Here is a 113370-nt window from a genome sequence, read left to right as displayed (position 1 = left end):
GGTGATCGCCATGCTGCACGTGGTCAATCACCTGTCGATTCCGGTGGACTGGTTCAAGTCGTATCCGGTGTATTCCGGGGCCACCGACGCCATGGTGCAATGGTGGTACGGGCACAACGCGGTGGGGTTCTTCCTGACTACCGGCTTCCTCGGAATGATGTATTACTTCGTGCCGAAACAGGTCAATCGGCCGGTGTATTCCTATCGGTTGTCGATCGTGCATTTCTGGGCACTGATCACCCTGTACATCTGGGCAGGTCCCCACCACTTGCACTACACCGCGCTGCCGGATTGGGCGCAGTCGCTGGGCATGGCGATGTCGCTGATCCTGTTGGCGCCGAGTTGGGGAGGCATGATCAACGGCATGATGACCCTGTCGGGCGCCTGGCATAAGTTGCGCAGCGACCCGATCCTGCGCTTTCTGGTGCTGTCCCTGGCCTTCTACGGCATGTCGACGTTTGAAGGGCCGATGATGGCGATCAAGACGGTGAACGCCCTCTCCCACTACACCGACTGGACCATCGGCCACGTTCACGCCGGAGCCCTGGGCTGGGTGGCGATGATCACCTTCGGCGCCGTCTACCACATGGTCCCGAAAGTCTTCGGCCGCCCACAGATGCACAGCATCGGCCTGATCAACGCACACTTCTGGCTGGCGACCATCGGCACCGTGCTGTACATCGCCTCGATGTGGGTCAACGGCATCACCCAGGGTTTGATGTGGCGCGCGATCAACGACGACGGCACGCTGACCTACTCCTTCGTCGAAGCCTTGCAGGCCAGTCATCCGGGGTTTGTGGTGCGCTTCGTCGGCGGGGTGTTCTTCCTTAGCGGCATGTTGCTGATGGCCTACAACACCTGGCGCACGGTGCGGGTGGCGGACGTGAGGATGGCTGAACTTGAAGCGCAGATTGCCTGAGGCAAGGAGCCTGACATGATCGAGATGGGGTTGAATCTATTGGGTGTTCTGGGGCTTTGGCTGGCGGTCGAGTACTGCCTGAAACAGCAGACGGCCGAGAGCCTGGACGATGCCAGCCTGATTCCGTTCGCCGATGATCCCGAGGTGGCGCGGCGGGTGGAATTGGCGACGGGTAAGACTGTGAAAGCGGTGGCGCCGGAAGAGGTGAAGCCGGGTTGGGGCAACCTCGAAATTTGATACACACCCCATCCACTGTGGGAGCGGGCTTGCTCGCGAAGGCGGTGTGTCAGGCAACATTGATGCCGACTGACACTCCCTCTTCGCGAGCAAGCCCGCTCCCACAGTGGTTATGTGCTGGTCACGAAAATTCAGCCGCGCTCGCGGGGAATCAGGCTCTGCAGTTGCTGCGCCAGGAAGTTCGCATCGAAGGCAAAGGTGTCCGGATCTTTCAAGCCATTGGTCTTGCGCCATTGCCAATTGCTGGAGGGCGGCAGGCACACCAGCGAAATGCTGCCATAACGCGCGGCGGTCAAGCCCATCACTGCCAGGGAAATCTGCCCACCCGCGCCCATCACGTCCGGCACGAACTCCACCGGTTTCCCGGCAATCACAATAGACAGTTTCTCGGTCTTGAACGGCGACGTCTCGAGCGGCACGCTCGGCCCGGACGCGACATACGCCTCGCGGCTCACTTCCAACAGATTTGGCGTCAGGACCGGAGCCAGCCACTGCTGGATCTGATCGAACAACTCACCAATGCGCGTCGCCCACACGGCCGATTGCGACTCAAACAGTTGCTTCTTGTGCGCTTCGCTATCTGCATAGTGGCGAAGCATCTCGCCCAGTTGCTGTACATCGTCCATTGCGGTGTTCCTTTTGGTTGAAGCGATGTTGCGAATGTCGATCATGGCAGATGCCGACAGCTCGCGTACGGCAAAGGTGCGAACGGCTACAGAGCCTGGGCAGATGAACGCGACGAATGGTCGTGTTTTACCTGCTTTTCAGGGGAGCACCTGTCAGATCTGACAGTAGCCAACATCCATATCCGGGGTGTTTGATAACACTGCCCAACGCGGGAGTAAAACATTCAATCCGTACAGTCAGGAGCGCACATCATGAACAGTGGGAACGATCGCAACAAATGCCGGGTAACCAATTATGTGACCATCAAAAAAATGATCGTTTACGGATTGACTCCTCCGTTTACCCAGCCTGCGAATCCGATAGGCGGAATGAACAGTGCGAGCGTTGATAACAGTCTTTTCGCAATCGACAAAGTGATCATCCCCGGCTGGAAACAACCGGTTATCCATCCCGAAAACCCTGAAGGCGGCATCGGACTAGCGCTCATCGTAAATGGACTGATGCCCGTCTGGATCGACCCTTGGTTTAATTTTTCGGAAGGTGACAGGGCGGATTTACTGCTGAATGAATCAGAGACGGCGATAGACGGCAAAACCATTCAGCCGGATGAAGATGATGATCCGCAACGATTCATTCTGAACGTACCCGGCGGACTTCTGCGCAATGGCATTAACCGTCTGCGCCTGAGGGTGAAGCGGATCAGCCAGCCAGAAGAAACCTCTCTGCCACGCGTCGTACTCTTCAATACCCCGCGTCCTGGCGGCGAGGTGACAGGCTCGGGAGACAACCCCTATCTGCTGATGACGCTTCCGGCAGATGTCATCGCCAATGGAGTGGATGCCGCTCGCGCCGCGCAAGGGGTAGATGTCACGCTGACCTATAGCTACATGCGCGAACACGACGTCATTACCCTCGATTGTGACGGCCACGAAATCCTGCACACCGTCACGGCTGCCCAGGCCGGAGCCGACACCATCGTTCTGAAGCTGTTCGCCGATGCGTTTCAGAAAGGTGACAACCCCCGATTTGCCATGCGCTTTCGAGTGAGAGACCAGATCGGCAACAACTCAGGCCCACTCGCAATCTGGTCAAAAACCACTTATATCGATGTGCACATCCAAAAACCCGTTCTGGATCTAAAAGCGCCCGAAGTGTTGGAAGCCTTGGAACTCGACGGCACTCGATTGAACTTTGAACGGGATTTTTATGAGACCAAGTTCGCCACGGTCAAGGTCGCCTATACCGGCTCCGCCCCCGGGCAAACTGTCAAAGTCTATTGGCTCGGGCGCAATTCGACTTATGGCAGCGAGATTCGAACCGTTGCCTATGCCGGAGAGGAACTGAGATTTCTGGTGCCCAGGCAGGAAGTGGTTGATTGCATCAGTAGCGGTGCGCAGATCAGTTACACCGTGAGGCTACCAGGTACCACCGAGAATCTACCCTCCGAAAACCTGCGTATCACGGTCACCGCGCAAAAACATCATCTACCGGAACCGACGCTTAATGCGGACAAAACCAATCTCAGGGCTTACTACCCAACGCTGGAAGCTACTTACACTGTGCGTATGGCCCTGTTCGGTATCACCACTCGCTATGGCGATGAAGTCACTATCACACAACCCGACTTCACCAATCTGCCTGTGCCGCCGGCATGGATAATAGAAAATCGGGGTAGATCGGTCATGTTCAATTACACCCTGCATAGAACAGACACTACCGAAAAACTGATTTTTTCATGGTTCCTGAGACTGACCCTATAGCGGGCTAACCTTTGGCGACACCACTGCGTAGCCCGATCACCCAAAACTGTTTGGCGTTTATATAGACGAGGGATTTGTCATGCACAAAATAAGCGGTGTTCTGTTAATCGCGCTAATGGTGGGTTGCACTCAGGTCGATATAAAACCATCGAGTGAAGTAGGGACGATCAATAATGTCCAGCCACTGAATGGCCCTGCCGTCGCCACTCAACTGAACACGCTTTACAACCGAAAACTAGCCACTTTCACCTATGTCGCCGCAGATCAGGGGATGGCTCAATGAACACCCTACTGTGGCGCACGCTCAGCAATGCTCCGCGCATTCTCTTTCATTCGCTAACGGGGGTCGGTTTGATGCTGAGTATCAACTCGCCCCTTTTAGCGCAAACAGCAACAGAACCCCCTGACAGCTACATCCTTACCGCGGAACGCTGTGTGAAATATGTCGAAAGTGCGCAATGGGTGTATCGGGACTATCAGTGGTCGTTTTCCATCACGCCCACACCCTGTGCGCGGCGGACACAACCGGAAGGGACACCCTTCCTTTGGGACGAACTTTCCCGTGACTATTCCAACAGCCGCTATTGGAAAAACACCCATGGCCTGCGTCACCAGTTGATTTGTCATTTGGCGATTGCGAGGGACAAACCGCAGTGGAACCTGGAACCGTGGCGGCCAGATGTGGGGTATGCACAAACGTTGGCTGCCGGCTGCAATCATGTCGTCCCCTTGCCTCAAAAAGCACCATGACACTTCAATGAAAGATGAGCATTACAGTTGATTTATCGCTGGTGTCCGCCATCGAACAAATGGAAACTCCCTTCAGGCCTGGCCTATCGACGCAGGCCATAGCCTGAGGAAATCCAATGCGCACCATCGGCCTTATCGGCGGCATGAGCTGGGAGTCCAGCGCCGAGTATTACCGTCTTATCAACCAGCAGGTACGTGATCGCCTCGGGCCGTTGCGCTCGGCGAAACTGTTGATGTACAGCGTCGACTTCGGCCCGGTCGAACAGGCCCAGCATGCAGGGCGGTGGGACGATGCGGCGGTGATTCTGGTGGATGCGGCCCAGCGTCTGGAAGCAGGTGGCGCCGAGTGCGTGGTGCTGTGTACCAACACCATGCACAAAGTGGCCGGGCAGATTCAGGCAGCGATTGATATTCCGTTCCTGCACATTGCCGATCCGGCGGGTCAAGCGGCATTGGACGCCGGTGCGCTGCGCGTGGGTTTGCTGGGGACTGCGTTCACCATGGAGCAAGACTTTATCAAGGCACGTCTGACGGCCAAGGGCCTGACGGTGTTGGTACCGGAGGCAGAGGAGCGCCAGGCCGTTCACCGGATCATCTATGACGAGTTGTGCGTCGGGGTGATCAGCGACGCGTCACGCCAGGTCTATCAACGGGTGATCGAATCGCTGACCGAACGCGGCGCCCAGGCGATCATCCTCGGCTGTACCGAAATCGGCCTGTTGATCAAACCCGAGCACAGCGCCCTGCCCTTGCTCGACACCACCGAACTGCATGCGCAGGCGGCGGTGGCGTTCGCGTTGGGCGACTGACTCGCGCAGAACCTGTAGGAGCGAGGCTTGCCCGCGAAGAACGATGACGCGTAACACCTGAAAAAAAGCGGAGCATTCTTCGCGGGCAAGCCTCGCTCCTACAGGATTTTCGTCGCTCAATTTTTTTGCTTACCGGCGACGCAGGCGCGCCATGCTCAGGGTATCGACCAGCCGACCGTCACGCACGGCGTAATCGCGGAACAGGCCTTCGGTCTCGAAACCGAATTTCTGGTACAGGCCGATGGCCGCTTCGTTGTCGGCGTACACCGAAAGTTCTACCCGTTGCAGGTTCATCCAGTTGTCGGCGACGTCCAGCGCTGCTGCCAGCAATTTCGAACCGACACCCTTGCCCTGCCACGCCACGGCGACACCCATGCCAAAGCTACCGGCGTGGCTGCGGCGGATCCGCGAAAACTGTTCCAGGCCAATGTTGCCGATGACCGATCCCTGGTGCAGCGCCACCAGTTTCACCGCCCGCTCGTTGTCCGCCATCAGGCGTTGGCGCCAGACCTCGGTGGACTGAAAAGGCATTTGCAGCACCTGCCGGGCCACGGCGGGGTCGTTGTAGAGCGCGGTGATGCCCTCGATGTGGGATTCGCTGAAGCGTTCGAGGTGAATGGCGGGGTCGTGGTCGGGCATGGCGGTGTTCGTCCTTGATCGGTGTGTGACCGGTCACTCTAAACCGCGATCCCCATGAGTGGCGAGATCAAAATGTGGGAGCGGCAGATTCGGGCGCGGGCCTGACGAAAGCAAAGTCAAAAAGATCGCAGCCTTCGGCAGCTCCTACATTGATCGTGTGTACCCGTCATTCAGCGGGTGTACCCAATCTCTGTAGGAGCTGCCGAAGGCTGCGATCTTTTGCTCTTGATGGCAGGCTGTGGCGGTGTTTTGTGTCCCTTGCCGGTTGCCGAGATGCGTGCTGCATGCAGAGCGGCATGGCTAGACCGTTGACGCGACAACCACCTGCTAGAGTAAAAAGCATACCCATCGACTATCCAGCACCGGAGTTGCGCACCGCCACCTGGACGTTCGACTAGAGAAACGACGTTATTCGCCGGACTGAATGTCACCTTCGGAAATGAGGGAATTTTTATGAAAGGTTTGCTTCGCGCCGCAGGACTCAGCCTGATGGCGTTTTTCGCAAGTTGTGGTGTTGGTGCTCAGACAGTGCACAGTCATGCTGCGCCGCCTGCCTTCACCGCCACACCGGCCGATATCCAAGCGGATAGCCAAAGAAATTGATCGTTCCCATGTTCCACGGAGGCATGGGGACGGGCTTGCTCGCGAAGGCGGTGTGTCAGTCGACATCAATGTTGCCTGACACACCGCCTTCGCGAGCAAGCCCGCTCCCACATTAGTTAGTCGTCAACTTTCGAACCACTCCCGCCGCTCGTTGAAGGTGTTGTGGATCAGCTCGACGATCCCCTGCACCTCGCTCTCATTCCGGGACTCGGCATTGACCGCCATCCACACCTGGCGCTGCATCGGTTGCTTGAAGAGCCCGGGCAACGCCACCAGCCCCCGGTCGAATTGGCTCATGTAGTGCGGCAATAAACCGATGCAGGCACTGCAGCGGATCATCTCCAGCATCAGCTCATAGGCATGCAGTTGCACCACCCCCGCCAGGCGCTGCTCCACCAGACTGTTCCACGGCCCAAAAGCGCTGACGTGGCGGTCGTGCTGCCATTGCACCAGCATGAAATCGGCCAGGTCACCCAGGCTGTCCGGCCGCGCCGCGACCCTTGAATACCGTTTGGCGATGTGCGGCAGATAGTCCAGCCGTGCCAGACGCCGGGGTTCGCTGATGGCGAAACTGGGGCCTGGCAACGGCGAATCGGTGCCCGCTAGCCATACCACCACATCGGCGCTGATCGCTCGCAGCGACAGTTCGCTGTCCACGGAAATGATGTCCAGACGCACACTGGCGTTGCGCCGCAGCAGCGAGACCAGATCACGACCGAGGATGTCGTGCAGGATCGACTCGGCGACGGCCAGGCGAATCAAGGGCTGCTCGATCACGGGCAAGTCGCGTTCACGGGCCAGGGCAATCAACTGCGCCTGAAGCTGCAAGCCGTCACGACTGAGGGCAAAGCCATTGCCCGAATGGCTGAACAGCGAACGCCGCAGTTGCGCTTCAAGTTGTGCCAGTTGTTTACGCAATTGGGTCGATTTGATGTTGAGGCTGCGGGCCGCTTGCATGAAACAACCGCAACGGGCGCAGACCCGGAAAGACTGCACCAGCACCGGATCGATTCCGGCCAGTGAGTGCAAGGATTGGTTTTGTTCTACGGGCCAACGGTACTCGGTCACACCCTGACGATCAGTGGGTTCCATGAATGACATCGATGACTCCCTGTCGATCTGTCCTTGAGCGTTTTATCCTGCTGACTGTTTATGAACTTGATGTGACGGCCGGGCAAAAACCGGATCAAATCGCCTGATGTCGGCCAGTCACGGTACGGAACCTGTGGGAGCGGGCTTGCTCGCGAAAGCGGTGTGTCAGGCGACATCAATGTGGACTGTGCCGCCGTCTTCGCGAGCAAGCCCGCTCCCACAGGGTTTGCGCTTGAATTAACCGCTAGGCGTTTGCCGGAAGCTCACCGCCAGGCGGTTCCAGCTGTTGATGGTGCTGACAGCCATGGTCAGCTCGACCAGTTCACCTTCGCTGAACTGCTCCCGGGCCTGAGCGTAAACGTCGTCCGGCACGTGGCTTTGCGAAAGCAGGGTCACCGCTTCGGTCCAGGCCAGGGCAGCTCGCTCCCGAGGATTGAAGAAATTGCTGTCGCGCCAGACCACGATCGCGTAAAGCCGACGATCGCTCTCACCGAAGCGGCGCGCGTCCACCGAGTGCATGTCGGTGCAGAAGGCGCAGCCATTGAGCTGCGAGGCGCGGATTTTGATCAGGTTCAGCAAGGCCGGTTCGATGCTCAGATCGCGGGTCAAGGCCTCCATGGCGATCATGGCTTTCATCGCTTTGGGCGATGCGCTGTAGTAATCCAGACGGGAGTTCATGGGGCGACCTCGTGGATCGGATAGGTGACTCCAAGGTAGAGGCTGATCCGCGGGCGTCACAGGTCCAATTCGTCGAAAAAACCATGGACCGCCCGGCAGCAGGCCAATCGCAGGTTTTTCGCCCACGCAACTTCTGCGCAGCCGTTCATACGGGTAATCTGGCGCGACGCACAGTCGCTTCAACCGCCCCAGGAGCCCCGCCGGTATGGAACTTCATGTTGTCATCAACGGCCGCAAGGACCTGGCAGGCCAGTTGTACCGGCAACTGCGCGACGCCATTGAATCCGGTCGCCTGACAGCCGGGACGCAACTGCCGCCCAGCCGGTTGCTGGCCGAACAACTGGGGATCTCGCGCAAGACCATTTCCGACACGTATGCGCAACTGACCTATGAGAACTTCCTCACCGGGGTGATCGGCAAAGGCACTTACGTCAATGCCCGGGCCGCGAAAATCGTCCACAAGCAAAGCCACTCGGAGCTGGCGAGCTTTGATGTCATCGAACGCTGGCGCAACCTGCCGACGTTCTTGCGCCACCCGACGCTGGAAGGCTCGCTGCGTTACGAGTTCATCGGCGGCGCCACCAGCAAGGGCCAGTTTCCGCAGGACGATTGGCGCCGCTGCACTTCCCATGCCTTGCGCCAGATGGCCGGTTCCAAAGGTTTCTATAGCCTGCCCGAAGGCCTGCCGGCGCTGCGCAATGCCATCGCACGGCACATTGCGTTTTCACGTGGGGTCAATTGTCAGGACGAAGACGTGGTGGTGTGCAACGGCGCGCAACAGGCGCTGGACCTGATTTCCCGGGTCCTGACCCAACCGGGCAGCCTCGTCGCCATGGAAGACCCCGGCTACCCGCCAGCGCGTCTGTTGTTCGCAAGCCATGGCGCAACGGTGATCGGCGTGCCGGTGGATGCGCAAGGCATTCAGGTCGAGCACATTCCCGATGGCACCCGGCTGATTTACGTCACCCCGTCCCACCAGTTCCCTTTGGGCATGCCCATGAGCCAGGCCCGGCGCGAAGCCCTGCTCGCAAGGGCCTATGAGCTGGGGGCGATCATTATCGAAGACGATTACGACAGCGAATTCCGCTACGAAGGCCGGCCCACCGACTCGCTGCAAAGCCTGGATGAGCGTGGCATCGTCGCCTACGTCGGCACTTTTTCGAAGACCTTGCTGCCGGAGCTGCGGCTCGGGTACGCGATATTGCCGCCGGCGATTCTCGAAGCGGTGATCCGCGCCAAGCAGCTCACCGACCTGCATACCTCCACCCTGCCGCAATGGGCGCTCGCCAAATTCATCGCCGAGGGCTGTCTGCTCAAGCACATCAGGCGCTGCCATACGATTTACGCCGGGCGTCGTGAACGGATCCTGGCGCGCATGGCCGGCGACCTTTCGCCGTGGTTTGAAGCGGTGCCAACCACGGCCGGGTTCCACATGGCGGTGCTGTGCAAGGTGCCTGTCGATATGCCATTGGTGATCGAACTGGCAAAAAAAGTCGAAGTGGGGCTCTATGCACTGGACAGCTTTTTTTACCAGCAAGCGCCGCGGGCCGGGCTTTTCCTGGGGTTCGGCGCGATCGAAACCCTGGACATCGACATCGCCCTGGACCGGTTAAGGGACATTTTGCAGCAGCACGGCTGAGGGATTGGTCTGCGGCTTTATCCGGTGATTGGCTATTGGCGGTCTGGGGGTGCAGGCCTATCCTGATTGGGCGTTATCCCTCAATGAGCAGGATTCGTCCGGCCTGATTCAGGAGTGTGAGCAATGTCCAACGAAGTGATTACCACCGTAAAGGTGCAGGCGGCCGCCGGCCGCTCGGACGAACTGGGTAAGCAACTGCAAAAGATTGTCGACACCCTGCGCGAACTTCCGGGCTGTGACTCCTATATGGTCGACCGCTGCCCCGAGGACGACACCCGCTGGACAGTCAGCGCCCGCTGGCAATCGGAAGCGGCCATGCAATCGCATTTCAACTGCCCCGAAGTGCAAGGCTTTATCGGCCTGATCGACAGCCGACTGGCCAATGCCGTCGACTTCAACAGCTTTCCAATCGTTTAAAAGCAAGATCAAAAGATCGCGGCGTTCCGCAGCTCCTACAGAAATAGTGTCCGCCCGATGTTTCAAGGGTGTACGCGATTCCAATGTGAGCTGCCGAAGGCTGCGATCTTTTGATCTTAACGTTCTTGATTGCCCCTCACCTTCCCGAAAATTGGCGCCACCCAACCCGCCAAGCTGTTGGTGTTCATGGTGTTGGCCCCGGATGAGAAAGTGTTGATTCCTTTGGAGAACTGATCGCCGAGGCGATGCTGATGGCCTCTTCGCGGGCAAGCCTCGCTCCTACAGGGATTGCGGGTGCCCACAAAACCGGCGTTCAACACAAAACCTGTAGGAGCGAGGCTTGCCCGCGAAGAGGCCCGACCAGACACAACAAAACCTTCAGACAAAAAAAAGCCCCATCTCTTTCGAGACAGGGCTTTTTCATTCAACGCTTATCAGGCAGCCGGTTCCAGCTCGGTGCTGACAGCGACAGCCGCAGTGGCAGGCACCACCGCTTGACCGCTCAACGCCAGGTCCAGCAGTTCGCGGTTGGCCACCGCGTACATGGCGTAGTCGGTGCCGCTGGCGGCACGGATTTCCACCAGCATGGCGCGCCAGCGTTCGATCATGCCTTCGTGCTCTTCCATCCACAGCGCCAGGCGTGTTTCCACGTCCTGGGTGCCGTCGCCCTGTTGCAGGACAGAGATGGTGATCGCACGTTGCTGCCAGTCGACGTCATCACGGAACGCTTCACGGGCCAGGGCCTGCCAGTTGTTTTCAACCGGCAGAGCACTGATCTGTTGCAGGTACCAGGTGATGTCCAGCGCACTGCCCACGGCGAAGTAGGCCTTGGCCACGTCAGCTGCGTTCTGGCCGGTCACATCCGAAGCTTCGATGATCGGCAGCAAGGTGTACAGGTGAGTGGTGCCTGCAACCATGCGCGCCAGCAACTCAGGCACGCCAGCAGCGACGTAAGCCTGGTAGCGGGTTTGCCAGCCTTCGCGGGTCGGGCCTTCCAGCAGTTCGTCGAGCTTGAGGCCCAACGCCGCCAGGTGCGGACCGAAGTGCGCGACGTCACGGGCAGCGTTCTGCTCGTTGCGACGGCTGCGCAGGAACCAGCGCGTAGCGCGGCGACCCAGGCGCATCAGCTCGTCCATCAGCTCCAGTTGTACGTCGGCCGACACCTGATAATCCAGGGCTTCTATCTGCCGGAACCAGTGCGGGAGGTGGAAGATATCCCGAACTATTACATAGGCCCCCGCAACATTCGCCGGGCTCATGCCGGTCGACTCTTTGAGTCGTTGAACGAAGGTGATGCCCATGTGGTTCACCAGATCGTTGGCGATCTGGGTGCTGACGATTTCACGCTTCAGACGGTGACGGCGCATGGCCGCGGAGAACTTGCTCACCAGCGTCGGTGGGAAAGCGGTTTCCATGTCGCGGGTCAGGTAGTCGTCGTCCGGCACCAAGGAGTTGAGCAGCGCTTCCTTGAGGTCGATCTTGCTGTAGGAGATCAGCACCGACAGCTCGGCACGGGTCAGGCCATGACCTTCCGCGAGGCGTTCGTTGATCGCTTCTTCAGCCGGCAGGAACTCGATGGCGCGATCCAGCTTGCCGCGGCCTTCCAGATCGTTCATCAGACGTTTGTATTCGGCAATCCGCACGAAGGCACGACGTGCCGCCAGGGACAGGGCCTGAGTCTGCTTGTAGTTGTTACCAAGCACCAGGTTGCCGACTTCGTCGGTCATGCTCGCCAGCAACTGGTTACGTTGCTTGTCGGTCATGTCACCGGCGTGCACGACTTCGTTCAGCAGGATCTTGATGTTCACTTCGTGGTCGGAGCAGTCCACACCACCGGCGTTGTCGATGAAGTCGGTGTTGGAACCGCCGCCATTGAGGCCGAATTCGACACGACCCAGCTGAGTCATACCGAGGTTACCGCCCTCGCCCACGACTTTGCAGCGCAGTTCGTTGCCGTTCACGCGCAGTGCATCGTTGGCCTTGTCGCCGACATCGGCGTGGCTTTCGGTGCTGGCTTTCACGTAGGTGCCGATACCGCCGTTCCACAACAGGTCTACCGGTGCCTTGAGCAAGGCATTGAGCAGTTCGGTCGGGGTCAGCTTGTCAGCCTGAATGTCGAAGCGCTCTTTCATCTGCGGGGAAATCGCGATGCTTTTCGCGCTGCGCGAGAAGATCCCGCCGCCTTCGGACATGATGCTGGTGTCGTAGTCCGACCACGCCGAACGCGGCAAGTCGAACAGACGCTGACGCTCGGCGAAGCTGTTGGCAGGCTCCGGGTTCGGGTCAATGAAGATGTGCAAGTGGTTGAACGCAGCGACCAGTTGCAGCTTGTCGGACATCAGCAAGCCGTTACCGAACACGTCACCGGCCATGTCGCCGACGCCCACCACAGTGATGCTGTCTTCCTGAACATTGATGCCGCGCTCACGGAAGTGGCGTTGTACGCCGACCCACGCGCCCTTGGCGGTAATGCCCATTTTCTTGTGGTCGTAACCAGCCGAGCCACCGGACGCAAAGGCGTCGCCGAGCCAGAAGCCGTAGTCGATGGCGATGCCGTTGGCGATGTCGGAGAAGGTCGCAGTGCCCTTGTCTGCCGCCACTACCAGGTACGGGTCATCGTCGTCATGACGCACGACGTTGGCCGGCGGTACCAGCGCGCCGTCTTTCAGGTTGTCGGTGATGTCCATCAGGCCCGAGATGAAGATGCGGTAGCAGGCGATGCCCTCGGCCGCGATCTCGTCACGGCTGCCGCCCAGTGGCAGGCGACGCGAAGGAAGCCGCCCTTCGCACCCACCGGCACGATGACCGAGTTCTTCACTTGCTGGGCTTTTACCAGGCCCAGGACTTCGGTGCGGAAGTCTTCTTCACGGTCGGACCAGCGCAGACCACCGCGAGCAACGTTGCCGAAGCGCAGGTGCACACCTTCGACGCGAGGCGAGTAAACGAAGATTTCGAACTTCGGAACCGGCTTGGGCAGCTCTGGAATCTGGTGCGGGTTGAACTTGAAGCTGAAGTAGGACTTGTTCTGACCGTGGGCATCGGTCTGGTAGAAGTTGGTCCGCAGGGTCGCTTTGATCAGGTCCAGGTAACGACGCAGGATGCGGTCTTCGTTCAGCACCTGAACATCGTCCAGTGCTACCAGAATCGCGTGTTCCAGGCGTTGCTGCTTGTCTTCCAGATCGTCGCTGGCAAGCTTGCGCGCCAGGTAGAAACGGGTCTTGAACAACCGGGTCAACTCGCGAGCGATGTCGGTGTGGTTGTTCAGGGTGCTGGCGATGTAACCCAGGTCGAAGCCCAGACGGATCTGCTTCATGTAACGAGCGTAGGCACGCAGCAGCGCCACATCGCGCCATGGCAGGCCGGCGGTCAGCACCAGGCGGTTGAAGGCATCGTTCTCGGCATCGCCACGCACGATGTGGACGAAAGCGTCCTGCAAGGTGTCGTTGAGTTGCTGGATGTCGAGTTCCAGGCCTTCGGCGGCGGTGAACGCGAAGTCGTGAATCCAGAATTCGCGGCCGCTGTTGTGGCGCAGGCGATACGGGAACTCACCCAGCACGCGCAGGCCGAGGTTTTCCAGGATCGGCAACACGTCGGACAACGCCAGCGGGGTGTCGGCGTGATACAGCTTGCAGTGCAGCATGCGCTGACCGGAGACCTGGGCCAGCGGCTGATAGAAGCTCATGACCAGCGGATTTTTTTCGCTCAGGCTCAGCAGGTGCTGCATGTCGACCACAGCCGAGTGGGCGGCGAAACGCTCGCGGTAACCGGCCGGGAAGCCTTTCGGGAAGTCGGCCAGCACGTTGGTGCCCTGGGCTTCGCCGAAGCTCTCGACCACCAGGCTCGCGTAGTCGTCCTGCCAGCTGCGGCAGGCCTGTACCACTTCTTTTTCCAGCAGAACCGGGTCGATGTCCAGACGGTTCTTCGGATCGACCCGCAGAATCAGTTGCACACGGGCCAGCACAGACTCGGAGAAGAAGGTCCAGAACTCGCAGTCCGAGGCTTTCAGGCGATCCATCAGCACTTGCTGGATCTTCTGCCGCACTTCGGTGGAGTAGATGTCGCGCGGCACGTAGGCCAGGCAGTAGCAGAAACGGCCGTACGGGTCTTTGCGCAGGAACACACGGATCTTGTTGCGTTCCTGGATCTGTACGATCGACATCACGGTGGTGAACAGCTCGTCCACCGGGGTCTGGAACAAGTCATCGCGGGGCAGTACTTCGAGTACCTGGGCCAGTTCCTTGCCCAAGTGAGCCTTGGCCTGGAAACCCGAACGCTGTTCGATGATCTCGACCTTGCGACGGATGTAAGGAATGACCCGCACGCTTTCGCCATACACCGACGAGGTGTACAGGCCCATGAAGCGGCATTCCTTGACGACCTTGCCATCGGCATCGATCTGGCGGATCGATACGTAATCCGGGTAAGCCGGACGGTGGACACGGCTTGGGTGCGCAGCCTTGGCGAACGACAGCGGCGTCGGTTCGCGCAGGTAGTTGACGGCGTAGTCTTCGATGCGCAGGTCGTCGACGGTCAGGCCGGCGCGCAGCAGTTTGGTCAGGCCGAGGAACGAGTTCTGGTCATATTCGATGTGACCGCCGTTCTGATCCTCGCCCACCACGAATTCTTCGTAGCCCAGGAAAGTGAAGTGGTTGCCCACCAGCCATTCCAGGAAGCTCTTGATTTCGGACTTTTCGTCGGCGTCGATGATGAATTGGCTGTTGTCGATGCCTTCGATCAGCTCCTGGACCTTGGCTTTCATCGGTTCGAAATCGGCGACCGCGACGCGGACTTCACCGAGAACCTGCTCCAGCTCTTTGGTCAGGACGTTCAGTTCGGCCGTGTTGGCGCAACGGTCGATTTCCAGGTACATCAGCGATTCTTGCAGAATGCCTTCGCCCTGGGTGCCTTTGGGCAGGATTTCCAGCAGCTCGCCCTTGCTGCCGCGACGCACGCTCAGCACAGTGGTTTGCAGGGTATGAATGCTGTAGCCGCGACGGTTCAGCTCGGTGCGCACCGAGTCCACCAGGAATGGCAGGTCGTGGTGCAGCACTTCGACCGCGGTGTGGGTCGACTGCCAGCCGTGGCGTTCGTAATCGGGGTTGTAGACGCGCACTTGCGGATGCGCGTGATCGAAGCGCTCAAGCAGGCGCCACGCAGAAAGGGTGCAGCCGGCGAGGTCGGACAACCGACGCTGGGTCAGCTCGTCCAGGGAAATGATGCCGAAGAATTGTTCAGCGAACAGCGCCACTTGTGGCAGTGCCTGTTCACTGATGTGCTGCGCCAGTGCCGCTTGCAGTTGGTGCTGGAAGTCGGCTTTGCTGGCTGCGGTGAAGAACGCCATCTGTGGTACTCCGCTTGGGCTTGTTATTGATGGAAGCGTCGCGTGCAAACCCCTTTCGGGGCAATCCGTCACCCTGTTCCTGATTCTCGGGCAGAGGAAACAGGATGACAGGTGGATGAAGCTGGACGAGACACTCAGGTCACATTCACCTTCCAAGAATGGGCATCTGCAAAAACGACTGCCAAGGCAACAGGCAATGCCTTTACGGGTGCTCATCCGTTGCGCAGCTTAACGACTGCGGCAAGGGCCATGCTTGCAGCGCTGCGACATATTCGGTCAACGGTACGCAGCGTGCGGCAGGTGCCTCGAACAACATTAGCAGCCGTGTAGCAAAACGGGCACTTTATGCCCGGTTTTACGGCACCTGCGTGCCAAAAATGACCAGCAACACCCCGAATGTTCACGACACATCTTCTGACACTCAGCCGAGCAGAAATTCCCCAGGGCTGGCAGAATTGCTTTTTGTAACGTTCACCACGCTCGCCGAGCCAGGATTTTCCCCATGCAAATGACAACTGACCTCTTGATCGTCAACCCGTGCGACGAAGAAGAAGACAACTTGGCCATGCTCTGCTGCACCAGCGCCGAGGGCGAAATGTTCCTGATGAGCCGCTTTCCGGACGAGGATGAGCTAGAGATCATCTTCCACGACAAGCCTTCGGCCCTCAACGGAGTGAAAGTCACCCTCAGCCCTGACCGCCTGCTGATCGAAATCGCCGCCGCGGACGCCGATGTGCTCGATGGCGAAGATTCGCTGGAAATCCTGCACAGCACCGATGCGCAGGACCTGGCTGAGGTGGAAGAAACCTTGCAGAACATCCTCAAGGGGGCTGGTACTTACATCAGTGAGCTCTGATGGTGTTTGAGCAGGTGCCTTCGCGGGCAAGCCTCGCTCCTACAGGTTTTGCGTAAGACACAATATCGCGGCGCCTCGGTTCCTGTAGGAGCGAGGCTTGCCCGCGAAGGCGTCCAAAAGAACACCGCAATACCCACCCCCTACAAAATTCCAACAATTTTGCCCATCAATTCCCGCACTTTGCACAAAATGCCGTTAGTCGCCGCCCCCCGCGATGGATTAAAGTAACGCCCCCAGCCCTGGCGTTATTCGAACGTCTTCGGTCACCCTTTCCAGGAACAGTCATCGATGGAACATCGTGAAGCGCTGCTCGCGCTGCGAACCTTTCTTTCAACGCAGATTCTCGGCCAGGAAAAACTCATCGAGCGCTTGCTCATCGCCTTGCTCGCCGACGGCCACATGCTGGTCGAGGGCGCCCCGGGGCTGGCCAAGACCAAAGCCATCAAAGAGCTCGCCGAAGGCATCGAAGCACAGTTCCATCGCATCCAGTTCACCCCCGACCTGCTGCCAGCCGACATCACCGGCACGGAAATCTATCGCCCGGAAACCGGCAGTTTCGTATTCCAGCAAGGCCCGATCTTCCACAATCTGGTGTTGGCGGACGAAATCAACCGTGCCCCGGCCAAGGTTCAGTCGGCCCTGCTTGAAGCCATGGGCGAACGCCAGGTCAGCGTCGGGCGCAGCACCTACGACCTGTCGCCGCTGTTTCTGGTCATGGCCACGCAAAACCCCATCGAGCAGGAAGGCACCTACCCGCTGCCCGAAGCCCAGCTCGACCGTTTCCTGATGCACGTGAAAATCGGCTTCCCTGATGCCACCGTCGAGCGCCGGATTCTGCAACAGGCCCGCGGTGAAGCGCTGCACGGCGAAACCAAACCCGAGCGCCGGGTCAGCCAGCAGGCGATTTTCGCCGCGCGCAAGGAAATCCTCGGGTTGTACATGGCCGACGCCGTGGAGGAATACCTGGTGCAACTGGTCATGGCCACGCGCATCCCCGCCAAGTTCGACCCGGAAATGGCCGAATGGATCGCCTATGGCGCCAGTCCGCGCGGCTCCATCGCCCTGGACCGTTGCGCCCGGGCCCACGCCTGGCTGGCCGGTCGCGATTTCGTCAGCCCGGAAGACATTCAGGCGGTGCTGTTCGATGTGTTGCGCCACCGCATCATTCTTTCCTTTGAAGCCGAAGCCGCTGGCATCGACCAGGACCGGGTGGTCCAGCGGATTCTCGACGTCGTAGCCGTCGCTTGACCCCGATGAACGCCCTCCTGCCGCCCGAGCCGGGCATCCGTGTCAGCCTTTCCGAGCTGATCCAGATGCGTCATCGCGTGCGCGAAGTGCAGTTGTTTTCCACGCCGAGCCAGCGCAGCCCGCTGATCGGCCTGCACCATTCCAAACTGCGCGGGCGCGGGGTGGACTTCGATCAGGTGCGGGTGTATCAGGCCGGCGATGACGTGCGGAGCATCGACTGGCGCGTCACCGCCCGGACCCAGGAGCCTCACACCAAGCTGTTCCATGAAGAGCGCGAGCGACCGATTTTCATCATGGTCGAACAGAGCCGCCGGCTGTTTTTCGGCTCCGGACTGATGTTCAAATCAGTGCTGGCCGCCCAGGCGGCGAGCCTGATTGGCTGGGCCGCGCTGGGCCATAACGACCGGGTCGGCGGGCTGGTGTTCGGCGACGACGAGCACTACGAGATCAAACCGCGACGCAGCAAACAGAGCCTGCTGCAATTGCTCAACCGACTGGTGCGGGTCAATCAGTCGCTGCACACTGAACGCGAGCCGGACCGCGACGCTTTCGGCATTGCCCTGCGCCGCGCCCGGGAAGTGTTGCGTCCCGGGAGCCTGGTGATCGTGATCTGCGATGAACGCGCCTTGTCCGACGGTGCCGAGCAACAGTTGAGCCTGTTGTCACGCCATTGCGACCTGTTGCTGCTGCCCGTGTCCGATCCGCTGGATCACGCCCTGCCCGCTGCCGGGCTTTTACGCTTTGCGGAACGGGGCGCACAGCTGGAACTCGACACGTTGAATTTCGACTTGCGCCAGGCTTATCGCGCACAGGCTGAAGCGCGCATCGCCCGGTGGGAGCTGCTGGCGCAAAAGTTGCGGGTATTGCTGATGCCTTTGAGCACCCAGAGCGAAATGGTCGAGCAACTGCGCGAATACCTGAACCCGCAGCGTCCGGGAAAAAGTCGATGAGCAGCCTCGACCAACTGCAACCGCTGATTTCCCCGCCACCGATCGGCTTCTGGCCACCGGCACCAGGCTGGTGGCTGCTGCTGTTATTGCTGCCATTGATCGGTTTCGGCCTGTGGCAGTTGCGCCGTTTCATTGTGAACAAACGTCCTGTCGTGCGCGCCGAACAACCGCTGGACCCGGTGCGTCTCGCGGCCTTGGCCGAACTCGCCCTGATGCCCAAACCCTACGACGGCGCCCCGGCTGGCGCCTGGCTGCAGCAACTCAATGGCTTGCTCAAACGCCTGTGTCGCAACCATTACCCCTACAGCCAGAGCCACACCCTTAACGGGCGCAAGTGGCTGGCGTTCCTTGACAACCGCTGCCCGGCCGCCGGCCTTACGCGCTGGATGGTGCTGGTGGAAGGCGCCTACAAACCCGAATGCAAACTCGACGACAAGGCCATCGCTGGCCTGACTCAAGCGGTCGACACCTGGATTCGCAAACATGTTTGAGTTCGCCTGGCCGTGGATCTTCGCCCTGCTGCCACTGCCCTGGCTGATGCGGGTGCTGCTGCCGGTGGCCGACAGTGGCGAACCGGCGCTCAAGGTCAGCTTCCTCAACGAACTGGAAGGCCTCGCTCGCCGCCGCGCCCGGGCGAATCTGCCGGCGTGGCGCCAGCAAGCCCCATTCATTCTGCTATGGCTGTTATTGCTGATCGCTGCCGCACGCCCGCAATGGCTCGGCGAGCCCCTGCCGATTGCCGCCAGCGGCCGCGACTTGCTGGTAGCGGTGGACGTGTCCGGCTCCATGGATTTCCCCGACATGCAGTGGCAGGACGAAGACGTCAGCCGACTGACACTCGTGCAACATCTGCTCGGTGATTTTCTTGAAAGCCGCGACGGCGACCGGGTCGGCTTGATCCTGTTCGGCAGTCAGGCCTACCTTCAAGCGCCATTGACTTTCGACCGGCACACCGTGCGCGTGTGGCTCGACGAAGCGCGGATCGGTATCGCCGGCAAGAACACCGCCATCGGCGATGCCATCGGCCTGGCCCTCAAACGCCTGCGGCAACGCCCGGCACAAAGCCGCGTGCTGATTCTGGTCACCGACGGCGCCAACAATGGCGGCGAGATCGACCCGCTGACCGCCGCCCGACTGGCGGCCAACGAAGGGGTGAAAATCTACCCGATCGGTATCGGCGCCGACCCGGAACAAAGCGGCACCCTGGGATTCCTGGGCATTAACCCGAGCCTGGACCTCGACGAACCGGCCTTGAAAGCCATCGCCCAAGTCACCGGCGGCCAGTACTTCCGCGCCCACGACGGCGAGGAATTGCAGGCGATCAAGCGCACCCTCGACAAACTGGAACCGGTGACCCAGCAACCCACGCAGGCCCGCCCGGCCCAAGCGTTGTATCACTGGCCTTTGGCGATGGCGCTGCTGTTGAGCATGCTGCTGGTGATCCGCGAGCGCTGGCCGGACAATCCGTTGCAACGGCTGCTTACCAAGAAGCTGTTTAACAAAGAGCGGTTTCTGCAAACCCAACTGCCCGACTGGCGTCAGCGGCTTAAACGCCTGCGTCTGCGGAGGCGCCGATGATTGCGCTCTGGCCGCACTGGTTCCGCCCCTGGTGGCTGCTGTTGCTGCCGTTGCTGGGCTGGTTGCTCTGGCAACTCTGGCACCGGCAAAAACGCGCCGGGCGCTGGCAAATGATTCTGCCGCCGGCCTTCCATGCCGCGTTGCTCAGCGGTGGCAGCGGTCGCGAAAGCAAACTGCCATGGGTCGCCCTGGGCCTGGCCTGGGTGCTGACCGTGCTGGCCCTGCTGGGGCCGAGCTGGCAGCGCGTCGAACAAACCAGCCAGAAACCCGCCGACCCGCTGGTGGTGTTGCTTGAGCTGACCCCGGAAATGCTCGCCACCGACAGTGCGCCGAACAGGCTGGAACATGCCCGGCGCAAACTGTTCGACCTGCTGCAAAACCGCAGCGACGCGCAGACAGCAATCATCGTCTACGCCGGCAGCGCCCACACCTTGGTACCGCTGTCGGATGACCTGTCGACCAGCCGTAACCTGGTGGATGCACTCAAGCCGTCGCTGATGCCCCAAGCCGGTCATCGTGCCGATCTGGCGGTGGCCAAGGCCCTTGCGCTGCTGGATCAGGGCGCCCTCGGCCAGGGTCGGATCCTGCTGATCGGTTCGTCGCTGACGGAACAGGAGCGCCAAGGGATTCGTCAGGCGCTGGACGACAGGTCCACGCAATTTCTGATGCTCGGTATCGGCACCGCCGAAGGGGCGCCGGTCGCGCAGGATGACGGCAGTTTCCTCAAGGATGACCTGGGCGCCATTCTGGTGCCCCGCCTGGACGGCCCCAGCCTCAAAGCCTTCGCCAACGGCCTGGGCGGACGTTATCGCCAGGCGCGTCTGGACGATGCCGACCTGCGCGGCCTTGGCCTTCTCGATGGCCCACGGGATCTGCGCAACGAAGGCCAGACATTGCACCTCGACACCTGGGCCGATCAGGGCTATTGGCTGCTGCTGCCACTGTTATTGCTGGCCGCCTGTGCCGGGCGCCGCGGCTGGCTGTTCTGCCTGCCGCTGCTGTTCCTGCTGCCGCAACCGAGCTACGCCTTCGATTTCGAAGACTTGTGGCTGCGTCCCGATCAGCAAGGCCTGCATTTGCTCAAACAAAAACGCCCGGCCGAGGCCGCGCAGCATTTCGAAGATCCGCAGTGGCAAGGCGTGGCGCTCTATGAGGCCGGCGACTACAGTGGCGCCGCCCAGCGGTTTACCCAAGGCACCGATGCCCACGCCCACTACAATCGGGGTAACGCCCTGGCCAAAAGCGGTGAGCTGGAAGCGGCACTGGATGCTTACGATCAAGCGCTGGAACGTCAACCGGATCTGCGCCCGGCCCTGACCAACAAGGCACTGGTGGAAAGCCTGCTCAAGCAGAAAACCTCAGCGCCGCCCGTCGAGCCGGACAAAACCGCCGATGGCAAAACCGAAACCATCACCCAGGAACCGCCGCCGGGCAGCGCCACCCAACCCAGCAATGGCGAGCCGAAAACCGACGCTGAGCAAACCACCCCGGACGCCGGGCAGCCGCCCACGACGCCACCGCAACCGGGCGCCAATGAAGTCCCGGGCAGCGAGTTGGGCGATGAGCAAAGCACCACGCCACCGCGACGCCCGGCCAGCGACATGATTGAAGGCGAACAGCGCCAGGCGCTGGAGCAATGGCTGCGCAATATCCCGGATGACCCCGGCGAATTGCTCAGACGCAAATTCTGGTACGAACAGCAACAACATCAGGATCAGGAAAAAACTCGATGACCCGCTTCACCGCCTTCTTGCTCGCATTGTTGCCCGCCCTGTTGCTCTGCACCGTTCAGGCCCAGGCTGCGGAGCTGGTCGCCAGCGTCGATCGCAGCCGCCTGAATTCCGGCGAGACGGTCGAACTGACCCTGGAGACCAGCGACGTGACCCAGTTCGGTAAACCCGACCTGACCCCACTGGAGCCGCTGTTCGAAGTGCGCGGCACCCGCCAGGTCAACCAACTGAACACCCTCAATGGCGACACCCAGGCAACCACCCGCTGGATCATCACCCTGATGCCCCGGCAAAACGGCAGCGTGGTGATTCCATCGCTGCAACTGGGCGACGTTCAGAGCCAGCCGATTACCGTGCAGGTGATCGAGAGCGAAACCCAGGACAGCAGCAACACACTGGCGCCGGTGTTCATCGAGGCCAGCCTCGACCAGAACAGCGTCTATGTGCAGGCTCAGGCGATCCTGACCTTGCGCATCTACCATTCGGTGTCGCTGTACGACGACAGCAGCCTGACCCCGTTGCAGATTCCCGATGCACGCATCGAACAGCTGGGCGACTCGCGCACCTACGAAAAAGTCATCAACGGATTGCGCCATGGCGTGATCGAAATGCGTTACGCGATCTACCCGCAGCACAGCGGTGAATTGACCATTCCGGCGCAGATGTTCAGTGCCACGCCGGTCGATACCCGGCCATCCCAAGACGCAACACCTCAAGGGCCGAAACCGGGCAAGCAGATGCGCGTCAAATCCGCCGAGATCCCGCTGACGGTCAAGGCCAAACCCGACACGTATCCGGCCGATGTTCCCTGGCTGCCGGCCCGCAGCCTGAGCCTCGGCGAAAGCTGGAGCCCGGAACCGGATCATTTGCAGGTCGGCGACTCGCTGACCCGCAGCCTGACCCTGAACGCCGAAGGCCTCGCCAGTTCGCAACTGCCACCGTTGCCTGCCACCGAGATCAACGGCCTGCGGCGCTACCCGGATCAACCGGTGCTGGGCAACCAGAGCAACGAGCGTGGCTTGATCGGCAGTCGTGAGGACCGTGAAGCCCTGGTGCCGACCCGCACCGGCAACATTGACTTGCCCAGCGTTGAAGTGGTCTGGTGGAACACCTTCGAGGATCATCTGGAACACAGCAGCCTGCCGGCCCGCACGCTGCAAGTGGCGAGCAATCCGAGCCTGATCGTCGATACTCCGGCGGGCAGCCCGCAGGTGATGTCCGGAGCCAACAACGAAGCCCTCTGGTGGAAACTCAGCACCGTGATCCTGGCCTGCACCACCCTGCTGGGCTTCGGCCTCTGGTGGCGCGCCCGCTGGCAACCGGCGATCCTGCGGGCGGCGCAGACCGGCCCGAGCCCACGCACCCTGCTCGACGACCTCAAGCGCGCCTGCCAGGCCAACGACTCCCACGCCACCCGCCAGGCCCTCGACGCCTGGGCACGACAACAACCGGAAACCCTGGCCGACATGGCGGCGCGTTTTGTGCCGCTGTCCGATGCACTGGACGGCCTGAACGGCGCGCTGTACAGCGAAACCGGCCAGTACTGGCAGGGCGAAGATCTCTGGCGCGCGATTCGTGCGATCCCGACGGCCGAAGGGGTTCAAGACCTGCTTGGCGATACCGGGTTGCCGCCGTTGTATCCGAAATAGATCAAAAGATCGCAGCCTCCTGCCGAGGCACACCAATCCCCTGTAGGAGCGAGGCTTGCCCGCGAAGAACGATGACTCGATGCATCTGTTAGACCGCGTCATCGTTCTTCGCGGGCAAGCCTCGCTCCTACAGGGACCGTGTTCCTCTCCAAAGCTTCGACATCCCCCGAACCCGTGTTCCTTTGCACATTTGCCAGTAAACTCTCCTCCCTTTAGTCGCTGTCATTTTCTTCGCGACCATTACCTTATTTCCTACGGAGTACGCCTTGCGCCTGTTTCACACCTCCGACTGGCACCTTGGGCAGAACCTGCACGGCCAGGAGCGCGATTTCGAGCATGCCTGCTTTCTCGACTGGCTGCTGCGTCAGCTGAAGCTGGACCAGCCCGATGTGCTGCTGATCGCCGGCGATATCTTTGACACGGTCAATCCGCCGGTCAAGGCCCAGGAACGCCTCTACGATTTCATCGTCAGCGCCCACGAGCAGCAGCCGTTGCTGACCATCGTGATGATCGCCGGCAACCACGATTCCGGCTCGCGCATCGAGCTGCCCGCGCCGTTGATGCGGCGCTTGCGCACTCACGCCCTCGGTCGCGTGCTGTGGCTCGATGACGGCCAACTGGATGCCGAACGTTTGTTGTTGCCGTTGCCTGATGCCAGCGGCGAAATTGCCGCCTGGTGCCTGGCGTTGCCGTTCCTGCGCCCCGCCGAAGTGACCGGTGCGCATTTGGGTGATAACTACTTGCGCGGCATTGGCCAGGTGCATGAATGGCTGATCGAAGCGGCCAACGCCAAGCGCAAGCCGGGCCAGGCGCTGATCGCCATCAGCCATGCGCACATGGCCGGTGGTTCGGTCTCGGAAGATTCCGAGCGCAGCCTGATCATTGGCAACGCCGAAGCCCTGCCCGCCAGTCTGTTCGGGCCGAGCATCAGTTATGTCGCCCTCGGGCATTTGCACAAGCCGCAGAAGGTCAACGGTGAAGAGCGCATCCGCTACTGTGGCTCGCCCATTCCCTTGTCGTTCTCCGAGATCAATTACCAGCATCAGATCCTCGACATTCAGCTCGATGGCGAAACATTGGTCAGCGTCGAACCGCGCCTGATTCCGCGCTCTGTCCACTTGCAACGCCTCGGCGCCGCGCCGTTGGCGGAAATCCTGCTGCAACTGGCCGATCTGCCCAACATCGACCTGCTCGCCGATATCCAGCGTCAACCGTGGCTGGAAGTGCGGGTCCGTCTCGACGAACCGCAACCGGACCTGCGCCATCAAGTGGAAACAGCGCTGCAAGGCAAGGCCGTGCGGCTGGTGCGGATCGCTGCCGAGTACGCCGGCAACGGCAGCCGCGACGGCGTCGATGACGGCGCAACCTTGATCGAACTGGATCAGCTTTCGCCCCAGGAACTGTTCAGCCGCGCGTGGCAGGACAACTACGGCAGCGAGGTCGACGAGCAAACGCTCAAGGACTTCGCCGAGCTGTTGCAAGACGTGCAGATGGAGAGCGAACAACCATGAAAATTCTCGCGATCCGCCTGAAAAACCTCGCCTCCCTGGCTGGGCCGTTTGAAATCGACTTCACTGCGGAGCCCTTGGCCAGTGCCGGCCTGTTCGCGATTACCGGGCCGACCGGTGCGGGCAAAAGCACGCTGCTCGACGCCCTGTGCCTCGCACTGTTTGGCGCTGTGCCGCGCCTGAACAACACCGGCCGCGACGCCAAGGTCCCGGACGCCGATGGTGAAATCGGCACCGGCGACCCGCGCACCCTGCTGCGTCGCGGCACCGGCGAAGGCTATGCCGAAGTGGATTTCGTCGGCATCGACGGTCGCCGCTATCGCGCTCGCTGGGAGGCCAATCGCGCCCGGGAAAAGGCCGGCGGCAAACTGCAAGCCAGTCGCCAGAGCCTGCGTGACATAGATCAGGATCAACTGCTGGCCAGCCAGAAAGGCGAATACAAAGCACAGCTCGAAGCCGCGCTGGGCCTGAACTTCGAACAGTTCACCCGCGCCGTAATGCTGGCCCAGAGCGAGTTCAGCGCCTTCCTCAAGGCTGACGACAACGACCGCAGCGAGCTGCTGGAAAAGCTCACCGACACCGCGCTCTACACCCGTCTCGGTCGCCGCGCCTTTGACAAGACCAAGGAAGCTCGCGAAGCCCACAAGCTGTTGCAGGATCAGGCCACCGGGGTCACGCCGCTGTCGCCAGAAGCCCGGGCCGAACTCGATGAGCGCTTCAACGACGCTCAACAGCAACTCAAGAGCCAGCAGGCGCAGCTCAAACAGTTGGAGTTGCAACACACCTGGCTCAAGGACCTGCGCCAGGTGCAGGACGCGCAACAAAGCGCCACCGAGCAACTGCAATCTGCCCAGCAACACTGGAACAGCCTGGCCGGCGAGCGCTTGAAGCTGACTCGCCTGGAGCAATTGGCCCCGCAACGGCATCAGTTCGCGCGCAAGACCGAACTGACCGCCCAGCTCACGCCGCTGGCGGCGCAGATTCAGCAACACACGCAACAGCAAAGCGAGCTGATCGAGCGACAGGCTCAACTCGAACAGAGCCTGAGCGCTGCGCAAACGGCGCTGACCCAAGCGCAAAGCCAACACACCTCCAGCGCCCCACTGCTGCGCCAAGCCTTCGAAGAGCAAAGCACCCTCGCCCGCCTGGTCAAGGACGCCAGCCTCAGTGCCGACCTCAAGCAGCAGGCGGAACTGGCCTGCACTCAGGGCCAGGGCGCGATTCAGGGTTTGCTCGAGCAACAGAAACAGGTCGCCGAACGGTTGCAGCGGATTGCCGGGGAGCTTGAGCAGAGCACCCATCTGGCGCCGTTAAGCGATGCCTGGAACGCCTACCGCGATCGCCTGCAACAACTGATGCTGATCGGTAATCGCCTGAACAAGGGCCAGGCCGAACTGGCCGCTCTCGAGCAAAGCGCCACTCGTGCCGCCGACGAACTGGCCACCCAGCGCCAGAGCCTTGAGGTGCTGTACAAAGAAGCCGGCGCCGAGCCTGAAGCGGTGGCCGAGCAGATTCAGATCCTCGGCAGTTTGCTGCAGGACAACCGCAAGCAACTGCGGGCCGTTGAAGAGCTGACCCGGCTGTGGGCCAGCCAGCAGGAACTGGGCAAACGCGGCGCCGAGCTTCAGCAGCGGCAACTCGCCGTTCAGCAAGACCGCGATCGTCTGACCCAGGACGGGGTGAAGACCAAGGCCGAGCTGACCGTCGCCGAACAGACCCTGACCGTTACCCGCGAACTGCTGGAACGTCAGCGTCTGGCGCGCAGTGCCAGTGTCGAAGAACTGCGCGCGCAGTTGCAGGACGATCAGCCGTGCCCGGTTTGTGGCAGCCCGGATCATCCTTATCATCAGCCTGAAGCCTTGCTGCAAAGCCTCGGCCGGCATGATGAAAGCGAACAGGCCAACGCTCAGAAAGCCGTCGACCTGCTCAAGGAAAAACTCACCGATCTGCGTGCCGAAGTCGGCGGTTTGATTGCCCAGCAAAAGGAATTGCTGCAACAGCAGGAACAACTCGCGAGTCAGCAACAAGGCCTGACCCCGAGCTTGGAGGCGCACCCACTGTCCGCGCAACTGTTGGCCCAGGACGCAAGTAAACGTGATGCCTGGCTAACGCAACAAAGCAGCCAGTTAAACCAGAGCATCACGCAGGATGAACAACGGCAAACCGCCCTGCTCACCCTGCAACAGGATGCCGCGCGCCTTGCGCAACAACTGCGCAGTGCTGAAACGGCGAGTCAGCAAGCCACACAACACCTGATCAACCAACAACGTGAATTGAGCAGTGATCGCCATCGTCTGGATGAAGAACTGAAGGCGTTCAGCACCCTGCTCCCGGCCGACACGCTGGAGGCCTTGCGCAACGAACCCGCCGCGACCTTCATGCAGCTCGACCGGCAGATCGCCCAGCGCCTGCAACAACTCGACCAGCAGCGCGAAGAACTCGGCGAACAGCAACAGCGCCAGCAGACGCTGGAGAAAGAACAGTACCAACAGCAGACCCGCATCCAGCAACAGGAAGCTGCGCAGCAGCAGTTCACGGCGCTGACCGGGCAGCAACAGGCTTGCCAGGAAAAACTGACGCAACTGCTGGGCGAACATGCCAGCGCCGAACAGTGGCAGCAGCAACTGGATCAGGCCGTCGAGCAGGCGCGCACTGCCGAAGCGACGGCCAATCAGGAACTGCAAACCGTACGCACGCGCTTGGTGCAACTGGCCGCTGAACTCAAAGCGCAGCAGGAACGTTCGCAGGCTCTGGAAACCGAAGATCGCGAGCTGAGCGCCAAGATCGCCGACTGGCGTGCGCAGCATCCAGAGCTCGACGACGGTGGACTGGAAGATCTGTTGAGCGTCGACGACCAACACGTCAGTGAACTACGTCAACGTTTGCAGCAGAGCGAAAAAGCCATCGAGCAAGCCAAGGTGCTTTTGCAGGAACGCGATCAGCGCTTGCTCGATCATCAGGCGCAGCACAACGGCAATCTCGATGCAGAACAACTGGCCACGACGCTGGCCGAGCTGCAAAACCTGTTCGCCGCCAGCGAGCACCGATGCGCCGAATTGCGCGCCGAACAGGCCGAGGATCAACGTCGACAGAATGCCAATCAGGCGCTGGCGCAGCAGATTGCCGACGCCTACGCCGAGTACCAGCGCTGGGCACGTTTGAGTGCGCTGATCGGTTCCGCCACCGGCGACACCTTCCGCAAAATCGCCCAGGCCTACAACCTCGATTTGCTGGTGCATCACGCCAACGTCCAGCTGCGGCAACTGGTGCGGCGCTATCGCTTGAAACGCGGCGGCAGCATGCTCGGGTTATTGGTGATGGACACCGAGATGGGCGACGAACTGCGCTCGGTGCATTCGCTGTCCGGCGGCGAGACGTTCCTGGTGTCACTCGCCCTGGCGCTTGGTTTGGCGTCGATGGCTTCGAGCACGCTGAAAATCGAATCGCTGTTCATCGACGAAGGCTTCGGCAGTCTCGATCCTGAATCCCTGCAACTGGCCATGGACGCTCTCGACGGTTTGCAGGCGCAAGGACGCAAGGTCGCGGTGATTTCCCACGTGCAGGAAATGCATGAACGGATCCCGGTGCAAATCCAGGTTCAGCGTCAAGGCAACGGCCTGAGTACGCTGGAGGTGAAATGAATACGCTGTATTCGTTCCGCCGCTGCCCCTACGCCATGCGCGCCCGCATGGCCCTGCACTATTCGGGGGTTGCGGTGCAGATCGTCGAGGTCAGCCTCAAGGCCAAACCGGCCGAAATGCTCGCACTGTCGGGCAAAGGCACGGTGCCGGTGCTGAGTGTGGATGGGCGGGTGATCGATGAAAGCCTGGACATCATGCGCTGGGCACTGGCGCAGAACGATCCGCAGGACTGGTTGCTCAAGGATGACCCGCAAGCACAGCAACACAGCGCCGCGTTGATCGAAGAGAACGATCAAGTGTTCAAGGTGCACCTGAATCGCTACAAATACGCCGAGCGTTATCCCGAGCAGCCGATGGCTGTTTATCGCGCCGAGGGCGAGGTGTTCTTGGGCAAGCTGGATGAATTGCTGGAGGGGCGTGACTACTTGCTGGCCGATCACCCGAGCCTGGCGGATATCGCCCTGATGCCGTTCGTGCGGCAATTCGCCCACGTGGATCGCGAGTGGTTCGGGCAGACGCCTTATGTGCGGTTGCAGGCGTGGTTGCAGCGCTTCATCGACTCAGACCTGTTCACATCAATAATGAAGAAATAACCAAGCCCTCTGTAGGAGCGAGGCTTGCCCGCGAAGAATCCACTGCGGTGTTCAAGTAAACCGCGTCATCGTTCTTCGCGGGCAAGCCTCGCTCCTACAGGGGTGGGGTGAGCATTCATGCGAACACCGCGCACATCCCCAACACCGAGCAATCCACCTGGAATGGCCCGAAGAATTCGCCATTGGATTTGATCGGCGGATTGCCCACCAACAGCTCCAGAGCCTTGGCGGTTTGAATGTTGTGGGCGATGTTGTGGTTGCATTCGATAGCCCGCGCCACCGACCCCGCCGAGCCCTGCCCGATCCCAAGTAAAGAAGCGCCATTGGTCATGAACGCCAGGAAGGCGATGACCCAGAGCTTGCGTCCTTTCATGCCCCCACCACTCCCGCCACGTCGGCATGATCGAGCAATACGTTTGGCGCGCGGTGTTCGAATTGAATGGCGGGATAAGCGACCTGGATCGGTGCTTGAACGGTTTGTTGCGATTGAGCCGAAAGGCTGACGGCCAACACCATGGCCACGTAAAGACCGATGGCCAGGTAGGCGCCGTATTTGGCAGAAGTAATGATTGCGCTGGCCATGGTGTTCTCCGTGGGCATGTTTCAGTGCCCACAGAATCGATCAAAAAACAGAAGATAACTAGCGACCTTTATGCATAGTAGCTATCAGTTTTATTGATCATGACCCCAGCGTATTTTAGTCCTCGATAAAACTCATCAAGCGCTCGCGGGCCGCATCCAGCTCGTTGGGAACGGGCTGGGCAGCCGATAGAATCGGGGTGGAATAGAGAAACAGGAGAACCACTGCCAGACGCATCGCCATGCTGTCGATCCTTTTAGGGAAGGAGTCAAAAAATCAGCGTCAAATTTAAACTCATGGCCATGTGATATCAAGCAATACATTGATAGCAATATGATGCTGTCGTAAACGCGTTATGCAGGAGCGACATCACTTTGGGGCTTTTCGATGCGTTACAGCTCGATCGGCAAGTGACTTCGCTCCTGCATAAAAGGTGCAGGGTTCAGATTTCAGTGTTGGGATTTGTGATCCAGTGCGGCGTAGAAGTTGGCGCTCTGTTGCAGGTATTTCTGGGTATAGCTTTGGGCGTGGGATTTCTTGTCGCTGATTTCAACGTTGGCGCTGGCAGGCAGTGCAACAGTGGCAGAGATAGCGGAAGCGGCGATGACAGAGAAGACATTGAAGTTCATGGCGATATTCCTCGATTCAGTTGGCTTGCTTGCCCGGTGGGGCCGTGAAGCAAACTTAACTCCCGAGGGTCGGCGCCTTGAAATGCTTTGTAGCATTAGCCGATATCAGCCTCATTAATAGAAGGTTGCAGGCCCCATCAACCGGGGCCTGCGGTCTATTGACGCACCAGGAACTTGAGATCGCTGGGGGCATCCATCGGCAGTTTCTGCACGGTTTTACCCAACAGCCCAGTCTTGGCATCGCGCTCGACGACGACAATCTGGTTGCTCTTCTGGTTGGCAATCAGCACGAACTTGCCACTTGGGTCGAGGCTGAACTCGCGCGGGTGATCACCGTCCACGGAGCGGCGCTGAAGCTCCTTGAGCTGCCCGGTCGCCGAGTCAATGGCGAACACCAGCAACTGATTGGTGGTGCCACGGTTGCTGACGTAAAGGAACTTGCCGTCGGCCGAGGCGTGAAGCGCAGCCGCTGCCTTGCCCGATGTGGGCAGACCCGCCGCCAGATCGACCAACTGCGTTTGCTCAAGCTTGCCGTCGCGGTAATCGAACACTGCGACCTGCGCGCTCATTTCCATGGTCAGCCAGGCGTGCTTGCCATCGGCACTGAACAGCAAGTGTCGCGGCCCGCTGCCAGGTGGTAACTGGACGGACGCAGGTTTGGCGGCGGTCAACGGCCGTTCCGGATTGGCCTTGGGATCGAAGCGATAGACGAAAATCTTGTCCGCTCCCAAGTCGTTGGAAAACACGTACTGGCCATCCGGAGATGAAACCACCGAATGCACGTGCGCCGACTTTTGCCGCTCGGGGTTGACCCGGCTGGACGGATGACTGCTCATCTGCACCACGGGTTTTAGCTTGCCGTCGGTGCCCACCGGTAACACCGCCAAGGTGCCGCCCGGGTCTTCAGCCACCGAGTAGTTGCTGACAAACACGTGACTGGCATCGCCGCTGACGCTCGAGTGCGTCGGCTCGTTGCCCAGGGTTTGCACCTGACTGATCAGGTTCAACTCATTGGTCTTCGGGTCAATTGCATAACTGCTGATACGCCCTACCGGATCCGCCTGGCCCGGGCCGTTTTCGTTGACCGCGAACAGGCGCTGTTGATCCTTGGATACGGCGAGCCAGGACGGGTTGGCGCTCTTCACCACCTGCAGGGGTTTGCCGTCGATCTGCCCGGTGTGGCTGTCGAAACCCAGACGATAAATCCCCTGGCTCTGGCCGGCGGTGTAGGAGCCCACCAGCAATTCGTAACTGTCGACCGGGGCCGCTTGCACGCCCATTGCGCCGACGCTGCCAGCCATCAACAGTGGCCAGAAGTTACGCATCCTCATTCGTTTCGTCCTCATCGTCACCACCGCCGAACGCTTCCATAGGCACCAGCCGGTGCTCGCCGGAATCGCCGGTAATGATCCAACTCTTCAAGTCGGGATCGAACGTCGCGGCCGCGATCTGCGCCATGCTGAACTCCCAGCGCTTGAGCGCCCGACCGTCCATGCATTCGATGTGCAGGTTATCGTCTTCATCGAGGGAAAAGTCGAACGCGTGCAGCCCGTCGATTTCAAGCATGTCGCAGACTTCGAGGGCGCTGAGCAAGGTGTTGGTTACGGCAGTCATGGCAGTCAATCTTTGAATGGGAAAGGCGCAATGATAGCTCAAAGTGAAAGCGGGCCAGTGTCTCTCACAACACTCACACACGACACCAAACAAAATGTGGGAGCGGGCTTGCTCGCGAAGGCGGCGGCACATCCAACATCGCAGTGACTGTCAAATTGCTTTCGCGAGCAAGCCCGCTCCCACAGGGACTGCGTACAACCGTTAGAGAGCTTCGCGCGATGGCTTGCCGTCGACCAGGCGCTGGATGCGCAGCGGATTACCATTTTTCAGCGCTTCCGGCAGCAGGCTGTCGGGGTAGTTCTGGAAGCACACCGGGCGCAGGAAACGGTCGATGGCCAGAGTGCCCACCGAGGTGCCGCGTGCATCGGAAGTCGCCGGATACGGCCCGCCATGAACCATCGAGTCGCAGACTTCCACGCCGGTCGGATAGCCGTTAAGCAGGATTCGTCCGACCTTCTGCTCCAACAATGGCGTCAGTTCGCCGAATTGTTCGAAGTCTGCCGGCTCACCGATGATCGTTGCCGTCAGCTGCCCATGCAGACCGTTCAACGCGGCATTGAGTTGCGCCTGATCCGCCACTTCGACGAACACCGTGGTCGGGCCGAATACTTCCTCTTGCAGCACTTCATCGCCATCGAGCAACAGGCTGACATCGGCCTTGAACAGTTGCGGTTGCGCCTGATTGCCTTGTTGCGGACTGCCCGCCAAATGCTCGATCTTCGGGTGCGCAAGAAGCTTCTGCAAGCCCTTGCCATAGCTGCTCAAGGTGCCGGCATTGAGCATGGTTTGCGCCGGTTGATCGCCAATCAGCCCCGCCACCTGCTGCACGAACGCGCTGAACTGCGGCGAACGAATACCGATCACCAACCCCGGATTGGTACAGAACTGCCCACAACCCTGCACCACCGACGCCGTGAGGTCTCGGGCGACGCTTTCAGCACGAGCTTCCAGCGCTTGCGGCAGCACGATCACCGGGTTGATGCTCGACATCTCGGCGAACACCGGAATCGGCTGCGCACGTGCCGCGGCCATGTCGCACAGCGCACGGCCACCTTTGAGCGAACCGGTAAAACCGACTGCCTGAATGGCCGGGTGCTTGACCAGCGCTTCACCCACCCCGCCGCCGTAGATCATGTTGAACACACCGGCCGGCATCGACGTGTTCTCGGCGGCGCGGATCACGGCATCGGCCACCCACTCAGCAGTGGCCATGTGACCGCTGTGGGCCTTGAACACCACCGGACAGCCAGCGGCCAATGCCGAAGCGGTGTCGCCGCCCGCCGTGGAAAACGCCAGCGGAAAGTTGCTCGCACCAAACACCGCGACCGGCCCGAGGCCGATGCGGTACTGACGCAAATCCGGACGCTGCAATGGTGTGCGCTCAGGCAGCGCCCGATCAATACGCGCCCCATAGAAATCACCACGCCGCAGCACCTTGGCGAACAGACGCATCTGGCCGCTGGTGCGACCACGCTCTCCTTGAATACGACCGGCCGGCAACGCAGTTTCGCTACAGACCACGGCGACAAAGTCATCACCCAACGCGTCCAGTTCATCGGCAATCGCATCGAGAAATTGCGCACGTCTTTCGGCACTCAGGCTGCGATAGGCCGGGTAAGCAGCGGCGGCAGCCTTCGCAGCGGCGTCGACTTCTTCAAGGGTGGCCTGATAGAAATTGTGAGGCAAAGCCTCGCCAGTGCTGGCGTCGATGCTCTGGAGTTTGACGGTGCCGGTAGCGCTGCGCTGACCGCCAATGTAGTTGTGACCAAGAATCCGGGTCATGGGTGTCTCCTTAAAGTGTGCCGAGGGTGCCGGGTTCAAACGCCGCTTCAACGGGCTCAATGCCGTTGATCAAGGGTGCGCCGAACTCAGCCTGGCTGATCTCGAACACGTCACCCGGTTGGGTGCGAATGCCATCGGCGAAGGACAGGGTCGCGGTGCCGAAGAAGTGAATGTGCACGTCGCCGGGGCGCAGGAACTGGCTGTACTTGAAATGGTGGTACTCGAGGTTTTCCAGGCTGTGGCACATGTTCGCTTCACCACTGAGGAACTCGTTCTGCCATAACACTTCACCGTCACGCAGGATCCGACTGGTGCCGGCCAGATGCTGGGGCAATTCGCCGACCCGAAGCTCCGGGCCATAGCTGCAACTGCGCAATTTCGAATGGGCCAGATACAGGTAATTCTTGCGCTCCATCACGTGATCGGAGAACTCATTACCCACCGCGAAACCGAGGCGATAGGGTTTGCCGTCGTGGCCGATCACATAGAGGCCGCTGAGTTCAGGCTCCTCCCCGGCATCTTCGGCAAACGGCGGCAGCGGGAACGGTTTGCCCGGTCGCACAACGATGCTGCCGTCGCCCTTGTAGAACCACTCCGGTTGCACGCCGGCCTGGCCGGCCGCGGGTTTACCGCCCTCCACGCCCCACTTGAAGATGCGCATGGTGTCGGTCATGGCGGTTTCGTCGCCAACCTGCTGATGCATTTTGTCCCGGGCCGAAGCGCTGCCCAGATGGGTCAGGCCAGTGCCGCTGACCAGCATGTGCGCCGGGTCCGGGTGATCCAGCGGCGGCAGGATTTGCAGATTGGCGAGCAGCACTGAATAGTCATGGCTGATGCCCAGCCCCAGGGTTTGAACCTGTTGCTCAAGATTGACCCCCGCCTCGATCGCCGCCAGCGCCAGATCCCGCACCGAGCGCGCATCCCGCACTTCGCGCACCAGGCCGCCCTCGACCACGCCGACGCGGCGTTCGCCGTGACTCAATTCGAACTGAACTAAACGCATGATTTTTCTCCTGTTAAAGCAAAACTTCAAAACAACGCAGGACCTTGTGGGAGCGGGCTTGCTCGCGAAGAGGCCGCCACATTCAACATCACCGGTGACTGACACTCCGCCTTCGCGAGCAAGCCCGCTGCCACATTTGGATCGTGTTGACCTCAGGTACGGGTAGCGCCCCGGGCGCTGGCGGCGAACTGGTCGGCCGGCAGCACATGCTTACGCTCCAGCAACCGATAAACCACACCCGTCAGGACCAGGCCGAACACCATCACGCAGGACAGGAAATACAACCCCGATGCCAGATTGCCCGTGTATTCCTTCAACGCACCGATCACGAACGGACCGATGTAGCCGCCGAGGTTGCCCACCGAGTTGATCAACGCGATCCCCGCCGCCGCACTGGCGCCGGCGAAGAATCGGCCCGGCAAGGTCCAGAACACCGCCGTGCAGGAAAACAGCGCGAACGCCACCAGGCACAGCGCCGCCAATTGCAGCACCGGCACGGTCAGCCAGGCGCTGAGGAACAGGCCGATGGCGCCCAATACATACAGCACCGCCAGATGGCCGTAGCGATCATTCAAGCGATCGGAACTGCGCGGAATGATCAGCAAACCGATGATCCCGAAGATGTACGGCACCGACGACACGAACCCGGTCATCAGGTCAGTGCCACCGAACTGCTTGATCAACGTCGGCAGCCACAAACCGAGACCGTAGATGCTCAGCGTCACCGGCAGATAGAACAGCGCCAGCAGCAACACGCGCTTGTCCTTCAGTGCATGCAGCGGATTGCCGTGGCGGGTCTGGCCGTACACCTCCAGGTCCTTTTTCAGCTCACCGGTCAGCCAGTCTTTCTCAGACTGGTCCATCCATTTCACCTGTTGCGGACCGTCCGGCAGGTAACGCAGCACCGGCCAGGTCAGCAGGATCGCGGGTGTGCCGATGACGATGAACAGCCACTGCCAACCGTGCAGGCCAAGAATGCCGTCCATGCCCAGCAAGCCGCCGGACACCGGGCCGGTGATCATCATCGCGATGGGTTGGGAAAGGATGAACAACCCGAGAATCTTGCCGCGATGGCGAATCGGGAACCATTGGGTGATGTAGTACAGAACGCCCGGGAAGAAACCGGCTTCGGCCGCGCCGAGCAGAAAGCGCATCACATAGAAGCTGTTCGGTCCCTGGACGAACGCCATGCCGATGGTGATGGCACCCCAGGTGACCATGATCCTCGCAAACCAGCGTCTTGCGCCGAAGCGGTCGAGCATCAGGTTGCTGGGGATTTCCAGCAGGAAGTAGCCAATGAAGAACAGCCCGGCACCCAGGCCATAAGCCGCGTCCCCCAGACCGATGTCGGCGCCCATGTGCAGCTTGGCGAAACCTACCGCGGAGCGATCCACATAGGCGATCAGGTACAGCAGGATCAGGAAGGGAATCAGTTTCAGCGTGATGCGACGAATAAGCCGCAGTTCCTGGCTCATGAGTTCGGTCTCCGATTGTTGTTGTTATAGAACCTCGGGGGACGCCTCTCGCAGAAAACTGCCAGGGCCTTCCCTCCGTTGAAAATGACTATATAGTAATACTATTTAACCAACAACCCTTCCAAACAGGCGAAATTGCGCATATGTTACGCCAGAGCCTGAACAATATAGTCATACAATAAGAGAACCGATCATGTCTGATAAGAAACCCACCCTGCGCTCCGCCCAATGGTTTGGCACCGCCGACAAGAACGGCTTCATGTACCGCAGCTGGATGAAGAATCAGGGCATCGCCGACCACCAGTTCCACGGCAAGCCGATCATCGGCATCTGCAACACCTGGTCGGAACTGACCCCGTGCAACGCGCATTTCCGGCAAATCGCCGAGCACGTCAAACGCGGGGTGATCGAAGCCGGCGGCTTTCCAGTGGAATTCCCGGTGTTCTCCAACGGCGAATCGAACCTGCGCCCCACCGCCATGCTCACTCGCAACCTGGCGAGCATGGACGTCGAGGAAGCGATTCGCGGTAACCCGATCGATGGCGTGGTGCTGCTCACCGGCTGCGACAAAACCACCCCGGCGCTGCTGATGGGCGCGGCCAGTTGCGACGTGCCAGCAATCGTCGTCACCGGTGGGCCGATGCTCAACGGCAAGCACAAGGGCCAGGACATCGGCTCGGGCACGGTGGTCTGGCAGCTCAGCGAACAGGTCAAGGCGGGCACCATCACCCTTGACGATTTCCTCGCGGCCGAGGGCGGCATGTCACGCTCGGCCGGCACCTGCAACACCATGGGCACGGCCTCGACCATGGCCTGCATGGCCGAAGCACTCGGCACCTCCCTGCCCCACAACGCGGCGATTCCGGCGGTCGATGCGCGCCGTTATGTGTTGGCGCACATGTCCGGCATGCGCGCGGTGGAGATGGTCCGCGAAGATTTGAAACTGTCGAAAATCCTGACCAAGGAAGCCTTCGAAAACGCCATTCGGGTGAACGCCGCCATCGGCGGTTCGACCAACGCGGTGATCCACTTGAAAGCCATCGCCGGGCGCATCGGTGTCGAGCTGGACCTGGATGACTGGACCCGCATCGGTCGCGGCATGCCGACCATCGTCGACCTGCAACCGTCCGGGCGCTTCCTGATGGAAGAGTTCTACTACGCCGGCGGCTTGCCCGCGGTGCTGCGTCGCCTCGGCGAAGCAAACCTGATTCCGAACCCGAATGCCCTCACCGTCAACGGCAAAACCATCGGTGAAAACACCAAGGACGCGCCGATCTACGGCCAGGACGAAGTGATTCGCACCCTCGACAACCCGATCCGCGCCGACGGCGGCATCTGCGTGTTGCGCGGCAATCTGGCCCCGCTGGGTGCGGTGCTCAAGCCATCCGCCGCGAGCGCCGAATTGATGCAACATCGCGGGCGTGCGGTGGTGTTCGAGAACTTCGACATGTACAAGGCACGGATCAACGACCCGGAACTGGACGTGGATGCCAACTCGATTCTGGTGATGAAGAACTGCGGACCGAAGGGTTATCCGGGCATGGCCGAAGTCGGCAACATGGGGTTGCCGGCCAAGCTGCTGGCCCAGGGCGTGACCGACATGGTGCGGATTTCCGACGCACGCATGAGCGGCACCGCTTACGGCACCGTTGTTCTGCATGTGGCACCGGAAGCCGCAGCGGGTGGACCTTTGGCGACCGTGAAGGAAGGCGACTGGATCGAGCTTGATTGCGCTAACGGCCGTTTGCACCTGGACATTCCGGATGCGGAGCTGGCAGCGCGCATGGCGGATCTGCAACCACCGCAACAGTTGATCGTGGGCGGTTATCGTCAGCTGTACATCGACCATGTGCTGCAGGCGGATCAGGGTTGCGACTTTGACTTCCTCGTCGGTTGCCGCGGGGCCGAGGTGCCGCGTCATTCTCACTGACACCATTCATCTAATGTGGGAGCGGGCTTGCTCGCGAAGGCGGAGTGTCAGTCAGCATTGATGTTGAATGTGACGGCCCCTTCGCGAGCAAGCCCGCTCCCACATTTAATCCCCATCTGCTTCAGGACTGTGCTTGCTCTGGCGACCGTCCTCGCCGCGCCTGCTATCATGCGCGGCACCCCATCGCACAGGATCGCGCCGTTCCCCATGGATTACCGCAAACCCTCCGACCGCAAAAGCATGCACTCGCGCATCGTCCAGGAATTGGGCATGCAGATCGTCTCGGGACGGTTCAAGCCGGACGACAAACTGCCCGCCGAAGCCCTGCTGTGCGAGGAATACGCGGTCAGCCGACCGGTGCTGCGCGAAGCCACTCGCGTATTGGTGGCCAAGGGCCTGGTGTATTCCCGTCCGCGGGTCGGCACGGTGGTCAAGCCGCGCAAGGAATGGCACATGCTCGACCCGGACGTGCTGCACTGGCTGATGCAAAGCAGTCCGCAAAATGAATTCTTTGATCTGCTGACCAGCGTGCGCAGCATCATTGAGCCGGCCGCCGCCGCGTTGGCCGCGCAGTTCGCCACCGACGAAGACATCGCCTCCATCGGTGAAGCCTACCAACGCATGGAAGCGGCACCGACGCCTGAAGCCTTGCTGCAACCGGACCTGGATTTCCACAGCCGGATCGCCGACGCAACCCATAACGACTTGCTGGCGAACCTGTGCAACATGCTGTCGGTAGCGATTGCCGAAGCCTTGAAGCATTCCAACCAACGGCCGAATCTGCATGAACTGGCGCTGCCACGGCACAAGGCGATCCTGACCGCTATCGAAAACCGTGACGCCCTCGGTGCCCGGCATGCAACGCTGGTGCAACTGGATGATGCGCGCAGTGCGCTAAGCACGGTGCTCGGTCAAGTCTTGTAACCACACGCCATAACCCATTCCGCACAGGCGGTGACAGAATGAGATTTCCTGCTCAGGGCCGATGATCCGGCCCAGAGGGACGGACGCTATGACAGCGCCGACCTATAACACGAAAAGGATTTCGTCATGCTCACCCCTGTTGCCCCGGTATCTCCTCCATTCAGCCAACTGCCCGCCCGGGCGGTTCAGCAGCGATTCGCCAGTCGACCGACACTGCTTTCTGTGATTATCAATGCATTACACGACAGGTTGCTGGAGCATTACCCCACACTGGATTTCGATCCGATAAAGATCAAGCTGGCCAGCCCCGCTGTCGGTGGCCATTGGGATCTGAAGCCGTTGAGCCAAGTGGTTATCGACCATCTGGTCAACCCGCAGATGCTGGACTTCACCCCACAGGACTCAAGGGCGTTTTTCCTCACGCAAGTACCACCCAAACGCCTGGACACCGCAGCCTGGCCTCATGTGGACATGCAAATCATTGCCAGCATCATTGCCGAGCTGCCATCGACGCTTTACCTCGATTACCAGCAGGCATTGGCTGACTACTGGAGCCTGACCGACGACAGCGGCATCAGTCGCTGGCAATGGTTCAGCGAGTTCCTCCATGACCAGTTGAAAGCCGCAGCCTTATACGCCTCGAATCTAAGTGACGAACAGCGAGACATGGTGCGGCAGGTCACGGACTGGCCCGACAGAGTCGAGCGCTCGCCCAAGACCAGCAAAACCGTTTACGCCTATTTTCTGGAAACGACACTCGGCAAAGACGATAACGAAATACTTCTGCTCGGGCCTGAAATTCTGTTGATGCGTGAGAAACAAGTGTTGCTGTGCAGCGTTGACGGCCACGTCCAACCTTTCGATTCCCTGGATGACTTCGGCAGCGCCTGGGGGAAGAAGATGCAAAGCGAGTTTTTGATCGACCGTCTGACCTGGAAACGCTATGAGCCCAATGGCAACCTGTTCGAGCTCCAGGCGGGCCTGATCCTTAATCGGCAGCTCGAAAACCTGGCCGCATTGTCATTTTCCAGTTACCCGAGCGAGCAGGACCTGGCGCAACGTCTGGACACCCTCACGGATCCGGCAACGCTGTTCATCCGGCAATCGACAGCGCCACCAACGATGCTGGCACAGTTGCACTCGCAACTCCCCGACTGGTTGAAACAGGCTTCGGCCACTGATCGCTTCGCCTATCGACAGCACCTGCTCGACCTCGCAAACGTCACCGCTCAAAGCCATGGACAGTCATTTAATGAAGGCATCGAAGATATCCGAAGCTTCAGCCGCGAGGCGCTGCGAGCGCAGATAAAGCAGGATCACAACGTCGACTACAACCCCGACGATCTGGTGCTGGACTTCGCCGTCGCTGCCGGCTATCCGGGAGGTGCCGGTTTTATCGAACATGTGCGCATGTCCCTGACTGATCTGGCCCTGAAGAATCTCGCCGGCAAGCCCCGGGGCCGCCTGCGGGTTTTGCGCAAGGACGGACAGACTCCCGAAGACTGGTTGAACGAGGACTATATACTCGGCAGCAAAGGCCTTATCCAGCGCGTCGACATCGGTACGGTCTATCCGCAAAGGATCAAGACGTTATTACTATCGGACACCGTGGATGCCCGGCGCCGAGAAGCCCTGTTTACTCGCGAACTGCGAGTCCAGTTACCGATGCGCGCGCTGGAGTACAAGGTCAGAAAACAATATGGCTTGACCGACAAGGGTTATCGCTACGTCAAGGCGCTGATGGGGCAGACACCTTCCGAGCGCAAAGTCGACGAACAGGACATCGTCATCCGCCCGTTGGCGTTTCACAGAAAGCCCGGTGCCAAACCCGATACGGTGGACAACATGTTCCTGATCGAACCCCTTGATCCGAACGTTGGCCCACATCTTCTTTATCGTCCGTTGTACGCCGAAGCCCTGCTGGAGTACCCGTCGCGCCAGGCCGTCCTCGATGCCATCGCCGAATCCGGCGCGTTGCAAACCAGCGTGCTTACATGGATGGCGGACAACGTACGAGGCATTTACGACAATGACGGGTTCAAGGAACCGCACATTGTTCGCTTTCACTTGGGCGACGAATTCGAACGTCCACGAAAACCTGCCCCCACAACCTTGGCCAGCAATGAGGGTGCAGAAGTATTGCGCCAGTCGCTGCACGACGGTCGACTGCTCAACGACCTATTCACCAGCACCGCTCGCACCTTGGTCGATCTGGCCGAGCGTGAGTCGGTGTCCAACAGTGAAAGCCGTTGGGCCGTTCTCATGGAGGGTGCATGGTTACTCTTCAATACGCTGCTGCTACCGCTGACGCGAGGGCCGCTGATGCTTGCCGGATGGATGACGGTACTGATCACCAGCCTCAAACAGGACCTGCCCGCCCTCGACAGCGACGATCCGAAAGCCAAAGAGTTAGCGCTGATTGATCTGCTACTCAATACCGCGATGGTGCTGTTGCACCTGGGAGCCAGCTCGGAGAGCGCCCATCAGCAGCCATTGCCATCGAAACTCCCTGAACAAACCGCCCCGCGCCTGAAACCCTGGCGCAGACTGGCAAATCACGCAGAACCGATGCCTGCCGCCCTCGTTCATCAAGGTTCGCCGGGCATCCCACAGGAACCGGTAGGTGGCAGCCATACGGTGCTGGATTTCACCAGCTCCATTGCCACCTCTAAAGCGGCCGACAAGCTGCTCAATGCCTTGTTGGACTTTCACGTGCCATGGCCGCAGAAGTTGCCACCGGCCGAGAAAAACGGGTCCCTGAAAGGACTTTTCCGGATCGACGATACCTGGCACGTCAGCATTGGCGGACTTTTTTTCCAGGTCAGCGTCGTGCCGGGCTTCGCAGAGGTCTACCTGGTAGATCCGGCCCATTCCGATCGCCCCGGCTTCAAACTCGCCAGCGACGGCAAGGGGAACTGGCGACTGGATCGGGGATTGAAGCTTGAAGGCGGCATGAGGGGGCGACTCCAGGCGGTGCGCGATGAAAACCGGCTCCGGCTACATGAACTGACCACTCATAAGGATCGTCTGAAGCAGGCCCTCGCGCCATTGGTACTCTCTCAATCAGAGGCGAGGAAATCATTGTTTTCCGCGAGGGAAATGCTCGACGCACAAAAGAAAAAGCTCAGGATCGTATGGGAGTTGCTCGGCAAGGCTACACCAGAGCAGAAGGTCCAGCTGACCTCGCGTCATAGCCAGGAAGTGCTCAAGACAGCAGAGGCCGCAGCCATACATGACAGAGAGCTCAATATTTACAAGGAGCGCATTGACACGTTGAATGCCGAGATGCCGAAGTTGACCGACGCGTACAACGCCTTGATCGAAGTCGACAGAACCCGGCCTTACGAGAGCGAACGTGATAATGGGCTTTTACTCATCTGGGACGCTCTGGATATCGTTCATGAGCAAATAAAGCTGTTGGGGCGCGATCTCCTTCAGACCAGGAACGGGGAATACCTCAGTGAACTCGTCGCCCGTTTTCCTGAAGAATTGGATCAGGAAATAACGACAGCCTATTTCGAATTTGTCGACAACCGGCGGGCAGAAATCGAGATAACCAACAGGCTCATCGAGTCCGCCAAAACACTTGAAACGACCCAGGAACAGGCAGGTGAAAAACTGCGCAGTCGAAAAATAGTGAAGCACTTGTTCAATGCCGAAAACTACCTCCCCGCTTCCATCAAGCTACACCAATTGCTGTCGCTTAAAGAACTGGTTCTGGAACGCAGTTGCCGCTCCAGAGACCCGGCAGAGTATCCCTTTGTAATGCGACTCGTCGGCTCTTCAATGGAGAGCACAGTGCTGTCCCACATGGAGATCTGCAGTAGCTCCGGCTACGCAACCTCCGAGCAGATAGCCGTCCTTGAAAACATCCTCAAGCACTACGAGGAAATCGACAATGCCGTCCATTCGTTGAGTGAAATGGCATCTGGCTTCTTGCGCAAGGAGTATCAAACGCCCTTTCTGGAGCAACTCAACGAAGCGCGCGTCAGCGCCGAAGAACAACTGGCTACACTGATTCGAGAAAACGAAGGGGTCGCGCCCCAGTCCGCACATACCAAACCGATCAGGACCAAGCCGTCCACCAAAAGGGTATTCAAGTCCCGCAACAAAGGCACCCTGATCGGCGACATTCGACCATCTCGGGAAAACCACCAAGGTAGTTTCATCGATGTTCAAGATCCGATTACCGAACAGAAAATTGCGAGCTACATGGAACACCCCGAGGAAGGTGTCTGGGTTGAAGTCGTGCAGGGCACGCCCACTCAACCAACATTGCCGCCAGGGTCGCGACCTTTATCGGCAATAAAAAAGGAAATGCATGCGCTGATTGGCCAACGGGCGGGAATCGAAAACTCGATACGCTTCCAACAGAAAAAGCTACAGGATCCTGGTAGGCTCGAAAGCCTCAACCCCTTGGACTGGAATGACATGCTGGTCCAGTACGCCGAAAAGCTCAACGCCTTGGCCCATGAAATTGATAACACCCATCCTGCTGCGCCGCAGGCCCCCCAACTGAGTGAAACCCTTCGTAACGAGGCACTCGAAGCAACTCGCCAGGCACGCCTGTATTGCAGCGAGGGCTACAAAAAACAGCTGCCCAAGGCAGAAAACATCCACTACTTATGGAAGAACGGTTTCGTTGACATCAATCTGGTGGGGCGTTTGATACAGACGGCTGCCGGAGACTATCTCACCGAATATGCAGTACGCGAAAAGAACACATTTAACGTTTTATGGTATGCGCACTTTCATTACGCCAGCCTTGATATGCCTCGACCGGACTACAGCATTGGCCATTTAAAATTACCGGAGCAGCGCTTTCTGACACGCAAGGATCTTATCCGGCAAGCCGCCGCCGACAACCGTGCCGTGGCCAATCTGGAGAAATCGCTGATCAAACCGCCATTGGATGAAACACTGTTCTTAAAACTCTGAATCAAGTTTCCAGCCCTGAACAACACGCTATAAAAAAAGCCGCAACCCATGATTGCGGCTTTTCTGTTTCAGCCAGGGATCAGTGAGCAAACAGCGAGTTGCCCTTCTGCCCTGCCAGTTTCTCCGGTTTGATCAGGAACCGCGCCAGCGCTGGCAGCAGCCACAACGCGCCGAACATGTTCCAGAGCAGCATGAAGGTCAGCATCAGGCCCATATCGGCCTGGAACTTGATCGCCGAGAAGATCCAGGTGCATACACCGATCGCCAGGCACAGGCCGGTGAACAGCACGGCTTTACCGGTGGACTTCAGCGTCTGGTAGTACGCCTCTTGCAACGGCAGGCCGGCACGCAGGAAGCTTTCCAGACGGCTGTAGATGTAAATCCCGTAGTCCACGCCTATCCCCACCCCGAGCGCCACTACCGGCAAGGTCGCCACTTTCACGCCGATGCCCATGAACGCCATCAATGCGTTGCCGAGGACCGAGGTCAGTACCAGCGGCAGCACAATGCACAAGGTCGCCGCCCAGGAACGGAAAGTGATCATGCACATGGTTGCGACGCAGATGTATACCAGGACCAGAATGGTCAATTCGGAGCGTTTGATCACCTCGTTGGTGGCCGCCTCGATCCCGGCGTTACCGGCGGCGAGGATGAATTCCAGGCCTTCCTTGTTGTTCTCTTTGGCGAAGTCCTGCACCGCATGCACGGCGCGGTCCAGGGTTTCGGCCTTGTGGTCATTGAGGAACACCAGCACCGGCGCCAGGGAGCAATTGTTGTTGTACAGGCCATCGGCGCGGGCGATGGAGTTGTTCAGCACGTCCGGGTTGCGCGACAGGGTTTCCCATTTCAGGTTGCCCTCGTTCATGCCCTTGATCATCTGCTTGGACACGGTCACCAGGGAAATGGCCGACTGCACGCCCTCGGTGTTCTGCATCTTCCACATCAGCTCGTCGATCGGCGCCATGGCCTCGTAGCGCGAGCAACCTTCAGACTTGGTCTTGACCATCACCACCAACACGTCGGAACTGGTGGAGTAGTTATTGATGATGAAGCTGTTGTCCTTGTTGTAGCGCGAGTCCGGACGCAGTTCCGGCGCGCCCTGGTCGAGGTCACCGATTTTCAGGTTCTGGCTGTACCAGAGGCCACCACCGAAAGCGATCAGCGCCAGGGCAATAGAGATCGGGGCGACTTTGGGGCTGGCAAAATTCGACAGCAGGCGCCAGAAAGGATGCTCGCGGTGCGCGTCTTTCTTGCTGCGTTCGACGGCGCGCTTGCTGATACCGACGTAGGAAATCGCCACCGGCAGCAGGATCAGGTTGGTGAACACGATCACCGCCACGCCGATGGACGCGCCGATGGCCAGTTCACGAATCACCCCGATGTCGATGATCAACAGCGTGATGAAGCCCACCGCATCCGCAAGGATCGCGATCATACCCGGCAGAAACAGCTGACGGAATGTGCGCCGCGCTGCGGTCAGAGCGTTTTCCGCCTCGCTGGACTGCAAGGCGATACCGTTGATTTTCTGCACGCCGTGGGAAATCCCGATGGCGAAGATCAGGAACGGCACCAGCATCGAGTACGGATCAAGCCCGAAGCCGAAGAAGTGCATCAAGCCCAGCTGCCAGACCACCGCCACCAGCGTCGTACTCAAAACCGCCACGGTGCTGCGCATGCAGTTAGTGAACCAGTACAGCAGGATCAGGGTAATGACGAAGGCTACGCCGAAGAACATCACCACCATGACCAACCCATCGATCAAGTCGCCGACTTTCTTGGCGAACCCGACAATGTGGATCTTCACATTGGGGTTTTGGGCTTCGAACTTGTTGCGGATCTTGTCTTCAAGTTCGTGGGAGAACTTGCGGTAGTCCAGCGCCAGCAACTTGCCCTGATCCTGTGGGTCCGGGTAGGACTCCAGCAGCGGGATGTCGACGATGCTCGACTTGAAGTCGTTGGCCACCAGGCGCCCGACTTGCCCGGACTTGAGCACGTTATTACGCAGCAGATCGAGGCTTTGCTGGGAGCCGTTATAGCTCTGGGGAATCACTTCACCACCGGCGAAGCCCTCCTCCGTCACCTCGGTCCAGCGCACGCTCGGGCTCCACAGCGACTTGAGGCCGGAACGGTCGACGCCGGAAATGTAGAACACCTCGTCGTTGATCTGACGCAGGGTCTCCATGTACTCCTTGGAGAAGATGTCGCCGTCGGTGGCTTCCACGGAAATCCGCACCGTGTTGCCCAGGTTCGCCAGATCGTTGCGGTGCTCCATCATTTTTTCAATGAACGGATGCTCGAGCGGGATCATTTTTTCGAAACTGGTGGACGGCCGGATCAACGTCGCCTGCCAGAACAGGAAAACACTGACCAGCAGGCAGATGACGATGACTGCCGGGCGGTTGTTGAAAATCAGGCGCTCAAGAAACGTCGCCTTATCCTGATGAGGAGTGCTTAAGGATGTCATAGACCCGCCTTCTTATTATTTGCCCGGCTCATTTGGACGACCCGTTTTTTCCATTCTCTGCGCCGGTGGGCGAAGTGACGCGAACGCCACCCTGTCCTGCCAGAATCAGATTGCCGTTGCCTGCCGCAGTCACCGCCGAGACGGAAATGCGATCCGGACGGTTGAACACGCTGAAGGTTTCGCCGTCGTCGGTGCTGCGAATCACGCTGCCGCCATTGCCGACGATCACGATGGAACCGTCATCGAGCAGCGTGGCGCCAGACAGGCCGAATTCCAGTGTGCCACGTGCAGCCTTGAGCTCGACCTGCTCCCAAGTGCTGCCGAAATCCGTGGAACGGTAGAGATTGCCGCGCAACCCATAGGCCAGCAGCGTGGCCGGTTGCGCGGTGCCAATCACACCGAACAGCGAGCCTTCGTAGGGGCCCTCAAGCTTTTCCCAGGTCTGCCCATCATCGGCGGAGCGGAACATGCTGCCCTGTTCACCGACGATGAAAATGCCGGAATCCTTGACCGCGGCAATCGCGTTGAGGTGGAACTGGTCTTCGTTGTCGAGGCGATCGCTGACGTTTTCCCAGTTTTTACCGCCGTCGGTGGTTTCCAGCAAGGCACCGTAAGCGCCCACGGCAAAGCCGCTGTTAACGTCCTTGAACCAGACGTCGAGCAGCGGCGATTCGCGTGTCAGGTCTTCGAATTGTTTGGTCCAGGTGATGCCGCCGTCTTCGCTGGCGAGGATCTGCGCGTCATGGCCAACGGCCCAGCCGTGTTTGTCATCGACAAAAAACACCGCCGTCAGCAGTTGCCGGGTCGGCACCTTGGCCTGGGCCCAGGTTGCGCCCTGGTCATCGGAATACAGAATGTGCCCGCGATCGCCGACCGCCACCAGGCGTTTACCGGCGTGAACGACATCGAGCATCAGTCCTTTGCTGGCCTTGGCGGATTCAACGGAATAAACCACATCGGTGGCCGACGCGGCAGCAGCCAGCGCAGGCGCCGACAGCACGGTACAGCCCAACAGCGAGAGCGCTGTAGCCAGCAACGCGAACCGGCGTAACGCTGGCGGGCGGCAAATACTCACACCCATGACAGGCTCACTCATAGACCTTCCCCCACATTATTATTGTTAGGTCGTTCAACCCTTCAGGGCGCCGTAAGGGATGCGCATCGGGATTGACCTATTCAGGAGCATAGTCCTGAAACCCGCAATCCAGAGCCCCTTCGGAAGCTGGCTTATCCTATCGGGGTTTGGAAAGGTCTGACAATCGACGCCACGTTATGTTTTGTTAACTGGAGGGGATATGGGTTGTGGGTGAATGAGGAGCTATTCGGAGGGGTGATTGGGGTTTGGTGTACATCAAAAATCCCGGTCGGCTATCAGGCCGCCATCGCAGGCAAGCCAGCTCCCACAATTGAACGACGTCGATTACCCCGCCGCCAACCCCTTCCCCGCCCGCTCCAGATTGCGCCATAACCAAACAGGCAACACATCAGGATCCAGACTGTCGATCAGATTCTTCAACGCCAGCCCAAGTTCGGTATCACCCTCAATCACCAAACGCCGGCGAAAGAACAGCGTATCTGGATCCTCCTGACGGCTCGCCAACAGTAAAAACTCCCGCCAGTTGCCACTGATCGTCACATGCGCCATGGCCTGCTCGGCAATCCGCAACCCTTTACCACTGAGCGTCAGATACCAGGACAACCCCAGATCCGGAATCCGCAAGCACAACCAACGCCCACGCAAAACCTCGAACTCACCATCGCGCAACGGCCCGGCGAGGCAGCGATTCAGCGCCTGTTGCAACGCCAGACGCTGCACGGCAAAAGGCACCCGGCGCACCAGCGGCAGTAACCGGTCGGCACCTTTCAACAGCCACTTTTTTCGATTCAACACAGGCCGACCTCCTCGACGCGCAGCATGCCGGCCTGGCCATGCCAGTAACCATTGCACCCTTCGACAAACAGCGGCGGTGTCTCGCCCAGACGAACCCGCTGATAGGCCGCGATCACCTCGGCCATGCCCTGAGCGCGAGGGCTCAAGCGCAACAGATCGGCACCGCAGGCCACCAGCCCGGAATAATCGGCCAGCAGATTGGTCACCTCGGCCGACATTGTCTGAATACCGTTGATGGTGAACAGCGCCTGCCCTTCCTGGCTGGTCAGCGCCAGGCCGTCGGGGTAGTTGATGCAGCAAAACTGGCAGTCGTCCTTGGGCCGGTTTTCCGCTCGGGCGGTGAAGCAGCGGGCGGAATAGGCCAACGGCAAATGCCCATACGCAAAGATTTCAACTTCTGGCACTGCACGGCCCAGTTCGCGTACCTGTTCGATCACATCACCAATCAGCGCCGCCGAACATTCCACGGGCGGCACCCAGCGGGTCATGCCGCTGTCGAGCAGTTGCGTCAACGCATGACCGTTGTACAGATTGAGGGCCGGGCCGCCCACGAACGGCAACTTGCGTTCGGCCAAAAACTGCACCGCGCCCATGTCGTTGGCTTCCACCAGCAATTGGCCGTTGTCGCACAGCCGACGCAGGCTGGAGAGTTCGGATGCCGCTTCGATCAGCGTCAGGCTGGAAAGCACCAACTGCGCCTGACTGCATTCCTGCAACTCACGGCCCAACCCCAGCCATTGATCCAGCGAAAATGCCCGGCGTTTCGAGCACACGGTTTCCCCCAGGTAAATCACATCCAGGGGCAAGGCCGACATCTCGGCGTAAAAGTTGCTGAGTTGCTCTTTGTCCCAATAAAACAGGACCGGTCCCAGGCTGAGTTTCATGTCGAATCCCTCATTGCCATGATCGATGATAAGCACCCAGAGTGGTCTGGCTGCCTTCGGACAAACCGGCCAGCACCTGACGCCATTCCTCCTTGACCCGAAAACTGCCCGGTGCGCCACGATGGGCGTCCAGTGCTGCGCGCCAGACACGGGTGACTTGTTCGACATAGGCCGGGCTGCGTTGGCGGCCCTCGATCTTCACGGCTTCGACGCCGATGGCCGTCAGTTCCGGCAGCAAGTCCAGGGTGTCGAGGCTGGTGGGCTCCTCCAGCGCATGAAAGCGTTTGCCGCCGACCAGGAAGCGGCCCTTGCACAAGGTCGGGTAACCGGCCGATTCATCCGGGGTGTAGCGGTCGATCAGTACTTCGCTGAGGCGCGCGCTCAAGCCCTCGGCGTCCTCGCTCCAGCGCACGGCTTTGGCTGGCGAACAGACACCGCACAGGTTCGGCGACTCGCCGGTAATGTAGGAAGACAGGTGGCAACGCCCTTCGGCCATGATGCACAAGCTGCCGAAGCCAAAGACTTCGATGGGCACCGGGCTGCTGGCGGCGACCTGGCGTACTTGCGCCAACGACAACACCCGCGGCAGCACCGCGCGCCGAATGCCGTAGCGCTGCGCATAAAACTCCAGCGCGGCGGCATGGGTCGCCGAACCCTGGACCGACAGATGCAACGCCAGTTGCGGGTGACGCTGACTGGCGTAGTTGAGCACTCCGGGGTCGGCGGCGATCAGCGCATCCACGCCGAAATCAGCCGCACGATCCACCGCCCGCTGCCAGCGCTCCCAGCCCTTGGGTTGGGGGTACGTGTTGACCGCGACGTAGAGTTTGCGTTGATGCTGACGGATATGGGCGACCGCGGCGTCGAACTGTTTGTCGTCCATGTTCAGCCCCGCGAAATGCCGGGCATTGGTGTCATCGCGAAAGCCGACATAGACGGCATCGGCGCCTTGGCGCACCGCCGCTTTAAGCGCAGGCAGGTTCCCTGCCGGGCAGACCAGTTGCATGGGTAATCCTCATGAAAAAACGCATCCGGGCCATCGCCTGATGCCCATGACGCGAAGGTCCGGGGCGATCGAAAAAGGCGCTGCCAGTCTAGCGAGACCGGCAGGCACGGCCTTGACGGCAATCAATTGCCATCAATGCATCAGGTCGGCGAAGGACAGGAACATCACGTTGTCGTGCTTGAGCACTTGCTGCTCGCACTCGATCACCGCCAGCCCGTCGGCCCAGCACGCGGCGGTCAACATCGCCGAGCTTTGCTGAGGGTGCAGTTCCACACTCAACTGGCCATCGGCGCCGGGCGTCAATCGGGCCCGCAGGTACTGCCGACGCTTGTTACGCTGCAACCAGTCGAACCCGGCGGGCACGACCAACGGCACCGGCAGTACGTCAGTCACGCCTTGGGCCCTGAGCAGGAACGGACGCACCACCACCAGCGCGGTGATCAGCGCCGCCGAAGGATTTCCCGGCATGCCGATCCAGGGTTTGCCGGCCACTTCACCAAAGGCCAGTGGCTTGCCCGGCTGAATGGCCAGCCGCCAGAAATCGACGTTGCCCAGTTCCTCGATCGCCTGTTTGAGGTGATCTTCCTCGCCCACCGACACGCCACCGGAACTCAACAGCAAGTCGCATTCCGAAGACGCCAGGCTCAAGGCATGCCGGCTGGCCGCCAACTCATCGACCATGACGCCATAGTCGTGCACCTCGACGCCCCAGCCGCGCAACAACGCGGCGAGGCAATACCGGTTGCTGTTGTAAATCTGCCCCGGCGCCAAGGGATCGCCCGGCTCACGCAGTTCATTACCGCTGCTGAGCAGGCATACCTGCAACGGCCGATAGACCTCGACCCGCGCGATACCAGCGCCAGCCAGCAACCCCAGTTCTTGTGCGCGCAGGCGTTTCCCGGCCTTGAGCAACAGATCCCCGCGACGAACTTCCTCACCCTCCTTGCGCACGTGATCGCCCACGGACACGGACGGGAACCAGACGCGCTCGCCCTCGCCCCGGCAGCGCTCTTGCGGTACGACGGTATCGGCGCCCGGTGGCAATGGCGCGCCGGTAAAGATCTGCACCGCCTGCTGCGCGAGCAAGGGCGAGCACGCCTGATCCCCCGCCGCAATTCGCCCGCCAATCGTCAAACAACCACCTTCTGCTGGCAGGTCTGCGGCCCTGAGGGCATAACCGTCCATGGCGCTGTTGTCCCAGGCCGGCAGGTTCACCGGGGAATGAATGTCCGTCGCCAGAACCCGCCCCATGGCTTGATCCAGAGGAATCATGTGCGACAAGGGCGGCGGCGGTGCCTGATCCAGCAGACGGCTGATGGCCTCGTCCACGGGCATCAGGTAGCCAAGGTCACACACCCGGCCAGTCATGAACGAGTCCCACAGGCATCGATGATCCGTTGCGCTTGCGGTTTCAAATGCGGGGCGAAATTGCACGGGCCGGTGCGACTGTCCAGTTGTTCAAGCAATATCTTGTTCCAGGCCGTCCGGCAGGCACCCGGTGAACCGGGTACGCAGCACACCAGCACGCCGTTACTCATGCCGGCCAGTGCCCGGGACTGCAGGCTGGACATGCCGATTTCCTCCAGAGACACCTGCCGGAACAATTCGCCGAAGCCTTCCACATGCTTGTCCAGCAATGGCAAGACTGCTTGCGGTGTGTTGTCGCGAGCGGTGAAACCGGTGCCGCCGGTCATCAACACCACTTGCACCTTGGGGTCGGCGATCCACCGGGAAACGGTGGCGCGGATCTGATAAATGTCGTCCTTGACCAGATCACGGTCGATCAACACATGCCCGGCTGTTTGCAGCAAATCGGTCAGGGTCTGCCCCGAAGTGTCGGTGTCAAAGGTGCGCGTATCGCTGATGGTCAGCACGGCGATGTTCAGGGGTTCAAACGTGCGTTGCGCCAGATGGGCCATATCCAGGTCTTCCCGTAGATGAGGGTATGGCCCGAAGCCTGAACCGGAATAGCGAGCGAGCCTATTCCTCCAAGGAGGTACCTCGTCCGGGACATAGAAAGAATGTGCCGGCACAAAACCTGTGGGAGCGGGCTTGCTCGCGAATGCGGTGTGTCAAACAACATAAATGTCGACTGACACACCGCATTCGCGAGCAAGCCCGCTCCCACACTGTCCTCCATCGCTACAGGTCCTGCGCAATGGGGCTCAAGGCGCCAAGCGATTTCGTTGCCATGCACCATCGCGCAACCGGTAATCGAGTCGATCATGCAAGCGGTCGGCCCGCCCCTGCCAGAACTCCAGACGTTCAGGGTGCAGGCAGTAGCCGCCCCAATGCTCGGGACGCGAGACGGTCTGGCCAACGAAGCGTTTGATGGTTTCAGCCAGCATGGATTCCAGCGCTGCACGACTGGCCAGCGGACGGCTTTGCGGTGAAGCCCAGGCCCCCAGGCGACTGGCCATGGAACGGGAATCGAAGTACGCATCCGACAATGCTGGATCGAGCCTGGACACCTGCCCTTCGATTCTCACCTGACGCTCCAGTCCCGGCCAGAAAAACGTCATCGCGGCATAGGGATTGGCGGCCAGTTGCTGACCCTTGTCGCTCTGGTAATTGCCGAAAAAAGTAAAACCTTCATCGCTCAACCCCTTGAGCAGCAGAACCCGACAGTGCGGCCGTCCTTCAGGGCCGACCGTCGCCAGCACCATGCTGTTGGCCTCGACAGGTGCGCACTCGGTGTCGCGGGCCTGTTGCAACCACTGCCGGAACATCGCCAGCGGATCATCCAGCGCAGCCTCATCTTGCAGGCCATTAAGGGTGTAGTTACGGCGCATCTGAGCCAGGGAAAGCGGCATGACGGTGATCTCCGGAAGGTTTTACGCAGTGTGCGAGGCACTGCGCAAAGCCACCTTGACCGCCATCAACACTGTCGCCTACTTGAGGCGCAGCCGCCGCGCCAGTTTGTGCAGGTTGCTGGGATCGACTTCGAGGATTCGCGCGGCGCTGGCCCAGTTTTCCCCGGACAGGCTCAGGGCCTGGAGGATTTTCTTGCGCTGGTAATCGTCGACGGCTTCGCCCAAGGGCTGGAACGGCAGATCAGCCGTAACGTCCGGGGATGGCTCGATCACCGCCCCCGATGCCGCCATCGCGCTGTCGAGATCGAGAATTTCAGGCTCCAGCGTCATGATCAACGCGCGACTCGTACCGCGACTGAGCTGCTTCAACGCAGCCCGACTGATCACGTGTTCCAGTTCGCGCACATTGCCCGGCCAGGTATAAAGCAACAGCGCGCGTTCGGCCGCCGGCGACAGGCGCAAACCACGCAGGCCGAGCCGCGCCCGATTGAGTTCAAGGAAATGCCCGGCCAGCATCAACACATCGTTACCGCGCTCGCGCAGGGGCGGAATCGGCACCGGGTACACCGAGAGCCGGTGATACAGATCGGCGCGAAACAAGCCGTCGCGGATGCTGTCCGGTAGATGTCGGTTGGTGGCGGCGATGATCCGCACATCCACGTGCAGCGGCTTGTCGGCGCCGAGGCGCTGGATCTCGCCGTTCTGCAAGGTGCGCAATAACTTCGCTTGCACGCTCAAGGGCAACTCCCCGACTTCATCGAGAAACAGCGTGCCACCGTTGGCGGCATCGAAGCGTCCGGCACGGTCACTGGTGGCGCCGGAAAAGGCGCCTTTGACATGCCCGAACAACTCACTCTCTGCCAGCGACTCCGGCAAAGCGGCGCAGTTAACGTGTATCAGCGGTTTGTGGTGGCGCCTTGAAAGACGATGCAAGCGCCGGGCGAACAGCTCTTTGCCGACGCCGGTCTCGCCCAACAGCAATACCGGCAGATCGGAGTCGGCCAGTACGTCCAGCTCATTGAGCAACTGATGCAACACCTCACTCTGCCCGAGGATCTCGCCCTCCTCGACCGGCATTCGCAAATCCTGGGGATCGCTGCGGGACAGACGCAAGCTGCGGTTTTCCTGTTCCAGACGGGTGACCCGCACGGCGGCTTCGATCTGCAAGGTGCAGCGTTTGAGCTCTTCCCGCGCCCGGCTGTCAAAGGTCCCGGCGTGCAGCGCATCGAGGGTGATCGCGCCCCAGATCCGCCCTTCGACATACAGGCTCACGCCCATGCAGTCATGCACCGGCAGCGGTTCGCCAACGTGGTTGTCGAGCAAGCCGTCATAGGGATCTGGCAGGCGACTGTCGGGTTCGAACCAGGTCGGCTCGCGCGACGCCATGATCGCCGCCAGCCGGGGATGCTGGGCGATGACGAACCGGCGCCCCAACGCTTCATGAACCAGCCCCACCGTCGCCACCGGCCTGAGGCTGTCGTCATCCAGACGCAACAAGCCCACAGCGCCACTGTTGAAGTATTCGCGCAGGGTCTGGACCAATCGTTGCAACCGCACGGCATTAGGCAACTCGACGATCAGGTCGGCTGCCAGGCTTTCTCGCAGCATGGTAGTAATCACCCTCTATGGTTGGATTCACCCTAAAGCGTCAGGGTGTCTATCACCACAACTAAAAATAAATTCGTGTTTTTCAATCACTTAAATATGGCATGCCGGATGCAATGAGCCTGGAGAACCGTTGAAACCCAAACAAGGAACCCTGATGAGCCAGACCCTATTGGAACAAAGCCTCGGCCAACTGGCCTGCGACATTCCCGGTGCCACCCGGATCTTCCATACCTTCAAACTGGACTTCTGTTGCGGCGGGCATAAAAGCCTGCGTGAAGCGGCCCTTGGCAAAAACCTCGATCCGGTCCTCATTGCCGACGCCCTGAACATTCTGCAAGACGCCGGCGAAACCCAGCACGACTGGCGTAACGAACCTTTGGAACTGTTGATCGCCCACCTTCTGGCGCGCTACCACGCCCGCCACCGCGAGCAACTACCGGAACTGATCCGCCTGGCCCGCCGCGTCGAGCAGGTCCATGGTGCGCGCAGCAGCTGCCCCAACGGCCTGGCCGATCTTCTGACCGACATGCAGCAAGAACTCGAAGGCCACATGCTCAAGGAAGAACAGGTGCTGTTCCCGATGCTGCAACAAGGCATCGGTGCTCAAGCGGCTCCGCCGATCCAGGTGCTGCGTTTCGAACATGATCAACATGGTGAAGCACTGGAAAAAATGCTCGCCCTGACCAATCACATCATCCCGCCTGCCGATGCCTGTAACACCTGGCGCGCCCTCTATCGCGGGCTGCTGGAATTCAAAGACGACCTGATGCAACACATCCATCTGGAAAACAACGTGCTGTTCATCAATGCCCTGAACCCTCGTCATTGATCGATCGCCAGTCACACCCAACCCGCGTCAGCCCATCGGTTGACGCGGTTTTTGTTTATCCTGGACTGCTTGTGATCAACCGTGCCAATAGAACATCGCCTTGGCCAGGATCACGATCAACACCATGTGCCCGAGGATGCTGCGGCGAATCCAGCTGGCGCGAGTCGTGGTCAGGCGCGCATGGGTCAGCCAATAGGCCAGTAGCAAGTAATGGCCGATGATGCTCAGGGCCAGCAGGATCTTGAGGCTCAGCAACAGGCCAAAACTGCTGGCCAGCGGCTGACTCAATGCGCCCCGGTACTGCCACGCCAGGCCGATGCCGGCGCCATACAACAGCAACACCACGCCATGCAGCACCTTGCGCGAGCGCACGGCAATCGCCTGATCCGCCGTGGATTGCGTGGTATCCGCCAACTGCTGGCGTGCGCGATGCCAGATGACCACCTCGAAAAACAGCGTGCCGATGAAGGCAATCGCTGCCAGCAAATGCGTGACCAGCAAAAAGGGATACATCAGCGCCAGCCTCTGTCAGTTCGCGTGCTCATCCCGGATGACCGTCCACCCGGGCCCGCAGCAGCATCGGCCCATAGCGCCAGGCATACAGCGCAAACGCCAGCGCCCAGCACAGACCAGCCAACCACAATGCCGGCAAGGGAAAGAACTCGATCAACACGACCCGGCTCAGGCACGCCAGATTGAGCAAGATGAACGCCAGGGTCATCCCCGACGGCGGCTCCAGCGCACGGCCGGTATGCCCAAGGCTGACCCGCGCGATCATCGCCAGCACCAGGCCGCCCATGGCCCCGATCGTCAGGCAATGCACCGCCAGACTCGGGTTAATCGGCGCGCCGAAATGCCACAGCGCCATCCCGAGACAGGCCACCGCCAACCAGCCATAAGCCAGGTACAACGACCACAGCAACGGCACGTGCCAGAGGGCGCGATCATGCCAGCGAAACAGGCGCACCAGATGCCCTACGGCCAACACGGCGAACAACAGGCCCACCCAGAAATTGGGGGCAAGCGCAGGTCCGGCGGCATATAACAACGCCACGAGGGGCGAGCCAATCAGCAGCAGCCAATCCAGCCAGGGCCAAGGGGCAACGCCATCGACCTTGCCGAGGCCACGCTGGATGAAGAACGGAATCACCCGCCCGCCGATCAACCCCATCATCGCCGCCACCAGCCAGATACCCGTCAGCACGCCCTGGCGCTGCCAGCCTTCATGCCCCTCGACCAGGCCGTACAAGGACAACCCGTCGGCCACGGCCAACAACAGCAAGACCACCACAATCGGATAGTTACGTTTCTGCCGCACCTTCCACAGGGTGAAGCCCATGAGTACTGCCACCGCCAACGGGAACGCCATTTCCAGCACCGCGAGCAACGGCCACGGCGCGTTGGCCAGCCAGGCCACTCGCGCCAATAACCACAGTAACGCCAGAGCGGCCAACGGCTTGCCGCTGAGGCCGGGGCGACCGGTCCAGGTCTGCACGGCCGTCAGCAAAAAGCCCGCAATAATCGCCAAGCCGAACCCGAACAGCAATTCATGCCGATGCCAGCCCAGCCAACCGCCTGCCGGCTGCCAGTCGGACATCGAACCACTAAAAGCCGCCAGCCATAGCGGAATGGCCAGCACCGCCAACAGGCAGCCAGCAAGGAAAAACGGCCGAAAGGCCAGCCGTAACAGCGGCGCGATGGCCATCGCTTTACGGCGGTCAAGCACTTGCATAAAGCCACTCCTCTACCTGTTTGCTGACCTGGCGCCAACCCGTACGCGCCGAGGTAAATCCAGGGCCAATCATCGGGTATTACCGATTCATTGCCTTTGTCGCAGATCAAGTGTGCAAGGGACGTGCCCCGATGCCGAGCGCGCGTCCTTTGTGGCGAGGGAGCTCGCTCCCGCTCGGGTGCGCAGCAGCCGTAAACCGGCTGATGCGTTGTATCTGAAGAATTGCGATGGCCGGTGTTGGGAGTGCTTCGCACTCCAGCGGGAGCAAGCTCCCTCGCCACAAGGTGCTCCCGATCAGGGTAAAAATGACCATTTCAGGGTTATTTAAACCCTACACAGCATAGTCTTTTTTACCCTCATGCTTGAGAACCCCCATAAGCAAGGCCCTCCAAGCCTGGCCCGCGTCTTGCTCTGCATGGGCAACCTTTTAGAAATCCTGGATCCCTTTCGATTACCCGGAGTCGTCATGAAAAAAGTCATCCAGCCACTGGCCTGGTTTGTTGTGTTGACCTCGATCCTGGCCCTGGCCAGTGGCGTTTCCCTGGTTCTCGTCTGACCTGATCCCCCTTCTCTCTCTTCAGGATGAATTCTCATGGTGCTTCATCGCGTCCATCACCAGATTCTGCGCAGTCATCACTTGTTCGAGCCGTTGAACGAAGAACAGCTGGATGAACTGATGAGTACCAGCCACTTGCTGAGCATCGACAAAGGCGAGCCGTTGTTCCGTCAAGGTGAGCCGGCCGATTCGTTCTATTTCATCATTGCCGGCGCGGTGAAAATCTACCGGCTGACACCCGATGGGCAGGAGAAAGTGTTTGAGGTCATCAGTGATCGGCAAACTTTCGCCGAGGCGATGATGCTGATGGACACCCCGAACTACGTGGCCTCGGCCGAAGCGATCTGCCCCACCCAGCTCTACCGGTTATCCAACAGCACCTACATGCGCCTGCTGCAGAGCAACAGTCGGCTGACCTTTGCGCTGCTGGGCAAGCTCTGCGTTCGCTTGCATCAACGGGTCAACGAAATCGAAACCCTGTCCCTGAAAAACGCCACCCACCGGGTCGTGCGTTATTTGCTGACGCAACTGGTACGCCAGCAAACCGTTGACAGCCAATTCGAGTTGCCGATGGCCAAGCAGCTGATTGCCGGTCATCTGTCGATCCAGCCGGAAACCTTTTCGCGGATCATTCGCCGCTTGATCGATGAAAACATCATCACTCAGGACGGCCGTCAGATCGCCATTCTTGATCGTCTGCGCCTGGAACAGTTCGAGTGAGCGCCATGCCCGTCTGCCTGTATTGCCAACACGTAAACCCCGCACAAGAAACCGAGTGCCGCCAATGCGGCATGTCCCTGCCGGCATTGGCTGCACAGGCGGGGGAACGCCGGCAGCGCCGATTCATGTGGTTCTGCGTTGGCCTGACGATCTTCTGCGTGACGATGTTTTTCTGGCTGCCGCGCAGCTGAAGACCGCATATATCCCCTGTAGCAGCTGCCGAAGGCTGCGTTCGGCTGCGAAGCAGTCGTAATCCTGAGCCCACGGTACTACTGAAACACCGCAGTGAATGGTTTTACGACTGCTTCGCAGCCGAACGCAGCCTTCGGCAGCTGCTACAAGGACGCAGGTGGTCAAGGACATTACGGTTGAGTCAACTGCCGATACAACTGCGGCAAGCGCAGCGGTAACTGCTCAGGCTGGCGGATCAAGGTGTAGCCATTGGCGCCGAACATGTACGGCAGGTAATCCCCGGCTTCGCGATCGATCGTGATACAGAACGGCGTCAACCCCTGACGCCGCGCCTGCAGCACCGCCTCGCGGGTGTCTTCAACACCGTAGCGCCCTTCATACAGATCCAGATCATTCGGTTTGCCATCCGTGAGCAGCAGCAACAGTTTGCTGCGCCGCTTGCTCGTGCCCAATAGTTGCGTGGCCTGGCGAATGGCGGCGCCCATGCGCGTGTAATACCCCGGCTTGAGACCTTGAATGCGACCTCGGGTGGTGTCGTCATAACGCTGGGTGAACGCCTTGAGTTCCTGCATGCGCACTTGCTGACGGCGCAGCGAGGAAAACCCGTACAGGGCGAAATCATCGCCCAGCACCGACAAGGTTTCGCCGAACAGCAGCAGGCTGTCGCGGATGACGTCGATGACGCGGTGCTCATCGTTAAGGTGGGCGTCGGTGGACATCGACACGTCGGCCAGCAACAGGCACGCCAGGTCGCGGCGGGTCTGCCGCTGCTCCATGAACAGACCGCGTTCGGCACACTGGCCATGCTCGCGCTCAACGTGAAAATCCAGCCAGGCCTGCATGTCCAGCTCAGAGCCTTGGGGTTGCTGGCGTAACCATTGGCGGTCATTACGCAGGTGCTCGAACTGACGCCGCAAGCGGTGCGCCGAGGCCTTCAGCCGTAATGGCAACGGCTGTGCCTCACAGTCCCGGGGCACCATCATTTGCAGATTGACGAAGCTGTCCTGCATTTGTTGTTTGCGGTAGTCCCACTCCGGCAACTTGATGCCCTCGCCCAGGGGAATATCGTCGACATCGGCCGGTGGCAAATCCAGGTGCAGCTTCAGACCGCCGCCCTTGCGCAGACGGGTGCGAGATAGCGTCAGTTCATCCAGGTCATCGGCAACTCGGGCGGCGTCCGGGTCTTCGCTGTCGTCCGACCAGCGATCCAGGTCGACGTGCTCGGTCCAGCTGAACAGGTTCTCCAGACGCACCACCAACAGTCCGCCTTCACGGGTGCTTTCATCGATCCGCGTCGCGCGTTTACGCCCGCTTTTCTGTTCGCCGGGCGGCGTGGTCAAAGACTCTTCGGATTCATCGCCCAGATCCGCAGCCTGCGGGCTGGCGAGGTTTTGTGGCGGGTACAACCACAGCGGCAGCGGCCAGGCGGCCCGTTCGCTGCGGGGGAAATGCTCGACACTGCCGGGTTCGCGCAGCGCCTGGCATAGCGCCCGTTCCAGTGCCGCTTCGCTGGTATTCAACGAGGCCGGATCGGGGCGCAATTGCAGATGGGCATCGACCAGTCGTTTGTAACGAGCACGCAGCGCGGGATAGCGCCGCAACAGCTGTTGCGTCCAGCGTTGATTGTCCCGCCCCCAGTGCCGCATCTGCCCGGCCTGGGCCGCCAGCAACGCGAGCCAGCGATAGAGTTCCTCGTTCAGTGCGACTTCAGGGAAGACCGCCAGGCTCGATGGCAGCCGCAAATTACTCGCGTCACACCACGCCAACGGCACTTGTTTGCAGGTGCCGGCGATCTGCTGCAACACGTTTCGGCGCAGCAGCAGATCGCGGTCGCTGGCGGCCTCCACACCGATGCCATTGGCACCGCCCATGGCGCGAAACAACAGCGCCAGCGGGCGTTGCTGGCTGGCCAGTTCAACCCGTGCTTCAGGGAAGTCCGGGCTGGCACGCCGGGTGATGAAACGATGCCAGACACTGCCTACCCACTCTTCCAGTTCGACGGTAAACGCCATGATGCTTGCCCTTCCCGGAAACCAAAAAAACGGCCCGCTGTATCAGCCGGGCCGACCTTTTCTAGCTGTTGCACTCGCTCATGAAGGTACTACCGCAGCCGGGGCGCGCAAGGCGGCGCGGCTGCGTTGCTTGAAGCTGAGCAGGTAACAGAGCAAGCCTGCGAAGAAGCCGAGACCGGCGCCCAGACGCGCCCAGAACAGCACCTGCAGATGTTCGACCGTGGCCATGAATGGCAACGCGATCCCGTCGGCCTGCCAGCGTTGCAGGTAAACCTGGACAACACCGGCAGCGGTGAGGAACAGCGTGATCATCACCATCGACAGGGTCATCAACCAGAAGCCCCAGATTTCCAAGGTCTGCGAACGCTCGTCAGCGGCTTCACCCAGCCCGCGCAAACGCGGCATGGCGTAGCTGATCAAGGTCATCACAATCATCGCGTAAGCACCGTAGAAGGCCAGGTGACCGTGAGCCGCCGTCAGTTGCGAACCGTGGGTGTAGAAGTTGACCGGTGCCAGGGTGTGCAGAAAACCCCAGACGCCCGCACCGAAGAACGCGGTGACCGTAGTGCCCTTGGCCCACAGTGTGGCGGCGCGGTTCGGGTGTTGCCGGCGACGGTTCTTCACCATGCTGAAGGCGAAGATCACCATGGCCAGGAACGGTAGCGGTTCGAGTGCCGAGAAGATCGAGCCGACCCACAACCAGACCTCAGGCGCACCGATCCAGAAGAAGTGGTGACCGGTGCCGATGATCCCGGTAATCAGCGCCATGGCGATGATCACATACAGCCATTTCTCCACGACTTCCCGGTCGACACCGGTGATCTTGATCAGGACAAAAGCGAGCATCGAACCCATGATCAGTTCCCACACGCCTTCCACCCAAAGATGCACCACCCACCACCAGTAGAACTTGTCGCGGGCCAGGTTGCCGGGGTTATAGAAGGAGAACAGGAAGAACACCGCAAGGCCGATCAGCCCGGTCATCATCACCATGCTGACGGTGGTCTTGCGACCTTTGAGCAGGGTCATACCGATGTTGTAGAGAAAGCCCAGGCACACCACCACAATGCCCATCTTGGTGATGGTCGGCTGCTCCAGGAACTCCCGGCCCATGGTCGGCAGCAACTCATTGTGGGTCAGTTTGGCCAGGCCCGCATAAGGCACCAGCAGATAGCCGAGGATCGTCAGCACGCCCGCGGCGGCGAATACCCAGAACAGAATGATCGCCAACTTCGGACTGTGCAGTTCGCGGTCGGCCTCTTCCGGAATCAGGTAGTAGGCAGCGCCCATGAAGCCGAACAGCAGCCAGACGATCAGCAGGTTGGTGTGCACCATCCGCGCCACATTGAAGGGAATGATCGGGAACAGAAAGTCCCCTACCACGTATTGCACACCCATGATCAAACCGAACAGCACCTGACCGAGAAACAGCATCAGGGCAAACACGAAGTACGGTTTGGCCACGGCTTGCGAGGCGAATTTCAGATGCGGATTAGCCATGCTCATCTCTTAGCCCTCCTTGTTTGGCGGCCAGCCATTGGTGTTGATGTTCGAGCTCCATTTGAGGAACTCGGCGATGTCATCCACCTCCTGCTCGCTCAACTTGAACTGCGGCATCGCGCGCCGGCCCGGTACGCCCAGCGGCTGCATTTTCATCCAGGCATGTAGAAAGGGTTTGAAGCCCGCCTCCCCGCCACGCCGCTGGAACACGTTACCCAGCTCAGGCGCAAAGTAGGCGCCCTCGCCCAGCAGCGTGTGGCAGCCGATGCAGTTGTTTTGCTCCCAGACCGTCTTGCCGCGGATCACTGATTCAGTTAACTGCGCTTCATTGCTGCGCACTGGAAATGTCTGTTCCGTGTGATAGGTCAAGGCCAGGAATATCAGGAAGAAGAAGATGCTTCCCCCGAAATAGATATTCCTGGCCATGCCTTTGGTGAAGGTCTCTGACATGGTCGCTTCCTCTTTGCTTGGCGTGCCCATGATAGAAAGCGAAGGGTTGAAACCTGCTTGATGGCGATCAAGAAAGGCAGATGGTTTTGGTCGGGTATAGATCGTATGGCTGACAGAGATCGAATGTGGGAGCGGGCTTGCTCGCGAAGGCGGCGCGTCAGTCAACATGGATGTTGAATGTGCCGGCCCCTTCGCGAGCAAGCCCGCTCCCACATTGGAATCGCGCTGTTTTACGGGCTGTATTCCTTCAGCGGAACAACACCAGCGTCAGCCCTACAACCACCGCCAACACCACCGCCCAACTCACCATCAACCGGCGCCACAATCGCGGGGCATGGCGCATTTCCATAAAGCCATCGGCAATCAACCAGGCCTTGCCGACCGCCACCAGCAGAATGGCCACCGACAGCAGCCACGTCGCGCCCATCTGCGCCAGCACCACCGTGCACACGCTTAACGTGGTCAGCGCTGCCCAGCAAACCAGCAAAAACCTGGAAGCCGACATCAGAACCTCCGTCAATTCAGAACGTAGACCAGCGGAAACAGCACGACCCAGATCAGATCGACCATGTGCCAATACAGCACACCCGATTCGAGCCCGCTGCGGTTGGCGGCGTTGTACAGGCCACGACGGCAACGCTCGGCCAGCCAGACGAGAATGACCATGCCGAGCAATACATGGAGAAAATGAAAACCGGTGAGGATCCAGTAGAGGGTGAAAAACGTGTTGTGCTCCATGCCCAGCCCCGAGGCCAGCAAGTGCCGGTATTCCGTGAGTTTCAACACCACGTAGACACTGGCGGCGAGCAACGCTGCCAGCAAATAGACAGCGCCGTGGCGAGACCGGGAGCGCTTGACTTGCTCTTGAGCCAGCGCGGCGAACAGCCCGGCGGTGAGCAGGCTCAGGGTCATCGCCAGGCCGGTGGACGTGTTCAGCAACAGACGGCTTTCACCGAACAGCTGCGGCTTGAGTGCCTGGGTCACGGCGAACACCAGAATCAGGATGGCGAACACCGACAGCTCAGCCAGAATGAAAAACCACATCGCCAGATCGCCTGGCAAGTGCCCCGGCGCAACGCGTCTGGCCTCAGCCGAAGTGGACATCAACCACGTCCATCAGCGCCGCAACCGTCAGCGGATCATCGCTCAGCGGCTCGGCCAGGCAGGCCATGCACGCTTCACGCGGGCTCATGCCGGAGCGGATCATTCGCGCGGTGAAAATCAGCAGCCGCGTCGAGGCGACTTCCTCCAAATCATGTTGATCCAGCCGGCGCAGTGCCTGCCCCAGCCTGACCACTTGCGCCGCCAGCGCGCTGTCCACCTGCGCTTCCCGGGCGACAATGCGCTCTTCATCGGCCACCGGCGGATAGCCGAAACGCATCGCCACGAAGCGTTGTCGGGTGCTGGGCTTCATGCCTTTGAGCAGGTTCTGGTAGCCGGGGTTGTAAGACACCACCAGCATGAATGACGACGGTGCCTGCAGCACTTCGCCGGTGCGCTCCAGGAACAGCTCGCGACGATCATCGGCCAGCGGATGCAACACCACCACCGTGTCCTGGCGCGCCTCGACCACTTCGTCCAGATAACAAATGCCGCCTTCACGCACCGCGCGGGTCAGTGGCCCGTCCTGCCACCAGGTGCCCTGGGCACCGATCAAATGACGGCCAATCAAGTCGGCGGCGCTCAAATCATCATGGCAGGCCACGGTGTACAGCGGCAGTTTCAACCGATGGGCCATGTGCTGGACAAAGCGGGTCTTGCCGCATCCCGTCGGGCCTTTGATCAGCACCGGCATGCCGTGTCGCCAGGCTTGCTCGAACAGCGCCTCCTCATTATTGAGCGGTTGATAGAAGGGTTCGCAAGACTGGATTCGGTCCATGGGCTGTCTGTTCCAAAAGCGGATTCAAGCCACACGCTACGGGCCCCTGCGACAACCTGGCAAGTGACATGGCCGGCAAACTTGATCGCGGTCAAGCGAGCATTGGCCTGCTCGGGCATAGCCTTGCACGGCACTAAGAACCTGCGTTCTGCGCTGCCGTTTCAGCACATCGCAAAGGTCTTGCCTGAGGAGAAATGGAATGCTGATCAGCAATAGAAAAACGTTTGCTCTGACTGTCGCCACATTGTGTTCGACGCTGGCCCTTGCGGTGACTCATGCGGCCCGGGCCGACGAGCCCGCTGCCGCTGCGGCCAGCCCGCTGATGGTCAAAGCCGCCGGGGCGCCCGACATGAGTCAGGCCGAGTTCGACTCTTCCAAGGAAATTTACTTCCAGCGTTGCGCCGGCTGCCACGGTGTTCTGCGCAAAGGCGCCACCGGCAAGCCACTGACACCGGACATCACCCAGTCCCGCGGGCAACCGTTTCTGGAGGCGTTGATTACCTACGGTTCACCGGCGGGCATGCCGAACTGGGGGACGTCCAATGCGCTGACCAAGGATCAGATCACGTCAATGGCCAAGTTCATTCAGCACACGCCGCCGACGCCGCCGGAATGGGGCATGGCCGAGACGCTGAAAACCTGGAAAGTGCTGGTCAAGCCTGAGGACCGTCCGAAGAAGCAATTGAGCAAACTCAACCTGCCGAACCTGTTTTCGGTGACGTTGCGCGATGACGGCAAGATTGCCCTGATCGACGGTGACAGCAAGAAAATCGTCAAGCTGATCGAGACTGGTTACGCGGTACACATCTCGAGGATTTCTGCCTCCGGTCGCTACCTGTTGGTGATTGGTCGAGACGCGCGGATCGACATGATCGACCTGTGGCCGGTGGAGCCGACCAAGGTCGCCGAAGTCAAAGTGGGCATCGAGGCGCGCTCGGTGGAGACCTCCAAGTTCAAGGGCTACGAAGACAAATACACCGTCGCCGGCTCCTATTGGCCGCCGCAATTCACGATCATGGATGGCGAAACCCTGGAGCCCAAACAGATCGTCTCGACCCGCGGCATGACCGTCGACAAGCAGGAATATCACCCTGAACCCCGGGTCGCAGCGATCATCGCCTCCCACGAATGGCCGGAGTTCATCGTCAACGTCAAGGAGACCGGCAAGGTCATGCTGGTCAATTACCAGGACATCAAAAACCTCACCATCACCTACATCGATGCCGCGCCCTTCCTGCATGACGGCGGTTGGGACAGCACCCACCGCTACTTCATGACCGCCGCCAACAACTCCAACAAAGTCGCCGTGATCGACTCCAAAGATCGCAAGTTGGCAGCTTTGGTAGAGGTCGGCAAAACCCCTCACCCGGGGCGCGGCGCCAACTTCAACCACCCGACTTATGGGCCAGTCTGGGCCACCAGCCACCTCGGTGATGACGGCATTTCCCTGATCGGTACCGACCCGGTCAAACACCCGCAATTCGCCTGGAAACAGGTCGCCTCGCTCAAGGGCCAGGGCGGCGGATCGCTGTTTATCAAAACCCACCCTGATTCCCGTCACCTGTATGTCGACACCACCCTCAACCCCGACGCCAAGCTGAGCCAGTCGGTGGCGGTGTTCAACATCGACAAACTCGACGCCGGCTACACCGTGTTGCCCATTGCCGAGTACGCCGGCATCAAGCAAGGCGCCATGCGGGTGGTACAGCCGGAATACAACAAGGCCGGCGATGAAGTCTGGTTCTCCGTGTGGAGCGGTCAGTCAGAGGAATCGGCGCTGGTAGTGATCGACGACAAAACGCTGAAGCTCAAATCAGTCATAAAGGACAAGCGACTGATCACACCCACCGGGAAATTCAACGTCTACAACACCCAACACGACATCTATTGAGCTCCATCAATGCAAGGAATCCCCATGAAAAATACTCTGTTTTCACTGTTCGCCCTGACCGCTGCGCTGAGTGTGCAGCCGGCCATGGCCCAAGACGGCCAGGAGCTATTCAAAAGCAAACCCTGCGCCGCCTGCCATTCCATCGACACCAAGATTGTCGGCCCGGCGCTCAAGGATGTCGCGGCCAAGAACGCGGGCGTGGCCGGGGCCGTGGACACCCTGGCCAGCCACATCAAGAACGGTACGCAAGGCAACTGGGGCCCGATGCCAATGCCGGCCAACCCGGTGACGGATGAAGAAGCGAAGACACTTGCAACCTGGGTCCTGAGTCTCAAATAGCCAACTGGAGGGCGCCATGAAGGTTTATCGACACACTACGATTCTGGCGGCCCTCCTCCTCATTTGCGCAACCACGGTTGCCGCGCCCGACGCCAAGCGTCAGGCACAACTCGAACACCTGCTGGCCCAGGACTGCGGCGCCTGCCACGGACTGCACATGACCGGCGGGCTGGGTCCCGACCTGACCCGCGCAACGCTGGCGGGCAAGTCCAGGGACAGCCTGATAGCCACCGTCAGCCAAGGCCGGCCCGGCACGGCGATGCCCGGTTGGGCCCCGCTGCTCAGCCCGGATGATATCCGTTGGCTGGTCGATCTTCTTCTCCAGGGATATCCCGCACCATGATCCGATCAATCCTGCTTTTAGCGGCGACCGGGCTGTTGTTGTCCGCGTGTGTTCAGCCACCGTTGCGTGGTACCGGCGATCTGGGGGTGGTGGTGGAGCGCGCCACCGGTAGCGTGCAAATCATCGAAAGCGACACCCGCACGGCACTGGTCCGACTCAAGGGTTTGGGCGATCTGTCCCATGCCTCGGTGGTGTTTTCCCGCGACCAGCGTTATGCCTATGTGTTCGGCCGCGACGGTGGGCTGAGCAAGATCGACCTGCTGACCCAACGCATCGATCAACGGCTGATACAGGGTGGCAACAGCATCGGCGGCGCGATCAGTCAGGACGGCAAACTCATCGCCGTGTCCAACTACGTGCCCGGCGGGGTCAAGGTATTCGATGCCGAAACCCTGCAATTGGTAGCCGATATTCCGGCCACGCCCCTGGCCGATGGCAGCAAGCGCTCACGGGTGGTCGGCCTGGTCGACGCGCCCGGTCAGCGTTTTGTGTTCAGCCTGTTCGATACCGGCGAGATCTGGATCGCCGATTTCAGTCAGGGCAACACGCCGCAAATCAGCCGTTTCACCGACATCGGCCAGCAACCCTACGACGCGTTGGTGACCCCGGATGGTCGCTATTACATGGCGGGACTGTTCGGCGAAGACGGCATGGCGCAACTCGACCTCTGGCATCCGGAGCGCGGGGTGCAGCGAGTGCTCGGTGATTACGGACGCGGCCAGGCGAAATTGCCCGTCTACAAGATGCCGCATCTGGAGGGCTGGGCCGTCGCCGATCACCAGGCCTTCGTGCCCGCCGTCGGCCGGCATCAGGTGCTGGTGATGGATTCGCGCACGTGGAAGCAGACCGCTGCCATCCCGGTGGCCGGCCAACCGGTGTTCGTCACGTCGCGGCCGGACGGTCGGCAGCTGTGGGTCAATTTCGCCTACCCGGACAACGATCGGGTACAGGTCATCGACACTGAAACTCACGCCGTGGTCGCCGATCTGCGACCAGGGCCGGCGGTGCTGCACATGGAATTCACCGCTCGCGGCGATCAGTTGTGGCTGTCGTTACGCGATGGCGATCAGGTTCAGGTCTGGGACCCGTACAGTTTGAAGCAGCTGAGCACCCTTCCCGCCACCGCGCCGAGCGGCATCTTTTTCAGCAGTCGCGCGCAAAAAATGGGCTATTGAAATGAACCTCGACCTGCTCAGCCGCCAACTGATCGACCGTTTCCAGCACGGCATGCCGCTGTGCGCGGAACCTTACAAAGAGATGGCGCGGATTCTCGGTTGTCGCGTAGCCCAAGTGATGGCTTGCCTGGAAGAAATGGATCAGGCCGGCACCCTCTCACGGATCGGCCCGGTGTTCGAACACAGTCGCGCCGGGGCCAGCACCCTCGCCGCCCTCGCCGTGCCCGCCGAACGCTTGCAACAGGTCGCCGAGCACGTCAGCCAGTATCCCGAGGTCAACCATAACTACGCGCGGGAACATTTCTACAACCTGTGGTTTGTGCTGACCGGCCCTGATCGCCAACACATCGAACGGGTTCTCGAACAACTTGAGAACGACACCGGCCTCATGCCGCTGGATCTGCCGATGTTGACCGCTTACCGCATCGACCTCGGTTTTGCCTTGGGAGAAAGCTCATGACACCGGGGTTGAGTCCCAAACAGGCACTGGCGCTGCGCCGGCATCTGGAAGGCGGATTGCCGCGGGTATCGCGCCCCTATCAGGCCCTCGCCGAACGGATAGACGCCGACGAAAACCAGGTGCTCGCGCAAATGCACCAGTGGCATGAGCAAGGGCTGTTTCGCCGTGTCGGCCTGGTGCTCAACCATCGCGCGCTGGGTTTTACCGCCAACGCCATGCTGGTGCTGGATGTTCCGGACGCGCTGATCGACGAAGTTGGCCAGCGCCTGGGCCGGGCGCACGGCATAACCCTCTGCTACCAACGGCCGCGGCGCCTGCCGCAATGGCGCTACAACCTCTTTTGCATGGTTCATGGGCGCCAACGTGAGCTGGTCGAAGCGCAGATCCAGGCGTTGTTGGAAAAACACCTGCTGAGCGACCTGCCCCACCAACTGCTGTTCAGCACTCACGCATTCAAACAGTGCGGCGGACGCTTTACCCCCTCACCAACTGGAGCCCCCACCCATGGATGACCTCGACCGTCGGCTGATCAACCGCCTGCAACTGGGCCTGCCGCTGGTGCGCCACCCGTGGCAGGCACTGGCCGCCGAACTGGAGAGCAGCAGTACCGAACTGCTCGACCGCCTCCATGATTTGCTGGAAGACGGCATGCTCACGCGCTTCGGCCCGATGTTCGACATCGAACGTCTCGGCGGCGCCTTCACCCTCGCTGCGCTGGCGGTGCCGGAAGAGCGTTTCGAAGCCGTCGCCGAGCAACTGCACGCGCTGCCTGAAGTGGCGCACAACTACCGACGCGAGCACGCCTGGAACATGTGGTTCGTGCTCGGCTGCCCGACCGAACAAGGTATCGCCGAGACCCTGCAGCACATCGAAACCCTGACCGGCCTGCCGCTGCTCAACTTGCCCAAAGAGGAGACCTACCATGTCGGTCTGTACTTCCCGGTCTGAAGCCACCCTCGCTCGGCGTCTGATCGAGCTGACCCAGGCCGGCCTGCCGTTGCTGGACGACCCGTGGGCCTGGCTCGCCGAACAGCTGGAGCTGAGCATCGAATCCACCCTGGACTTGCTCAAACGCTTGCAGGCCGAGGGCGCCATCCGGCGCATTGCCGCCGTCCCCAACCACTATCGCCTGGGCTATCGCTACAACGGCATGACGGTCTGGGATGTGCGCGACACGGACATGCCGCGCCTCGGCGCACTGATCGGTGCGCAGCCCTTCGTCAGTCATTGCTATCGACGCCCGCGACGAACCGCGTGGCGCTACAACCTGTTCGCCATGGTCCACGGCCGCAGCCGCGAGGAAATCGACAGCTACCGCGAGCACCTGCGCTACTTGCTGGGCGACGCCTGCGCCGCCGACGAGATGCTGGTGAGCAGCCGCATCCTGAAGAAAAGCGGTTTGCGCGTAGTGCCGGCCAGTTCGACGCATACCGTGTAGCAGCTGGCGAAGCCTGCGTTCGGCTGCGCAGCAGTCGTTAAATCAGGCAGTGCGGTATGTCAGACACATCACGCACACAGGTTTTACGACTGCTGCGCAGCCGAACGCAGCCTCGCAAGCTCGGCAGCTGCTACGGGCATCAGGTTTGCGTTTACCACCCGCTTCGCGCAGAACACACCCCGACTCAAGGAGATTTGCATGTTGAGGATCAGCCAATACCTGCGTGCCCTGACCGGCCAGGCGCCTGCCCCCAGAACCAGCCCACCGGGCAGCAACCGCCCGCCGGTGGTGATCTGGAACCTGCTCAGGCGCTGCAACCTGACCTGCAAACACTGCTACGCCACGTCCGCCGACAGTGTCTTTCGCGACGAACTGGATACGCCCGCCGCACTGACCGTGATCGACGACCTGCACGACGCCGGGGTGAAGGTGCTGATTCTTTCCGGCGGTGAACCGCTGTTGCGCGACGATCTGTTTGTGCTCAGCGCCTACGCCCGCACCAAGGGTTTCTTTGTCGCGTTGTCCACCAACGGCACGCTGATCGATGAGCAGAACATCACGCAGATCCGCGCGGCGAATTTCGACTATGTCGGGATCAGCATCGATGGCCTGGAAGCCACCCATGATGCGTTCCGCCAACTCAAGGGCAGCTTCGCCAGTTCCATGCGGGCGATTCGGCTCTGTCGTGAACAAGGCATTCGTGTCGGACTGCGCACTACCCTGACCCAGGAGAACCATCAACAATTGCCGCAATTACTGGCGCTGATGCGCGAGTATGACGTGCAGAAGTTTTATCTGTCGCACCTCAACTACAGCGGTCGCGGCAAACGCAGCCGCAAGCTCGATGCCCGGCAGCAGATGAGCCGCGAAGCGATGACACTGATCTTCGAACAGGCCTGGGAAGACATCGAGCACGGTCGCGACAGCGATTTTGTCAGCGGCAACAACGACGCCGACGCGATTCTCTTGCTGCAATGGGTGGGCCTGCGTCTGCCCGAACATTACCCGCGCCTGGAACACCTGCTCCGGGCCTGGGGCGGCAACGCGTCGGGCAGCGGCATCGCCAACATCGACAACACCGGCGAAGTGCACCCCGACACCTATTGGTGGCAGCACTCGGTGGGCAACGTCCGGCACACGCCGTTCCGCACGCTCTGGCTGGACCAGCCGGACGCCTTGTTGCAGCAGTTGCGTGTGCATCCGCGCGTCGTCGGTGGCCGTTGCGGCCAATGCCGCTGGTTGAACATCTGCAACGGCAATACCCGCACCCGTGCCTGGGCCGAAGGCGACCTCTGGGGCCAGGACCCCGGTTGCCACCTCAGCGATGAAGAAATCGGCATACAGCCATTACCGACCATCCCTTGCGTCATGCACTGAAGCACCCGCCTGGCGAGCCATCTGGCAAAGGATGGGGCCGGCCCACCTGATGAAGAACCAAGGACGTCCCATGCACCCATCGATTGTTTTACCGGCCGCACTTGCGTCCCCGTTCAGACCGGGCGAAGTGGCCCTGGTCGGCGCCGGCCCCGGTGATCCACGCTTGCTGACCCTGCGTGCCTGGAGCCTGTTGATGCAGGCCGACGCCGTGGTTTACGACCGCCTGATCAGCCCCGAGCTGCTGACGTTGATCCCCCTCACCTGCGCCCGGCATTACGTCGGCAAGGCCAGCGGCTGCCACAGCCTGCCCCAGGAACAGATCAACGAACTGCTCGCCGACCTCGCCGATTCGGGGCAGCGCGTGGTCCGGCTCAAGGGAGGCGACCCGTTCATATTCGGCCGTGGCGCCGAGGAGCTGGAGTATCTGCTGCAACGCAATATTGACTGCCAGGTGGTCCCGGGCATTACCGCCGCTTCCGGCTGCAGTGCTTACGCCGGCATCCCGCTGACCCACCGGGATCTGGTCAACTCCTGTCGCTTCATCACCGGTCATTTGCAACGCGATGGTGAGTTGCAACTGCCCTGGAGCAGCCTCGCCGACAGCAGCCAGACCCTGGTGTTTTACATGGGGTTATCGAATCTCGGGATTATTGCCCAGCGCCTGATCGAAGCCGGAATGGCCGCCGATACACCGGCGGCGCTGATCAGCAATGGCACGCGTCCCGACCAGCACGTCGCCCGAGGCATGCTGCACCAGTTGCCAACCCTGGCGCTGGATTGCCCGCCGGGCATTCCGACGCTGACGGTGATCGGCAAAGTGGTCGATCTGTTCGCTACCCAACAGCAGGAATACCCGGCGCGCTTTTATTCCGTTCCCGTGTTGCAACGCCACGGTAAGGTGGCGATATGAGGCGCATGCTGCTTGCCCCATTGTTATGGATCGGTGCAGCCCATGCCGGTGCAGCGCTTCCATCCTCCGACGCGGCCGCCGACCTCTACCAACAACATTGCCAGCGCTGCCATGGCGCCAACCGCTTCGGCGGTACGGGGCCGGCCTTGCTGCCGGAGAGTCTGAGCCGGATCAAACCCGATGAAATCCGCAGCGTCATCCAGAATGGTCGCCCCGCGAGTCAGATGACCGGGTATGCCAACCTGTTCAGTCCAGCACAGATCGGCGCCCTGGTGGATTACCTTCAGCAACCCCCCGCCACCCCACCCACCTGGAGTAACGACGACATTAGCGGCAGTCATTCCATCCTCGCCGACATCAGTAAACTGCCCGACACGCCCCAGCATGGCGCCGATCCGCTGAACCTGTTTGTGGTGGTGGAAGCCGGCGACCATCACATCGATATCCTCGACGGCGATCGTTTCGCTGTGCTGGCGCGGTTTGCTTCGCACTTTGCGGTGCATGGCGGGCCGAAGTTCTCGCCGGATGGACGCTTCGTCTACGTCGCCTCACGGGATGGCTGGGTCAGCCTGTACGACCTGCACAACCTGAAGCTGATCGCCGAGGTCCGCGCCGGGCTCAATACCCGCAACCTGGCGGTGAGCAAGGATGGCCGCTGGGTGCTGGCGGGCAACTATCTGCCGGGCAATCTGGTGGTGCTCGATGCCCGCGATCTGTCACTGGTCAAAACCATCCCCGCAATCGGCCAGGACGGCACCGCGTCTCGGGTCAGCGCGGTCTACACCGCCCCGCCACGGGACAGTTTCATCGTGGCGCTCAAGGATGTGAAGGAAGTCTGGGAGTTGTCGAGTGCCGGCACACCGGACTTCGAACCACGACGGATCCAGGCCGAGGATGTGCTGGACGACTTTTCCTTTTCACCGGACTACAAGCAACTGCTGGCCACCTCGCGCAAGGCCAAGGGCGGCCAGGTGATCGACCTCGACAGTGGCAAGGTGGTCACCGACATACCGCTGCCGGGCATGCCGCATCTGGGGTCGGGAACCTACTGGAAACGTAACGGTGAGTGGGTGTTCGCCACGCCGAACATCAGCAAGGGACTGATCTCGGTCATCGATTTCAAGACCTGGAAACTGATCAAGGAAATTCCGACCCTGGGGCCGGGCTTCTTCATGCGCAGTCACGTCAACTCGCGGTATGCCTGGACCGACGTGTTCTTCGGGCCGGACAACGATGCGATCCACCTGATTGACAAACAGACTCTGGAAATCGCCCACACCTTGCGCCCGATGCCTGGCAAGACGGCCGCCCACGTTGAGTTCACTCGCGATGGCCGCTACTTGTTGCTGAGCGTCTGGGCCAGCGATGGCGCGCTGATTGTGTACGACAGTAATACCCTTGAAGAGATCAAGCGACTGCCGATGAACAAGCCGTCGGGTAAGTACAACGTGGGGAACAAGATTGAGTTTGTGGAGGGGACTTCGCATTAGGGCTTGGGCTTGGGCTTGGGCTTGGGCTTGGGCTTGGGCTTGGGTTTGGGTTTGGGTTTGGGTTTGGGTTTGGGTTTGGGTTTGGGTTTGGGTTTGGGTTTGGGTTTGGGTTTGGGTTTGGGTTTGGGTTTGGGTGTATATCCGTTTCTGCGGTAACGGCTGCTATTGGTTCCGCTCTTACAGCGGGTTACTTGGAAAAGCGCCAAGTAACCAAGCGCTTTTGCCCCTGTCGTTCGGTGGCTCGCTAAGGCTCGCCATGCCCTCGCTCCGGTCCTGCTCCGTGGGCCCGCCGCGATCGGCCATCCATGGCCGTGCGCGGCTAACCCGGCATCCATGCCGGGTTGCCCACTACGCAGAACCTCCACTCGGCCTCTCGAGGGGGCGAGTACCGCAAAAGCACCGCGAGGCGGCCTACCGGCCGGCCTGCTTCCTCAACACCTGCGCGTACACCTGATCGTTCCCACGCTCCGCGTGGGAATGCATCCCGTGACGCTCCGCGTCACCAGTGCGCAGGACTCAAGTCTTGCGTCGCGAGCGGAACGCGGAGCGTCCCCGGCGGCATTCCCACGCAGAGCGTGGGAACGATCAGTGTGGGAACGACTCCTGTTGCTTTGGCTTTGGCTTTGGCTTTGGCTTTGGCTTTGGCTTTGGCTTTGGCTTTTGATCTTGATCTGCCCCGTCGGAAGGCCGAGCGCAGGTTCTGCGCAGTGGGCACCGCGGCAAGGATGCCGCGGTAGCCGCCCCCGGCCATGGATGGCCGATGGCGGCGGGCCCACGGAGCAGGACCGGAGCGAGGGTACCCTGAGCCTAGGCGAAGGGCCGTACGTCAGGGGCGAAAGCGTTTTGGTTACTTTGGCGCTTTTCCAAAGTGACCCGCCGTAAGGGCGGAACCCTAAGCAGCCGTTATTGCAGAAACGGATATGTACGCCGAGCTCACCCATCACCCCAACGTATAACCGTTATCAACCTTCCAATCCTGCCCATAGACACCCCGGGCGCCTTGGGACAGTTGAAAAATAATCACATTGGCCACCGCCGACGCATCGAGAAAATGACCGGGCAGCAGACGCTTGCCAAGGGTATCAGCGACGTCATCGAGCTCACCATCGCTCAACCCCAGGTTGTCCCACATCGAGGTCGCGGTCGGCCCTGGCGAGACCAGATTGATGCGCACGTCATAACGCGCAAACTCCACCGCCAATGTGCGTGCCTGAGCCGCCAGCGCGGCCTTGCTGGCAATGCAGGCAGCCAGACCGGGAAAGCTCGAACCGGTCAGGAAACTACCGACAAACACCACCGAAGCCGGGCTCGCCAACTCACCGCGCAACGCCGCCAGGGTGTTCAACGCCCCGGCCCCATTGACCGCCCATTGGCGCTGAAAGGCCGGCATGTCCAGGCTGTCGGCCATTTCGGCAATGCCCGCGTTGGGCACCAGATAATCCACCCGCCCCAGCGCCGCTGCCCTGCGGGCCAGCCCTTGCAAGTCTTCCTCGCACGTGACGTCCCCGGCGCACCATTGCAGCCGTTCGCCGTAGATCTGCTGCAAGGCTGGCAAATCACCGGCAGTGCGTGACATCGCCAGCACCTTGACCCCACGCGGCAACAGCGCGGCGCACAACGCCAGGCCAATCCCGGAGCTGGCACCGGTGATCACCGCCAGACGATCCTGAAACTCGGTTTGCATCATGTTCTCCTGGGCATCGTTAATGCCAAGCACTGGGGACGTTGTGAGCCCCTATCTTTGAACAGACGCAGAAATACTGACTTGACGGCGATCACTTTTCTCGATGGCGCGCCGCTCAATGAGTCGAGTGCGACATCGCTGGCTGCTGCTGAAGTACCGCCTGATCGATCTCGCTGAATCGCAGCACACGACCGCCCTGGTCGGCGGCCAGTTTTTCCGCAGCCTGTTGGCTGGAGAAGGACGCCAACACCACACCCATTGCCCCCTTGAGCTGGGTGCCGACCACGTAAAACGCATCCTTGGCATCGATCAGATGGGCATCATTGGGTGCGTTCCACGGGCTGCGGCCCATGTCGTGGACATACAACCGGGCCTCGCCATGATGATTTTCCGGTTGCAGCCACCAACCGATCATCTCCGCCGTGGAGCAGAATTTCTTGATGCCGCTGCGCTCGACCACTTCGCCCTTGGGCCCGGGGAAGCCGTCGATGATCATGCCGCAAACATGGCATTCATCACTGGGATGAAAGGCCGTGGCGGCGTCGCTGTAGGTGGCTTGCACGGGTTTGTCACAGGCCGCCAGCAGCAGACAGACCATCAGGCCCGCCGCGACGCGTACCGTCGTCGAATACAGATTACTCATCGTCAGATGCTCCAAAAACCAAGGTGTGAATTCATGTCGCCCGTCGACGGAACAGCAACCAGGCCAAGCCCAAAGGCACCGCCACCCACAGCAACAGGCACAACCAGAGCATCGAGCCCGGTACAGGCAAATCGCTGCCCAGGGTCAGTACACCAGCACTGCCGGCGCCGGGCTCGAAACCGGAGAGATTGATCAAGCGATAGACGTCGGTGGGATTGAGCAGCAGTAACCAGGGCAGCACCTTCGGGTTGAACTGCCCTTCGCTGAGCACCAGCAGCGCCAACAGCGCCAGGTCGAACACCAGCACGAAGAAGAACCACGCCCCCAGCGCCAACCCGGCGGCCGTGGATTTCTCGGCAGACACACTGCTCAGCACATAGGCCAGCCCTAGAAAGCCCCAACCCAGTAACGTCGACGACAGCATGAATCGTCCAAACGCCCAGAGCAGCAGGTTCAGTTCGACGTCCTCCACCAGCACCGCAATCGCGAGCATCGCGCAGCCGAAACCGATGAGGGTCGCCAGCGCCAGGATCAATCCGTGGCCGACGAATTTGCCGAGCAGAATGTGCCCGCGCCCCAGCGGATAGGTCAGCAACAGCAGCAACGTGCCGCTTTCGTCTTCGCCGACAATGGCGTCATAGGCCAGCAGCAAGGCAATCAGCGGCATCAGGAACGTCGCCAGGCTGGCCAGGCTGGCGATGGTGGCGGGCACCGAGGTGAAGCCCAATTGCCCGGAAGCCGCCGCCCCCAACCAGGCGATGCCCGTCGCCAACACCGCGAACAACAGGCTGATCGCCAACAACCAGCGGTTGCGCAAACCGTCATTGAATTCCTTGCGGGCCATGTTCCAGATCGGGTTCATACGGTCTCTCCACTGGGGGTCGCACCGGCCCGGCCCATGTAATAGCGGTAGATGTCCTCCAGGGACGGTGGGTCGATTTCCACGTCGGCCGGCTCGTGTTCATTGAGCAGTTGGCGCAACAGGTCCAGTTTGTTGCCATTGAGCGCAGCCACTTCAAGACCCTCCACGCCCCAGCGCTGAGTGACATGCCCGGCGTTGTTCCAGGATCGCTGCAACGGCCCGGCGTGCTTGAGCCCGTGGGCGCGAATCAGCGTCGGCAACCCGGCTTCCTCGCGCAGGCTGCGCAGACTGCCGAGGGCCAGCAGGCGCCCCTGGGTCAGAATCGCGGCACGGTTGATATGCGCCTCGACCCCCGGCAATACGTGGGAACAGAGAATGATGCTGGTGCCCTGGCTGCGTAGCCGGTCGAGTAACCGATAGAGGTCTTGAGTGGCGATCGGATCGAGGCCGACGGTCGGCTCGTCGAGCAGCAATAAACGCGGCTCGCCGAGCAAGGCTTGCGCCAGTCCCAGGCGCTGGCGCATGCCTTTGGAATAGGTCTTGACCCGTCGATGCGCCGCGCCCGCCAGGCCGACCTCCTCCAGCAGCACGTCCACCTGCGCGGGCGCTGCGCCTTTGAGTCGGGCGAAATGCCGCAAGGTCTCCAGGCCACTCATCTGCGGATAGAAGGTCACGTTCTCCGGCAAATAGCCCAGCAGTCGCCGAACCTGCGGATCACTAGGCGTGCGGCCGAACACCCTGACCTGCCCTTCACTGGCCTGAAGCAGACCGAGCACCAGTTTCATGCTGGTGGTCTTGCCCGCGCCGTTGTGCCCGAACAAGCCCAGCACTTCGCCTTCGCCCAGGCTCAGGTTCAATTGATGCAACACGGTGGTGTACCCATAGCGCTGGCTGACGCCTTCCATGTCGATGACGTTCATGCGGTGGGCTCCTGGGTCAGGGGTTGGGTGGTGGGATTCATCAGCGGATGGCTGTCCAGGACGCCCGGCGATTTCATCACCGGAAAGGCCCGTTGCACCCAGCGCAGCAATTCGATCCCGGGGCTGTTCATCAACAGCCGCACCTGCGGGTACAGCCACAGCAAGCGGTCGACGTTGTCGTTGGGTTCATAGGCGACATCGCCCAGGCCATCGTTGTTGCGATCCCAGCCCAGGTAATCGCTCCAGTAATTGCCCCGGCCATCCGCCGACCATTCCTGCAAGCGGGTGGCGACGTACTTGACCTGTCGCTGGTTGCCGACAAAAGCGTTGTCGACGATGCGGTTATCTTCCGAGCCGGCGGTGAGGTGAATGCCCACGGCGCTGTGCTCAAAGTGGTTGTGTTCGATGCTGTTGAACAGCGAGTTGTAGATGAACAACGCCTTGCCCTCGGCGCCACTGATCATGCTGTCGCCGGTCGAGCCGTCGCGCACGTCCGTGACGAAGTTGTCGCGCAAGGTTGAATAGGTGATGTAGTTCATCAGGATGCCGTAGTTCTGATCCTGTTCGGAGCGGTTGCCGATCACCGTGAGCTTGCGGCTTTGCATCAAGGCGTAGCCGGTACGGGTACGGCGGGTGGTATTGCCGATCAACCGGTTGTCGTTGGCGAACATGTAATGCACGCCGTAACGCAGGTCTTCCAGGGTATTGCCTTGCAGCAGATTGCCGTTGGAGGTGTCGATGTAGATGCCATCGCGGGTGTCGCGCACCTGGTTGCCGATGACCCGGGCGCCATGCACCGCATACAGGTGGATACCGTTGCCGCGATCCTGCGAACGCAGCGCCGGATCCCCCTGAATGTTGTTATCGATCAGGCTCGCATCCTGCGTCCCGTCGACCCAGATACCGAAACCCTGGCCCTGCAGGCGATTGCCTTTGATCACCGCGCCACGGGCCGTGGGCTGGAGGAACACCGCCGCATTCATGGCCGTGAGGTCGTGCCCCCAGTCCAGAAAGGTACAGCCTTCGATGCCGACATCCGGCGCACTGATGATCAAGCCGTTGCCCTGCCCCTCGCCCTGAAATACCGCGCCCGGCTCGCAGACAATCTGCATCGGCTGATCGACGCTGAACGAGCCACGGTATTCCCCGGCCGGCAGGTGCCAGCGTTGATCGGCGTCCACCGTCAACGGCAGCGTGGTGACGGGTTGCACCGCCAGCGAACTGCCGGACATCAGCAGGAGCGCAAGCGCAATGACCTTCACCGGGTTTCCCTTGCTATCAGTCATTGCTTCGCTCCTGTCGATGGACAACGGTCAGGCCTTCTCGACCTTCATGCGACCGACCATTTCCATGTGCAGTGCATGGCAGAACCAGCTGCAGTAATACCAATGCAGGCCAGCCTTGTCGGCGATGAAGGTGATCGATGAGGTCTGCTGCGGGCTAATCTCCATGCTCACGCCATGGTTGGTCATCACGAAGCCGTGGGTCACGTCTTCAATCTGGTCGATGTTGGTAATGGTCACCGTGACCTCGTTGCCCTGTTTGACGGTGAACTCCGGCAGCCCGTAGGCCGGGGCCATCGAGGTCATGTAGACGCGGACTTTGTTACCGTCACGGATGACCTTGTTGTCGGTCTCCAGCTTGATCCCGTCCTTCGCGGCGATGACCACGGTTTCGGCAAAAAACGGGTCGTTGCGGTCCCAGATCTTCTTGGTCTTGATCTGGTCGCGGCGGGCCATGACGCAGTCGTGGGGTTCGGCAAAGGCCGGGCCGTCGTGCACCAGTTTCATTTCCTCGCCGGAGATATCGATCAACTGATCGTTTTCCGGGTGCAACGGGCCGGTCGGCAGGAAGCGGTCCTTGGAAAACTTGCTGAGCACCATCAGCCATTGGCCGTCGGCCTCACTTGTTTCGGTCAGCGAGGCGTGGTTGTGGCCCGGCTGATACTGCACATCGAGTTTCTGCTTGATGTAGTTGACCTTCTCGCCGGTGTAGGCGCGAATGGCTTCTTCCACGTTCCACTTCACCACCTGACTGTCGATAAACAGCGTGGTGTAGGCATTGCCGCGGCCGTCGAAAGTGGTGTGCAGCGGGCCCAGACCGAGCTCGGGCTCACCGACCACAACGTCACGCGGGTCCTTGAATTTGTCGTCGAACAGATCGTCAAGCTTGGCGATGGCAATGATGGTGCAGGTCGGCGAAAGCTTGCCGTTGGCAATGAAGTACTTGCCATCGGGCGAGGTATTGAGGCCGTGGGGGTTCTTCGGCGTCGGGATGTATCGGGTGAACGCGCTGTCCTTGCCTTCGGTTTTACGACCGTCGACTACCGGCACTTTCGAGCCGTCGAGGGTGATGAACTTGCCGGCCTTGATCGCCGCTTCGATGCGCGGGATGTTGAACACCACCACCCAGTCGCGCTCATTGCGCATCATGCCGCCCAGGTCGTAGGCCTTCTCCGAGTTGTAGCAGGTCGACGCCGCGTATTTACCGGTGTAGTCGGCGTCGGTGTTGTCCAGGTTGCCGTCGACGATGACCTGGAACGCCATCTCCATTTTCTCGGCATCAATGGCGTTAAACATCGTGTAGCTGTTCTTGTCCTGCAGGTCGAAGGTGCTGCCGTCATTAGGGTGCGGAATCACGAATTCGGCATTGGCGAACACGTACTTGGTGTGCGGCACTTTCTGCAGGCGCAACCCGTGAACAGCCTGAACATTGGGCACGGTGAGCATCTTGTCGCACTTCATGATGTCCAGACGGATACGCGCAACGCGGCTGTTGGCCTTGTCATTGATGAACAGGTATTTGCCGTCATACTTGCCATCGGTCATCGACAGATGCGGGTGGTGGCAGTCGCCATTCTGGAAATGCGCGCTGTCGCCCATGATCCGTTTGCTTTCGTTGGTCAGGCCCCAACCGGTGGCGGAATCGACGTTGAACACCGGAACACGCAACAACTCGCGCATCGACGGAATGCCCATGATCCGCACTTCACCTTGATGGCCACCGCTCCAGAAACCGTAGTACTGATCCAGTTCGCCCGGCCCGACGTGGGTTTTCAGTTGTGCGTCCTTGGCCGCTGCTGCCCATGTCTCACGGGTGAACACTGCGCCACCGATGGCCGTGGCGCCGGCCAGTACCGCACCGGTCACTGCGCTGGTGCCCAGGAAACCGCGACGACTGAGGCCGGTCGGTTCCGGCACTTCAGTGGTTTTTTTGGATTCTGTGTCGTTCATCAGGTGTTTTCCTTGAAGGGATAAAAACGGTCACTGCGCACAGGTGCTCGCGGGGTTCATTCCAGAGCGGTCACTTCCACGACAGGTATCAGTTGCACAGCAGCGGGTGCCGCTTTGCCGCGCTTCTTGCGCTTGTTGATCAGCGGCGGGCATTTGTTTTCGTTGTGATAGGTCATCTGGCAATCGAGGCAGTAGTGGCACTCGTTGGCGTTGATTCGGCCATCGGGATGAATCGCCTGGATCTCGCATTCCTTGGCGCACAGTTGGCAAGGCGTGCCGCACTCCTTGCGGCGTTTGAGCCAGTCGAACAGGCGAAATTTGCTTGGGATCGCTAGCGCCGCGCCCAAGGGGCAGATGTAGCGGCAATAGACTTTGCGCGTGAAAAGGTTGATGACCAGCAGCGCCACCGCGTAGAGCACGAACCACCACTGACGGTCGAACTTGAGGGTGATGGCGGTTTTGAAGGGTTCCACCTCGGCGAACAGCTCGGCGGTGGACATCGATTCCAGGGAGATGCCGAAAAGCAGCAGCAAGATGATGTATTTGATCGCCCACAGCCGCTCATGCACCGCAAAGGGCAGTTCGTACTGGGGGATTTTCAACTTGCGCGCGGCTTCGTTGATCAGCTCTTGCAAGGCGCCAAACGGACACAGCCAGCCGCAGAACACACCACGGCCCCACAGCAGAATGCTCGCGGCGGTGAAGACCCAGAGCATGAAGATCAATGGATCGGTGAGAAACAGCTCCCAGCGAAAGTGCTCGAACAGCGCATGCACAAAGGTCAGGACATTGACCACCGATAACTGCCCCAAGGCATACCAGCCCAGAAAGACCACGGTAAAGAGCAAGTAACCACGACGCAGCCAGTGCAGAAAGCGTGGCCGGCGAGTGAGTTTGTCTTGCAGGAACAGGATGGCCGTCAGCAGCAACAACGCGCTCGCGAGGACGGCGATCTGGAAGTGTTTCTGGTACCAGATGTTCAACCACATCGGCCGGCTGGCTTCCTCGATGGCCGCCCGTTCTACGACACTGGGCGCAGGTCGCTCAAGGTAGGGTTCGGGCAGTTGATAAGGCAGTTCGAAGCTGCTGAAGGTGCCGCTGACCGGTCCCGTCTGACGCCGCACCAGGAGCTCCAGGGACCAGGGCGACCCCGGGTCGAACCCCGCCGGTTTGCGCACAATGAACACCGACATTTCAGTGAACTCGGGCATGCCCTTGGCAAACACGTCGGAGAGCCGCTGATGGTCCATGTCGCGAAAGCTGATGACGTTGCCGAACTGGCGCAATTGCACCCGATCGAAAATCCCGCCGCGCACATACCCCGAGCCTTTATAGGAAAACAGCCCACGCCCCAGCACCACGATGGCCTGTTCGCCGGGTTTGAGTTCCTGCATGAGGAAGCGATATTGATTGTCGCCCAGCAGCGCGCGGCCAATGGTCGGAGGGTTCAAGTCGGCGGTGTACAGCTCGATAAAGGTGTCATCGACTTGATCCGGGCCGGCGTTGTCGACGCCTTCGGCTTCGGTGCCCTTGAAGGCAGCATCGACCTGCCCACGGGTCAGGTTCAACCGGCGAATGGCGCCGTTACCGGTCAGTTGCTCCCAGGTGGCAGGCTCGTAAAAATCCTGGCGCACGGTGGCGGGCCTGTTCACCACCCCGCCCCTGTCCTCGATCAGCTTCAACGATACGGCCACCTCATGGGCGGCACGCATGATGACCTCATTGACCACCATGGCGGTGACGGTTGCGCCGGCGATGGCATCCACGGTGACCGCGCTCGGGTCGCTGGAATGGCCGACGACCACCCGCTGGCTGACCTTGATCCCTTTGTATCGGGCGCTGAAGCCGTGGAGTTTTTCTTCGGGGATGCCGATCAGCAGAATCGGTTCGTGGTGCTCCAGCACATAGGCGTCCTGAATCACTCCAGCGGTGTCGAGGATCACCTGGGTGTTGATGGGTTTGCCCGAGTAGGCCGGAATGTCCACCACATCCAGGCTCTGGAACACGTACCCGATGACCTTGCCGGCCGCGGACAGCGTGCGCACCTTGAACGTGCCTTCGGCTGCGGACACCGAATCGGTTTGAGGGAAAACCTTCTCGATGCGCTGCTGCTCGATGTCGCCGTATGACTTGGCCTGCACCGTCGCGAACGCGGCGATCATCAGCAAGACCATCACCGCCAGCCCGACGCTCCAGATGCGCGGATTGCCAGGTGTCGAAGGCTGATGGCTTGTCATGAGCACGCTGATTTCAAAGGGGCTTGCGGCCATGTTAGGGAGCGCTGTGTGCCCCGCCCTTGATTGAAATCAACTCGATAAAATTCCTCGCGCCAGAGCGCCCGAAGCCTCAAACGGTGCGGGAAAACCGGCCTTTTTGCTCCCCTCCCAGATAGGCGTCAAATGCCATCGCGGCACTGCGCATCATCAAATGCCCTTGCGGCAACAGAACCAATTCGTCGCTGTGAATCTGCAGGAGCCCGTCACGCACCTGCTCGTCCAGTTGCGCCAGCGCATCGGCAAAATACTCGGTGAAGCAAATACCATGACCCGCTTCGAACTTGGCGAAATCGATCCTGCCGTGGCACATCAGGTCGCTGATCACTTCGCGGCGCAGCAAGTCATCGGCGCTCAAGCGGTAACCTCGATGCACCGGCAACAAGCCTTGATCGATACGGGCGTAGTACTGCGAAAGCTCCTTGACGCTCTGGCTATAGCTGTCGCCGACCTTACCGATCGAAGACACCCCAAGGCCGATCAAGTCACAGTCGGCATGGGTCGAGTAGCCCTGAAAATTGCGTTGCAGAGTGCCATGGGTGCGGGCCAGCGCCAGTTCATCGTCCGGCAAGGCGAAATGATCCATGCCGATATAGACATAACCGGCCTCGGTCAGGCGGCGGATGGTCAGCTCGAGCAACTCCAGCTTGCGCTCCGGTGGCGGCATGTCCGCCGGGCGAATCAGCCGTTGCGCGCGCACCAGCTCCGGCAAATGCGCGTAGCTGTAAGCGGCAATCCGGTCCGGGCGCAGGGCGATGATCTTGCCGAGGGTGATGTCGAAACTGTTCACGGTTTGCAGTGGCAGGCCGTAAATCAGATCGACGCTGATCGACTTGAATTGCGCCTCACGCGCCGCCGCGACCAGCGCGTAAATCTGTTCTTCACTTTGCTGGCGATTGACCGCCGCCTGCACGTCGGGATCGAAGTCCTGCACGCCGAAACTCAAGCGGTTAAAGCCCAATTGACGCAGCGACTGGATCTGCTCGGTGTTGATGGTGCGCGGATCGACCTCGATGGAAAACTCATGGTCATCGCTGTCGTCCATGTCGAACGCCTGGTGCAAGCAATCCATCAGATCCGCCAGCTGTTCACGGGTCAAATACGTCGGCGTGCCACCGCCCAGGTGCAGTTGCGTGAGTTTGCGCGTGCTGTCGAACAAGGCCGCCTGCATCACGATTTCACGTTTGAGGTACGTCAGGTATTCGACGGCCCGATGGGTTTTCTGGGTAATGATTTTGTTGCAGGCGCAGTAGTAGCAAAGGCTCTTGCAGAACGGGATGTGGATATACACCGACAACGGCTTGGGCACCGCCGCCAGGTTGCTGTCGGAGGCGGCACGCTGATAGTCATCGACGGCAAACGCCTGATGAAACTGCGGCGCCGTAGGGTAAGAGGTATAACGCGGCCCGGGACGGTCATATTTTTCGACCAGGGCTCGATCGAAATCGAATGCAGGTTTCATGATCAATCAACTCGCAGGTGGGTTAATGCCTTGCACTGCCCGAATCCTTTTCAAACAGGTTGCAGATGGCATCCACTTCCGGCCGGCCGGCGGGAAGAATGCTGATGAAACGGTCCGACAATTCAATCAACCCCTCACGACTCAATTGCTCCAGCAATGGCCAGACAGATGAAAAAAACTGATGGAAAATCAGCCCATAGCGCCGCTCGATGGCGCGGATATCCAGTTCTTGATCACACGCCAGACGCTCCATGACCATGTGCCGTATCTGATCCCCCGCCTCGAAACGCCAGCCACGAGACGTCGGCAATTGGCCCCGGTCCAGTTGCTGCTGATAGCGCTCGATTGCGTCGGTGTTTTGCGTGTACAAATCGTCGATCTGACTGATAGCCCCCAAACCGAAGCCGATATGGTCGCAATAGCCGTGACGGGTAAAACCGTCACACGTGCGACGTAACCGGCCGCGCTCCTGAGCGATCGCCAGATCATCGTCGGGCCGCACAAACTGCCCCATACCGATGTAGTGATAGCCCACGGCGATCAACTGTTCGAAGGCGATCTGGCGCATCGCGCCTTTATCGTCCTGGCTGCACAGTTCCCTGACCTTGTCGCCGAGCCTTGGCCGATAGCGGCGTGGTGGTCGGGCATAGTCGAACACCATCAGCCTGTCCGGCTCCAGCTCAATGATCGCCGCCAGCTTCAGCGCGAAGCTTTCTGGCGTTTGCCAGGCATGGCCAAAACCCAGATCGACATTGATCGATCGATAACCAAAGGTGCGGGCGGCATCGATCAGTGAATGAATGGGGGCCGGATTCTGATAGCAGGCCACCGACATGTCACAGTCGGTGTCGATATCCGGAATGCCAATGCTGACATGATTGAATCCCTGGTTGCGCAGCGCGCCCATGGTCGTCCAATCGGTATGGTGAAGGTCGACGTCAACGCTGTAGTCGCCGCACTCATGTTCGAGAAAGTTGAACCGGCCACGCAGATGACTCATCAGCCGCTCGAGATCAGCGCTGGTGGGTGTTCCGCCGCCCAGATGAAATTGTTCGACCCGCTGCTCCGAACTCAGGTGACAACCGACGAGGTCGATCTCGTGTTCCAGGCGCTGGAGGTACTGTTCGATGTCGCCATGCTCGCAGGAGGCATCGCGCGGGGAACAAAAGGATGGCTTGAGCCGGGAAGGCAGTTGCACGTTCAGGGCGATCGGGCGTCGTTTCTGGCGGCTGACGCGCAAGGCACGGAGCAAATCCAGAGAGCCGATGCCGTCATGAAACTTTTGCGTGTCGGCATGGCAGTTGGGGTCGAGTACGCCCTGATCGCACCGAGCGATCAGCTCGCCGGGGGCGTGAAAAAAATCGAGCATGACAGGTCTCCGAGACTGGCTGCGGATCAACAGTGTCCGGGATTGGCGATCAATGCTCCTTGACTTGTATCAAGCGCAAGCCAAGTGCTTGCAGGACAGACCTTGGGGCAAGGGCGCTCACCACGTCAGGTAAAACATTCCCTTGGCCAGCAGCACAATGACGACCATATGGCAGAACACACTGCCATGGATGAAATGCAGGTATCGAGCGTTCATTCGGCCGCTTTTGAACAAAAACATGGCGCCCAGGAAATGCAGCAGCACGCTCACGGCGACCATGATTTTCAACAGCAACAAGGTGCTGAACGATGAGGCCATTGGCGTTGCAAGAACGGGCAAATAGCGCAGCCAGACCATGCCCAGCCCCGCACCGAACAGTACCAGCAGCACCCACGGCATCAGGGTGCGGGCGCGGCGGCCAATACCCTCCTCGACCAGCAGCATCACTTTGGCGGGCAACTGTTTGCGGATGCTTTCCAGGAACAGGACTTCGAAGAACACCGTGCCGATAAAGATCAGGGCGGCAAACAGATGAAAGGTCAGAAACAGCGGATAGAGCATGATTTTTCGCCCTCGATTCAGCTGTCGGTTTCTCCGGAGAATACAGAGCAGGTCGACTCAGGCGATTGACATCAATCAAGAAACCCGCGAATCCCCGATGTGGCCTGGTCGCGTGTCGCAAATGACCCTGTTTTTTGAAGGCGTTACTGGCTAGGCAGCCTCAAAGCTCACCTTGAAACTATTGTCTAAGCTTAAGCTTCAGCATGAGGGCTCAGCCATGTGCGGACGACTTTCGCAGTATCGAGGTGTTCACGAGTTCGTGGCGGCGCTGAGCATGCCCAACGCCCTGGTCAACAATGCTGGCGACCAGCCGCTCGAGCTCTACAACGCCGCGCCGTCGACTCAGCTCGCCCTCTTCCACGAGGAAAGCGGCATGTTGCACGCCGACAGGGTTCGTTGGGGCTGGCGACCGCATTGGGCCAGGGATCACGCGACACCGATCAACGCCCGGGTTGAGAAAGTCGCCCACGACCCGTTCTTCAAGGAGATATGGCCGCACCGGGCAATTATTGCCATCGACAACTGGTTTGAATGGGTTTACGAGGGCGGCCCGAAGAAACAGCCTTACCTGATCCGTCGCAAGGATCGTGCGCCGATCCTGTGCGCCGCCATTGGTCAGTATCCAAGGTACGAAAAGGAGCCGGACGAGCATGACGGCTTCGTGATCATCACTGCGGACAGTGAGGGCGGCATGGTGGACATTCATGACCGTCGGCCTGTGACGCTCAGTCCCGAACTGGCTCGGGAATGGATTGACCCCTACACGCCCAAGGAGCGCGCCGAACAGATACTCCTGCAGGAACGCGAACCCTGCGACGTCTTCGAATGGTTCAAAGTGGACGTGGCCGTAGGCAATGTGAGGAACCAGGGCTCAGAACTGATAGAGCCTATCTAGGGCCTGAACACCATGACCCGCCCCAATCAATCCGCCACCATGACGAGCGGAGACAAAACAATCTGAACCCGCACTTCCCCTCCAAGTCGAATAAATTGGCAGCCCTTAATCACTGAAGCATCACTTTAAAGGGGTCTTTTCATGAAGATTTCGGAAGTTATGACGAAAGATGTTTTAACAGCCAAGCCAAACCAGACGATCCAGGAGGCCGCGAACATGATGGCCAGGATCGATAGCGGCGCCATCATGGTTGAGGAGCAAGAGCGTCTGATTGGCATGATCACGGACCGGGATATAGCCATTAGAGCCGTAGCCGAAGGACTCCCCGGCAAAACCCCTATCAGTAAAGTAATGACTGGCGGCATTCGCTATTGCTTTGAGGATGAAGACATCGAGCATGTGGCTAAAAACATGGCGGACGTGCAACTGCGCCGTCTGCCCGTGCTTAACCGGGACAAGCGTCTGGTGGGCGTCGTATCGTTGGGAAACATTGCCAGCACTCGATCTCAATCCGCCGCTGCGACGGTTTTGCGCGGAGTGGCACAGGCTCATCATTAACCGGGCCGCTAAGCGTTCATCAGGATTAAAACTCGCATGGATCTGGCACGCTCGCCTGGTCTGGAATCCGGTTCGAAACCCGTCTTCAGAGTCAGGCGAGTCCTTGTGCACACATCCACCGCAACCGTCTCGCAGAGATAACCTTCCCACACCCGGTGCGTCGTTCGCTGGGTCGCATGCTTATTGCACGACACATCAATTTGGCTCGACGAGCAGGTCTTCGTCCTCCGCGCCTAGCGCCGGCTCTTGATCTTCCAATTCGTCGGTTTCACGCTTCTTTTTCAGGCGGGCTCGAGCGCGCTCGGTGTCATAGATCTTTCCCTCGGCCAAGCCGCTCAGGGTTGTTGAAATTCGATAGAAACCACCGCACGGCTCGCAATGAATGCGCAAGCCACTCCCGTACGAAGAATCTTCCAGCGCATAAGTATTTCCACAAAGCGGACAGTTCATAGCCACCTCCTGATCATTCAGCCATAGCCGCTTCAGCCCGCCATCAACGCTGACAACCTGGATAGGGAGAGTGACAAATAGCGGGGATGCTCTTCTGAAACTTGTTCCTCATCGACCTCTCGTCCGATAGATCGAGCGAATGCCCGCGCTGACGGTGTTACAGCCAGCACCTAATCCGAAGTCAGCGGCTGCCTGGAGCGAATCGGCGCGATGACCGACCTCACCTCGGTGTCGCGATGCAATAAGGAAACGTGGTAGTCATAGGTGGATATCAACGGCACCGGCTCATCGATGCGTGACATCTCAAGCCATCGTCTTGTGCGTTCGATGTCAAAGAACTCGTTCTTGAGTTTCATTTTCTCCACTAGGTTCGCAGAGACCTTGTAGCGTCCACATCCGGCCGGGCATTTGATTTCTGACCAGTCGTCAGCCGCATGACCAGTATTAGAGGCAGCCTGACAAATTAGGCACTTCATGTTCGATCTCCGTATCCATGAACTACCAACTGTAGACGATCCGCGACCAAGGAGCGTTCACTTCGCAGAAAGATAAAAGCATCAAAAAGCGAAGAGCCCAGCGCAATGGCTGGGCTGCGGTTATCTTCTGTTTTCCAGCATCTTATCGGCGAGTGCTTTGGCCCTTTGGATTAACAGATTCTGCCTGTCTTCGTGGGTGGCTTCTCCTACCACCGGTGCCGTCAGATGGCTTTCGGCAATCAACGCGGCACAGAAGTATTGATCCCAAACAGCGCCTTGCTCCGACTCCTGTCTGTTCATTTGATCGGCGATCATATGCGGCTCCTTTTGATGAGGTAGCCTTTTAAGTTTACTCCCGAATCGTGGACTACCCGCGTCGCGAAGGATGACCGGCACTTCATTGCCATCCGCTCACTGGCGACAAGTCGTTTCCTCAACTAGGATTTTTAGCGCACAGGACTTCGCCCACTGTATTGTCGGGCGACTCATCAAAGGAGAGATAGATGACATCTACTCGAATTTCCGAGCAAACCTATCGTGGATGGTCCAACCCCATCTTGCTCGAACTCAAGGAGAGAGAACATCAGCTAAGCCCTTCGGCACGCCAGGCCCTGCAAAATGTCCTGGTGGAAAGAAGGCTTCTTGACACTGGCAATCCATCCGGCAGCGATCGGCGCAAGGCTGATCCAGTCGGGTAACGACAGGCATCAATAACGTTTGTCCATCACGCTCATCATCGACGCTGCTGGCTCTCTGCCGGCAGCGCGCTCATAAGCCATTCCAAATTCCAGACAAAAAAAAGCCCAGGCAGCTGATGGACGCCTGGGCTTTAAAAATGCATAAACCGTGGTGGTGAACGCGAGGCAATATTACCCAATCGCGGGACTTGTAACAAGATATTCTGATTCACTATCCAGTTACTAAATCTCCTAACTCATTAAATATCCACACTATTTTTAAGTCATCTGCTGACTGTTCCGCTTCCGACACCATCGCTTGTAGCGGAAAAAGCTCCCCGTGCATCGCGCACCAGCTCACGCCATTCGGCGTTGTTGATGAGCCCGGCCCCTTCCATTTCATCCGCCGCCTTCAGCAGTTTGTCGTAGTGTTCTTCACAATCCATCCCGGCCTCCGGTTCTCTCAAGAGCCGGTACCAGGCATCGAGGGCTGCCTTTTTCCGATCATCATTCATAGCCAAACTCCCTGGGACTGTCAGCTCTTGGAAGTTGATTCAGGAATGACCGTTCCTCAGTTCCGACATACGGCAGCTGCGGGCGTTACAAACAATCCCGGACAGCCTGGCGCAGCGCCCCTGACTTGGCCCACGGAGGCCCTTGGTAAAGCGATACCCGGCTGCCATCCTTCGATTTCACGATAACCAGAATTTCGTCAGCTGTAATGACACTGGGCGCGGTGATCCGGTAGCCATTGGAAATCGGCGATTGCGTCGATCCCGGAATGTCCTGACGCCATAACGGCAATACACACGCGGCATATTCCTTGGGCGCCTTATCGCTGTATTTGCTGATATTGGGCTCGCCGGGCACCACGGATGCGGGTAATGAACAGCCCGCCAACACAGCCACCGCTATTCCCGCTATCAACATGCGCATAAACGCTTCCCTATCCTGAAAAACGGGAAATGTAGCCTGTACTTGTGCAGACATCCAGCGGACACCCGACGCTCTCTATACAGGGGCTTCGCCCTGCCCCGGCTCGGCCCCCGAGCCGGACTCGGGATACGATCTCGCATTGAGGTACGTCATCCATCGCTCGTACGCTTCATGCTGCCATTTCATGACCCGCTCCCATTCCGGACCGCTCATCTGATGGGCCGAGATCAGTTTCATCATTTCCGTGGTGGCCGCATCCAGGTCAACGATCAGCTCATGTGCATGGTGTTTGAAATCATCGGTAGTCGTCATTTTCGAGATAGCCTCGCCCCAGCGAATAAATCACTACCTCAATACGACAGCAGAGCTGTTATCTCACGTTAATGTTCCCGACCAATGGAAGCACCTTCCATCACTATCCCTTCACGCAGACCACCTGTCGCAAAGTGTGCAGCACTTCCACCAAATCACGCTGTGCGTACATGACTTTATCGATGTCCTTGTAGGCCATCGGAATCTCATCGATGACCGCCGCATCCTTGCGGCACTCCACATGAGCGGTCGCGCGAATCTGGTCCGCGACAGTGAAGGTATTTTTGGCTTTGGTGCGGCTCATGGTCCGACCAGCACCATGGCTGCAGGAGCAGAATGATTGCTCGTTGCCAAGCCCGCGAACGATGAAGCTTTTGGCGCCCATGGAGCCGGGAATAATCCCCAGTTCGCCCTTCTTCGCCGACACCGCGCCCTTGCGGGTGACCAGGACGTCTTCACCGAAGTGCCGCTCTTTCTGCACGTAATTGTGGTGGCAGTTCACAGCCTCCAACGCGACCTCGAAAGGTTTGCGGATCACTTGCCGCGCTGCCTGAATCACCGCCTGCATCATCAATGCCCGGTTCTGCCGAGCGAAGTCCTGAGCCCAGCCCACCGCTTCGACGTAGTCATCGAAGTGCCGGCTGCCCTCCTTGAAATAGGCCAGATCGCGGTCCGGCAGATTGGCGATGTGCTGGCGCATGTCCGCTTGAGCCAATTGAATGAACAAAGTCCCGATAGCATTGCCAACGCCGCGAGAACCGCTGTGCAGCATGAACCAGACGCGGTTGGCTTCATCCAGGCAGACCTCGATGAAGTGATTACCGGTACCGAGGGTGCCCAGGTGCTGACGGTTGTTGGTGCTGGCGAGTTTCGGGTATTTGTCGGTGATCGCCTTGAACCGTGGGCTAAGCGCCGCCCAGGCTTGATCGGCCTGGTGTGGAACGTGGTTCCAGGCGCCTTCATCACGGCGGCCACGGCTCAACGTGCGGCCATGTGGCACGGCTTTTTCGATGGCACTACGCAGGCCGTGCAGGTTGTCTGGCAAGTCGTCGGCGGTCAGTGAAGTGCGCGCGGCAATCATGCCGCAGCCGATGTCCACTCCCACGGCCGCCGGAATGATCGCGCCCACAGTGGGGATCACGCTGCCGATGGTGGACCCTTTGCCCAGATGCACGTCCGGCATCACCGCCAGGTGCCTGAAGATAAATGGCATCTTCGCGATATTGATCAATTGCTGCCGGGCTTCGCTTTCAACCGGCACTCCCTCGGCCCAGAGTTTGATCGGCTTGCCGTTGGCGACTTCCAGCAATTGGTAGACAGGTTTTTGCATGATTTCGACTCTCTTGCGATCAGACGAACATAACGCTCCAGACAGGTAAATAGGATTACTATTTCGTAGCGGGGAATTGCAGGAGGTCATCATGTGGCTTAACGAATATGAACAGCAACTTCGGCGCGACCTGCAAGGTGTAGCCTCGGACCTGAGGTGGTCGGCGGTAGAGCTTTTGCGCATCGCAGAGCAGTTGCGCCTGGCCGGCAATGATGTGGACGCAGAGGCAACACTAAGGCTGTGCGCGTTGTTCCAGGGCGATGAAGAGCGACTGGCGGGCTATGCTGAAGAAGTAAAGGCAAAATCCATCACTCGAACGAAAGTCCACTAGAGAGCGCTGCCATGAACAAGCCTCTATGCGCGCTGATCGCCGTGCTGGCGGCGTCAGGTGGCTGCAACACGGAATCACACGTTTATCGAGACCAACCGCTGGTCGCCAAGGTCGAGACTGGCATGAGCAAGGAACAAGTCCAGCAGATTGGCGGCCAGCCTTTATCGATAACGAAGCGCACGGTGGAACCTGGTACCTGCTTTGACTACAAGCTGACCCAGGCCGGCCATCAGCAGCCGTACAACGTCAGTTTCGACAAGCTGGGCAAGGTCGACCACAAAAGCTTCATGACCTGTGCGCAATGGAGTCGTGCCCAACAAAAAGCCAGAGAATATTCCCCTTCCACAGGCGGGATGGGTGGCGGCGGCTACTGACCTGTAGCAGCTGCCGAGCCTGCGAGGCTGCGTTCGGCTGCGAAGCAGTCGTAAACTTGCATACAAGGTCATACTGAAACACCGCGCCGCCTGAAATCACGACTGCTTCGCAGCCGAACGCAGCCTCGCAGGCTCGGCAGCTGCTACAACGCACTATTTGTCTGATTTGTGGCTACGCGACGCTTTACCCGACCGCGCTCTGTAGGCAGGAAGCGAAGCCGCATAAGCCAATGCTTCCTCTCTGCTGCCAAAGGCTCCAAGCCGGTCACCTTTGGTGCATACCCGCCAGGGGCCGTTGTTCACGCTGAGTACGTCATAGCCGTTCATGTGCATTTTTGTCAGCATCGGAACGCTCATAGTCACCTCCATTTCGGCAGTGATAGTCCTGGATCGACTCAATTACCTTACACCCGACCTTCACTGAAGTGCCAACCAGACGTCGCGTCGGTATTCCGGCACTCCAATCGCACTTTCAGCGAACCTGTCGACTCCAACCCTTCAAACAGATACTTCTGCGGACTTCGGTCCGAATATTGCATTTTTATGGCTGTTTTATGACAGCTAGCAGTCGGGTAACCCATGAAAGTACGTGCCACGGTCATTTGCGAACAGGATCGACATATCCTCCTGGTGCGCAAGCCCAAGTCTCCCTGGACCTTGCCCGGCGGAAAAGTCGAGCCTGGCGAAACCGCTGCGGGCGCGGCCATGCGAGAGCTCTACGAGGAAACAGGGCTTGAGGTCGATGACATGCTGTACTTGATGGAATGGGAAACGACCAGCACCCGGCACCATGTGTACGAAGCGTCGGTCGTAAATCTGGCGGCGGCTCGTCCACAGAATGAAATCTTCGACTGCATCTGGTATCCGCTGGAGGCCGTCCACAATCTGAAAATAAGCGACGCCGCGCTCAGAATCGTCAAAGCGTTTCAGCGTCGCTTGTAGGTCGCAGGTATTCAGGCTTTAGCCGAGGCCATCTGAAAGCTTTTCAGCCCAGATCGCCGCCACCGACCGGCATGACCATGCCGGTGATGTAGGAGGCTTCGTCGCTGGCCAGAAACAGGATAGCGCTCGCCTGCTCATCCAGCGTGCCGTAGCGCTTCATCAAACTGCTGTCGAGGGTCTGGTCGACAATCTGCTGATACCAAAGCTTTTCCTGAGCGCTCTGTTGCGCGGTGTTGCGTGGGATCAGTCGCGGTGGCGCCTCGGTGCCACCGGGGGCGGTCGCGTTGACCCGCACGCCACGACCGGCCGTTTCGAAGGCCAGGCATGCGGTCAGCGCATTGACCCCGCCCTTCGCCGCACCGTATGGCACGCGATTGACGCTGCGGGTGGCAATGGACGAGACGTTGACGATGGCACCGCTGCCTTGTTCGAGCATGAACGGCAGCGCGGCATGGCAACACCACAGCGTCGGGAACAACGAACGGCGCACTTCGGCTTCGATCTGCTGCTCTTCATAGTGCTCGAAAGGCTTGGTCCAGATCGTGCCGCCGACGTTATTGACCAGCACATCGAGGCGATCAAAGCGTTCGACAGCGGTGCGCATAACGCGACTGCATTCGCTGTACTGCTCAAGGTCGGCGGTCAGGGCTAGTACCTGGCTGCTCTGCCCCAATTCCTTCTGGAGTTCGAACACCAGATCGGAGCGGTCGACCAAAATCAGTCGCGCACCTTCGGCGGCCATGCGTTCAGCCACACGCCGGCCGATGCCCTGGGCGGCACCGGTAATCAGCGCGACTTTTTCGTGGAATCTGTTCATGGGCACCTCATGCCGGCATATGAATCGTTTTTCGTAGGAGCCAGGCTTGCCGGCGAAGGCGCACTCAAGGACGTCTTCGCCGGCAAGCCTGGCTCCTACAAGACATTTACAACTGCAGAACTTACGCCGCGCTGGCGGCAAATTTCTCGTAGTAGAAGTTCGCAGGCGCAATGCCTTGTTCGCGGATGAACTGGCTGACCGCTTCGACCATCGGCGGCGGGCCGCACAGGTAGACGTCGACGTCGCCATCGTTCAAATGCCGTGGCTCGATGTGTTGGGTCACGTAACCCTTGAGCGGGTGCCGGCTGTCGGGATTGGCCACGCAGGCACTGAAGCTGAAGTTCGCAATTCGTGCGGCGAAGGCTTCGAGTCGATCGAGTTCCACCAGGTCGAAATCGTTGGTCACGCCGTAGATCAAATGCAGTGGATGCTCGCTGCCCTGTTCGGCGATTTTTTCCAGCATCGCGGTGAACGGCGCCAGGCCGGTGCCACCGGCCAGCAACAACAATGGACGGCGGATGTCGCGCAGATAGAAACTGCCCAACGGTCCGGCCAGGCTCATGCTGTCACCGGCCTTGGCCATGCCGGTGAGGAAACTGCTCATCAAGCCGCCGGGCACGTTGCGAATCAGAAAGCTGACTTCGCCGTCGCGCTGCAACGAGCTGAACGAGTAAGCGCGGGTCTGCTCACTGCCGGGCACCCCGAGGTTCACATACTGCCCCGGCAGGAACGCCAGCTTGCTCAGGGCTTCGCCCTTGATCGACAGCGCGATGGTGCTGTCGGACAACTGACGCACGGCGCTGATGGTTGCGTCGTAACTGGCCTGACGGGTGCGGCAGACATCCGATGAAACCGGCACCCGTACCACGCAATCGCTCTGCGCCCGCATCTGGCAGGTCAGGACAAAACCCTGTTGCGCTTCGTCGGCGCTGAGGGCGTCTTCGATGTAGTCCTCGCCCAAATCATAGCGGCCAGCCTCGGCGAAGCACTTGCAGGTTCCGCAAGCGCCGTCGCGGCAGTCCAGTGGAATATTGATGCCCTGGCGATACGCGGCATCGGCCACGGTTTCGCCGGCGTTGGCGTCGATGAATCGGGTGACGCCGTCTTCGAAATTGAATGCAATGGAATGAGTCATGACGCCGCCTCAGAGGTGGTAGACATCGATGACCTGGCGAACGTAGTCGTTCTTCAGGATCACTTTCTTGGCCTTGATCAACGGGTTCTCACCGCGTACATCCAGGGTGTAGAAACTGCTGCCGAAATAGCTGTCGACGGTCTTGTAGCGAAAGCTCAGGGTGTGCCAGTTGAAGCGCACCTTGCACAGCCCGTCGGCCTGTTCGAGCAGCTCGATATTGCTGAGGTTGTGCGAGGTGCGGGTGTCCGGCACGCTGGCACTGGAACGCTCGGTCTTGATGCGGAAGATGCGGTCTTCCAGGCCGGTGCGGTTGCCGTACCAGATCAGCGAGATTTCCCGCTGCGGGTCTTCAGTCAGCTCGTCGTTGTCGTCCCAGGACGGCATCCAGAATGTCGCATCGGGCGCGTACAACTCCAGCCAGTCGTCCCATTGTTTGTCGTCGAGGTAGCGTGCTTCGCGGTAGAGAAAATCGCGCACCGCGTCATAGGTAATGGTCATTGCACGGCCTCCACTGCAATCAGTTCGGACTGCTCCGCGGCCAACGCCTTGAGCATCGTTTGCTGCCAATACTTGTGTTGCAACACGAACAGGCCTTCGTCCTCGGTACGCACGCCGCTGAGCAGCGGATGCAGGTCGATTTCCTTGGCCGCGTCATCAGCGCCTTCGACCCAATGTTCGGCGCCACGGGACATGTCGTTCCACGTGGTGACGCTGCCCTGGTAACCCGTCTGACAGGAGCGAAACTCTTCCAGATCGTCCGGGGTCGCCATGCCGCTGACGTTGAAGAAATCCTCGTACTGACGAATCCGGCTCGAACGGGCGTGGTCGCTTTCGCCTTTGGGGGCGATGCAGTAAATGGTGATTTCGGTGCGGTTGACCGAGATCGGCCGGGCGATGCGGATCTGCGAGCTGAACTGGTCCATCAGGTACACGTTCGGGTACAGGCACAGGTTGCGCGAGTTCTCGATCATCCAGTCGGCGCGAGCCTTGCCGAAATCCCGGGCCAACTCGTCGCGACGCTCGTACAGCGGACGGTCCTCGGGGTTGGACCAACGGGTCCAGAGCAGCATGTGGCCCTTGTCGAAGGAATAGAAACCGCCGCCCTGCTTGGCCCAGGTGCCGGCGCTCATGGTCGGATTGCAATCGCCGGCTTCGCGCTGTTTGCGCTGGTTCTGGGTCGCCGCGTAGTTCCAGTGCACCGAGCTGACGTGATAACCGTCGGCACCGTTTTCGGCGGTGAGTTTCCAGTTGCCTTCGTAGATGTAGCTGGAGGAACCGCGCAGCACTTCCAGGCCATCAGCGGACTGGTCGACGATCATGTCGATGATCTTCGCCGACTCGCCCAGGTGCTCAACCAGCGGCACGACATCGGCCTTGAGGCTGCCGAACAGGAAACCGCGATAGGATTCGAAACGCGCGACTTTGGTCAGGTCGTGGGAGCCTTCGCAATTGAAGCTCGCCGGGTAGCCGGCCGCCGCCGGGTCCTTGACCTTGAGCAGCTTGCCGGAGTTGTTGAAGGTCCAGCCGTGGAATGGGCAGGTGTACGAACTCTTGTTGCCGGTCTTGTGCCGGCAGAGCATCGCTCCACGGTGGCTGCACGCATTGATAAAGGCGTTCAGTTCACCGTCCTTGTTGCGCGCGATGAAGATCGACTGACGCCCCATGGTGGTGGTGTAGAAATCGTTGTTGTTGGGGATCTGGCTTTCATGGGCGAGGTACAGCCAGTTGCCTTCAAAGATGTGTTCCATCTCGAGGTCGAACAGCCGCGGATCGGTGAACATCTCACGCTTGCAGCGATAGATGCCCTGCTCAGGGTCTTCTTCAAGCAGGGAGTGAAGGTATTCGGGTCGCAGGGACATGGCCGCCGCCTCCATTGTTTTTATTCAGGCAGGGTCATGCTAGGACGCGGGGATGGGGCGGACTATCCGCGGGGTGCAGACCTGTATCCGTTTACTGCAATCCGTTAGTGCTGATGCCCGATCGTTCCCACGCTCTGCGTGGGAATGCAGCGCGGGACGCTCTGCGTCCCAAAAGCGGACGCGGAGCGTCCGTTGAGGCATTCCCACGCGGGAGCGTGGGAACGATCAAATCCGTTTTGTGCAGAGTGATTTTTTGTAGGAGCCAGGCTTGCCGGCGAAAGCGTCTTCAAGGGCGCCTTCGCCGGCAAGCCTGGCTCCTACAGGTCAGGTCAATGACGGCGCTTGAGGGTGTCGGAAGGCAATTCGCCGAACTGTTTGCGGTAGCTGTCGGAGAACCGGCCCAGGTGCAGAAAGCCGTAATCCATGGCCACTTCCGTGACGTTGCGCACGTTGCAGGTCGGGTCGCTCAGGTTGGCGTGAATGCGTTCGAGCTTTTTCTGCCGGATGTAGTTTTTCGGCGTGTCCCCCGCGTTACGCTCGAACAACCCATACAGCGAACGCAGGCTCATCCGTGCCTGGCGCGCCAGTTCTTCGCTGTCGATGTCCTGCTTGAGGTTGCACGCGATGTAATCGACCAGCGCCTCGAACGTGGCCGAGGGTGAGCCGGGATCGGTGCGCATGACGTTGGTCTTCATCAGGCCAAGCATTTTGCTGACCACGATTTGCGCATAGTGCTCCTGCACCCGGGGAATCTGCTCGGTGGCTTCCGCCTCCTGGCAAATCATCGCCAGCAGACCGACGAAACCTTCCAGCTCATTGAGCTGATAACGGTTCTCCAGAAACCGTACGCCCTGCCCCGGGTACCGCCAGCGCTGCTCTTCGCACACCGACTCCAGCAGCCGGGTGGGGACTTTCAGGATGAATTTTTCGCAATCACTGGAATAGGTCAGATCCACTGGATCGTCAGGGTTGATCAGCAGCAACTCGCCGGGAGCGAAGTAATGTTCCTGACCATGGCCGCGCCACAGGCAGTTGCCGCGCAGCAACACTTGCAAGTGATAGATGCTGTCCAGCGCATGGGACATAACCCGCACGCTGGCGCCGTAACTGATGCGGCACAGGTCGAGGCTGGCGAATTTTCGATGATCGAGGCTGGCCAGCGGCCGGCCGGCCCTGGGCATCCGGAGGCAATGATTGCCGACATGCTGATTGACGTAGCCCGACACCGCGTAGGGGTCGGCATGGTCGAAGACTCTGCTGCGATGACTCAACAATTGCGCTTGCATCATCGGTTCACTCTCATTGTTGTTATCGGTTGCGTCAGGCCATTCCAGGGCAGTGGTTGTAACGGTGTGTCAGTAGGCTGAGATGCAGGATGCTCCGGCCTCTTCGCGAGCAAGCCCGCTCCCACAAGGCCACGAGATAAACGATCGGTCATCTCATGGCCCGGTTCGGCTGGTCGAGGGTATCAGTCCTCGAGCGCGCGAACCCGTTCGTGGCGTTGCTGCTCCTCAGGCTGGGCAGACGACTGCAGGGTGAAGTCAAAATCGATTTCGGCAAAGCGCCCGCTCACGCCATGAGCCGCCCCTCGCTGCGGATCGTCACTGAAGGTGATTTTGGCGATCAGTTCGTCACGGGTGGCGTAGGCGAAATCGTCATGCAGGTACTGATCGCCGTCGAGGTTGATCTGGGTGGTCAGGTGACGATGATCCGGCGCGGAGATGAAGAAGTGAATGTGCGCCGGACGCTGACCATGACGGCCCAGTTGATCGAGCAATTGCTGGGTCGGCCCGTCCGGCGGGCAGCCGTAGCCCGACGGCACGATGCTGCGAAAACGGTACCGGCCCTCGGCATCGGTGACGATACGACGACGCAGGTTGAATTCCGATTGAGTGGTATCGAAGTACGAATAAGTGCCGCCGGTATTGGCGTGCCAGACATCCACCACCGCGCCAGCCAGCGGTTCGCCGGCGGTGTTGCGCACCTGGCCCTGCATGAACAGCACCACACCCGGATCGACGCCGTCATCCAGCCGCGCTTCGCCTTCCGATATTGGCGCACCCGCCACATACAGCGGCCCTTCGATGGTCCGCGGTGTGCCGCCGGCCTTGCCGGCCTGCTCGTCTTCGGCGTCCATCAGCAGGTCAAGGTAATGCTCCAGACCGAGCCCGGCCACCACCAACCCGGCCTCTTGACGCGCACCCAGCACGTTGAGGTAGTTGACGGCTTTCCAGAACTCTTCCGGGGTCACGGCCAGGTCTTCGATGATGTTCACCGAATCCCGCAGGATCCGGTAAATCAGCGCTTTGACCCGCGGGTCGCCGGCTTCGTTATGCAGACCGCTGGCGTCTTCGAGAAACTTCTGGGCACTGGCAGTGTGGGAAATCTTGACGTTCATGGTGGTTCCTCATCTTGTAATTATTAGCGTAGCGAACTGAACAGGCTGGGTTCAGCGGTCATCCTCGCGAATGGAAGAAGGATGCCGGCACAGCGCGTTGACCTCGATGGCCATGTACGGGTACAGCGGCAATTGCATCAGCAGGTCATGCAGTTCCTGAACGCTGTCGACATCGAACACGCTGTAATTGGCATAGAGCCCGGCGATGCGCCATAGATGACGCCACTTGCCTTGCTCTTGCAGGCGCTGGGCCAGGGCCTTTTCGTCGGCCTTGAGCTGAGCGGCGCGTTCCGGGTTCATGTCGACCGGTAAATTCACAGTCATTTTTACGTGAAACAGCATGATGCCCTCCTCAGGCTTGATGAACGGCAGTGGATATGGTCCTGGATACTTTGTCCCGACGGAAAAACGCCAGGCGCTCTTCATCCAGAACAAGGCCCAGCCCCGGTGTTTGCGGGACGTGCAGTTGGAAATCGCGGTAGACCAATGGCTCGCTGAGAATGTCTTCGGTGAGCAGCAGCGGGCCGAACAGCTCGGTGTCCCAGCCCAGTGTGTTCAGAGTGACGAAGGCATGGGCCGAGGCCAGCGTGCCGATGCCGCCTTCGAGCATGGTGCCGCCGTACAGGCCAATACCCGCCGCCTCGGCAATCGCGGCGGTACGCAGCACGGCGCGGGGGCCGCCGTTCTTGGCGATTTTCAGGGCGAATACCGAAGCGGCACCCTCGCGTGCCAGGTTGAAGGCATCTTCCACGCATTCGATGGATTCATCGGCCATGATCGGCGCCGGGCTCACGGTATTCAGGCGCACCATGCCGGCGCGGTTATTGCGCGAGATCGGTTGTTCGATCAGGTCGATGCCGTTGCTTCCGAGGATCCGGCACGCCCGCAGGGCAACCGCTTCGTCCCAGGCCTGATTGACATCGACCCGCACGCTGGCGCGATCGCCCAGCGCCTTTTTGATCGCAATGACGTGGGCCAGGTCGCGGTTGACCTCGCCTGCGCCGATTTTCAGCTTGAAGATCCGATGGCGGCGCAGGTCGAGCATTTGCTCCGCTTCGGCAATGTCCTTGGCGGTGTCGCCACTGGCCAGGGTCCAGGCCACCGAAAGCGCATCGCGAACGCGACCGCCCAGCAGTTCGCTGACCGGCAGGCCGAGGCGCTTGCCCTGGGCGTCGAGCAAGGCGCTTTCGATACCTGACTTGGCGAAGGTGTTACCCCGAATGCTGCGCTCCAGGCGCAACATTGCGGCATTCACATTGCCGCTGTCCTGGCCGAGCAGCAATGGCGCGAAGTGTGTATCGATATTGGTCTTGATGCTGTCCGGGCTTTCGTTGCCATAGGCCAGACCGCCAATGGTGGTCGATTCACCAATCCCTTCAATACCGTCGGCACAGCGCACACGGATGATCACCAAGGTCTGGTTCTGCATGGTGTGCATCGCCAGCTTGTGCGGGCGAATGGTCGGCAGATCGACGATGATTGTCTCGATCGATTCAATGGCAGTTGCACGCATGTCGATACCCGTCAGGTTCTTAAAGTTCTGGAACGGATTCTCGTACGGCTTTTTCCGGGCGGCCAATATAGAATTGGTCTGATTCGATACCTTAAAGGTATTTAACAGCTTAAAGGTATTCAACAGACCGACGTCTGGAGGCCTCATGGAACTGCGTCACCTGCGGTATTTTCAGGTGTTGGCTCAAACCCTCAACTTCACCCGCGCTGCCGAACTGCTGCATATCGCCCAACCGCCGCTGAGCCGGCAGATCCAGCAGCTGGAAGACGAACTCGGGGTGCTTCTGCTGGAGCGCGGCCGACCGCTGAAGCTGACCGACGCCGGACGGTTTTTCCACGAACATTCCACCGCCCTGCTCGAACAACTGGGCAAGGTGTGCGACAACACACGGCGGATCGGGCTGGGCGAAAAGACCTGGCTGGGCATCGGCTTTGCGCCATCGACACTGTATGGCGTGCTGCCGGAACTGATTCGCCGACTGCGCAGCGGCGAGCCACTGGCGCTGGAGTTGGGGCTCTCGGAAATGACCACGTTGCAACAGGTGCAGGCGCTCAAGGCCGGGCGCATCGACATTGGTTTCGGGCGAATCCGCATCGACGACCCGGCGATCATCCAGACTGTTTTGACTGAAGACCGGCTGGTCGCCGCCCTGCCCGCCGGCCATCCATTACTGGCCGGACCGATCAGCCTTCGTGACCTGGCAAAAGAACCCTTCGTGCTCTATCCCGGCAACCCGCGGCCCAGCTACGCCGACCACGTGATCGCGTTATTCGAATCCTATGGCGTGCATATCAACGTGGCGCAATGGACCAATGAGCTGCAAACAGCGATCGGTCTGGTGGGCGCGGGAATCGGGGTGACGTTGGTGCCGGCCTCAGTGCAGTTGCTGCACCGCGACGACATTGGCTTCACCCCGGTGCTGGAAGACAACGCGACCTCGCCGATCATCCTCAGCAGGCGCGTGGGCGATGTATCGCCGGGGTTGAATCATTGTTTGCAGATGATCGATGAACTGCTGCCGCGCGAAGGTTCGTCAATCAGGCCATGACCCCGGCCAATGCTCGGCGCCCGGCGCGCATTTCGGTGCGAAGTTCGCCGATCAGGTTGGAAACATCGCGGACACTGGTCAACTCGTCGGGCGATACGCCGGTAATCAACAGCTCAATCCGACCGGTGCTGTGATCGAAGACCTTGATCCGCAATGTTTCATCGCGATTCACGGTGCATTCGCAAGACAACGGTTTGAAACCGGACTCCACAATGCTGCAAAGCTGGGGAACTGGAATCATGGCGAGCGCCCTCGGGGACGGTTTTCCGATTGGATCCACTCAGCGTAGATCAACTTGCGCAACTCGCCAGCGAGTTCTGTAGCAGCTGCCGAGCCTGCGAGGCTGCGTTCGGCTGCGCAGCAGTCGCGAATCCAGCTAACGCGGTTTGCCTGATACACCGCAAGTTCTGGTTTGACGACTGCTGCGCAGCCGAACGCAGCCTCGCAGGCTCGACAGCTGCTACACAGTTAATCGCCCGACATCGATCAGTGGGTATCTGCGCCCCATAACCAGTTCCAGATGCCTGGCAACTCAACCGCTTCTGAACTGTCACGGACAGTACGCGCCATGGCCGCCCGTTGCAGCGCTGCCGTATCGTCGTAAAACGCTTTCTTCGCCGTGACCAGACCGGCTGCACTGGCACTGTCGAGGAGGATTTGCAGGTATTCCCGGGTATGCCGGGCGGTGTAGCGATTCAGGTCGTGAAAGGTCACTACCACCGGAATCACTCCGTCCACCGTCGGCAACTCGCCGAGGGCAATGCGCTCGCGGACTTCGGACAGTTGCCGCAGCATATTGGCCCGCCGACGGGGGCTGGCGTTGAAGCCCCAGATCTTGCCGTCATTGGCGCTCAGGTCGGTCAACAATACGTGCATGCCATGCTGTTGATAGGCCGCAAAGGTGCGCTTGTCGTAGTTCCAGAACGGCGGACGCACCAGAGTCGGCGTGGTTTTGCTGATCGCGGTGATGTCTGCGCTGCCATCCGTGAGCGACTGCTCCAGCTCTTCCGGGTCCAGAGAACGATGGTTGGTGTGTCGGCGCGTGGCGGTGTGGAAGCCCAGCAGGTGACCTTCGGCGTGTTCGCGACGCATGATCTGTCGACCCGCTTCACTGCCGCCGGCGCGTGAGTCACGGGTCTGCACGAAGAACACCGCTTTAATGTCGGGTTGCAGCGGATTGCGCGCGAGGCTGTCGAGCACGGTGATGGTCGGGTTGTAAAAACCCGACGCGCTCGGCCCGTCGTCGAAGGTCAGCAGAAAGCGGATCGGCGCTTGTGTGCGCAGACCCTGTTGCGTCTGCGGCGTCATTTCAATGGGCGCGGCAATGCAGCCCAGCAGGCCGACTGCGATGGCGAACGCGGAGAAAACCTTGACCAGCTGCTTCATGTTTTGCCTTGGACCAGACCTTGCGGTCATCACGTTTAATGGCAAAAACCCCTCGCCCATTCATCCCTCGACCGGCCCGCAAATCGCTGCAAGCCGAGGTTGGATAAGGGTACACAGTGTTTGGTTCCGGCGCCCGCTCCCGGACTCGCGTTATGCCTGCGATTTTCGGTTATTGCGCCAGCGCCTGCTGGAACGAGCTGTCGATGATCGGTGCCGTCGCCAAGGCCGCCGGCAATGCCTTGACCTTGAACAGGAAGTCCGCGGTGCTTTGCAGATCCGCCGCGGCCTGCTGATCCACCGGGCCGACAGTCATGTGCGCCTGGCGCAGCCAATGGTGTGACACGTTCTGATCAAGGTTGGCCTTTTTTGCCCAGAGATCGGCGTACTCGTCAGTGTGGGTGTCGACCCAGGCCCGGGCCTTTTTCAGGCGCACCAGGAAGTCGGCAATGGCTTCGCGTTTACTGTCGATCGAAGGCGTCGAAGCGGCGATGGCGCTCAGGCCGGGCATCAGGTTTTTGGCAGTAAGAATCGGTCGGGCGCCGGAGAACAGAATCTGCTGGGAAATGTAGGGTTCCCAGACCGGAAACGCGTCGATGCTGCCTTGGGGTAACGCGGCAGCGGCGTCGATTGGCATCAGTTTGATGAAGTCGACGTAGTTGTCCGGCAAATCGGCTTGTTCCAGGGCGCGCAGGGTCAGCTGCTGGCTCCAGGCGCCGGGCCAGTAAGCGACTTTCTTGCCCTTTAGATCGGCGATGGTTTTGACCGGCGAGTCCTTGGGCACCAACAAGGCGATGGTGTCCGGATTCTGCCGCGACACGCCGATCAGCTTGACTGGTGCCTGTTTGGCGGCCAGAAACAGAAACCCCGAATCACCGAGAAAACCCAGGTCCAACGCGCCGGTATTCAGCGCTTCGGCCAGCGGCGCAGCGGCCTGGAAGTGCTTCCAGTCAACAGTATAGGGCGCTCCTTGCAGCACACCCGAAGCCTCCACCGAGGCGCGAATGTTGTAGTAGTTCTGATCGCCGACGTGCAACACCACGGGCTCGGCACCGTAGCTCAAAGGCGCGGCAAACAGCGCGCAGGCCAACAGACCGCGCAAGTATCGGGACAGGTTCATCAGGGGCTCCTGGAGGGCTATCTTTATAGACCATAACGCTCTTACATGGATAATTTAAATTCTATTTATGCATAAGCTCATGACCGGGAACAGTGAGTGTTTACCCAGTAACAGTGGCTCTACAGACTGCATTTCCCGGTACATTTCTCTGTCTGCGGCGGCACATTGTCTTATCTGTGGTTGCACAGGCATTGGAAACTAAAAAGCCCCGCTATCTATGGCGGGGCTTTTGGCAGGTGCAGATCTGTCAGGGCTTCAGCGGACGCTCCTGATCGCGGTCCGACAGTTCTTTACCGTCATCAGGATGCTTCCAGTCCGGCGTCGAACGCCTCTGCTGCTCGAGCTCTTCCTCCGTCGGCTCATCGATGTCCTCATCCGGGTCCGGACGCTTTGGTTCAGTGGCCATGTCCACCTCCATTCCTCAAGGGATCAGTCATCTTCCTTAAGCGTAGAACAGTTTCTCCGGGGACGACTCAGAGCCACCACCGCAGCAAAAAGAAGAACCCCATGCTCAACAACATGCTGAGCAAGGTGTTGCGGGTGTAAAGCACCAGGCCCACGGCCACCAGCGAACTGATCAGGTACGGGTTGTCCCACTGCAGGTTCAACTGCTTGTCGGGCATGAACACGATCGGCCCGCAGATCGCCGTGAGCATGCCCGGCACCGCGAAACCGAGGAACTGCCGGGCATTGCTGCTTAAGCGCACCGGCAGCCGAGGCTCGAGAAATACGTAGCGGTTCAGGAATACCAGCAGGCCCATCCCGATAATCACAGCCCAGACCATCATGTGCGCCCCACATAGAGTTTGTTGCAGATAAAGCCTGCGGTCATGCCCGCCAACCCCGACAACACCAGGGCCGAGCCCCATTGCCAATAGCTGAACAGCACCGAACAGAACAGTGAAACCGCCACGCAGACCACCGTCGGAACATTGCGCACCACCGGCGTGATCAAGGCGATAAAGGTCGCCGCGATGGAGAAGTCCAGCCCAAGGTGTTCAAGGCCCGGAATGCTGCTGCCCAGCACAATGCCCGCCAGGGTGAAGAGGTTCCACGCGATGTAGAACGTCAGGCCCACACCCAGGGCATACCAACGATTGAATTGCTGTTTGTCATGCTGACTGGTCAGGGCGAACAACTCGTCGGTGAGCAAAAAGCCCAGCCCCACACGCCAGCGGCCCGGCAACGGGGAAATCACTGAACGCATGCTCATCCCGTAAAGCAAATGCTGGGAGGTCAGCAACAACGTGGTCAACAGAATCGAAAAGACCCCGGCACCGCCCTTGAGCATGCCGATGGCAACCAATTGAGCCGCGCCGGCAAACACGATGCTCGACAGCCCTTGGCCTTGCAGCGGTGTGAGGTTGGCTTCGATGGCCATGGAACCGGCCAGCAACCCCCAAGGCGCGGTCGCCAGGGACAACGGCATGATGGCCGCGGCACCGCGAAGGAATGCACTGCGCGGCATGAGTGAGTTCGACATAACGCTCTACAACCAGGGAAAGACTCCAGACTGTGCCAGCAGTCACGGCCCATGGCTTGAACTATCTTGCGCACTTTTGGCGATTATCCGGCGCGAGTACCATGGAGCGATTCACATAACGCGTCAGGGAATCGACATGCTTTACCGAATCGCCGCCGACGGGCTGGTCCTGTCTCACTTGTTGTTCATTCTGTTCGTGCTGTTCGGCGGGCTGCTGGTGCTCAAATGGCACCACCTGGCCTGGTGGCACTTGCCCGCCGCCGCGTGGGGCGTGATCGTGGAAGTTTTCCACCTGACGTGCCCACTGACCGATTGGGAAAACCTCATGCGCCACGCGGCCGGGCAAACCGGTTATGGCGGCGGTTTTATTGAACATTACGTGTGGCCGATTATTTATCCGGCCGGGCTGACCCCCACGATTCAGCTAGGGTTGGGCAGCGTGGTGCTGGCGATCAACGTGCTGATCTACCTGCGGCTGATCCGCTTATGGAAGCTGCGACATCCGACTCATTCAGGGCAATAACCGCTCTGGTTGAGTTCAGTTGGCAATGACGCTCATGTTCCGACCACTGGCCTTGGCCACATACAGCGCTTTGTCTGCGGCGCCGATCAAATCTTCGGGCTGGCTCTGCGCCGTCTGGTTGTAGGCACAGACCCCCAGGCTGACCGTGACGAGGCCTTCGGGGCTGCCGCTATGCTTGATGTCGATTTGCTGAACCGCGCGACGGATCTTTTCCGCCACCAGAAACGCCCCCACATAATCGGTGCCGGGCAGCACCACCGTAAACTCCTCACCACCGAATCGGGCAGCAAGATCGCCGGGGCGCTGGATGTTGTCGGTGATGATGGTGCTGATCTTGCGCAAACACTCATCGCCTGCCAAATGACCATAGTGATCATTGAAACTCTTGAAATGATCGACATCGATCATCAGCAACGCAAGGCTGGTGTGGGTACGCCTGGCACGGCCCATTTCCGCCAGGATGAACAGGTCGAATTGACGCCGGTTGGAAAGGCCGGTCAGTGCATCCTCCAGAGCCAGCAACTTGAGGCTATGGTTGACCTCAATGAGTTTTTCCTGAGCCTCCAGCAATTCGTTCTGAATATTATTCTGCTGCTTCATGACACGGATCAGGCGATAGCCGAGAACGCTCACAAACCCCAGCAGCAATGAGACGATCCCCGCACTGATTATTGACTCCTGCAACCAGCTGGCCAGGACTTCTTTTTTGTCGAGCGCGGCAAAAACGATAAGCGGATAACCCTCCACCCGCCGAAACCCCACCACCCGCTCCACTCCATCCACGTAAGATTTGACGATTGCCGTACCGGAATCGCCCTTGGGCAACAGCTGGGTAAACAGCGGACCCTTGGCCACGCTGGTGCCGATATCGGTTTCCTTGAACGGTCGGCGAACGACGATGGTGGCGTCGTCGGCGATCAAATTGACCACCCCATTACTGCCCATGTCGATGCTGTTGTACAGGTCCAGGAAATGGTTGAGATAGATCGAAGCCACCACCACGCCGGCAAACCGGCCATCGGCGTGATTGATCCGGCGCGACACGGTCATGATCCACTCACCGGTCGAGCGACTTTTTATCGCAGGACCGATATGAGGACCGCGGTCGGGATGATCACGGTGGTAGATGAAATATTCACGGTCGGAATTATTGGCATTGGGCGGTATGACGTTAATGGCGTTGGCGAGCCAGCGTCCTTCTTCGTCGAATACGAATAACCCATGGATCTGCACCAACTCACTGCGCTGGGCGTGGAGCAAACGTTGCAGCCTGGGAAATTTCGCCGGTTCCATGCCGTCGATTTCAAGGCGATCCACCAAGGCAAACAGCAGCGTGTCGGCCTGCTTGATCGATGCCTGCGCCTGCGAGGCCAGGGTTTGCGCCAGGTTGGACATCTCCACTTCGCTGCCGCGCAAGTGGTACTGGCGCGCATTCCAGCCTTCACCGATCACAATGGCCGTCATGGACAGGCACACCGCAACGAGCAGGGAGACTGCGTATCGAACCTTGAGTCTCGACTCAACCTGCCCGGGTAACCAAGGCGTGGCGAGTCGGGTGCTTTCGATACGATCTTTGACGGACGGATGCCCCATGACGCTCCCTTAATCCCTTATGACATGGCGAATTTTCCCGTTCGCCCTTTTAGCGCCAGCCAGCCGTGGCTGGCGCTCAGACCACTATGACTCATCAACGAATACGATAGGTGATTTGCGCGAAAATGCTCATCGCCAACAAGCGCAAGGCTACATCTGCGTCTGTTTCACCGCCTCAAGCCAGGCCGGATTCAATTGCGTCTGTTCGGTCTCGATACCCAGCGCTTCCATCCGCGCCTTGTGCTGGTCCATTTCACGGGTCAGCTGGCTATGGTCGCTGGAGTTGCCGTCCAACTGGTGCATCTGGCTCAACCCCAAGTGATAAAAACGCAGCAGCTTCATGGCACTCGGATCGCCCTTCTCCACTGCCGCCGTGACCTGGTGCATGACGTTGGTGATGCTCATGAGGCTGCGCTTGAGCTGCCAACCGTAGACCGCTGGCGCCATCCATTCCTGGGTCCAGAACTTGCCGCGCATCAGTGCCACCATCAGCAACAATGCGGCAAACACCCCGCCCACGTTGAAACGCAGATTGTCGCCGCCGGGCTCACCGAACAGCGCCACCGCCGCCGTGGACAGCACCATCGCCAGCGCCAGGAACATCAGGGCGATGATCACCGTGCTGCGCCGCGTCTGGCGTCGATAGGTTTGGGCATTCATCGGCTGGATTTCGAACATCGCGACGGGATTCCTTACGTCAATGGAAAAGGCTCTGTGGCAAAAAGACTGCGGGGCATTATCGCCTCCCCGAAGGATTTAGCTATGCTGGGGCTCCTTTTCATCTTTCCATCGTCAAACGGGGAACGTGGCGATACAGCGCAGTTCGTGCCATCTTCTCCATGGATACACACTATTCGGATGCCATGCGCCTGCCGGCGGGTGACATCGTTTTAAGGATCATTGAATGACCCAACGACATGTAATCAACGCCTCGGTCAGCCCAAAAGGCAGCCTGGAAACACTGTCCCAACGTGAAGTACAGCAACTGAGCGAAGCCGGAACCGGCCTCACCTACACCCTTTTCCGCCAGTGCGCCCTGGCCATCCTCAATACCGGCGCCCACGTCGATAACGCCAAGACCATTCTGGAAGCCTACAAAGACTTCGAAATCCGCATTCACCAGCAAGACCGAGGCGTGCGCCTGGAACTGCTGAACGCCCCGGCCGACGCGTTCGTCGATGGCGAAATGATCGCCAGCACCCGTGAAATGCTCTTCAGCGCCCTGCGCGACATCGTCTACACCGAAAACGAACTCGATGCCTTGAGCATCGACCTGAGCACCTCCCAGGGTATCAGCGACTACGTCTTCCACCTGCTGCGCAACGCCCGCACCCTGCGCCCCGGTGTCGAACCGAAAATCGTGGTGTGCTGGGGCGGCCACTCGATCAACACCGAAGAATACAAATACACCAAGAAAGTCGGCCACGAGCTCGGCCTGCGCAGCCTGGACATCTGCACCGGTTGCGGCCCGGGCGTGATGAAAGGCCCGATGAAAGGCGCGACCATCGCCCACGCCAAGCAGCGCATCCACGGCGGCCGTTACCTCGGTTTGACTGAACCCGGGATCATCGCCGCCGAAGCGCCGAACCCGATCGTCAACGAACTGGTGATCCTGCCGGACATCGAAAAACGTCTGGAAGCCTTCGTCCGCGTCGGTCACGGCATCATCATTTTCCCGGGCGGCGCAGGCACGGCTGAAGAGTTCCTGTACCTGCTCGGCATCCTGATGCACCCGGACAATGAAAGCCTGCCCTTCCCCGTGGTCCTCACCGGGCCGAAAAGCGCCGCGCCGTATCTGGAGCAGTTGCACGCCTTCGTCGGTGCCACCCTCGGTGAAGCCGCGCAGCAACACTACGAGATCATCATCGACGACCCGGTTGAAGTGGCACGGCAGATGACTCAGGGCCTGAAAGAGGTCAAACAGTTCCGCCGCGAACGCAACGACGCGTTCCACTTCAACTGGCTGCTGAAAATCGACGAAGGCTTCCAGCGCCCGTTCGACCCGACCCACGCCAACATGGCCAACCTGCAACTGAGCCGCAACCTGCCGTCCCACGAACTGGCCGCCAACCTGCGCCGCGCGTTCTCCGGCATCGTCGCCGGCAACGTCAAGGACAAGGGCATTCGCCTGATCGAAGAACACGGGCCGTACCAGATTCGTGGCGATGCTGCCGTCATGCAGCCGCTGGACAAACTGCTCAAAGCCTTCGTCGCCCAGCACCGGATGAAACTGCCGGGCGGCGCGGAATATGTGCCGTGTTATCAAGTGGTGGCGTAACAATATTGATGTGAGCTTTAACACCCCCCCTGTGGGAGCGGGCTTGCTCGCGAAGGCGGCGTAACAGTCGACATCTCTGTTGAATGTTAAGCAGCTTTCGCGAGCAAGCCCGCTCCCACACTTTGACAAGAAACCCCGCGTGCTGCGGGGTTTTGATCGTTCCCACGCTCTGCGTGGGAATGCCTCAACGGACGCTCTGCGTTCGGCTCTGGAAGGGACGCGGAGCGTCCCGGGCTGCATTCCCACGCAGAGCATGGGAACGATCATCCTCGCTAACCTCGTGGATCGAGGTTATCCAGCACCCGGTTCACCGCCAGCTCTCCGAGCATGACCACCGATTGAATCCCCAACATCATGTTGCGATGTGGCATGTCCATCAACCCGGCGAACTCACTGAGCATCATGCTCGCTGACGCCAGGGATTCGCAGGCGTTGACCAGCAGGGTTTCGTTATCGACCTCAGTGCCGACATGGTAAATGGTGCTAGGTTTGCGCTTGGTGTCTTTGGGGATGGGGGGCTTGAGATAGTGATCGAGGGCGCGATCGGCGGCTTCGTTGAGCTTTTTCGAATCGAGGGATTCGTAGGGGGATGTTGGATCGGTTTCCGGTGGATTGGGTGTGGCTTTGAACATAGTGATGCTCCTTGATTAGTGGAGCCGCCACGGTTCGCTGCGAAACGAAGATAGGTGGCAGCTGTACGCAGGTTCGCAGACCGGGAATCAAGGAACCCGGCAGACCCGAAGATCTCCCGCGCACAGCCGCCATAACGCAATTCAGCGAACGAAAAACGTCATCTGAAAAGGAACGGTGGCGCTGTGCGCCTTGATTGACCCGGGCTGCGAAACCCGATCGCTGATTCGTCAGCGACCCGGAAACGATAGAGCCCGGCCTCAAGGCGCACAAGCCGGCGGATTCTGGCGTAGTCGTAGGCAACGGCGCAAGGATGTGTAGCCTGGGTGAGTGTCTGGAAGTGTCGTTTAAACATCGCCTGTTTATTGGTCTGACTATGGGTTTTGTGCTGGATGGGCCGGCCCCTTCGCGAGCAAGCCCGCTCCCACAGGGGATTTTCGGTGAACACATTATTTGTGTACGCCCGAGATCCAATGTGGGAGCGGGCTTGCTCGCGAAGAGGCCCGAAAAAACACCCTCCAACTTTCGGTCAAATCACCGGATAGACGGAAAACAGCAGTAGGGACAGACGACGTTTTTGCTTATCCATCAAAAATGAATCGGTCTGCCCCCCACCCTACGACCAGGCTTACCTGGCTGGTGCGAATCTCGCCGGCCATGGCATTGCGAATGCTGTCTGTTTTCAGTTACTCGGGTGGGCGCTCTGACAGACTGTTTAAAAAATCTGAAAAAGATGGCGCAACATCAGATAACTCCAGATCGCCACCAGGCGTGGCTTCGTGATGCCACATTACGACGGGAGGACTATCGGATAGTAAATTTTTACGGTAGTCAAAACACAGCGCATCCCCATTCCCTAAAACTGAGAAAATAATCAAATCCTGTACAAAATCCTCTGGCGGATATTGATACTTTATCTCCATGGTTTCGAATGACCCTTCAATCTTACCAAAAGGTAAAAACATGCCTGGACTGCATGTAACCTCTTGCCCTAGGAGTCGATTATAAAACTTGAAGGCGGGTTTATTCACAACAAAAGCGCCATTGAACTCTAAAACAATTTTTTTGTACTCGGCAGGTAAAACCTTACCCGTCAGCGCCTCAAAAGCCCGTATTTCCGCAGAATTTCCATGACCATAATACGAATCAAAACTTACACCTGAGAACATGTTATTTCCCCTTACTCATCGATTCCCACCCGACA

110 protein-coding genes and 2 pseudogenes (2 of these 112 cut by a window edge) are annotated in these 113370 nt (G+C 59.8%); 44 read left to right on the top strand and 68 right to left on the bottom strand.

What is annotated here, in order from left to right; genetic code table 11:
* A protein-coding gene (ccoN, locus tag ACIPLA_RS04205; protein WP_401171714.1) for a cytochrome-c oxidase, cbb3-type subunit I crosses the window boundary here: on the top strand, positions 1-919 show its 3' portion. The gene continues 509 nt to the left of window position 1, outside the view; the window shows 919 of its 1428 coding nt (coding positions 510-1428); the start codon falls outside the window, past its left edge; its stop codon occupies positions 917-919.
* 15 nt (positions 920-934) lie between these two features.
* Positions 935-1156, top strand: coding sequence for a cbb3-type cytochrome c oxidase subunit 3 (locus tag ACIPLA_RS04200; RefSeq protein WP_218394708.1), 222 nt, complete (start codon positions 935-937; stop codon positions 1154-1156).
* Positions 1157-1287: 131 nt separating this feature from the next.
* Here the strand turns inward: ACIPLA_RS04200 and ACIPLA_RS04195 are convergent, their stop codons facing one another.
* Positions 1288-1782: a hypothetical protein gene (locus tag ACIPLA_RS04195; protein ID WP_401171711.1), complete on the bottom strand. Its 495-nt coding sequence runs from the start codon at positions 1780-1782 to the stop codon at positions 1288-1290.
* A gap of 252 nt (positions 1783-2034) precedes the next feature.
* Here ACIPLA_RS04195 and ACIPLA_RS04190 point away from each other — a divergent pair, with 252 nt between their 5' ends.
* From ACIPLA_RS04190 to ACIPLA_RS04180, 3 genes are all read left to right on the top strand, one after another.
* Complete coding sequence (locus ACIPLA_RS04190; protein WP_401171708.1) at positions 2035-3543, top strand: hypothetical protein; 1509 nt, start codon at positions 2035-2037, stop codon at positions 3541-3543.
* Between the two features lie 279 nt (positions 3544-3822).
* Positions 3823-4293: a DUF2599 domain-containing protein gene (locus ACIPLA_RS04185; RefSeq protein ID WP_401171706.1), complete on the top strand. Its 471-nt coding sequence runs from the start codon at positions 3823-3825 to the stop codon at positions 4291-4293.
* A 116-nt stretch (positions 4294-4409) separates the two neighbouring features.
* Positions 4410-5102: an aspartate/glutamate racemase family protein gene (locus ACIPLA_RS04180; protein WP_218394703.1), complete on the top strand. Its 693-nt coding sequence runs from the start codon at positions 4410-4412 to the stop codon at positions 5100-5102.
* 129 nt (positions 5103-5231) lie between these two features.
* On the opposite strand, the gene ACIPLA_RS04175 is transcribed toward ACIPLA_RS04180, so the two are convergent.
* From ACIPLA_RS04175 to ACIPLA_RS04165, 3 genes are all read right to left on the bottom strand, one after another.
* Positions 5232-5741: a GNAT family N-acetyltransferase gene (locus tag ACIPLA_RS04175; protein WP_218394702.1), complete on the bottom strand. Its 510-nt coding sequence runs from the start codon at positions 5739-5741 to the stop codon at positions 5232-5234.
* Positions 5742-6467: 726 nt separating this feature from the next.
* On the bottom strand, positions 6468-7445 hold the full coding sequence (locus ACIPLA_RS04170) for a LysR substrate-binding domain-containing protein (RefSeq protein ID WP_401171702.1): 978 nt from the start codon (positions 7443-7445) through the stop codon (positions 6468-6470).
* Between the two features lie 228 nt (positions 7446-7673).
* On the bottom strand, positions 7674-8114 hold the full coding sequence (locus ACIPLA_RS04165; RefSeq protein WP_218394700.1) for a carboxymuconolactone decarboxylase family protein: 441 nt from the start codon (positions 8112-8114) through the stop codon (positions 7674-7676).
* Positions 8115-8319: 205 nt separating this feature from the next.
* Here ACIPLA_RS04165 and ACIPLA_RS04160 point away from each other — a divergent pair, with 205 nt between their 5' ends.
* The 3 genes and pseudogenes from ACIPLA_RS04160 to ACIPLA_RS04150 form a co-directional block, all read left to right on the top strand.
* Positions 8320-9753: a PLP-dependent aminotransferase family protein gene (locus ACIPLA_RS04160; protein ID WP_401171698.1), complete on the top strand. Its 1434-nt coding sequence runs from the start codon at positions 8320-8322 to the stop codon at positions 9751-9753.
* Between the two features lie 123 nt (positions 9754-9876).
* Positions 9877-10170, top strand: a complete 294-nt coding sequence (locus ACIPLA_RS04155) for a putative quinol monooxygenase (protein WP_063343499.1) — start codon at positions 9877-9879, stop codon at positions 10168-10170.
* A gap of 156 nt (positions 10171-10326) precedes the next feature.
* Positions 10327-10404, top strand: a pseudogene (locus tag ACIPLA_RS04150) (cupin domain-containing protein); the annotation flags it as partial.
* Between the two features lie 200 nt (positions 10405-10604).
* On the opposite strand, the pseudogene ACIPLA_RS04145 reads toward ACIPLA_RS04150, so the two are convergent.
* A pseudogene (locus ACIPLA_RS04145) lies at positions 10605-15398 on the bottom strand (NAD-glutamate dehydrogenase domain-containing protein).
* Positions 15399-16013: 615 nt separating this feature from the next.
* Between ACIPLA_RS04145 and ACIPLA_RS04140 the strand changes: the two are divergent.
* The 10 genes from ACIPLA_RS04140 (at position 16014) to ACIPLA_RS04095 (ending at position 29264) form a co-directional block, all read left to right on the top strand.
* Positions 16014-16367, top strand: coding sequence for a hypothetical protein (locus ACIPLA_RS04140; RefSeq protein ID WP_218394697.1), 354 nt, complete (start codon positions 16014-16016; stop codon positions 16365-16367).
* Between the two features lie 288 nt (positions 16368-16655).
* Positions 16656-17615, top strand: coding sequence for a MoxR family ATPase (locus ACIPLA_RS04135; protein WP_008067939.1), 960 nt, complete (start codon positions 16656-16658; stop codon positions 17613-17615).
* A gap of 5 nt (positions 17616-17620) precedes the next feature.
* Entirely contained in the window at positions 17621-18565 is a 945-nt protein-coding gene (locus ACIPLA_RS04130) for a DUF58 domain-containing protein (RefSeq protein ID WP_123494332.1), read from the top strand.
* Positions 18562-19056 (top strand): DUF4381 domain-containing protein, encoded by a 495-nt coding sequence (locus ACIPLA_RS04125; protein ID WP_123494331.1) that lies wholly within the window; start codon positions 18562-18564, stop codon positions 19054-19056. The genes ACIPLA_RS04130 and ACIPLA_RS04125 overlap by 4 nt, the downstream gene beginning before the upstream one ends.
* On the top strand, positions 19049-20143 hold the full coding sequence (locus tag ACIPLA_RS04120; RefSeq protein WP_401171692.1) for a vWA domain-containing protein: 1095 nt from the start codon (positions 19049-19051) through the stop codon (positions 20141-20143). Before ACIPLA_RS04125 ends, ACIPLA_RS04120 begins: the two co-directional genes overlap by 8 nt.
* Positions 20140-21876, top strand: a complete 1737-nt coding sequence (locus ACIPLA_RS04115) for a tetratricopeptide repeat protein (RefSeq protein ID WP_401171689.1) — start codon at positions 20140-20142, stop codon at positions 21874-21876. Before ACIPLA_RS04120 ends, ACIPLA_RS04115 begins: the two co-directional genes overlap by 4 nt.
* Positions 21873-23522: a BatD family protein gene (locus tag ACIPLA_RS04110; RefSeq protein WP_401171686.1), complete on the top strand. Its 1650-nt coding sequence runs from the start codon at positions 21873-21875 to the stop codon at positions 23520-23522. The genes ACIPLA_RS04115 and ACIPLA_RS04110 overlap by 4 nt, the downstream gene beginning before the upstream one ends.
* A 266-nt stretch (positions 23523-23788) precedes the next feature.
* Positions 23789-25033, top strand: a complete 1245-nt coding sequence (locus ACIPLA_RS04105) for an exonuclease SbcCD subunit D C-terminal domain-containing protein (protein WP_401171683.1) — start codon at positions 23789-23791, stop codon at positions 25031-25033.
* Positions 25030-28671, top strand: a complete 3642-nt coding sequence (locus ACIPLA_RS04100) for an AAA family ATPase (RefSeq protein WP_401171680.1) — start codon at positions 25030-25032, stop codon at positions 28669-28671. Before ACIPLA_RS04105 ends, ACIPLA_RS04100 begins: the two co-directional genes overlap by 4 nt.
* Positions 28668-29264: a glutathione S-transferase gene (locus ACIPLA_RS04095; RefSeq protein ID WP_401171677.1), complete on the top strand. Its 597-nt coding sequence runs from the start codon at positions 28668-28670 to the stop codon at positions 29262-29264. The genes ACIPLA_RS04100 and ACIPLA_RS04095 overlap by 4 nt, the downstream gene beginning before the upstream one ends.
* 115 nt (positions 29265-29379) lie before the next feature.
* Here ACIPLA_RS04095 and ACIPLA_RS04090 read toward each other — a convergent pair whose 3' ends face one another.
* The 9 genes from ACIPLA_RS04090 to ACIPLA_RS04050 all read right to left on the bottom strand — a co-directional run bounded on the left by ACIPLA_RS04090 (position 29380) and on the right by ACIPLA_RS04050 (position 36347).
* A complete protein-coding gene (locus ACIPLA_RS04090) occupies positions 29380-29637 on the bottom strand; it encodes a hypothetical protein (protein ID WP_218394690.1) in 258 nt (85 codons plus the stop codon).
* Positions 29634-29846, bottom strand: a complete 213-nt coding sequence (locus tag ACIPLA_RS04085) for a hypothetical protein (protein WP_192342855.1) — start codon at positions 29844-29846, stop codon at positions 29634-29636. Before ACIPLA_RS04085 ends, ACIPLA_RS04090 begins: the two co-directional genes overlap by 4 nt.
* Positions 29847-29961: 115 nt before the next feature.
* Complete coding sequence (locus ACIPLA_RS04080) at positions 29962-30087, bottom strand: hypothetical protein (protein ID WP_401171672.1); 126 nt, start codon at positions 30085-30087, stop codon at positions 29962-29964.
* A gap of 206 nt (positions 30088-30293) precedes the next feature.
* Complete coding sequence (locus ACIPLA_RS04075; RefSeq protein ID WP_401171669.1) at positions 30294-30473, bottom strand: hypothetical protein; 180 nt, start codon at positions 30471-30473, stop codon at positions 30294-30296.
* A gap of 155 nt (positions 30474-30628) precedes the next feature.
* Positions 30629-31804: a lactonase family protein gene (locus ACIPLA_RS04070; protein WP_401171666.1), complete on the bottom strand. Its 1176-nt coding sequence runs from the start codon at positions 31802-31804 to the stop codon at positions 30629-30631.
* Complete coding sequence (locus ACIPLA_RS04065; protein WP_008011324.1) at positions 31791-32087, bottom strand: DUF5629 family protein; 297 nt, start codon at positions 32085-32087, stop codon at positions 31791-31793. Before ACIPLA_RS04065 ends, ACIPLA_RS04070 begins: the two co-directional genes overlap by 14 nt.
* Before the next feature lie 201 nt (positions 32088-32288).
* Positions 32289-33869 (bottom strand): aldehyde dehydrogenase (NADP(+)), encoded by a 1581-nt coding sequence (locus ACIPLA_RS04060; RefSeq protein WP_401171662.1) that lies wholly within the window; start codon positions 33867-33869, stop codon positions 32289-32291.
* Between the two features lie 10 nt (positions 33870-33879).
* A complete protein-coding gene (araD1, locus tag ACIPLA_RS04055) occupies positions 33880-34872 on the bottom strand; it encodes an AraD1 family protein (protein WP_401171660.1) in 993 nt (330 codons plus the stop codon).
* 152 nt (positions 34873-35024) lie between these two features.
* The gene (locus tag ACIPLA_RS04050) at positions 35025-36347 is read right to left on the bottom strand and encodes an MFS transporter (protein ID WP_192342849.1); all 1323 of its coding nucleotides are present in this window, start codon (positions 36345-36347) and stop codon (positions 35025-35027) included.
* A gap of 193 nt (positions 36348-36540) precedes the next feature.
* Here ACIPLA_RS04050 and ACIPLA_RS04045 point away from each other — a divergent pair, with 193 nt between their 5' ends.
* The 3 genes from ACIPLA_RS04045 to ACIPLA_RS04035 all read left to right on the top strand — a co-directional run bounded on the left by ACIPLA_RS04045 (position 36541) and on the right by ACIPLA_RS04035 (position 44139).
* Entirely contained in the window at positions 36541-38277 is a 1737-nt protein-coding gene (locus ACIPLA_RS04045) for an IlvD/Edd family dehydratase (RefSeq protein WP_007901147.1), read from the top strand.
* A 207-nt stretch (positions 38278-38484) separates the two neighbouring features.
* Positions 38485-39201 (top strand): FadR/GntR family transcriptional regulator, encoded by a 717-nt coding sequence (locus ACIPLA_RS04040; protein WP_032830095.1) that lies wholly within the window; start codon positions 38485-38487, stop codon positions 39199-39201.
* Between the two features lie 126 nt (positions 39202-39327).
* The gene (locus tag ACIPLA_RS04035; RefSeq protein ID WP_401171655.1) at positions 39328-44139 is read left to right on the top strand and encodes a dermonecrotic toxin domain-containing protein; all 4812 of its coding nucleotides are present in this window, start codon (positions 39328-39330) and stop codon (positions 44137-44139) included.
* Between the two features lie 79 nt (positions 44140-44218).
* Here ACIPLA_RS04035 and ACIPLA_RS04030 read toward each other — a convergent pair whose 3' ends face one another.
* From ACIPLA_RS04030 to norR, 9 genes are all read right to left on the bottom strand, one after another.
* Positions 44219-46603, bottom strand: coding sequence for an RND family transporter (locus ACIPLA_RS04030; RefSeq protein WP_007901145.1), 2385 nt, complete (start codon positions 46601-46603; stop codon positions 44219-44221).
* Positions 46604-46631: 28 nt separating this feature from the next.
* Positions 46632-47699: a WD40/YVTN/BNR-like repeat-containing protein gene (locus tag ACIPLA_RS04025; RefSeq protein WP_401171651.1), complete on the bottom strand. Its 1068-nt coding sequence runs from the start codon at positions 47697-47699 to the stop codon at positions 46632-46634.
* 324 nt (positions 47700-48023) lie between these two features.
* Entirely contained in the window at positions 48024-48494 is a 471-nt protein-coding gene (locus ACIPLA_RS04020; RefSeq protein WP_401171648.1) for an SCP2 domain-containing protein, read from the bottom strand.
* Positions 48488-49378 carry a U32 family peptidase gene (locus ACIPLA_RS04015; protein WP_218394682.1) on the bottom strand — a complete coding sequence of 297 codons (891 nt, stop codon included), beginning with the start codon at positions 49376-49378 and terminating at the stop codon, positions 48488-48490. Before ACIPLA_RS04015 ends, ACIPLA_RS04020 begins: the two co-directional genes overlap by 7 nt.
* A gap of 10 nt (positions 49379-49388) precedes the next feature.
* Positions 49389-50384 (bottom strand): peptidase U32 family protein, encoded by a 996-nt coding sequence (locus ACIPLA_RS04010; RefSeq protein WP_218394681.1) that lies wholly within the window; start codon positions 50382-50384, stop codon positions 49389-49391.
* Between the two features lie 132 nt (positions 50385-50516).
* Positions 50517-51752, bottom strand: a complete 1236-nt coding sequence (gene glp, locus ACIPLA_RS04005; protein WP_401171644.1) for a gephyrin-like molybdotransferase Glp — start codon at positions 51750-51752, stop codon at positions 50517-50519.
* Entirely contained in the window at positions 51749-52303 is a 555-nt protein-coding gene (gene moaB, locus ACIPLA_RS04000; RefSeq protein WP_401171641.1) for a molybdenum cofactor biosynthesis protein B, read from the bottom strand. The genes glp and moaB overlap by 4 nt, the downstream gene beginning before the upstream one ends.
* Before the next feature lie 246 nt (positions 52304-52549).
* Positions 52550-53197, bottom strand: coding sequence for a pyridoxamine 5'-phosphate oxidase (pdxH, locus tag ACIPLA_RS03995; protein ID WP_401171639.1), 648 nt, complete (start codon positions 53195-53197; stop codon positions 52550-52552).
* A 78-nt stretch (positions 53198-53275) separates the two neighbouring features.
* Positions 53276-54805, bottom strand: coding sequence for a nitric oxide reductase transcriptional regulator NorR (gene norR, locus ACIPLA_RS03990; protein ID WP_218394677.1), 1530 nt, complete (start codon positions 54803-54805; stop codon positions 53276-53278).
* A gap of 154 nt (positions 54806-54959) precedes the next feature.
* Between norR and ytfE the strand changes: the two genes are divergently transcribed.
* Entirely contained in the window at positions 54960-55634 is a 675-nt protein-coding gene (gene ytfE / locus ACIPLA_RS03985) for an iron-sulfur cluster repair protein YtfE (protein WP_008075057.1), read from the top strand.
* 75 nt (positions 55635-55709) lie between these two features.
* Here ytfE and ACIPLA_RS03980 read toward each other — a convergent pair whose 3' ends face one another.
* Complete coding sequence (locus ACIPLA_RS03980) at positions 55710-56147, bottom strand: hypothetical protein (protein ID WP_401171634.1); 438 nt, start codon at positions 56145-56147, stop codon at positions 55710-55712.
* Positions 56148-56175: 28 nt separating this feature from the next.
* Positions 56176-57366 carry an NnrS family protein gene (locus ACIPLA_RS03975; RefSeq protein ID WP_401171632.1) on the bottom strand — a complete coding sequence of 397 codons (1191 nt, stop codon included), beginning with the start codon at positions 57364-57366 and terminating at the stop codon, positions 56176-56178.
* Positions 57367-57958: 592 nt separating this feature from the next.
* On the opposite strand from ACIPLA_RS03975, the gene ACIPLA_RS03970 reads away from it, so the two are divergent.
* Together ACIPLA_RS03970 and ACIPLA_RS03965 are read left to right on the top strand one after the other, a co-directional pair.
* Positions 57959-58642: a Crp/Fnr family transcriptional regulator gene (locus ACIPLA_RS03970; protein WP_008075049.1), complete on the top strand. Its 684-nt coding sequence runs from the start codon at positions 57959-57961 to the stop codon at positions 58640-58642.
* Positions 58639-58833: a protein DnrP gene (locus ACIPLA_RS03965; protein WP_401171629.1), complete on the top strand. Its 195-nt coding sequence runs from the start codon at positions 58639-58641 to the stop codon at positions 58831-58833. The genes ACIPLA_RS03970 and ACIPLA_RS03965 overlap by 4 nt, the downstream gene beginning before the upstream one ends.
* Before the next feature lie 171 nt (positions 58834-59004).
* Here ACIPLA_RS03965 and ACIPLA_RS03960 read toward each other — a convergent pair whose 3' ends face one another.
* The 6 genes from ACIPLA_RS03960 to ACIPLA_RS03935 form a co-directional block, all read right to left on the bottom strand.
* Entirely contained in the window at positions 59005-60846 is a 1842-nt protein-coding gene (locus ACIPLA_RS03960; protein ID WP_401171626.1) for a nitric oxide reductase activation protein NorD, read from the bottom strand.
* Positions 60847-60924: 78 nt separating this feature from the next.
* The gene (locus ACIPLA_RS03955; RefSeq protein WP_063340224.1) at positions 60925-62352 is read right to left on the bottom strand and encodes a cbb3-type cytochrome c oxidase subunit I; all 1428 of its coding nucleotides are present in this window, start codon (positions 62350-62352) and stop codon (positions 60925-60927) included.
* A gap of 3 nt (positions 62353-62355) precedes the next feature.
* Positions 62356-62796 carry a cytochrome c gene (locus ACIPLA_RS03950; protein WP_030130714.1) on the bottom strand — a complete coding sequence of 147 codons (441 nt, stop codon included), beginning with the start codon at positions 62794-62796 and terminating at the stop codon, positions 62356-62358.
* A 247-nt stretch (positions 62797-63043) separates the two neighbouring features.
* The gene (locus tag ACIPLA_RS03945; RefSeq protein WP_218394672.1) at positions 63044-63301 is read right to left on the bottom strand and encodes a cytochrome C oxidase subunit IV family protein; all 258 of its coding nucleotides are present in this window, start codon (positions 63299-63301) and stop codon (positions 63044-63046) included.
* An 11-nt stretch (positions 63302-63312) separates the two neighbouring features.
* Positions 63313-63900 (bottom strand): cytochrome c oxidase subunit 3, encoded by a 588-nt coding sequence (locus ACIPLA_RS03940; RefSeq protein WP_218394671.1) that lies wholly within the window; start codon positions 63898-63900, stop codon positions 63313-63315.
* Positions 63884-64675 carry a CbbQ/NirQ/NorQ/GpvN family protein gene (locus ACIPLA_RS03935; RefSeq protein WP_218394670.1) on the bottom strand — a complete coding sequence of 264 codons (792 nt, stop codon included), beginning with the start codon at positions 64673-64675 and terminating at the stop codon, positions 63884-63886. Before ACIPLA_RS03935 ends, ACIPLA_RS03940 begins: the two co-directional genes overlap by 17 nt.
* 199 nt (positions 64676-64874) lie before the next feature.
* On the opposite strand from ACIPLA_RS03935, the gene ACIPLA_RS03930 reads away from it, so the two are divergent.
* The 11 genes from ACIPLA_RS03930 to ACIPLA_RS03880 all read left to right on the top strand — a co-directional run bounded on the left by ACIPLA_RS03930 (position 64875) and on the right by ACIPLA_RS03880 (position 74098).
* Complete coding sequence (locus ACIPLA_RS03930) at positions 64875-66566, top strand: nitrite reductase (RefSeq protein ID WP_192342834.1); 1692 nt, start codon at positions 64875-64877, stop codon at positions 66564-66566.
* A 24-nt stretch (positions 66567-66590) separates the two neighbouring features.
* On the top strand, positions 66591-66905 hold the full coding sequence (locus ACIPLA_RS03925) for a c-type cytochrome (RefSeq protein WP_218394669.1): 315 nt from the start codon (positions 66591-66593) through the stop codon (positions 66903-66905).
* 16 nt (positions 66906-66921) lie between these two features.
* Positions 66922-67248, top strand: coding sequence for a cytochrome c (locus ACIPLA_RS03920; protein ID WP_218394668.1), 327 nt, complete (start codon positions 66922-66924; stop codon positions 67246-67248).
* The gene (locus ACIPLA_RS03915; RefSeq protein ID WP_401171619.1) at positions 67245-68423 is read left to right on the top strand and encodes a cytochrome D1 domain-containing protein; all 1179 of its coding nucleotides are present in this window, start codon (positions 67245-67247) and stop codon (positions 68421-68423) included. Before ACIPLA_RS03920 ends, ACIPLA_RS03915 begins: the two co-directional genes overlap by 4 nt.
* A 1-nt stretch (position 68424) precedes the next feature.
* On the top strand, positions 68425-68883 hold the full coding sequence (locus ACIPLA_RS03910) for an Lrp/AsnC family transcriptional regulator (RefSeq protein WP_401171618.1): 459 nt from the start codon (positions 68425-68427) through the stop codon (positions 68881-68883).
* Positions 68880-69395, top strand: a complete 516-nt coding sequence (locus ACIPLA_RS03905; RefSeq protein WP_401171616.1) for an AsnC family protein — start codon at positions 68880-68882, stop codon at positions 69393-69395. Before ACIPLA_RS03910 ends, ACIPLA_RS03905 begins: the two co-directional genes overlap by 4 nt.
* Entirely contained in the window at positions 69388-69831 is a 444-nt protein-coding gene (locus tag ACIPLA_RS03900; protein WP_401171614.1) for an Lrp/AsnC family transcriptional regulator, read from the top strand. The genes ACIPLA_RS03905 and ACIPLA_RS03900 overlap by 8 nt, the downstream gene beginning before the upstream one ends.
* Positions 69806-70321, top strand: a complete 516-nt coding sequence (locus ACIPLA_RS03895) for a nitrite reductase (protein WP_401171611.1) — start codon at positions 69806-69808, stop codon at positions 70319-70321. The genes ACIPLA_RS03900 and ACIPLA_RS03895 overlap by 26 nt, the downstream gene beginning before the upstream one ends.
* A 198-nt stretch (positions 70322-70519) precedes the next feature.
* Positions 70520-71698 carry a heme d1 biosynthesis radical SAM protein NirJ gene (gene nirJ / locus ACIPLA_RS03890; protein WP_401171609.1) on the top strand — a complete coding sequence of 393 codons (1179 nt, stop codon included), beginning with the start codon at positions 70520-70522 and terminating at the stop codon, positions 71696-71698.
* Positions 71699-71768: 70 nt separating this feature from the next.
* A complete protein-coding gene (gene cobA / locus ACIPLA_RS03885; RefSeq protein WP_401171606.1) occupies positions 71769-72608 on the top strand; it encodes a uroporphyrinogen-III C-methyltransferase in 840 nt (279 codons plus the stop codon).
* Positions 72605-74098 carry a cytochrome D1 domain-containing protein gene (locus ACIPLA_RS03880; protein ID WP_401171603.1) on the top strand — a complete coding sequence of 498 codons (1494 nt, stop codon included), beginning with the start codon at positions 72605-72607 and terminating at the stop codon, positions 74096-74098. Before cobA ends, ACIPLA_RS03880 begins: the two co-directional genes overlap by 4 nt.
* A gap of 940 nt (positions 74099-75038) precedes the next feature.
* On the opposite strand, the gene ACIPLA_RS03875 is transcribed toward ACIPLA_RS03880, so the two are convergent.
* The 10 genes from ACIPLA_RS03875 to ACIPLA_RS03830 form a co-directional block, all read right to left on the bottom strand.
* On the bottom strand, positions 75039-75782 hold the full coding sequence (locus tag ACIPLA_RS03875) for an SDR family NAD(P)-dependent oxidoreductase (protein ID WP_401171601.1): 744 nt from the start codon (positions 75780-75782) through the stop codon (positions 75039-75041).
* Between the two features lie 115 nt (positions 75783-75897).
* The gene (locus tag ACIPLA_RS03870; RefSeq protein ID WP_218394659.1) at positions 75898-76425 is read right to left on the bottom strand and encodes a nitrous oxide reductase accessory protein NosL; all 528 of its coding nucleotides are present in this window, start codon (positions 76423-76425) and stop codon (positions 75898-75900) included.
* A gap of 31 nt (positions 76426-76456) precedes the next feature.
* Complete coding sequence (locus ACIPLA_RS03865) at positions 76457-77287, bottom strand: ABC transporter permease (RefSeq protein WP_401171598.1); 831 nt, start codon at positions 77285-77287, stop codon at positions 76457-76459.
* Complete coding sequence (locus ACIPLA_RS03860) at positions 77284-78207, bottom strand: ABC transporter ATP-binding protein (RefSeq protein ID WP_218394657.1); 924 nt, start codon at positions 78205-78207, stop codon at positions 77284-77286. Before ACIPLA_RS03860 ends, ACIPLA_RS03865 begins: the two co-directional genes overlap by 4 nt.
* Positions 78204-79493 carry a nitrous oxide reductase family maturation protein NosD gene (locus ACIPLA_RS03855; protein WP_401171594.1) on the bottom strand — a complete coding sequence of 430 codons (1290 nt, stop codon included), beginning with the start codon at positions 79491-79493 and terminating at the stop codon, positions 78204-78206. The genes ACIPLA_RS03860 and ACIPLA_RS03855 overlap by 4 nt, the downstream gene beginning before the upstream one ends.
* Positions 79494-79520: 27 nt before the next feature.
* A complete protein-coding gene (nosZ, locus tag ACIPLA_RS03850; RefSeq protein ID WP_371317118.1) occupies positions 79521-81443 on the bottom strand; it encodes a TAT-dependent nitrous-oxide reductase in 1923 nt (640 codons plus the stop codon).
* 53 nt (positions 81444-81496) lie between these two features.
* Positions 81497-83677, bottom strand: a complete 2181-nt coding sequence (nosR, locus tag ACIPLA_RS03845; RefSeq protein ID WP_401171591.1) for a transcriptional regulator NosR — start codon at positions 83675-83677, stop codon at positions 81497-81499.
* A gap of 109 nt (positions 83678-83786) precedes the next feature.
* Complete coding sequence (gene hemN / locus ACIPLA_RS03840) at positions 83787-85175, bottom strand: oxygen-independent coproporphyrinogen III oxidase (RefSeq protein ID WP_218394653.1); 1389 nt, start codon at positions 85173-85175, stop codon at positions 83787-83789.
* A 22-nt stretch (positions 85176-85197) separates the two neighbouring features.
* Positions 85198-86544, bottom strand: coding sequence for a coproporphyrinogen III oxidase (locus ACIPLA_RS03835; RefSeq protein WP_401171588.1), 1347 nt, complete (start codon positions 86542-86544; stop codon positions 85198-85200).
* Positions 86545-86661: 117 nt separating this feature from the next.
* Positions 86662-87105 carry a CopD family copper resistance protein gene (locus tag ACIPLA_RS03830; protein ID WP_401171585.1) on the bottom strand — a complete coding sequence of 148 codons (444 nt, stop codon included), beginning with the start codon at positions 87103-87105 and terminating at the stop codon, positions 86662-86664.
* Between the two features lie 217 nt (positions 87106-87322).
* Here ACIPLA_RS03830 and ACIPLA_RS03825 point away from each other — a divergent pair, with 217 nt between their 5' ends.
* Together ACIPLA_RS03825 and ACIPLA_RS03820 are read left to right on the top strand one after the other, a co-directional pair.
* Positions 87323-88000 carry an SOS response-associated peptidase family protein gene (locus tag ACIPLA_RS03825; RefSeq protein WP_401171583.1) on the top strand — a complete coding sequence of 226 codons (678 nt, stop codon included), beginning with the start codon at positions 87323-87325 and terminating at the stop codon, positions 87998-88000.
* A 141-nt stretch (positions 88001-88141) separates the two neighbouring features.
* Positions 88142-88558 (top strand): CBS domain-containing protein, encoded by a 417-nt coding sequence (locus ACIPLA_RS03820; protein ID WP_218394650.1) that lies wholly within the window; start codon positions 88142-88144, stop codon positions 88556-88558.
* 195 nt (positions 88559-88753) lie between these two features.
* Here the strand turns inward: ACIPLA_RS03820 and ACIPLA_RS03815 are convergent, their stop codons facing one another.
* From ACIPLA_RS03815 to ACIPLA_RS03805, 3 genes are all read right to left on the bottom strand, one after another.
* Entirely contained in the window at positions 88754-89008 is a 255-nt protein-coding gene (locus tag ACIPLA_RS03815) for a hypothetical protein (protein ID WP_123494233.1), read from the bottom strand.
* 170 nt (positions 89009-89178) lie between these two features.
* The gene (locus tag ACIPLA_RS03810; RefSeq protein WP_401171579.1) at positions 89179-89484 is read right to left on the bottom strand and encodes a hypothetical protein; all 306 of its coding nucleotides are present in this window, start codon (positions 89482-89484) and stop codon (positions 89179-89181) included.
* Between the two features lie 120 nt (positions 89485-89604).
* Positions 89605-89799, bottom strand: coding sequence for a hypothetical protein (locus tag ACIPLA_RS03805; RefSeq protein ID WP_063340250.1), 195 nt, complete (start codon positions 89797-89799; stop codon positions 89605-89607).
* A 188-nt stretch (positions 89800-89987) separates the two neighbouring features.
* On the opposite strand from ACIPLA_RS03805, the gene ACIPLA_RS03800 reads away from it, so the two are divergent.
* Entirely contained in the window at positions 89988-90182 is a 195-nt protein-coding gene (locus ACIPLA_RS03800) for a hypothetical protein (RefSeq protein ID WP_123494229.1), read from the top strand.
* Between the two features lie 263 nt (positions 90183-90445).
* Here the strand turns inward: ACIPLA_RS03800 and ACIPLA_RS03795 are convergent, their stop codons facing one another.
* The 4 genes from ACIPLA_RS03795 to ACIPLA_RS03780 all read right to left on the bottom strand — a co-directional run bounded on the left by ACIPLA_RS03795 (position 90446) and on the right by ACIPLA_RS03780 (position 92739).
* A complete protein-coding gene (locus ACIPLA_RS03795) occupies positions 90446-90676 on the bottom strand; it encodes a hypothetical protein (protein WP_008074996.1) in 231 nt (76 codons plus the stop codon).
* Between the two features lie 85 nt (positions 90677-90761).
* Positions 90762-91097: a hypothetical protein gene (locus ACIPLA_RS03790; protein ID WP_008074995.1), complete on the bottom strand. Its 336-nt coding sequence runs from the start codon at positions 91095-91097 to the stop codon at positions 90762-90764.
* Between the two features lie 75 nt (positions 91098-91172).
* Complete coding sequence (locus tag ACIPLA_RS03785) at positions 91173-91409, bottom strand: hypothetical protein (protein WP_123494225.1); 237 nt, start codon at positions 91407-91409, stop codon at positions 91173-91175.
* Between the two features lie 103 nt (positions 91410-91512).
* Complete coding sequence (locus tag ACIPLA_RS03780; RefSeq protein WP_401171575.1) at positions 91513-92739, bottom strand: RtcB family protein; 1227 nt, start codon at positions 92737-92739, stop codon at positions 91513-91515.
* 91 nt (positions 92740-92830) lie between these two features.
* Between ACIPLA_RS03780 and ACIPLA_RS03775 the strand changes: the two genes are divergently transcribed.
* Entirely contained in the window at positions 92831-93070 is a 240-nt protein-coding gene (locus ACIPLA_RS03775; RefSeq protein ID WP_401171572.1) for a hypothetical protein, read from the top strand.
* Between the two features lie 11 nt (positions 93071-93081).
* Complete coding sequence (osmE, locus tag ACIPLA_RS03770) at positions 93082-93444, top strand: osmotically-inducible lipoprotein OsmE (RefSeq protein ID WP_401171569.1); 363 nt, start codon at positions 93082-93084, stop codon at positions 93442-93444.
* 153 nt (positions 93445-93597) lie between these two features.
* Here osmE and ACIPLA_RS03765 read toward each other — a convergent pair whose 3' ends face one another.
* The gene (locus ACIPLA_RS03765; RefSeq protein ID WP_007895567.1) at positions 93598-93801 is read right to left on the bottom strand and encodes an SPOR domain-containing protein; all 204 of its coding nucleotides are present in this window, start codon (positions 93799-93801) and stop codon (positions 93598-93600) included.
* A gap of 222 nt (positions 93802-94023) precedes the next feature.
* On the opposite strand from ACIPLA_RS03765, the gene ACIPLA_RS03760 reads away from it, so the two are divergent.
* Positions 94024-94386 carry an NUDIX hydrolase gene (locus tag ACIPLA_RS03760; protein ID WP_218394646.1) on the top strand — a complete coding sequence of 121 codons (363 nt, stop codon included), beginning with the start codon at positions 94024-94026 and terminating at the stop codon, positions 94384-94386.
* 43 nt (positions 94387-94429) lie between these two features.
* On the opposite strand, the gene ACIPLA_RS03755 is transcribed toward ACIPLA_RS03760, so the two are convergent.
* From ACIPLA_RS03755 to ACIPLA_RS03720, 8 genes are all read right to left on the bottom strand, one after another.
* Positions 94430-95203 (bottom strand): 1,6-dihydroxycyclohexa-2,4-diene-1-carboxylate dehydrogenase, encoded by a 774-nt coding sequence (locus ACIPLA_RS03755; RefSeq protein WP_008072152.1) that lies wholly within the window; start codon positions 95201-95203, stop codon positions 94430-94432.
* A gap of 121 nt (positions 95204-95324) precedes the next feature.
* Entirely contained in the window at positions 95325-96338 is a 1014-nt protein-coding gene (gene benC, locus ACIPLA_RS03750; protein ID WP_008012365.1) for a benzoate 1,2-dioxygenase electron transfer component BenC, read from the bottom strand.
* A 9-nt stretch (positions 96339-96347) separates the two neighbouring features.
* Positions 96348-96836, bottom strand: a complete 489-nt coding sequence (gene benB / locus ACIPLA_RS03745) for a benzoate 1,2-dioxygenase small subunit (protein WP_007895555.1) — start codon at positions 96834-96836, stop codon at positions 96348-96350.
* Positions 96833-98197, bottom strand: coding sequence for a benzoate 1,2-dioxygenase large subunit (gene benA / locus ACIPLA_RS03740; RefSeq protein WP_008072149.1), 1365 nt, complete (start codon positions 98195-98197; stop codon positions 96833-96835). Before benA ends, benB begins: the two co-directional genes overlap by 4 nt.
* A 329-nt stretch (positions 98198-98526) precedes the next feature.
* The gene (locus ACIPLA_RS03735) at positions 98527-99486 is read right to left on the bottom strand and encodes an AraC family transcriptional regulator (RefSeq protein WP_305729656.1); all 960 of its coding nucleotides are present in this window, start codon (positions 99484-99486) and stop codon (positions 98527-98529) included.
* A gap of 179 nt (positions 99487-99665) precedes the next feature.
* Positions 99666-100595 (bottom strand): catechol 1,2-dioxygenase, encoded by a 930-nt coding sequence (gene catA, locus ACIPLA_RS03730; RefSeq protein WP_401171561.1) that lies wholly within the window; start codon positions 100593-100595, stop codon positions 99666-99668.
* 51 nt (positions 100596-100646) lie between these two features.
* On the bottom strand, positions 100647-100937 hold the full coding sequence (gene catC / locus ACIPLA_RS03725; RefSeq protein ID WP_007936026.1) for a muconolactone Delta-isomerase: 291 nt from the start codon (positions 100935-100937) through the stop codon (positions 100647-100649).
* A gap of 10 nt (positions 100938-100947) precedes the next feature.
* Positions 100948-102108, bottom strand: a complete 1161-nt coding sequence (locus ACIPLA_RS03720; protein WP_192342804.1) for a muconate cycloisomerase family protein — start codon at positions 102106-102108, stop codon at positions 100948-100950.
* A 145-nt stretch (positions 102109-102253) separates the two neighbouring features.
* Here ACIPLA_RS03720 and ACIPLA_RS03715 point away from each other — a divergent pair, with 145 nt between their 5' ends.
* On the top strand, positions 102254-103156 hold the full coding sequence (locus ACIPLA_RS03715; RefSeq protein WP_123494209.1) for a LysR family transcriptional regulator: 903 nt from the start codon (positions 102254-102256) through the stop codon (positions 103154-103156).
* Here the strand turns inward: ACIPLA_RS03715 and ACIPLA_RS03710 are convergent.
* The 6 genes from ACIPLA_RS03710 to ACIPLA_RS03685 form a co-directional block, all read right to left on the bottom strand.
* Complete coding sequence (locus ACIPLA_RS03710; protein ID WP_218394643.1) at positions 103146-103397, bottom strand: DUF1652 domain-containing protein; 252 nt, start codon at positions 103395-103397, stop codon at positions 103146-103148. The two genes, ACIPLA_RS03715 and ACIPLA_RS03710, sit on opposite strands and share 11 nt — an antisense overlap.
* 245 nt (positions 103398-103642) lie before the next feature.
* On the bottom strand, positions 103643-104542 hold the full coding sequence (locus ACIPLA_RS03705; protein WP_401171555.1) for a polysaccharide deacetylase family protein: 900 nt from the start codon (positions 104540-104542) through the stop codon (positions 103643-103645).
* Positions 104543-104711: 169 nt separating this feature from the next.
* Positions 104712-105659 (bottom strand): ABC transporter substrate-binding protein, encoded by a 948-nt coding sequence (locus ACIPLA_RS03700; protein WP_401171552.1) that lies wholly within the window; start codon positions 105657-105659, stop codon positions 104712-104714.
* 247 nt (positions 105660-105906) lie between these two features.
* Positions 105907-106065, bottom strand: coding sequence for a hypothetical protein (locus ACIPLA_RS03695; protein ID WP_007895518.1), 159 nt, complete (start codon positions 106063-106065; stop codon positions 105907-105909).
* 67 nt (positions 106066-106132) lie between these two features.
* Positions 106133-106444: an AzlD domain-containing protein gene (locus tag ACIPLA_RS03690; RefSeq protein WP_162830927.1), complete on the bottom strand. Its 312-nt coding sequence runs from the start codon at positions 106442-106444 to the stop codon at positions 106133-106135.
* Positions 106444-107142, bottom strand: a complete 699-nt coding sequence (locus tag ACIPLA_RS03685) for an AzlC family ABC transporter permease (protein ID WP_032830637.1) — start codon at positions 107140-107142, stop codon at positions 106444-106446. The genes ACIPLA_RS03690 and ACIPLA_RS03685 overlap by 1 nt, the downstream gene beginning before the upstream one ends.
* 136 nt (positions 107143-107278) lie before the next feature.
* On the opposite strand from ACIPLA_RS03685, the gene ACIPLA_RS03680 reads away from it, so the two are divergent.
* Entirely contained in the window at positions 107279-107665 is a 387-nt protein-coding gene (locus tag ACIPLA_RS03680; RefSeq protein WP_052966899.1) for a DUF2784 domain-containing protein, read from the top strand.
* Between the two features lie 15 nt (positions 107666-107680).
* On the opposite strand, the gene ACIPLA_RS03675 is transcribed toward ACIPLA_RS03680, so the two are convergent.
* Complete coding sequence (locus ACIPLA_RS03675; RefSeq protein WP_401171547.1) at positions 107681-109258, bottom strand: diguanylate cyclase; 1578 nt, start codon at positions 109256-109258, stop codon at positions 107681-107683.
* Positions 109259-109408: 150 nt separating this feature from the next.
* A complete protein-coding gene (locus ACIPLA_RS03670; protein WP_401171544.1) occupies positions 109409-109936 on the bottom strand; it encodes a DUF3087 domain-containing protein in 528 nt (175 codons plus the stop codon).
* Between the two features lie 226 nt (positions 109937-110162).
* On the opposite strand from ACIPLA_RS03670, the gene ppnN reads away from it, so the two are divergent.
* The gene (gene ppnN, locus ACIPLA_RS03665; protein WP_123360795.1) at positions 110163-111536 is read left to right on the top strand and encodes a nucleotide 5'-monophosphate nucleosidase PpnN; all 1374 of its coding nucleotides are present in this window, start codon (positions 110163-110165) and stop codon (positions 111534-111536) included.
* Positions 111537-111808: 272 nt separating this feature from the next.
* Here ppnN and ACIPLA_RS03660 read toward each other — a convergent pair whose 3' ends face one another.
* The 3 genes from ACIPLA_RS03660 to ACIPLA_RS03650 form a co-directional block, all read right to left on the bottom strand.
* A complete protein-coding gene (locus ACIPLA_RS03660; protein WP_048395046.1) occupies positions 111809-112168 on the bottom strand; it encodes a DUF6124 family protein in 360 nt (119 codons plus the stop codon).
* Positions 112169-112852: 684 nt separating this feature from the next.
* The gene (locus ACIPLA_RS03655) at positions 112853-113335 is read right to left on the bottom strand and encodes an SMI1/KNR4 family protein (protein WP_401171539.1); all 483 of its coding nucleotides are present in this window, start codon (positions 113333-113335) and stop codon (positions 112853-112855) included.
* Between the two features lies 1 nt (position 113336).
* Positions 113337-113370, bottom strand: partial view of a DUF637 domain-containing protein gene (locus ACIPLA_RS03650; protein ID WP_401171535.1) — the final stretch only. Its footprint extends 8912 nt past the window's final position; 34 of the gene's 8946 nt are visible here — the last part of the coding sequence; the start codon falls outside the window, past its right edge; its stop codon occupies positions 113337-113339.

Source organism: Pseudomonas sp. NPDC086112, from assembly GCF_044746425.1.
Lineage (GTDB): Bacteria > Pseudomonadota > Gammaproteobacteria > Pseudomonadales > Pseudomonadaceae > Aquipseudomonas.
This window is presented reverse-complemented; position numbering and strand designations above follow the sequence as displayed.

Coding starts and splice junctions, on each gene's coding strand:
- pdxH (WP_401171639.1), bottom strand. CDS start 53,197: ATGCCGCTTTCCCTGGCTCAGATGCGCCGTAACTACACCCTTAATGGC.
- ACIPLA_RS03865 (WP_401171598.1), bottom strand. CDS start 77,287: ATGAACCCGATCTGGAACATGGCCCGCAAGGAATTCAATGACGGTTTG.
- hemN (WP_218394653.1), bottom strand. CDS start 85,175: ATGAAACCTGCATTCGATTTCGATCGAGCCCTGGTCGAAAAATATGAC.
- ACIPLA_RS03675 (WP_401171547.1), bottom strand. CDS start 109,258: ATGGGGCATCCGTCCGTCAAAGATCGTATCGAAAGCACCCGACTCGCC.
- ACIPLA_RS03950 (WP_030130714.1), bottom strand. CDS start 62,796: ATGTCAGAGACCTTCACCAAAGGCATGGCCAGGAATATCTATTTCGGG.
- ACIPLA_RS03870 (WP_218394659.1), bottom strand. CDS start 76,425: ATGAGTAATCTGTATTCGACGACGGTACGCGTCGCGGCGGGCCTGATG.
- ACIPLA_RS04140 (WP_218394697.1), top strand. CDS start 16,014: ATGCAAATGACAACTGACCTCTTGATCGTCAACCCGTGCGACGAAGAA.
- ACIPLA_RS04110 (WP_401171686.1), top strand. CDS start 21,873: ATGACCCGCTTCACCGCCTTCTTGCTCGCATTGTTGCCCGCCCTGTTG.
- benB (WP_007895555.1), bottom strand. CDS start 96,836: ATGACCATTACCTATGACGCGGTGCGCGATTTTCTCTACCGCGAAGCA.
- ACIPLA_RS03660 (WP_048395046.1), bottom strand. CDS start 112,168: ATGTTCAAAGCCACACCCAATCCACCGGAAACCGATCCAACATCCCCC.
- ACIPLA_RS03815 (WP_123494233.1), bottom strand. CDS start 89,008: ATGAACTGTCCGCTTTGTGGAAATACTTATGCGCTGGAAGATTCTTCG.
- ACIPLA_RS03755 (WP_008072152.1), bottom strand. CDS start 95,203: ATGAACAGATTCCACGAAAAAGTCGCGCTGATTACCGGTGCCGCCCAG.
- ACIPLA_RS04080 (WP_401171672.1), bottom strand. CDS start 30,087: ATGGCGATGCGTCTGGCAGTGGTTCTCCTGTTTCTCTATTCCACCCCG.
- ACIPLA_RS03970 (WP_008075049.1), top strand. CDS start 57,959: ATGGTGCTTCATCGCGTCCATCACCAGATTCTGCGCAGTCATCACTTG.
- ACIPLA_RS03700 (WP_401171552.1), bottom strand. CDS start 105,659: ATGAACCTGTCCCGATACTTGCGCGGTCTGTTGGCCTGCGCGCTGTTT.
- ACIPLA_RS03905 (WP_401171616.1), top strand. CDS start 68,880: ATGACACCGGGGTTGAGTCCCAAACAGGCACTGGCGCTGCGCCGGCAT.
- ACIPLA_RS03760 (WP_218394646.1), top strand. CDS start 94,024: ATGAAAGTACGTGCCACGGTCATTTGCGAACAGGATCGACATATCCTC.
- ACIPLA_RS03775 (WP_401171572.1), top strand. CDS start 92,831: ATGTGGCTTAACGAATATGAACAGCAACTTCGGCGCGACCTGCAAGGT.
- ACIPLA_RS04035 (WP_401171655.1), top strand. CDS start 39,328: ATGCTCACCCCTGTTGCCCCGGTATCTCCTCCATTCAGCCAACTGCCC.
- ACIPLA_RS04195 (WP_401171711.1), bottom strand. CDS start 1,782: ATGGACGATGTACAGCAACTGGGCGAGATGCTTCGCCACTATGCAGAT.
- ACIPLA_RS04050 (WP_192342849.1), bottom strand. CDS start 36,347: ATGAGCCAGGAACTGCGGCTTATTCGTCGCATCACGCTGAAACTGATT.
- norR (WP_218394677.1), bottom strand. CDS start 54,805: ATGCTGCGAGAAAGCCTGGCAGCCGACCTGATCGTCGAGTTGCCTAAT.
- ACIPLA_RS04085 (WP_192342855.1), bottom strand. CDS start 29,846: ATGGCCAGCGCAATCATTACTTCTGCCAAATACGGCGCCTACCTGGCC.
- ACIPLA_RS03975 (WP_401171632.1), bottom strand. CDS start 57,366: ATGCAAGTGCTTGACCGCCGTAAAGCGATGGCCATCGCGCCGCTGTTA.
- ACIPLA_RS03820 (WP_218394650.1), top strand. CDS start 88,142: ATGAAGATTTCGGAAGTTATGACGAAAGATGTTTTAACAGCCAAGCCA.
- ACIPLA_RS04075 (WP_401171669.1), bottom strand. CDS start 30,473: ATGAACTTCAATGTCTTCTCTGTCATCGCCGCTTCCGCTATCTCTGCC.
- ACIPLA_RS03685 (WP_032830637.1), bottom strand. CDS start 107,142: ATGTCGAACTCACTCATGCCGCGCAGTGCATTCCTTCGCGGTGCCGCG.
- ACIPLA_RS03710 (WP_218394643.1), bottom strand. CDS start 103,397: ATGATTCCAGTTCCCCAGCTTTGCAGCATTGTGGAGTCCGGTTTCAAA.
- catA (WP_401171561.1), bottom strand. CDS start 100,595: ATGAACGTCAAGATTTCCCACACTGCCAGTGCCCAGAAGTTTCTCGAA.
- ACIPLA_RS03805 (WP_063340250.1), bottom strand. CDS start 89,799: ATGATCGCCGATCAAATGAACAGACAGGAGTCGGAGCAAGGCGCTGTT.
- ACIPLA_RS03910 (WP_401171618.1), top strand. CDS start 68,425: ATGAACCTCGACCTGCTCAGCCGCCAACTGATCGACCGTTTCCAGCAC.
- ACIPLA_RS03940 (WP_218394671.1), bottom strand. CDS start 63,900: ATGTCCACTTCGGCTGAGGCCAGACGCGTTGCGCCGGGGCACTTGCCA.
- ACIPLA_RS03945 (WP_218394672.1), bottom strand. CDS start 63,301: ATGTCGGCTTCCAGGTTTTTGCTGGTTTGCTGGGCAGCGCTGACCACG.
- benA (WP_008072149.1), bottom strand. CDS start 98,197: ATGTCCCTGCGACCCGAATACCTTCACTCCCTGCTTGAAGAAGACCCT.
- ACIPLA_RS04135 (WP_008067939.1), top strand. CDS start 16,656: ATGGAACATCGTGAAGCGCTGCTCGCGCTGCGAACCTTTCTTTCAACG.
- benC (WP_008012365.1), bottom strand. CDS start 96,338: ATGACTCATTCCATTGCATTCAATTTCGAAGACGGCGTCACCCGATTC.
- ACIPLA_RS03780 (WP_401171575.1), bottom strand. CDS start 92,739: ATGCAAAAACCTGTCTACCAATTGCTGGAAGTCGCCAACGGCAAGCCG.
- ACIPLA_RS04070 (WP_401171666.1), bottom strand. CDS start 31,804: ATGAGGATGCGTAACTTCTGGCCACTGTTGATGGCTGGCAGCGTCGGC.
- ACIPLA_RS03680 (WP_052966899.1), top strand. CDS start 107,279: ATGCTTTACCGAATCGCCGCCGACGGGCTGGTCCTGTCTCACTTGTTG.
- ACIPLA_RS04040 (WP_032830095.1), top strand. CDS start 38,485: ATGGATTACCGCAAACCCTCCGACCGCAAAAGCATGCACTCGCGCATC.
- ppnN (WP_123360795.1), top strand. CDS start 110,163: ATGACCCAACGACATGTAATCAACGCCTCGGTCAGCCCAAAAGGCAGC.
- ACIPLA_RS03875 (WP_401171601.1), bottom strand. CDS start 75,782: ATGCAAACCGAGTTTCAGGATCGTCTGGCGGTGATCACCGGTGCCAGC.
- ACIPLA_RS03705 (WP_401171555.1), bottom strand. CDS start 104,542: ATGAAGCAGCTGGTCAAGGTTTTCTCCGCGTTCGCCATCGCAGTCGGC.
- moaB (WP_401171641.1), bottom strand. CDS start 52,303: ATGGCCCATCTGGCGCAACGCACGTTTGAACCCCTGAACATCGCCGTG.
- ACIPLA_RS03795 (WP_008074996.1), bottom strand. CDS start 90,676: ATGAATGATGATCGGAAAAAGGCAGCCCTCGATGCCTGGTACCGGCTC.
- ACIPLA_RS04060 (WP_401171662.1), bottom strand. CDS start 33,869: ATGACCCGGATTCTTGGTCACAACTACATTGGCGGTCAGCGCAGCGCT.
- ACIPLA_RS03735 (WP_305729656.1), bottom strand. CDS start 99,486: ATGATGCAAGCGCAATTGTTGAGTCATCGCAGCAGAGTCTTCGACCAT.
- ACIPLA_RS04095 (WP_401171677.1), top strand. CDS start 28,668: ATGAATACGCTGTATTCGTTCCGCCGCTGCCCCTACGCCATGCGCGCC.
- ACIPLA_RS04045 (WP_007901147.1), top strand. CDS start 36,541: ATGTCTGATAAGAAACCCACCCTGCGCTCCGCCCAATGGTTTGGCACC.
- nosR (WP_401171591.1), bottom strand. CDS start 83,677: ATGACAAGCCATCAGCCTTCGACACCTGGCAATCCGCGCATCTGGAGC.
- ACIPLA_RS04010 (WP_218394681.1), bottom strand. CDS start 50,384: ATGCAACTGGTCTGCCCGGCAGGGAACCTGCCTGCGCTTAAAGCGGCG.
- ACIPLA_RS04025 (WP_401171651.1), bottom strand. CDS start 47,699: ATGAGTGAGCCTGTCATGGGTGTGAGTATTTGCCGCCCGCCAGCGTTA.
- ACIPLA_RS03980 (WP_401171634.1), bottom strand. CDS start 56,147: ATGTATCCCTTTTTGCTGGTCACGCATTTGCTGGCAGCGATTGCCTTC.
- glp (WP_401171644.1), bottom strand. CDS start 51,752: ATGACTGGCCGGGTGTGTGACCTTGGCTACCTGATGCCCGTGGACGAG.
- ACIPLA_RS04170 (WP_401171702.1), bottom strand. CDS start 7,445: ATGTCATTCATGGAACCCACTGATCGTCAGGGTGTGACCGAGTACCGT.
- ACIPLA_RS03935 (WP_218394670.1), bottom strand. CDS start 64,675: ATGGACCGAATCCAGTCTTGCGAACCCTTCTATCAACCGCTCAATAAT.
- ACIPLA_RS03800 (WP_123494229.1), top strand. CDS start 89,988: ATGACATCTACTCGAATTTCCGAGCAAACCTATCGTGGATGGTCCAAC.
- ACIPLA_RS03790 (WP_008074995.1), bottom strand. CDS start 91,097: ATGCGCATGTTGATAGCGGGAATAGCGGTGGCTGTGTTGGCGGGCTGT.
- ACIPLA_RS03695 (WP_007895518.1), bottom strand. CDS start 106,065: ATGGCCACTGAACCAAAGCGTCCGGACCCGGATGAGGACATCGATGAG.
- ACIPLA_RS04185 (WP_401171706.1), top strand. CDS start 3,823: ATGAACACCCTACTGTGGCGCACGCTCAGCAATGCTCCGCGCATTCTC.
- ACIPLA_RS03855 (WP_401171594.1), bottom strand. CDS start 79,493: ATGACTGATAGCAAGGGAAACCCGGTGAAGGTCATTGCGCTTGCGCTC.
- ACIPLA_RS04125 (WP_123494331.1), top strand. CDS start 18,562: ATGAGCAGCCTCGACCAACTGCAACCGCTGATTTCCCCGCCACCGATC.
- ACIPLA_RS03915 (WP_401171619.1), top strand. CDS start 67,245: ATGATCCGATCAATCCTGCTTTTAGCGGCGACCGGGCTGTTGTTGTCC.
- ACIPLA_RS04065 (WP_008011324.1), bottom strand. CDS start 32,087: ATGACTGCCGTAACCAACACCTTGCTCAGCGCCCTCGAAGTCTGCGAC.
- ACIPLA_RS03925 (WP_218394669.1), top strand. CDS start 66,591: ATGAAAAATACTCTGTTTTCACTGTTCGCCCTGACCGCTGCGCTGAGT.
- ACIPLA_RS04130 (WP_123494332.1), top strand. CDS start 17,621: ATGAACGCCCTCCTGCCGCCCGAGCCGGGCATCCGTGTCAGCCTTTCC.
- ACIPLA_RS03720 (WP_192342804.1), bottom strand. CDS start 102,108: ATGCGTGCAACTGCCATTGAATCGATCGAGACAATCATCGTCGATCTG.
- ACIPLA_RS04160 (WP_401171698.1), top strand. CDS start 8,320: ATGGAACTTCATGTTGTCATCAACGGCCGCAAGGACCTGGCAGGCCAG.
- ACIPLA_RS03895 (WP_401171611.1), top strand. CDS start 69,806: ATGTCGGTCTGTACTTCCCGGTCTGAAGCCACCCTCGCTCGGCGTCTG.
- ACIPLA_RS03960 (WP_401171626.1), bottom strand. CDS start 60,846: ATGGCGTTTACCGTCGAACTGGAAGAGTGGGTAGGCAGTGTCTGGCAT.
- ACIPLA_RS03715 (WP_123494209.1), top strand. CDS start 102,254: ATGGAACTGCGTCACCTGCGGTATTTTCAGGTGTTGGCTCAAACCCTC.
- ACIPLA_RS03655 (WP_401171539.1), bottom strand. CDS start 113,335: ATGTTCTCAGGTGTAAGTTTTGATTCGTATTATGGTCATGGAAATTCT.
- ACIPLA_RS03830 (WP_401171585.1), bottom strand. CDS start 87,105: ATGCTCTATCCGCTGTTTCTGACCTTTCATCTGTTTGCCGCCCTGATC.
- ACIPLA_RS04030 (WP_007901145.1), bottom strand. CDS start 46,603: ATGACATCCTTAAGCACTCCTCATCAGGATAAGGCGACGTTTCTTGAG.
- cobA (WP_401171606.1), top strand. CDS start 71,769: ATGCACCCATCGATTGTTTTACCGGCCGCACTTGCGTCCCCGTTCAGA.
- ACIPLA_RS04115 (WP_401171689.1), top strand. CDS start 20,140: ATGATTGCGCTCTGGCCGCACTGGTTCCGCCCCTGGTGGCTGCTGTTG.
- ACIPLA_RS03835 (WP_401171588.1), bottom strand. CDS start 86,544: ATGCTCGATTTTTTTCACGCCCCCGGCGAGCTGATCGCTCGGTGCGAT.
- ACIPLA_RS04090 (WP_218394690.1), bottom strand. CDS start 29,637: ATGAAAGGACGCAAGCTCTGGGTCATCGCCTTCCTGGCGTTCATGACC.
- ACIPLA_RS04015 (WP_218394682.1), bottom strand. CDS start 49,378: ATGAAACTCAGCCTGGGACCGGTCCTGTTTTATTGGGACAAAGAGCAA.
- ACIPLA_RS03785 (WP_123494225.1), bottom strand. CDS start 91,409: ATGACGACTACCGATGATTTCAAACACCATGCACATGAGCTGATCGTT.
- ACIPLA_RS04120 (WP_401171692.1), top strand. CDS start 19,049: ATGTTTGAGTTCGCCTGGCCGTGGATCTTCGCCCTGCTGCCACTGCCC.
- catC (WP_007936026.1), bottom strand. CDS start 100,937: ATGCTGTTTCACGTAAAAATGACTGTGAATTTACCGGTCGACATGAAC.
- ACIPLA_RS03690 (WP_162830927.1), bottom strand. CDS start 106,444: ATGGTCTGGGCTGTGATTATCGGGATGGGCCTGCTGGTATTCCTGAAC.
- ACIPLA_RS04165 (WP_218394700.1), bottom strand. CDS start 8,114: ATGAACTCCCGTCTGGATTACTACAGCGCATCGCCCAAAGCGATGAAA.
- ACIPLA_RS03880 (WP_401171603.1), top strand. CDS start 72,605: ATGAGGCGCATGCTGCTTGCCCCATTGTTATGGATCGGTGCAGCCCAT.
- ACIPLA_RS03900 (WP_401171614.1), top strand. CDS start 69,388: ATGGATGACCTCGACCGTCGGCTGATCAACCGCCTGCAACTGGGCCTG.
- ACIPLA_RS04190 (WP_401171708.1), top strand. CDS start 2,035: ATGAACAGTGGGAACGATCGCAACAAATGCCGGGTAACCAATTATGTG.
- ACIPLA_RS03955 (WP_063340224.1), bottom strand. CDS start 62,352: ATGAGCATGGCTAATCCGCATCTGAAATTCGCCTCGCAAGCCGTGGCC.
- ACIPLA_RS03930 (WP_192342834.1), top strand. CDS start 64,875: ATGCTGATCAGCAATAGAAAAACGTTTGCTCTGACTGTCGCCACATTG.
- ACIPLA_RS04155 (WP_063343499.1), top strand. CDS start 9,877: ATGTCCAACGAAGTGATTACCACCGTAAAGGTGCAGGCGGCCGCCGGC.
- ACIPLA_RS03765 (WP_007895567.1), bottom strand. CDS start 93,801: ATGAGCGTTCCGATGCTGACAAAAATGCACATGAACGGCTATGACGTA.
- osmE (WP_401171569.1), top strand. CDS start 93,082: ATGAACAAGCCTCTATGCGCGCTGATCGCCGTGCTGGCGGCGTCAGGT.
- ACIPLA_RS04100 (WP_401171680.1), top strand. CDS start 25,030: ATGAAAATTCTCGCGATCCGCCTGAAAAACCTCGCCTCCCTGGCTGGG.
- ACIPLA_RS04200 (WP_218394708.1), top strand. CDS start 935: ATGATCGAGATGGGGTTGAATCTATTGGGTGTTCTGGGGCTTTGGCTG.
- ACIPLA_RS03810 (WP_401171579.1), bottom strand. CDS start 89,484: ATGAAGTGCCTAATTTGTCAGGCTGCCTCTAATACTGGTCATGCGGCT.
- ACIPLA_RS03860 (WP_218394657.1), bottom strand. CDS start 78,207: ATGAACGTCATCGACATGGAAGGCGTCAGCCAGCGCTATGGGTACACC.
- ACIPLA_RS03825 (WP_401171583.1), top strand. CDS start 87,323: ATGTGCGGACGACTTTCGCAGTATCGAGGTGTTCACGAGTTCGTGGCG.
- araD1 (WP_401171660.1), bottom strand. CDS start 34,872: ATGCGTTTAGTTCAGTTCGAATTGAGTCACGGCGAACGCCGCGTCGGC.
- ACIPLA_RS03670 (WP_401171544.1), bottom strand. CDS start 109,936: ATGTTCGAAATCCAGCCGATGAATGCCCAAACCTATCGACGCCAGACG.
- ACIPLA_RS04175 (WP_218394702.1), bottom strand. CDS start 5,741: ATGCCCGACCACGACCCCGCCATTCACCTCGAACGCTTCAGCGAATCC.
- ACIPLA_RS04180 (WP_218394703.1), top strand. CDS start 4,410: ATGCGCACCATCGGCCTTATCGGCGGCATGAGCTGGGAGTCCAGCGCC.
- ACIPLA_RS03920 (WP_218394668.1), top strand. CDS start 66,922: ATGAAGGTTTATCGACACACTACGATTCTGGCGGCCCTCCTCCTCATT.
- ytfE (WP_008075057.1), top strand. CDS start 54,960: ATGAGCCAGACCCTATTGGAACAAAGCCTCGGCCAACTGGCCTGCGAC.
- nirJ (WP_401171609.1), top strand. CDS start 70,520: ATGTTGAGGATCAGCCAATACCTGCGTGCCCTGACCGGCCAGGCGCCT.